Consider the following 115,343-nt stretch of genomic DNA (forward strand, 5'->3'; position numbering starts at 1 on the left):
ATTCCTTCCGTGCGGAGTGATCCTTCGAACGTTCTACATCTCACCGGAACGCTTCCGCGAACGAGTGGTGCAGGTGTAGACGAGCATGTCAAAGCGTGGCCTTCTCCGGTTGGGTGGTCACCACGATCACTGTGGTGGTGCCGGCTTCCAGTGCGAGCTGGACTTCCTTTTCGAGGTCTCCGGTGGAGGTGACGTCGACGGCGTGGCAGCCCAGTCCCCGTGACACCGAGGCGATGTCCAGGCCGGGTAGGTCGAGCCCGGGCACACCTGGTGTCTGTTCCAGGTCGGCGAAGGATTTGAGGATCGAGTACTCGTGATTACGCATCACGACATACACGATCGGCAGGTTGTGCTGTGCCGCGGTCCACAGCCCCTGGACCGAGTACTGGAACGACCCGTCCCCGATCAAACCGATGACCGGACGACTCACACCACGGTTTCGGTCGCCGAACGCGACGCCGACGGCGGCAGGCACAGCCCAGCCGATTCCCCCACTGGCGGTGGCGAAGAACGAGTCGGGTTCGATGGTGGGCAGCCACTCGGCGTGTTGGGCCATCGTCGAGGTGGACTCGTTGACGTAGACGGCGTGCTCCGGACGGACCATGCTCAGCGCCGCGTACACCTCGGCCGGCGTCAGCGGACTGCTCGGGTTTTCCGGCAACTCCCTGGGACGTGGCAAGGGCTTGGGCTGCGTACGGCCGCTGCCGTCACCGACCAACTCGGTGAGGAGTTCGATCGACAGCCGGGCATCGCCGAGGAGGCTGTTCCCGGTCCGGGCGGCTGCGGCGACCGCTGGGTCGTCGGTGATCTGCAGCAGTTCCGTCCCAGCGGGGAGGATGTCGCCGGGCACGTAGGGGTAGTAGCGGAAGACCTCGGCCCCGATGACCACCACGAGATCGTGTCCGGCCAGCCGCTTGCCGACCGCCTTGACCGACATGCCGACCGAAACCTGGTACAGGGGTGGTCCTCGGGGAACGAGGCGGTCCGGCAGTGGCAGGCTGTAGACCGCGGCCCGTAATTTCTCGGCCAGCGCGATGCCGGCCTGCCATCCTCGAGCGCGGTCGACGTCGGGCCCAAGAATCAGGGCCGGCCGCTGACTGCCGCTGATGCGCGCGGCGAAGCGCCGCAGCCGCTCGGGATCAGGCGCGTAGACCGTGCTGACATCGCGCACGACCGCTGGCCCTTCCAGCGGTTGGTTCCAGTCGTCGAGCGGAATGGACAGAAACACCGGTCCCGCGGGCGGTTGCACCGCCATCGCGTAGGCGCGCATGAACGCCTCGGGGACGGCCTCGGCGCGCGCGGGCTCGTAGGACCACTTCACCCACGGCCTCGGCATGTTCGCGGCGTCGCGGTTGGCCAGGTAGGGCTCGCCGATCAGCAGTTCGCGGTGTTGCTGGCCGACGGTGACGATCAGTGGGGTGTGCCCGTGGTAGGCCGCGACCAGGTTGCCGAGGCAATTGCCGAGACCCGCGGAGGAGTGCAGGTTCACCAGTGCCGGACGCCGGGTGGTCTGGGCGAAGGCATCGGCCATGGCGATAACGGATGCTTCTTGCAGACCCAGCACATAGGTGAAGTCGTCCGGGAAGTTCTTGAGGAAGGTCTCCTCGGTGGATCCTGGATTACCGAAGATGGTCGTTAGATCCAGCGACCTCAACAATTCGTATGTCACGCTGTGCACGGTCGATTTCTCGGTCATAGAACTCGACAGCTCCCTTCGCCAGCAGGCGCCAGCAAGCCGAGCGAGCTGTCATCGTGTGCGCACAGGAATTCGGCCTATCGCCATTTCTCCAGCCGAAGGCCACACAATCCACAGCAGGCTGCTGGCGGCGGGTAGTAAGCGCAATGACGAAGGAGACACTACTCATCGCGCTGCAACACCGCGCGCACTTCCACCGAATCGGTCGAGCACTAACGATCCGTCCGCCACACCAGCCGTCAACTGCGGCTTCTCTCGTCACGGCGGGTCTTCCGGAACCCCTTCGAACTCGAAAACGAACGCCACCCGCGCCGTCAGTCCTACCAGAGGGGCGCACAGGCGGTGGCCGCGTCGACCAGGTCCGCCTTGGTGGCGGTGTCGTCGGCGAGCCATGCCGTGATCGCGCCGGCAAACCGTGAGCAACGAACTTCGCCATCAGGTGCCGGTTGGTTGACAGAAGGCTGGGATGGTCGCAGTGGGCGATATGAGCCATCGCATACTCGGTGAAGTTGCTGTACCAGAGCCTCGTACACGATACGATCGGCGGGATCACCGAGTGCTCGCCGATAGATCGCCTCGAACGCAGCACGTGCTCGATGACTTCGTCGGTGGCCATCCGCGTCAACTCGGCGGCCGAATACCGGTCTTCGGAGCGCTGGGCCGCCTCGAGCCGATGTCCGCGCTCGAGATCTGCGTACAGCACCCGGACGAGCAGTTCGGTGGGGCCGTCGCAATGGTTGTAGACCGTGGCCCGAGTAATGCCCGCTCGTACATCTGTCAAATAGTGCTTCGCCAGGCAGGAAGGGAACCTCATGGGCGTGCATCCCACGATCTCGACGCAGGAAGCGGCGGACCGCCTCGCCATCGGCGAACTGATCGACGCCTACGCCCACTGCGCCGACCGCCGTGACTCCAAAGGACAGTTGGCCCTGTTCACCCCTGACACCCACTTCGTGGTGTATATGGACGCCACATCCTCCGAACCGGCGCAGGACCTGCGTGGACGCGACGCCATCGTCCCGGTATTCGACAACCTGAACACCTATGCGACGACCACGCACTTCAACGGACAGAGCACGATCGAGCTGGACGGTGATCGCGCCACCGGAGAAAGCTACTGCCTGGCGCACCACATCTCGTTCGACGAAGCGGGCCAACGCAGCCTCATGATCGCCTCCATCCGTTACCTCGACCAGTTCGTAAAGCAAGCAGACGAGTGGCTCTTCGCGGAACGCCGACTCATGGTCGACTGGACCGAAACGCGTCCGTCCACACCGTGAGCCAGCCCTCGCCGTCGCCCTCGTCGGATTCGGAGCCCGATGGACCTATCTGACTTCGTGCGTCACAGCGGGGCCGGAGCTCGCCTCGTCAGTTAGGCTCTGTCGGCCATCCGAGGGCTCGGAAGACGGCGACGGGGTCGAGATAGTCGCGCCAGTGCGTCACCTGGCGGTCCTTGATGGTGATGGCGGAGACGAAGTGGTTGTCGTAGGCGTGTCCGGTGTGGACGGTCAGCCCGTGCACGGCGTACTCCAGCACGACCATTGACTTATCGTGGTCGTGATGGACTGCCAGCTCGTCCGCGCTGGTCAGGGCTATCGCGTCGCCGTACCCGCGGTAGAGGTCGGCGACCGCGCGGCGTCCCTCGACTCGGCGTGGTTAGCCGGGGACGGAGACCACGTATTCGACAACGACGTCCTCTGCCAGGAGGTCGAAGAAGTGCTCCCCATCGACCAGGCCCGCGAGGCCCTGCTGGATGATCCGGAAGAACGGGTCGAGGGCCGCGAAATCCTCGGGGTGGTGCTCGCCTGGTGGCCGGTGACTTTCTCGATGTCGTCATTGGGTGTGGAGCCGTGGCCGGTGCGGATGGTGGCGGTCAGCCACCGCAGCATCACCGCGTAGTCGGCGGGCACGATCCCGGCGGCGACGGCACCGCCGATCCAGGCCTCGGGGTCGAGGTCCTGGTGCGTGACCGACTGTCCGGTCACGGCGGTGATGATGTCGGCGACTTCGCCGACCGTGAGGGCCTGCGGGCCGGTGGGCGCGTACCGGGCCCCGCATGGACCTCGGGGGCGAGTAGCGTCTCGGCCACGACCGCAGCGATGTCGGCCGCGTCCACGAAACTGGCCACCCCCGGGTTTCGCGCCGCGGCGAGCTCTGCGGTCGACATCGGCGAGGTAGTACGACGCCAACGCCTGATGGACTGGCCGCGCCGCACGGTCAGGGATGGAATCGGCTATCGCGTTCCGGACCAGATCATGGCGACAGACCAGGGTCTCGCCGGCCACGCTGAGCAATCCGGATTCGAGGGCATCGCTTATCAACCGTTCATAGTCGACACTCCCGGGGAGCAGCGCCGCGATCTCGCCCACCCGCAGCGGTTTGTCGGCGATGGCCAGCAGGCGCACTACGTCTCGAGCCGCCTCATCCGTTTGGGCGATTCGACCGGCGACGGCGGCGGCGAATTCAGCGGGGACGGAGTCGGATTCCCCACGGGCTACACGGTCGATTAGCCGACACGCCAGTCCAGGGTTGCCACCGGTCGCTTCGAGGTATCGAATCAGGCTTCCCCCGGGTTCATGCCCGAGACGGTCGGCAGCCAGCGCGATCAGGTCGGGGGTGGTAAGCACCGACAGACGCAGCTGCTCGACCCGGATGGAATCGGGCCCGACGAGATCGTCCAGGACTGCGTCGTCGCGACCCGCAAGCACCCAGACGATCGGTATCGAAGCGGTACGGGGGATCAGCGCGCGCAACAGGAATCGACTTGTGGCGTCGGCATTGTGAAGATCGTCCACCGATATGAGCAGCGGTCCGCTCTCGGTAGCTTGCTCCAGGTGATCGGCGATGTGATCAGCCGCCAGCAGCGGCTCCTGCGCCGCACGGATCAGCTGCGCGTACGCCGACCGGCTGATCAGCGGATCTCGTCCGGTCCGGAGCATCGCGATCAGGGAGCTCCCGGCGAAACCTGCTGTATTTCGTCGCATCGCCCGTCGATGACTCGCAGACCGGTGCGTGCGGCTTGGCGGCAGATCTCCGCTGTCAGCGCGGTCTTGCCGATCCCGGCCGGCCCGCCGATCGTCACCACTGCGCCCAGCTCGTGCCGACGGGCACTGCGGACGACAGCAAGTGCGCGGGTCATCAGTTCGGTCCGTCCCCACAACGATCCCGGTCGCATCGCGCCTCCTCCGGTTCGACCGTCGCTGAACGGAGCCCGACCGGTGTCGGCCGGTCATGTACGACGTCAACACCTGCTATACCAATATTGCAGATTCGATCACCGCTCTAAGCCTTTCCATCGAGTCGCGCGACCTCGTCGCCGGTGGGGTGGATCGCCGCCGCAGCGACGTTCTCGCGTAGGTGGGCTTGCGATGACGTGCCGGGGATCGGCAGCACCACCGGCGAAGCCGCCAGCAGCCAGGCCAACGCCACCTGCGACGGCGATACACCGCGGTCGCGGGCAATCGCACCCGCAGCGCTGTCACCGCCGGTGAGGTTTCCGGTGGCCAGCGGGAACCACGGGATGAAGCCGATCTCGTGCTTTTCGGCGTATTCGAGGACATCCTGTGAGCGCCGCTCGCTGAGGTTGTACAGGTTCTGCACACTGGCGATCTCGACAATCCGCGCCGCGGCCGCGAGCTGGGCGACCGATACTTCGCTCAACCCGACCAGCCACATAAACGCGTGATGCGGGGCCGCATCTCAAGGGAGGGTCTCGACCGATATCCGGAGAGCTGGAAAGACATCCGCGATATGACTACCCATGATCCGCCGGTCCACGCGCCGCTTCTTTGGCTTTTCTCAGTTGAACCCGAATTGAACCCCCACAGGGCCTCTACCTGCGGTTCTGCACTAATGCGACTCAAAGCCATTCGCACCCTTCCTGCATAAGCGCAGGTAGAGCGGGCGACGTAACGCAATGTCTGTGTCCGGAGGGGGAGTCGACCACTACCCACACGTGCTTCATCAACGACAGATCCTGCCCCTGGCGTGAGGGCTAGACGGCGGTGTCTTCCGTCGGAATGGTGGGCCGCCGACAACCGTCGGGCAAGAAGGTGGTCGGAACCGAAAACCGGATCGGCTGCTATTCGAAGACTTCCGCGTGCCACCAGCGATCGGGGTCGCTGAACCAGGGGCCGACCCGGTCCGCGTCGAGGACCCGTAATTCCTTCAGATTGATGTTGTACCTGCGGTAGAGCGCTACGAGCTCGCGCAACCCGTCTTCATCGACCGCATCGAGGTCTACGGTGAGGTACAAGGTGCGCACCCGTCCTTGGTAGGACTCGATGCAGGAGATCTTGTCGAGCCACCCGAAAAACGCCGCCTCGTCTTGCGGCGAGTAGTAGGTGACGCCGGTGGCCTCGATGACCACGGTGCCGGTGCTGTTCATCGCGCCTTCCCGCCTGGGTACACGTTCGTATAACCACCTTTCTTCTCTTGCACGTCCCAGTGCGGGCCGCCGTGCGCTGTCGAGCCTTGACCGGTTGGCACCCACACACGCCCATCCGCGTCGAGCCAGCCGGACCCCTTACCGTTCGGGTTGGGGACCCACTTGTCACCGTCTTTAGGTGGCACGAATCCTTCCGCCTCGCCCGGACGGCCCGGGGCCTTCGGCCCATTAGGGTCATACGCATTGGCTGGCGGCTTGTAGTTGGAATTGAACGTCGCGTCACCGGCGATGGACAGGATAGTCAGTCCAGTGATGGTGGCCAGCGCGGTCGTAGCCAGTGCTGCCGCGCTGAACTTGATTCCGCTCAACGCCGTGAAGAACGTTCCGATTACACGTGCGATGGCCGTCGCGGCGCTGTCGAGGGCGGGGCCTTCCACCGTTGCGGCTCTGGGATTGCGAATCCACACCACGGTTACAGCGATCACGACCGATGCGGCGACTAGCGTCGCCGCCACCTGGGTGTTGATGTCCGCACGGACGCCGACAAGCGCTGCGTGGTGGCTGGCAGTTGCACCGGCGAGATCGTCGGCCGCCAGCTTGATCTCGCCGGCGTTCTTCGACAATGTCCTGAGGTGGTCGGTCAGGTTCTGTATATCGGGTGCGTCGAACTTGGCCAACCCGTCGGCGACGGCGCGCAGCCGGGCTTCCGCTCCGAAGATCGTGTTGTCGCCAGCGAATGCTTTCCATGCTTTGGCGGCACGATCCAGTTTGTCGGTGTCGCCGTCGGGGATCTCACCGCCCGCAAGCTTGGCGATGACCTTCTCGTACAACTCGGGGAATTCGGACTCGAGACCACTACCGTTGTCTCTCGATGACGCCACACCGACGACAATCCCAGCGCCATAGGGCAGTTCGGACGGAATCGTTCGCGGACACGATGGGCCGACCCCCTTGTTCGGATCACGATTGGCCGCATAGTTGGCGCATTCCCAGTTGTAGCCGGACGCGATGAGGATATCGCCGAAATGCTGCAGGGCCCTGGCGAAGTTGGTTGCCGCGGTGGTGAAGGCGCCGGCGCGTTCGTCATAGCTGACGGACCACGCCTTCACAGCTTGGTAGCTTCCGGCCATACCGCCGGTTTCCAGAAGAGCTGTCTGCAACGGGTTATAGGCGGCCTGAAACTCCTTTGACAGCTTGTAACAAGCGTCCGCAGCGGTGTAGTACGACTGCGGTGCGACAACGGCCATGTCATCCCCCCGTCATTCGCCGGTTCACATCCAGCGCGTTCGCGTAGGAATCGCGGGCTGCCTGTGCCGCCTGCTCCATCTGCTCCAGTCCGTCGAGCAACTCACGCGCCGCGGCCATCCAGTCCTGATGCTCCTCGGCGTAAGCTGCTGCTGCTTCACCCGTCCATCGCCCGGCGTTCACCAGGTCCTGCACGCGGCTTTCCAATTGATCGAGATGGTCGGCGAAGAACTCCTTGAAGCCGCGGGCGCGGGCGGTCACCTGGTCGATGTGATCGAGGTCGAACTCGAACTGGGCGGACATGTCGTCAGTCCAACTGCAGAGAGCTGAACGACGACGCGTTCGCGTCGTCCCGGTTCTGAAACGCCGAGGAGGTGACACCGAGCTTCGCTGCCAGGTCGGTGAGTGCGTCCCACGCTTTCAGCGCGCCGTCCTGCATGTCGTCCCAACCGGCGCGGTACGCATCGGCGGCGCTGCCCTTCCAACTACCGAACAGCGCCTGAACTTCACGGTCCAACGACACCGAGCCCGACCTCAGCTGCTCGGCCACGTCATAGGCGAACCTGCCGACCGCCTTCACTTCCTCTGGCACCACATGCAGCGGTGTGTCACCTGTCGTCATGATCTCCCCCTCCGGCTACCGCGGACGCGTCGAGAGTATATCGATAGGTTCTGTAGTTTCTGCCAATGGCGCCGAGTCGGTCGGCGAGGTGAGCGTCAGCGCGCGGCAGGCGCGGTCGATCATCGAACGGGCGATGCGGATTGAGCTGGATGGGTAAATGGCCCGGCTCCGAACTCACCGGCTACCGGCCGCTTCGGGTCCGCGACACTTCTACCGATCTCCTCGCCTGTGGTCGGCTGTAGGTGGCGTCGTGACCGGCATGCTTGTCGCGGAGTGTTCCGCCGGATTCACTCGAGTTGTCGCCAACCTGTTGCCACCTGAATGTGCGTGCCGTGCTCGGTGATATCGGACCAATCGGCCAGGTCGCCGAGGGGCAGGTGGGACGAGGTGCGTCGGGTGACCGTGGTGTACCAGTCGCCCTCCGCGCGGCCGTACTTGTCGATATTGAGGGCGGCCAGGTAGTTCGAGCCGATCGTGAAGCGCACGACGGCAAGGTGTTCGCGGACTCGTGCGTCGCCGTGCTTTCCGACCGGCGCCCAGTCAGTCGCGATGTCGAACGTGCGGACTCGGGATGTCAGTTCCGGCCAGTCCATCACCTCGTCGATCGGACCGCCCATCGATGAGGTTGTCTCCCAGTGGCTTCCGCGGCGGACCGCGACGTAGGTGTAGTGCCCGCCTCTTGTGAAGCGGACGACCGCACCGTCCGGGGGCTCGAGCGGAATCGGTCTCGGCGGAGGCGGTGGTGTGGGCGGTAGCGGCGCGAGGTGGGCGAGCATGGCTGTCAGGTCGTAAGCACGGGGATCGCGCAACGCGGGGAGCAGGCGGGGGACAGTGACCGGTGGTCCGTCCAGGACGTCCGGACTCGCTTCGTTCGCCTTGATCGCGTCGATTCGCACCGTGGCAGCGACCGCCGATCCGGTGATCTCGCCCCAGCACGTGGTGAGCAGCCCCCGCGACTCCAGATGCCGGATCATCGGCAGGAAGCGCTGGCTCATCTGCGGAGTCAACTGCCCTATCCGGTCCCCGTCGATGCGTACTTCGACATGCGGTTTGGCTCGGCTGCCCTCCGCGGAATTCTCGTGCAAGGTGACGAAGAGCAGTCCGATTCCGCCCTCGGGTACGAATTTCAACAGCGCGTCGAAGTGTTCGTGCTCCTTGGTCACCTGGACGATTCCCGAACGAGGCAGCAAGGTATAGGCGACGTTCGGCGGATCGTTCACAGGGATCGCCAGGTCCGGGTCTTCGATCCCAATCAGCACATTCGCGTGAAGTTCTGGCCCGCCGTCCCAGTCGTCGTACTCGCGGACCCAGATCTTGCTCGATGTCGTGGGAAGGAACCCCGATGCGATGATGCGGTTGAGGACCGCCGCCCAGTTCCGTGCGTCGTCGGCCTGAAGGTATCCGATGGTCCGGCCGCCGGTCCGAACGGACACCGCCCACGCCCCTCGGGGGCTGTCCGGTTCGGGGATCAGCTGAACCTCAGGGGAGAGGCGACCGTCGTGGTCGGTAAGCTCCGGCGGATACAAGCTGCGGAGCGCCGGCAGGAACTCCTTTTCTATAGTCAACTCGTAGCTCTGCCAGCTCCGGTTCTGTCCCCACAGTCGATAAGCCGAGCCGACAGGGTGCTCGGGATGCGACTTCGGCGTTCCCTTCGGGACGGCTTCCGAGTCGGCATCGTCGTCGATCGACACACCGAAGTCTGTAGCCAGACCTGCCAATCCGGAGTCCCAGCCCTGCCCGACAGCACGGACCTTCCACGCGCCCGCGCGGCGGTAGATCTCGCCGAACAGGAACGCGGACTCGGTGGTGGCCTCGGAGGTGACGAACCGAGCCAGTGGCATGCCTGTGTCGTCGAGGATGGTCAACGACAGCTTGCCGAGTGCGCCGAAATTGCCGGAATCCATGCTGCCGACGAGCGCAATGGTGTGCACGTCTTCGGGTACCGCGGGCAACTCGATCTCGATCCGCGCCTGGTTGCCCGATCTCGCATCGGTGCCGTGGAACCGCACGGAGCCATCGACCGAGCGTGGCTGGTTGTAGAAGACGAAATCGGTATCGGATCTGACCTTCTGGTCGGCTCCGAGTAGCAGTGCGGAAGCGTCCACCTCGGCGGTGGAGTCGGCCCAGCCGATGATCACGTCGACACGGCGTGCGGCTGCGGGCAGGGTGAGGTTCTGTCCGCGCGAGAGCATCGGAGACGTCACGATGTGAAACCTTACAAACTCGCCGATTACATTGTCCCGGAATTGCCTCAGCGCCAAGAGGACGCCACGAGAAGCGACGTATCGGCTCGCCGATCGACTCGGCACCGTCGACGAAGAAGGCCCCGCGCCGCGGTCGGCACTGGCAGCCGACCGATCGAGATCTGTGGCAGATCACGGCATGGGTCCGGGAGGCACGGATTCAACCACGACCAGTCCGTCGGCTATGGGATAGGGGGCAGGTAACGCATCAGAACCACTTGATTCGTGTGCGGTGCCATGACGTGATCCATCCGCAGTTTGCCGCCTACTATCTGGATCCACTGGAGAGCGCAGGCCCTTCTCCGCTCGGCGAAGACAATGTCGGGACTGAACACGATCAGTGCAGCGCAGGTGGGGGCCTCAATTGTAGTGCTACCAACAGAAGTCTAGGGTCAGTTCGTGCAAACCCCGGAAAGCGTCGTGTCGATGGGTACGTGCCACCGCACCACCCTCGCTGAACTCGACTCCCTCTTCGCATCCCTCCAATTCCGCGCCTTCCGAGGCGAGCTGTGACCGCGCCGGTATCGGCGATGCCGGTGTGGTCGGGCTTTCTCACGCCGGTACTGGAAGTCCTTGCCGACGGCGATATCTGGCGTAAGCGCGACCTGCATACGGCGGTGGAGAACCATGTCGGGCTGACGGCCGAGCAGCGGGCCGAGGTGCTGCCGTCGGGGCAGGGGCGCGCTGACAACCGGATCGGGTGGGCGCTCAGCGGGCTGTACCGCGCGAAGCTCGTCGACAAGCCAGCCCGCGCTACCTTCGTCATCACCGATGCGGGCCGAGCACTGCTCGAAGCTCACCCCGCAGGGATCACCGAGAAGATCCTGAAAGCGCTACCCGAGTATCAGGACTACACACCGGTGCGGACAGGCTCCTCGAACGGCGACGCCGTAGCCGCCGCGCAGGTCGCCGACGAAGTAGTCGACCCACTCGAGCAGATCGAGCGTGGTGTCGAACGCCTCCATGCCGAGGTCGCCGCCGACCTGCTGGCACGGCTCCGCAGTCAGGATCCGGCGTTCCTCGAACATTCGGTACTCGACGTTCTCGTCGCCATGGGATACGGCGGCACCGAAGGCCGGGCCGCCCGGATCGGCGGGTCCGGTGACGGGGGAGTGGACGGCGTCATCGATCAGGACCCGCTCGGCCTCGAACGCATCTACGTGCAGGCCAAGCGCTACGCCGCGGAAAACACCGTCGGTCGGCCGGAGATCCAGGCATTCGTCGGCGCGTTGCACGGCGTCGGAGCCGCCCGCGGCGTCTTCATTACCACGAGCGCCTTCACGTCGGGTGCCCGCGAGTACGCGCAGAACATCGGCACCCGCATCATCCTCATCGACGGCAGGCGCCTCGCCGAGCTGATGATCCGCTACGGCGTCGGCGTCCAAACGCGTCAGACCTTCACGGTCGTCGAGGTCGACGAGGACTACTTCGAGTGACCCCAGGACTCCCATGAACACACTCCACCCCTCCGCCAGCGACGAGAACTTCGCCGAGTTACAGCAGGACCCGTTCTTCGATTCCGCCGTCGACCTCATCGCCGACTACCTCGCCGAGGCGTTCGACGACGCCGCCAGCGGGGAGGTCGACCAGTAGACACTGAGTGCGCTCCCCGCCACGAACAGGACCGCCGCGCGGCAGCGTCTGTTCACGTTGAACGTCGGGCCGATGGAAGTGCTGTATGTCGAGCAGTTCCTGGGAAGCAACGACATCGTGGACTACCGCATCGCGATGTACGTGTCGGAGTCCGCGCTCACCGCAGAGACCCTTCGCACCCTGGATCAGTTGGAAATTACCCTTCCACTGTTGCATTTTCAGCGCTCCGGACTGGCTTCTGCGGGCGGCGACGGGATCGTCGTCGACTGGTTCGTCTCCGACGAAGGCGCCGCCGAGCAGTTCTTCGGCCTACCCCTCGCCGCAGCGATCCGACGCCTCGCTGAACTCCTTGTAACCAAGGGGCGTGGACCGTACGCGCCGTATCACAATCGCGCCTTCGCCGCCGCCGTCCTCGGGCGCATCGGCGGCGCCTGAGGATCAGTATCTACTGATTCTCGTACGCCCATACCAATTTTCGAGCATACTTTCGAACGGCGGTATCGGCGGATCTGGTTGACGGGGCCTCGCAGACGAACTCCGCGGGCTGTCCCGACAGGGCGAACCTGTCGGCCCCTTAATATTCGCAGAGGGAGTGTCGGATAGACGGCTCTGGCTCACTTCCGGTGGTGACCCAGCTATGCCAGCAAGATCCGGTGTCGGAGTAGTTCGAAGCTGGCCCGGCCATATATTTGTCGCTTGATCAGCTTTGTCTTCGTGTTCACGCCCTCGATCGGGCCGTTGCTGTAGGCCACGGTCAGGCCGGCGACCGCCGCGTCGTGGTCCTGGTCGAGGCCGCGCAGGAACGGGTCGAGTTCGGTCAGCCCGGCCTCGCGGACCTGTTTCATCCAGCCATCCAGGTCGCTGCCGCGGCGTTCGGCCAGGATCGAGGCGAACTCACCGAGGAGCCGGACCAGGTCCGTCATCTCGGGGCAGGCGGAGACAAGTTCGTCCAGGTGAGTCCGGCGCCCGGCGGGTAGATCGTGGGGCCGACTCATGATCCAGGAGGTGAGCCGCCTCGGCGAGGGGCTGATCCGGTCGTTTTCGGCGCGGCCTTGGTTGAGATATTTGTGCAGCAGGTTCAGGCCGCCGGTATAGCCGAGGGCTTTGATCTCGTGGAACAGATGCAGCACCGCGACGCCGGGCTCCTCGGTGCGGCGGTGGCGCAGGTGGTCGCGGTAGGGGTCGACCAGGCAGGCGCGGTATTGCGGTGGGCGGCGCAGCTGGTCCGGCTCACGAACGCGGGAATAACGCTTTACCGTGTTCAGCGACAATCCCAGACGTCGGGCGCAGTCCAACAGTCAGACACCCTGATCGAGCAGCTCATCCACCGCATGCCAGCGTTGCAATGTCGTCGTCTCACGGGTGAGCGTTTGCCGTTCAGGGCCGGACGCAGCCCAGCACCGGCCGTGCGCGGCGACGACCTCTCTCACCGATCGGGCCAAGCCGCGGCCACAGGTGCCAGCGGTCGCTGACCTGCAACGCGCCGGGCAGGGCCCGGCGGATGGCTTCGGCGTAGGTCGCCGATCCGTCACGAACGACGATGTCTACGCCGGGATGCTCGCGCAACCACGCTTCGAAGGTTTCGGACTTACGATCGCCCAGAACATCGACCCGTTCGTGGGTGACCGCATCGATCACCGCTGTGCCGTAGCGATTTCGACGCCGCAGCGCGAAGTCGTCCACGCTGACTACCCGAGGAGTCGGCCGGTGTGGGAGGGGGATCCGCAGCAGTACCCGAACTGCGGTGTGGCGGGACAACCGAACCGGCAAGGTAGCCAGGAGCCGGACCGGGGCTCGTCCGGCCAGTTCTCCCACGACTGCCCGCACCTGACCGGTCAGCCGGGTGGTGCGCCGCTGGTACCGTTCGAGCAGGCCGGGAACCTGCTCACGAAAGGTCCCCCAGCAGTGCGGCGTCGGGCAGACCAGCCGCCGAACCCGCACCCGCACCCGCACCCGCACCAGGCGGCCATCGACCGGCAGATCGGCGACGGTCCGACGGTGATAGCTGTGGAGCTTCGCCGACGCCGCGCCGCAGCGCGAGCACACCGCAGGGCCCGGCGCCGTCCTGGCCCGAACAACGACCCTCGAACCCTCATCGACAACGTCGTCGAGCACCAGCGCCGACAAACCCGAGAATGCAAGCCCGACAGCAATATTCACCACACCCACCAAGGCATCGTGCTCGTGCCGTCAGACCATCACGCTGAGCCACCGGAAGTGAGCCAGAGCCGTTTACCCGACAGTCCCGGTCAAGCTGCTGAGGCGAGCCATGCTCGGTATATGTTGGCGAATTGGTCGTCATAGGATTGGCCGCGTTCGAGGCGGGACAGAGTGCCGGGGCAGACGCCGAGGTGTCGTGCGGCGGCGGTGAGGGTGATGTTGCGGCTCTGCCGGGCCGGGCACAGTTCACCATAGTCGGGGATGCAGACGGTGCGGGTCAGCAGTCGATAGATCTCGCGAGCGATCGCGCGTTTGAGCAGTCGCAGAATTTCCGGTTTGGAGCGGCCAGCCTGACTCTGTCGTGCGGCATATGCTCTGGTTGGTTCGTGCCGGGACATGCGGCACAACGCAATACGATGCAGTGCATTGTTGGCAGCACGGTCACCGCCGCGCGAGAGCCGATGCCGCACAGTCTTTCCTGACGACGCTGGGACTGGTGCAGCACCGCACAATGCGGCAAACGAGCCCTCGCTCCTGAGCCGGGCCGGGTTGTCGCCCGCAGTGACCAGCAGCTGGGCAGCGGTGTCGGGACCGACGCCATAGGCCGACCGCAACGCCGGACACAGCACCGCGGTCAGCTCGTCCAATTCGGCGGTCAGCGAGGCGACCTGCTCGTCCAGGAAGGCGACTCGCTCGGCAAACCTCTGCAGCCGTGAGGGTCCCGGCCGTCAACGAGTCGGCCTGAGCTCCGGGACGGATTCGCGTCAGTGCTGCAATCAGCTGTTTGGTGGCGAGTCTGCGGAATCGGTCACGCACCGAATCCGGCGCGGTCACCAGCAGGGCCTTGATCTGGTTGATCGAAGCGGTGCGCGCCTTCACCGCCGAGCGGCGCGCACCCAGCAAGGCCCGCACGACACCGATCCGCTCAGCCTGCGGCTCGGACACCCCGTGGCCGGACAGCGCGGCCCCGGGCTGCCGAATACGCGTGCAGCGCATCGGACTTGCCGCGTCGACGCCGTGTCGCCTTGTCTTGCCCGCAGACCTCGACGACCGGAATTCCCTCCGCCGCCAGCGCTCTGGTGAATCCGGCACCATAGCTACTGGTTCCTTCCACGCCGACGACACGAACAACGCCGTGGCCGGTGTGAGGTTCCCCCGCTGATCCGGAGAGCGGATTGTCAGGTTCCGGCGGGAACCTGTTGATAGTAGCTGGCTTCGTACTCGTCCGGTGACCGCCAGTCGAGCTTCTTTTGGATGCGCTGGGTGTTGCACCAGCCGTCGATGTACGCAAACAATGCGTTCTCCGCGTCTTCTCTTGTGCGCCAGGCATTCCCGTATGCAAGCTCGGTCCTATAGCCTGATCTACTGCCCGAAAACAGGAAGGACGCCCTGTGGCCGTGACCGACCAGCCACGAGCACGCTATGCATTGTCGTTCACGAGTGGCGGCCTCTTGGTCCGTGAGGGCGAGGTGGTCGCCGAGGTATATCTGGGTTGCCGTTCCTGGGACGAGACTCGCACCCGGATCGTAGAGGGAAACCGGCTACAAGCACGCACGTCCTCATCGAGCACTCGTGTCACCCGCGAGACCGTTCAACGTCTGTCGGTGCTGAGCGACAGTGAACTCGAGCTGCTCATCGACGCAAGCCCCACCGAGCAGCGTCATCTCATGTGGGTTGCGGCCTGCCGTCGCTACGACTTCATCGGCGACTTCGCCGAAGAAGTTCTCCGCGAACGTTTCCTGCTGATGATCTTCACCTTGAGCACCGAGGACTTCGACCGTTTCCTGACCGGCAAGAGCCTGTGGCACCCGGAACTCGACGAGCTGAAATCTTCGACCAGTCAGAAGCTCCGCCAGACCCTGTTCCGGATGCTCCACGAGGCAGGACTGCGCACCACGAGTGGGGACATCGTCCCTGCGGTGCTCTCCGCGCGTGTCGCCGAGCTACTCGGCCGCCGGACCCCTAGTGACCTCCGGTTCTTCCCGACCATGACGCCGATCAGCGAGTTCGACCACGAGGTGCAGCTATGAGTCCCACCCAAAGGGACCTCGTCAGCGACGAGAAGCACGTCTACGACGTGCTGCGCAGTGAGCGGTTCCTGAAGATGGAAGGCCTGTCCAAGGAAGTCCCGTTCTTCATCTACCACTTCCCGCCGTCATGGGCACTCGACGTCGACGACATGCGTGACCGTGTGCAGACGAAGCTGCAAAGCGACGAGGGGCGCAGTGTCGTGGAAATCAATCTCTACGACCTTACCGTGGAGCTGTTGAAGGCCCGCGGTGTCTGGGAACGCGTCCTCGACCTCGAGCCAACGATGGACAAGTCGGAGTTCCGTGGGGTGTTGCAGGGCATGCTCGATCCGCATGACCACCTCGCACCCGCCATCCGGGCACGGCTCGATCAGCAGCCCAGCGACATGGTCTTCCTCACCGGCATCGGCGAGGTATTTCCCTTTATCCGCACCCACACGGTGCTGGAGAACCTGCAAAGCGTCGTGGTCGGGCGTCCGATGCTCGTCTGGTTCCCGGGCACCTATGAGTTCACTCAGACAGCCGGTCACCAGCTGCGCGCACTGAACCTCGGTGCCAGCGACAGCTATTACCGGGCCAAGGACATTCTGGAGCAAGAAGCATGAGCGTGCGCACGATCAACGAGATCTTCGCTAAGCGGATCGACCGAGCAATCGAGGGTGTCATCAAGGCCGATGACACCTCCCAGCTCGCCACCGAGGTGGAGGAGTATGTCCTCACGAACGAGGCCGCCAAGGGCGTAGAGCATGTGCTGGAGGCCTACACCAACTACACGAACGCCAACGGCGTGTGGATCTCCGGCTTCTTCGGCTCCGGTAAGTCACACCTGTTGAAGATGCTCGCCCACCTGCTCGGTGATACCGACGGCCACGAGTATCCACGGGACCGGGTCTCGGAACAATTCCGGGCCAAGGCCGATGACGCCTTCCTGCCTGCCCTGATCGCGAAGGCCGACCGGATCGCAGCCAAGAGTCTTCTGTTCAACATCGACCAGAAGGCCACGCTGATCTCGAAGGACCAGAACGACGCGTTGCTCAAGGTTTTCGTGAAGGTCTTCGACGAGTCCCGCGGCTACTACGGCAATCAAGGGCACATCGCCCGTTTCGAACGCGACCTGGACTCCCGTGGTCAGTACGCCGAGTTCAAGGCCGCCTTCGAGCGCATCGCAGGGATTCCGTGGTCGCAGGGCCGCGAACAGGCGGCACTGGAAACCGGGAACATCGACAAGGCATTCGCCGAGGTCAACGGCTCCGAGAGCCCGGGCATCATCCGCCAGTACAGCCAGACCTACAAGGTCTCGATCGAGGACTTCGCTGACGAGGTCGCTGCCTGGCTGGGTCGGCAGCCCGAGGGCTACCGACTGAACTTCTTCGTCGACGAGGTCGGCCAGTTCATCGGCACCAACACCCAGCTCATGCTGAACCTCCAGACCATCGCGGAGTCCCTTGCGACGAAGTGCAAGGGGCGCGCGTGGATCTTCGTCACCTCGCAGGAGGACATGGAGAAGGTCGGCGGAGACCGCACCAAGCAGCAGGCCAACGACTTTTCCAAGATCCAGGCCCGCTTCAAGAACCGGCTCAAGCTCACCAGTCAGGATGTCGAAGAAGTCATCCGGAAGCGACTACTCGCCAAGACCGCGTCCGCCACAGGTGAGATCGCGGCGATCTACAGCGCCGAGCACGCGAACTTCAAGACGCTTTTCAACTTCGTCGAGGGACGTCACTACCCGAACTACCGGGATGAGTCCCACTTCGTGGGCACTTACCCATTCGTGAGCTACCAGTTCCCGCTGTTCCAGTCCGCGATCGAAGGCATCAGCGACCACAACATCTTCGAAGGCCGCAACAGCTCCGTCGGTGAGCGCTCCATGCTCGGCGTTGTTCAGCAGGTCGCCACCGAACTGGCCGACAAACCCTTGGGGACGCTCGCTTCCTTCGACCAGATGTTCGAGGGCATCCGCGCCTCGTTGAAGTCCGCAAACCAGCGGGCCATCAACGACGCCGAGCGCAGCCCCTCGCTTCCTCCACTGGCCGTCCGGCTGCTGAAGGCCCTGTTCCTGGTCAAGTATGTGGACACCTTCAAAGCCACCGCCCGGAACCTCACCGTGCTCGTCTATGACCACTTCGGCACGGATCTCGGTCAGCTGGGCAAAGACGTCAACGCGGCCCTCAATGCACTGGAGGCGCAGACCTACATCCAGCGCAACGGCGACCTGTACGACTATCTGACCAATGAAGAGCAGAAGATCGAGCAGGAGATCAAGAATGTCGACATCGACAACTCCGAGGTCTCCGGAAAGCTCAACAAGCTGCTCGCCGAGTCCGTGGTCAAGCTGACCAAGAGCACCTACAAGAACGGGCAGAACTTCCCCTTCGGATACAAGCTCGACGGCACGCCGTATGGCAAGCAGTACGAGCTGTCGCTCCACTTCACCAGCCCTGAAAGCGAATTCAGCCTGGATCAGATCAAGGCCCACAGCGCCGGGCTGGACGAACTGCGCGTTGTTCTCCCGGCCGAGGCCAACCGTATCCTCGGCGACCTGCGCCTGCTGCTGAAGACGGAGAAGTACGTCAAGCGTGCCCAGGGGTCGAGCCGCACGGCGATCGAGCAGACGATCCTGCAAGCAAAGGGAACTCAAAACGCGGAACGGGAAAAGGAAATCGTCGAACGGTTGCGCACCGCGGTCGGCGACTCGACGCTGATCCACAACGCCGGCGTCCTGGACGTCAGCTCGTCCGGCGCACAGGTCCGGATCAACGAGGGGTTCCAGCGGGTCATTGCCGCGACGTACAAGAACCTCGGGATGCTCGCTGGCAAGACCTTCAACGAGCAGAGCCTGGGTGGATTCGTGAACCCCGCCGGTGACGGCTTGTTCCAGCAGACGGCGAGCATCCTGGAGGTTCCCGGCGGAGACGTGCTCGGTCACCTGGAGCTGCGCCGCAAGCGCCATGAGCAGGTCACCATGCGGCAGCTCATCGATCGGTACACGGCGAAGCCGTTCGGCTGGGATCAGTGGTCTGTCGCCGCGGTGGTCGCATACCTTGCCGGGCAGTCGAAGATCGAGATCCAACTGAACGGGAAGGTCCTGGCCCGTACCGAGATCACCGGTGCGCTGCGGAACACACAAAGCTACTCGGCCATAGTCGTCGCGCCGCAGCGGGTGTTCGATGCCAAGATCGTGAATGCGTTCCGCAAGTTCGTCGTGGAATTCACCGATGACGGAGGGGTCACCAAAGACCCGTTGGAACTCGCGCGGGCCGGCAAAGAACGCCTGGAAGCCAAACTCGCAGAACTGAAGACTCTGCGTACAGCTTCACCGTTCGCGTTCATCGATCAGCTGGACGAGCCGATCCAGATGCTCGCCGAGCTGTGTGAACACAAGGCGGACTGGTTCATCACCGACTTCAGTGACGCTGATGACCTGCTCGACGCGAAGGGCAACGTGATCGACCCGATCAAGGCCTTCCTGAACGGCAGCCAGTGCGGCATATTCGAAAAAGCCCTGGCCTTCATGCAGAACAACCAGTCCAACATCGCATACCTGGTCCCCGGCGCCACCGACGCCGTCGAATCCGCCCTGGAAGACCCACAGATATTCCGTGGCAACAAGACCCGGCAGCTCGGTGCCGCGGTGGAGGATCTGGAACAGCAGTTGCACAGATTGATCGACTCGGAACGTACCGCCGCCACCGACAAGATCAACGACTACTGGCTTCAAGTGCCGCAAAGCAGGGCATACGCCGACGCAACCGATACCGCCCAGCATTCGGTGACGAGCAAAACGCAGGCCGTGCTCGACCGGGTGCGGCAGGAGACACAGATCCCGGCCATCAGGAACCTCGCAGCCCACTTCGCCGACACGATCTACCCGGAGATCATCGACGAACTGGAAGCCGCCAAGCCCGCGCCTGAGCCGAACTCCGAGCCGAACCCCCAGCCCGGTACCGACCCAGCCCCAAAACCCGCTCCGGCGCCGACCAAGCAGACCGTGTCGATCAAGAAGCTGACGCTGCCCGGAAACGGGCAGGTCCTCGAAACCGCGGACGACGTCGACGCCTACCTCGACCGGCTCCGCGCGACACTGCTCGCCACAATCAACGACAACAAGCGCATCACGCTCTGAGGCGGAAGAGAAACACATGGATACCAAGCCCCTGGAGCGATTCGCCACCCGGGCCCGCCGAGAACTGCTTACCGCCGTCGAAGCTCAGGCTTCGGCGGTGCTCGGTGCTGGCTCGGTCGCGCGGAGCGAGCGCGGGAAAACGGTGCGGCGCCTCGAAAGGGAGATCGCCGAGCACGGTCGGAAGCACGTGATCGACAAAGTCGCATACACATGGTTCAACCGGCTCATCGCACTGCGCTACATGGATGCCCGCGGATACACGAGTGCCGGAATCGTCTCGCCGGCACACGGTCACGACCACGGACAGCCGGAGATCCTTGCCGACGCCAAGCGGGGACACCTCGACACCGACGTAGTCACCAACGACCGCATGGCCGATGCGATCCTGGGGCTGCTCGACGGAACCCGTCGCAGCACGGACGCCGAAGGGGAGGCCTACGCGCTGCTCTTGACCGAGTACTGCCGGTACTGGAATAATGCCATGCCCTTCATGTTCGAGCGTGAAGGCGATTACACCGAACTCCTCGTCCCGTCAGGGCTTCTCGCCGACGGTGGGATTCTGTCGCGTGCCCGCGAGGTGCTCACGGAGGACGTCTGCAAGGACGTCGAGGTGATCGGATGGCTCTACCAGTTCTACATCTCCGAGCGAAAAGACGAGGTCTTCGCCGGTTTCAAGAAGAACAAAAAGGCCGGCGCCGACGAGATCCCGGCGGCAACCCAGCTCTTCACGCCACACTGGATTGTTCGCTACCTGGTTGAGAACTCGCTCGGCAGGCTGTGGATGCTCAACAGGCCGACCTCGCGCCTCGTCGACCAGATGGATTATTACATAGCCCAGGTCGACGAAATAACCGACTTCCTCAAGATCAACGGCCCCGAGGAGCTGACGGTGATCGACCCGGCCTGCGGGTCGGGCCATATGCTCACCTACGCCTTCGACCTGCTCTACGCAATCTACGAAGAAGAAGGTTGCGCCCCCTCGGAAATCCCAAGCCTGATCCTCGCCCACAACCTCCATGGCACCGAGATCGATCCCCGCGCAGGATCACTGGCAGCCTTCGCGCTCACCATGAAGGCACGCGACAAGGATCGGCGCTTCTTCACTCGTTCGCAGGTGAAGCCTAAGATCTGCGTGACCGAACCGATCTCATTCGGACCCGATGAACTGGACTTCCTGGTGACCGCGGACTGCGACCGGCACGCGGAGGAGGCGTTCTGGAATCAGTTCCACAACGCCGACCGGCTCGGTGCACTGATACAGCCGGACGCCGACGAGGCCAATCGGGCAGCTGGCGTACTCGAAGATTTGAAGGAGCAGGAAGGGACGCTCCTTTTCGAGACGCTGGATCAGGCACGCAAAGTCGTCGTGCAGGCCGCGATCCTCAGTCGCGAGTACGCGATCGCGGTGGCAAACCCGCCCTACATGGGCGGCAAGAACATGGACACTCGGCTTGCCGAATTCGCCAACACCGAGTTCGAAGAATCGAAGGCTGACCTCTATGCCATGTTCATTCAGCGATGTCTGACTTTGACGGCAAAGCACGGCGCTACCGCCATGGTCACCATGCAGTCCTGGATGTTTAATTCGTCCTATGAGGCTCTGAGACAGAGGATTGTCCGCTCCAGCCCGCCAGTTTCTATGGTCCATCTCGGCGAACGAGCTTTCGATTCAATCGGCGGTGCAGTCGTTTCTACGACCGCCTTCGTGCTCGAACCTGGCCGGGAAACCATGCGCGCAGCAGATTTTGTGCGTGCGGTTGATGGGCAGAACGAAGCCGAAAAAAGGGCGGCCGTGCTCGAGGCGGCGAAGAGGACCGACTGTGAGTGGCGATTTACGAAATCCTCCGAAGATTTCGCCAAAGTACCTGGCTCACCGATCGCGTACTGGCTCTCCGATGCCGTGCAGGCAGCCTTCACGGCGGGACAACCATTGCGAATGAGCGCGGAACCGCGGAAGGGAATGGACACCGGCGACAACGCCAGGTTTCTGCGCTGTTGGTGGGAAGTGTCGCAACGAGCGACATCGTTGACCGAGTTTCGGAATGGCACCTGGAACCCTTACAACAAGGGTGGCGGATTTCGCAGGTGGTACGGCTACCGTGAGTTCTTGGTGGACTGGCGACATGGCGGGGCCGAGATGCGAACGCGCAGTGGAAGCCGCTACTTCGGACGGCCTGGTTGGACCTGGGGAACAGTGACATCCGGCGGGTTGTCGATACGGTTCACTCCTGAGGGTGCCGCATTCGATAATGGCGGTTGTACACTGTTTTCTGACCGAGATTTATCTGTTCCGGCCTTGATTCTAAATTCAACAACTGCGGACGCCATTCTCGCGGCAATTTCGCCTACGCTCAATTTCCAACCGATCAATATAGGGGCAGTCCCGATCGTGGACTCTGAGTCGATTAAGCTTGCCGCAAGTGAGTCGATTCAGAGCCTGGTTGATACCTCACGGAGCGATTGGGATGACTTCGAAACATCGTGGGATTTCGAACGCCCTTCGTGGTTGGATTCCACTCTCGCACGCGGTTGTCTTGCCAAGCGCTATGCGACATGGTCGCTGACCCAATCTCAGATTGCTCGCGAGCAACAGGTCCGAGAGATGGAGAACAACCGCGTTGTCGCTGAAGCGTACGGATTATCAGACGAGGTGCCGGTCGGCGTTCCGCTTCATCGCGTTTCATTGATTCGCAATGTTGAATTCCGGTACGGCCCTGGTAAGTCAGGCGCTGAGTACGAGGCTTTGGAACGTGCTGATTTCGTTAAAGAGTTGATTTCCTACGCTGTAGGTTGCGTATTCGGTCGCTACAGCCTCGACGAGCCGGGTCTGATCCTCGCCGACCAGGGCGCGACGCTTCAGGACTACCTCGCGAAGGTGCCGTCGCCCACGTTCCTGCCAGATGCCGACAATGTCATCCCGTTCGTCGACGACGGCTGGTTCGAGGATGACATCGTGGAGCATTTCCGCAAGTTCTTGCGTACGGCCTTCGGTCCGGAGAACTTCGCGGAGAACCTGCGTTTCGTGGAGGAATCTCTGGGCGTCAAGACGATTCGGGACTACTTCATCGCGAAGTCGAACCCAGCCGGTAAGAACGTCGCGAGATCGAAGTTCTACGAGGATCACGTGCAACGCTACAAGAAGCGCCCGATCTATTGGATGTTCTCCTCTCCCAAGGGATCCTTCAACGCGCTGGTCTACATGCACCGCTACACTCCGGCGACGGTGTCGACGGTCCTGAACGAGTACCTCCGTGAATACCGAGCAAAGCTCGAGGTCGCGCTCCAGCGCGCTGAGGAAGCCTCTGCCGGTGGCGCATCGGCGAAGGCACAGAAAGAAGCTGATCGCCTGCGCGCGATCCTCACCGAGCTGCGCGACTACGAGCATGACGTCCTCTACCCGTTGGACATCCAGCGAGTAGAGATCGACCTCGATGATGGTGTGAAAGTGAACTACCCGAGGTTCTACCCAGCTTTGAGGAAGATCACCGGTCTGGAGGCATCGGATGGGTGACTTGAAGTCCGCCGGTGGACCGAGCGCGGCAGGCCCGTTCGGGCAGGGCTCTGCGCTGATCGAGACGGCCGGGTCGGCTGTCGCGCCGCCAGCGAACGCGGCGTTGGCGCTGATGAATTGGCAAATCAGACACCTGATCGACACCAAGAGGCTCCAGCAGCAGCGCGCGGAGTACGGGCTTGCGCGTCGCGAATTCGGCAGCCGCCGAGATGACGAGGACCACGAATGAGCAAGACGCCCACGATCTCCAGCCATCTCGTGGACCGCTTCGCCGGGCAACGCATCGTCGTGTGGCACGACCCTGACGGCGGATACGCGGCTGACCTCGACAGCCACTTGCCGAGTGACGTCACCGTGCTGCGCATCGAGGACAATGAGTTCGCCGTCAAGCATCGTGTGCTCCGCGAGGATAGAACGACTCGGTTTCTGCTCTACCGCTCTGGACCCGTCGCTGAAGGGCCAGGGAACTGGTTGCTCGACCTCGAGATGGCCTATGGACCCGTGTTCACGGCAGATCGTGGTGAGCTCATGCGGGCCGGCCTAGGGCTGACCCAGCCTGGTGCCGACGCGCTCATCGCCGAGCATGCCTCGTTCTTCGCTGACGCCACGTTGGTCGACAAACTGAAGGCGTTGCTCGCTCCGAGCGATGATCTCGTGATGGTGCGGGCGAAGATGTGCGCTGTCGCGATCGGGCAGAAGGAGCACAGCTTCTCCGAGCTCACACGTACCCTGCTGGTTCAACAGGCACAGGACAGCTCGGTCGGTTTCGACGCCCTCTCCCAGTATGGGCTCGCCGACTTCCACTGGACCGGCGCGAAGCACATCTATGGGTACCGATCGGAGTCACCGACAGTGCCGGGCTTCATTCTGTGGATGTTCCGGCAGGCTCGCGATGGCTTCGACGTCACCTCGTCGAAGCGTGCCCGCAACCTCGCAATCGATTTCCGTAGCTTCCGGGACTCCAAACGCAGCGCGACCGCGATCAAGGTACTCGCCCGCAAGGCCGAGGAGGACCTCGGTTACCAGGAGGGAGTCGCTGAAATCCCGTGGGACGCACTCAGGGACGCCGATATCTTCGAAGCCGCTGAGCGGGAGACAATCCGCCGTCTGGTCGATGGGCTCGTCAACCAGACGATGCCGCAACGCGATGTTCTCGAAGCCATCAGCACCCGCCGTCGTGACAGCTTCTGGTTCGAGGACTACGCCATCCTCTACGAGGCATTGGCGGCGGCCGCCGAGCTTCTGCCCGCGATCCGCACCGGCCGACTGGGTTTCACCAGCTTCGACGAGGGGATCACACGGTACTGTGACGAGCTGTTCCGTATCGATCAACGCTACCGCCAGTTCACCCACGCCTACCTGACGGCCGAGTTCAAGCAGCCGCTCGATGAGTTGGCGGGCCGGGTCGAGGCTGCCTACGTCACGAACTTCCTGGCCCCGCTCGGCATAAGCTGGCAGCAGCAGGTCGACGCGATCGAGCAGTGGCGTACGCCCGCCGTGACCTCTCAATCCTCGTTCTACGACCAGTACGTCGCGCAACTCACCAAAGGTGGTCACAAGAAGGCCGTCGTCGTGATCTCCGACGCGATGCGTTACGAGATCGCCGAGGAGTTGACCTCAAAGATCCGTGGTGAGAACAAGTTCGAAGCCAAGATCGAGGCACTGCTGGGTGTGCTGCCGAGCTACACACAGCTGGGCATGGCGGCGCTCCTACCGCACAAGACCCTGGCGCATTCTCCGGCTGGTGATCCGGTTCTGGTCGATGGGCTGAAATCCGATGGTTCGGCAAACCGCAACAAGATTCTGAACGCAGTGGGGGGCGTGGCTGTCCAAGCGAAAGACTTCGTGGAGATGAAGCCGGCCGAGCGGCGAGAACTGTATTCATCCCACCAGGTACTCTACGTCTATCACGACACGATCGACGCCACCGGAGACAGCGCGAAATCGGAACACCGCACCTTTTCAGCAGTGGCAGAAGCACTCGATCAGCTGGTCGATATCGTGAAGAAGCTCGCCAACGCGAACGCCACGAACATCTTTGTCACCGCGGATCACGGCTTCCTCTATCAGCGCTCCAAACTGGCGCCGCAGTTCAACCTCACCGTCGAGCCGCAAGGTGATGAGATCGTTGCAGAGAAGCGCCGTTACGTGCTGGGCCGTGGTCTGAAGGAGGATGCCGGATTCCGGACCTTCCAACCGGATCAGCTGGGGCTGTCCGGCGATCTCGAGGTGCAGATTCCGAATTCGATCCACCGGATCGTCAAGGCAGGTGCCGGGTTCCAGTTCGTGCACGGGGGAGCATCGCTCCAGGAGATCGTGGTGCCGGTCGTCTCGATCAACAAGAGACGCAACAACACAGTCGAGCCAGTCAACGTCGACATCCACCCCGAGTCCGACAAGATCACTACGGGTCAGATTGTTGTCAAGCTCTACCAGTCGATGAAGGTCGAACCGCACCGCACCGCACGACGGTTGCGTGCCGGGCTGTACTTCGGGGACCAGCTGATCTCGAACGAACAAGAGATGATATTCGACTCGGCGAGCGACCAGGGGCGCGACCGATTCCAGAGCGTTCGGCTCCTGCTGAGCAAGGACGCGGACGATGCGAACAACCAAGGTGTGGAATTCCGCCTGTCGGAGCCGATTGAGGGCACCGACCAGTGGAAGAAGTACAAGAGCGTGCCGTACACGATCAAACGTTCCTTCACAACGGACTTCGACTTCTAAGGGAGCGATGATGAGCGAAAACATCGACCTGAACCAGGCCGCGCCCATCGAGGACGTTCTGGAAGCCGAGGCGCCGCACGCAACGGGGCAGCCCAGCGACCTGGATCGCAAGATCAACGAGCACTTCGCTGGCGCCGTGGTCCGCAAAGACCTGGTCAAGGCGGTCAAGGGCAACGCGATCGTGCCCTCCTACGTGTTGGAGTACCTGCTCGGTCAGTACGCGGCCTCCGACGATGAGGCCACGATCCGGGCAGGCATCGACAAGGTGCGAGAAATCCTGGCCCAGCATTACGTGCACCGCAACGAGTCCGAACTGGTCAAGTCGCGCATTCGTGAAAAGGGCCGCTTCCGGATCATCGACAAGGTGAGCGTCACCCTCAACGAGAAAGATGACGTCTACCAGGCATCCTTCGCCAACCTCGGAATCAGCGGAGTTCTCGTAGACCCGGGCACCGTCAACGCGAATCAGAAGCTGCTCGTCAGTGGCGTGTGGTGCCTGTGCGACATCGAATACTTCCACAGCGACGACCCCCGTGCCGTGCCATGGATTCTCGGCAGCTTGAAGCCGATCCAGATGTCGAACTTCGACTACCAGAATTACCTGGATGCGCGGGCGAAGTTCACCACGGACGAGTGGATGGATCTGCTGATCCAGTCTATCGGCTTCGACCCGGAGAAGTTCGGCCGTCGCGCCAAGCTACTCCAGCTCATTCGCCTCATCCCGTTCGTTGAGCGCAACTACAACCTTGTCGAGCTCGGCCCGAAGGGAACCGGCAAGTCGCACATCTACTCGGAGTTCTCGCCTCACGGCATGCTGATCTCCGGCGGAGAGGTCACCGTACCCAAGCTGTTCGTCAACAACGCCAACGGCCGCCTCGGGCTCGTCGGTTACTGGGACGTAGTTGCCTTCGACGAGTTCGCGGGCAAGAAGAAGCGCACCGACAGGGCGCTCGTCGACATCATGAAGAACTACATGGCGAACAAGTCGTTCTCCCGTGGAGTCGAGACCCTCGGCGCAGAGGCATCGATGGTGTTCGTGGGCAATACCTCGCACACCGTGCCGTACATGCTCAAGCACTCCGACCTTTTCGACGAGCTCCCCGAGAGCTACCACGACCCGGCCTACCTCGATCGGCTGCACTGCTACATCCCTGGCTGGGAATTCGACACGATCCGTGGCGACATGTTCTCCACCGGTTATGGATTCGTCGTCGACTACATCGCCGAGGTGCTCAAGTCGATGCGGGACCTCGACTATTCCGACCGCTACCAGCCGCATTTCACGCTTGGCTCAGACATCTCGAGCCGCGACCGCGACGGCATCCACAAGACCTTCTCCGGTCTCATGAAGCTGCTCTACCCGCATGAGAAAGCCACCGCTGAGGAGATCGAGGAGATCCTGCGCTTCGCGATCGAGGGGCGTAAGCGTGTGAAAGACCAGATCCTGCGTATCGACGACACCATGGTCGCCGTGAATTTCGGCTACCGGCCGCTGGCCGGCGAATGGACGGCCGTCACCACGCTGGAGGAAGACGAGTACCCGGGGCATTATCACCGTGGACGACCGAGTACAGGGGACGTCGATGAGGGAGCTGCGGATCCGGCTACGCCGGCGACCGCGGCTGCTTCGGCTACGGTCAAGGAGGAGTTGTATCAAGGGCAGCGGGACTTCGTCGAGAACCAGCGCGGAGTCTCCTACGAGACCCTTCTCATGCCGTACCTGCGTGGTGCGACGGAGATCGAGTTGCACGACCCGTATATCCGGATGAGTCACCAGGGCCGGAACCTGGTCGAGTTGCTGGCTTTGATCGCGTCGGCGAAGGACCCTGCTGACGAGGTGTTGTTCAAGCTGTTCACCCTCCTCGAAGATGATCCTGACAAACAGAAGAAGCAGTTGCAGATGCTCCACCAGATCGTTCAGGGATCCGCCCAGCAGGGGATAAAGGTAGAAGTGGCCAAGGACCCCGGGGGTCACGACCGCTGGATCCGCACCAACAATGGATGGCGCATCAACCTCGGTCGTGGTCTGGACATCTTCCAGAAGCAAGAAGGCGGCTGGTTCGACTTCGGTAGTACCCGTCAGGAGTTCCGCCAGGTTCGCGCCTTCGGAGTGACGTACATCCGAGATGACGGCTGACATCATTCCGAGATCAGAAACCGGACTGGCCTAAACCGTGCAGGTTAGCCGTCATCGCTACCGGCTGTCTTTCAACAGATTTCTACAGAAGCGCGTGATTTGCCGCGTGCTCGGGCTGTTGAGCCGGGTGTCCGGCTGGGCTGCTCACGCTCGCCGAACTTCGTCGAGCGTGGTCACACCGGCGACCTCAAGGTGCTGGGCCGTCCCCCAAAGATGTTGGGCCCGTCCCCAATAGATCAGACCGATCGGTATTATAATTCTTGTTTGCCGGTGACCAGGATTTTCATCTGACCTGCACTTCCATGGCGAGTAGGCGGTCGTGGATGGTGTGTTTGTGTGCGCGGAAGTGGTCTTCGGGGCTTTGGCGGCGTGCGCTGCCGGTCCAGCAGGTGATGCGTTCCCAAGCGCGCCGCTTCACCGTAGTCACGTTGCCTGATTCAGTGTGACATTAAGCCAGCTATGAACTCGGTGTCAGTGGCAGAGCCAGGTGGGCTGCGTCGCTCGGAGCTGCACTATGGGATTCATTCCCACAATCGGGTGCACGGCAGTAGCGGCAGCAAGTCGTTGACCTCGTCGTCGATTGTGACGCTGAGTTTCGAGTCGGGGTAGCTGGCCGCGAGTGCGTCTGCGATATCTTGCGCTTGTTCGGCGGGTGCGCGGTAGTGCAAGTCGAGGCTGCCGGTTTCGATGTGGATGTGCCGGTATTCCCGGGTCTGATCCATGCGTCGACTCACCGGGGCTTGGTGGTTGAGGCGATGACCCGGCCGGCTTCGATGAGAGTTCGAAGCGCCGCGTCCTTTCTGGGGCAGTGCTTGGCCCGGCAGGCCCGGTGGATCTGCATGACCTGGTGTGCTTGGTACACGGTGAAGGGAACTACGGGCGCCTGGTGCGCCTGATCCTGGCACATGGCGATCAGCTGGTACATGGCGAGGGTGTGCATGCCGGTGCTCCGTTCGGGTCGCAATGAGAAGATGCACCCGGCACCGAGGGCTTTCGCCACCGGTGCACCCCTGTGGTGGACCAGTGCGCCTTCGCGAGCGGAGGGCGTCACCTGGGTACCGGGTGCAAGGCAACAGTCGCGGGTCCTGTGCTGCGGAGGTATTTCGATTCCTTCTGAGCCGATATGCGTTCGGCGTATGCCCGATCACGAGCCGCCGCAATAGGCTTCGGTTTCTTTCACCGACTATGTCGTTGAACTACCAGGTCAACCGATGGTTTGACGGAAAGGGGCATACCGTAATGAGCGTGACGGCAGATTCCGATCACACTGCCAGGATGGAGCGGCACAAGGTCACCGGCGATGTTCATCTGTTGCTTCGCCGCGCCGATGAGGTGTTGTTCGGTCGACGCGAGAACACGGGATTTGAGGACGGGGCGTGGCATCTCCCGTCGGGGCATCTCGAGGCCGGGGAGTCGGTGGTCGAGGCGGTGGTGCGCGAAGCCGCGGAGGAGATCGGCGTACGAATCGAGCTTGCCGATGTGCAGTTCAGTCACGTCATGCACAACTCGTCCTCGGGCGGGCGTATGGCTTTCTTCTTCACCGTGCGCTCGTGGCGGGGAGAGCCGACGAACCTGGAGCCGGACAAGTGCAGTGGACTCGACTGGTTCGCTATGGATGCGCTTCCGGACCGCATGATCAGCTACTGCCGGACCGCGATCCAGCACATTGCCAAGCAGGATCCATTCTCGACCTTCGGCTGGTAGGTCCGAGCGTGCCGACGCAGTGGCTGTTTTGGAAGCCCGCGGCAAACGCTCCGCTCAGTTGTTCGCCCCATCAGCTGCGAATGTGACCGGATGAGCGGCCACTGCCCTTCGGACTCCAGCAGACGACCGTGGCGGTGTCGCGGTCGGTTAACAGCGGAGGCGCTGGATAGGGCGCAGCGCGGTCGCTTGTGTCGGCAGGTGGGGTGTCGTGGTGTTCACGACACCCCACAGCCGATTCTGACCAATGTTGTTCAGGGTGTCGGGCCTCGCGCTGTCAGAACAGTTGCCAGCCGTTCAGCTGTCCGATCAGTTCCTGGAGCCGCTGGGCACTCATTCGTTTCCGCTGGGCTTCCTCAGCGGTTTCACGGTTCGCGCCGGTTTGCCACCATGTGTGGCTGGTGTTGCGGTCCATGACGAGGAAGCGGTCTTTGACGGCGGGGCCGCGGATGACGAGTGAGACGGTGTACGGTTCGGCGACTACGGCGTGGACCATGCTGTGATGGAGGGCGTAGCTGGTGCCGACGGGTTCTTCGCGCGCGTGCAGGACAGGCAATGTGTTGGGGTTGATGTGTTCGTCGAGTTCGGCGTTGCCGAACAGGTAGTGGCGGTAGTGGCCGCGCAGGATACGGCTGGCGTAGGACCAGCGGTGGTTGTGGGGGCGGTCGAAGTAACCGGGCAGAAAGACATGCAGCCGGACACGGACCCCAGATTCGCGATCGTCGAAGAGCACGATTTTGTCGAGAATGTCGTAGGCTTCGCACAAGGCCATCAGCTCTGTCCGGTTAGGTAGGTCGGTGAGCCGATGACGGATGGCCACCGGGTCGGTAGCGAGGGTGTCGAGTGCTGCGCGGCAGGTTTGTTCGACTTCGTCGATGTCTTCCCAGTCGATCTCACGCAGCTGGCCGACCGCGTGGTCCAGCGCGTCGGTGGGTCTACGCATGACTATTCCTCCGGTTTGGCGCTGGATTTCCACAGTCGGCACACGGGCACGATGTCGTCGTAGGCGGTGCAGGAGGCTTGGCCCATAACGAGTTCTTCGGCGGGGCAGCCGCCGAGGCAGGCGGTGGCTTTGCATCCGCCGCAGGAGCTTTCGGCCAGAGCACTTGTGAACAGGTCGAATTCGTTGACGCCGTGGTTGAGTTGCACTTGGCCATCGACCATTTGGGCGAAGTGCAGGTCGGTGTCGAACAGGTAGGAGCAGATGTAGCAGCGGCCGTCGGGAAAGATTGAGATGCGGTCGAGCGTGCGGCCGATGCAGCCTTTGTAGCCCTCTGCGGCGTAGCGATCCATTTGGTCACGGCGGGCGTAGGTCGGCTGATACCAGACACGTGTCTTGAACTGGGTGGCGATGTCGGTGAGGCGGTCGCAGAAACCCACCCATTCCGGCGGGGTCATGGCCATGTCAGGGTTACCGTGGCCGGTGCCGATGGTCGAGAAGACGTGGAATTTGACCAGGCTGACACCAAGGAAGTCTGCGATGTCCAGCAGCTGCAGCACGTCGGGTTCGTTGGCATTGTTGACAGTGCAGATGATGCGGGTGTCGAAGCCGCGCTCGACCAGCTCGGCGGTTGTCGCCAGCGCGGCAGCGAAGGTCCCTTCGCCGCGGATGGCGTCATGGGAGGCGGCAGTGCCGCCGTCGAGGCTGACTTGGATGTAGGCGAAGTCGTCGGGCTGCAGTTGCCGGAAGCGGCGCAGGGCGGGTTTCTGGGCGTTGGTGGTGGTAATGACGTGCTCGTACCCCAGTTTCTTACTGAGCCGGATGACGTCGCAGTAGTGCGGGTGCAGGGTGGGTTCGCCGCCGAGTATGGTCAGTTTGCTGCCGCCGAGGCGCCGCCAGGTGGTGAGGGTGTCGACGATCTTCGATAGCGGCATCTTCAATGCTCGCTCCAGTCTTTCGCCCATGTAGCAGTGCTCGCAGCGCAGTTGGCACGCTTCGGTGATGTAGAGGTAGACGTTGCGGAACCGGCCATAGTTCACACGGTCGATGCGGTCGGGTTCGGGCACACCCGCGTTGCGATGCATGCGGCCGTGGCCGTAACCGTCACCACTTCCGCGTGGGGTGGGGTTGGGCAGATCAACAGCGGTCATCGCACAGGACTCCGGGAAATGAGCAGCGGCGCAAGCAGGTCGGCTGCGCCGTTGATGGTGTGGGTAGTGTCGAGTTGGGTGAGTGGGATGTCGGCGCTGCGGAATGCGGCACGGATCCCAGCGGCGGTTTGGTGATACCGCTGCGTCCTGGCGCGCAACAACCGCGGTGAATCCCCACGACGCGGATGCAACAGTCCGCCACAACGAGCACACGTCCACGGGTCATCCGCGGCGGCGATCGCCGGCAGGCGGGGATCGTTGATCGGATCGCGTTCGCAGTGATGGCACACCCTCCGGTTGCGGGCACGTTGAGTCAGCGTCTTGAGATCTGTCACCACCTCGATGGCCTCGATATGACACGGCGTCAACGCCCACACCTTCGCCAAGAGCTGATCGACCTGCGCGGCCGAACCAGGGAAGTTGTCCAACAACACCGTGTGGACGTCCGGGTCCTTGTCGATGGTGTCGAGATACGCCCGCAGCGCCGCTGCCACGGCGCGTTCATCGATCCAGCCGAGACGATCCGGACGCGCAGCGGTCGCTTCCAGCACCTCCGGGGAGACGTGCTCCCGCAACCGGAACACCTGACGCCCAGGTGCTGATCCGAGGCGCAGCGTGAGGGTTGTCTTGCCCGCGGCCGGCGGGCCGAAAATGGGAACGACTAGGGACAATGCCACGGCTTACCCCTTTCCTTAGCGGCGTTTTCGTGACCGAACCAGCGTCGGATCAGCACGGGAAAACGACCACGACTAGCAGGTATGCGGGATATGCATCGGACGTATAGTCGAAGCTGTCGAGTGGTTGGTAGATTCACGCGATCAAGCAAGGCGACAACCCCAAAGTCGAACCTCGGGAGCGGCCCCCCATGAGTCGGGTACCAGTGGCACGGCGCTACTGCGCCCGATGCGGAACCAGACTCAATGGTTACAACACTGATTCCCTCTGCGGTCCCTGTGAGGTCACTACGCGTAGCGCGCGCCTCGAGCCACCCGGTGTGCCCACCACGTTCTGGCAGACCGACCAGATACGCGATGCCCTCGCCACCTGGCATATGGGTCGCGTCATCTACGCGTATCGAACGCATCCCTTCCACGGTCGGCAGCTGCCCCAAGAGCAGGTAGCGAGCTGGCTCGGCCTCACTCAGGCGCAGCTGAGCCGGATTGAGAAAGGTCCGGCGCCTGAACAGCTATCGAAGTTGACCCGCTGGGCGCAGACGTTGAAAATCCCGGCCGAACTGCTGTGGTTCCGTCTGCCGGACGGCGATGCGATGTCTGCGGAGGCAACCGACGGTGCCCGTCACAGCGCGATTGCGTTGGCGCGTTGGTTGATGTCGAACGGCACTGGTTCGCTGCCAGTAGGCCTTGCCGGGGATTTGCAGCGAGTCGGTGAGGCTCTGGAGGATGCTCGTCGCTATTTCGACGGGTCAGTCGTGGACTTCTTCCGCATGCAACTGACCCGATGCAAGACCGATGACGGATCGCTTGGACCGGCGGATGCATTGCCTCTGACCCTTTCCGTTCTCGAGGTGATCCGACGACACTCCCGGGAGGTACGCCCGGACGTTCAGCGTGAACTGCTAACCGTCGGTGCGGACGCGGCGGAATTCGCAGGCTGGTTGTACCGGGATCTGCACGATCCGGTAGCAGCTACCGTGCTGTACGACCGTGCGATGGAATGGGCCCAAGCGTCGGGCAACCTGCCCATGCAGGGCTACGTCCTGTTGAAAAAATCCCAGATGGCATACGACAGCCGCGATACCGGCACGCTGTTGACCCTGGCGCAAGCCGCCAAAGACGGGCCATGGCAGTTGCCCGGACGCGTGAAGGCTGAAGTCGTGCAACAGGAAGCGTTGGGCCTCGCTATGGTCGGCGAACCCCTCCGCGTGGTCGCTGAAACGCTCGATGAAGCCCAGCACCTCTTGAGCAGTGCACGAAATATCGCTGATGAGCGTTTTACCAGCTATTTCAACGAGGCCACGTTGTTGGTTCGCTCGGCGTGCTGCTATACAGAGGCGGGCAAGCCGTCGATAGCCACACAACTGTTCAGCAAGGTGTTGGCCGGTGACGTGTTGTCACGTCGGGACGCAGGATTGTTCGGTGCCAGGCAGGCGAAAGCCTTCGCGTTGAGCGGAGAACCGGACGAAGCCGCCCGGGTCGCTGTCGAATCAGTGGTCATCGCCCGCGAAACCCGCTCGGAGCGGACAATGAACGTCATCGTCGATGTCGTCCGTGCCCTCGACCCTTGGAACCACCGACCACAGGTGCGTCAACTGCACGACGCGCTACTGTCGTGAGACGACTCCAGTGGTCAGCCACTCGGCAACGAGGCTGATCACCTCGGCCTGATACTTCTGGCTTCTGGGATTCAGGTATTGGGGGTCGTCGTGCACCGCAAAGCCGTGTTGAGATCCCTCGATCTCGACCAACTCAGCAGGTGCCGTGAACTCGGCTACAGCCGCACGAGATCCCTCGATCGGAACCAAGGTGTCCGCGTTGCCGTGCACGACCAGTGTCGGCATCTTGATCTCATCCAGAACCTCGTTCGGCTTCAGCCAAAACACTTCATTCAGCAACGGTCGGCCGTGCTTCAGCGTAGGAGTGAACTGGACGGCGCCAGTCTCATTCAGCTCTCTGGCCTTCTCATCATTGATGACGTCACCGTTCCAATAATCGCGGCTGTCGATGGTGCGCTTCTTGTAGTCCAGCTGGGGGTTCAGTAGGACGAGGCGGCTTAGGTCATCGCTCCGCTTTGCGCAATAATAGGCGCAGACGCCGCCACCGAAGCTGGCGCCCAGCAGGCTGATCTGTCGCACACCGCTCGCCTCTCGCAAGGAGGCAACTGCGACGCGGATGTCGTTGAGGATCATCGACAGCGTGAGTTCTTCCTGTCGTCCTTCGCTTTCGCCGTGACCGCGTAGATCGAAACGGAGCGACGCGACCCCAGCCTCAGCTAGGCCATCCGCGAGGCGAGTGAAGAAACCACCCTCCTCTCTAGTGACCCCTCCGCCGTGTACCAGGACGATGGCGCGGTTTTCCAGGCGTTCGGGAGTAACCACGGTAGCGGCGAGGTGGAGACCATCCAACGTGCGGATTCGAGTAACGGTACTAGACGAGGGCACCGCACCAGTCAATCAGATTCGCCCATGTTCCCGTCGTATCGTCATGCGTGCTGACGAGCGACGCCACCCGACACTGACTACCGTGGCGGCACGTATCCGGCGATGACCACCGTGCCGCAGCGCAACTCTCGATCAAGCAGCGCTGGCCTGGTATTTGATGTCGGCCAATGAGCAATCTAATGGCGCGCCAGGTGTCGACGGATCTGGCGTGCTTGGCGCAGAAGCAGCAATACTACAGTTCGTAGTCGTAGCTGTATTCGTAGTCAGTGCCTGTTTCGGTTGCTTCAAAGGGCTCTTCGCAGCTTGCCCAGGTATCGGTGGGGGCTGTTGGTTGCGCAGAGGCCGGGTCGTGGTGCGTATCCAAATCGAGATGGCGTCGAGCCCGGTCTTCGAGGTCGCGTTGCGGCGGTGTCAGCTGCGTGCGGCGTTGCTGTTCGGTGAACGCGTCGTCGAGTTGGCGCTTCTCGTGAAGCCAGCGCTGTTCTGCCTGCGCCAGTTCGTGTGCAAACGCGCTGTCGCTCTTGTCTGCGGTCGCCAGCTCGGCGGCGCGCGCGGCATGGTTGTCGGCACGGTGAAGGATTGAGTCCCAGTTGTCCTGCGCTGTGCGCACTGCGGCTTGGGCGCGGCGGCTGGTCTCGCGGGCCGCAAGGAGATCCTTTTCGGCATCGTTGAGGACTTGGCGCAGGTGCTCGAGGCGGGATGCGTGCTCCGTGCGGGCGGTGCGTGCGGAGTCGGTGTTAGTGCGCCACCAGGGGATCTTTGGTGGGTTCTTCTGCGCGGTTGCCTGTTGCCGGTGAGCGCGGGTGAGGGCGTGTTCGGCGGCCGCGACTGTGGCCTGTACGGTGCGGGCGGCGCGGATCGCTGCCGCTTGTTGATCGAGTTCGGCGTGAGCGCGGCGTACAGCGTCGGCGTCGCTGCCGCGCTGATATCGCTGGCTGCGTTCGATGATGAGACCCATGTCCAGGATCGGGTCGAGATCGAAATCGCTCCGAGCAGATCGGATCTCGTCTTCCAGTTCCCTATCGCTCATGCGGCGCCACTGGTCGACTCGGAGTTCAGAGACGGCGCGGGCGAGTTGGTCGGCGTGGCGGCGCTGCGCGTCGTCGAGCGTTTCGACCAGTCGCCAGCGCAGCGCGGCGGCGGGCTGTTCATCCGGTAACGGGCGCTGCGCGGCGGCGGTGCGGACGGCAGTCGGTACGTCCAGGGCGGTGTCGGCGGCGTGGGACAACTCCTCGGCCAGTTGTGGCCAGTACGGGTCGGTCGTTATCCGTCTGTCGACTTCTTGGGCGAGCGCTGCCCAGCGGCGGGTGTTTGTGTCGACATCTCTCAGACGCGACCGCACTGCGTCATCCAGCTGGAACTGGGTGCGGCGTTCGTCGACTGGGTATTGCACCGGTCCGGTCAGGCGGCGGTCGTGGTCGGGGACCGCGTGTGCTGCCCGCCAGATGGCGAGTGAGGCGGTGAGGTTCAGGTCGCGTTCGACGAGCTGCCGCGCCCACACTGGTGCAGTTTCGGATGTCCAGGTGTGGGTCGTAGCGCCGATTTGGGCGGCAAGGTCCTTGATCTGCGCCGCGCGTACCCGCAAGTGTTCGCCGAAGTCGGAGTCGTCGCGCAGCACCGGCGGCATCACCGGTATCCATCCCAGCGGGCCGCCGTCGATGGTTCGATTGCCGATGCGCCACACCAGCACGGCGGCTTTGTCGTCGGCAGTGTCGAGTTCCCGCGCGGTGATGGCGTCGCTGAGCGTCGTGATCGGGTCGCGCCCGGCCAGGGCGACCATGGCCAGGCGCTGGCGCAGCACTGGCCACGCCTCCTCATCGGTGAGACCGGGCACCAAGCGTTCGGCGGCCGCGGCGACGGCGGCGTGGTGCTCGTCGCCGAGCACTGCGTCGGCGGCCGTGGTAAGTGCCTCGAGGTAGGCGTCGACGACTCCGGCGAACTGCCGCTGCGGGTCGGCGGCTTGGCGGGCCTGGGTAGTCGCGGAGACTTGGCCCCCGTCGCGGCCGAGGATCTTGGTCAGCAGGTCGATCGCGGTTGGTGGATGCAGCGCGTTCCACGTCTCGGCGGGAGCGTCCTGGCCGTCGCCTGCGGTGGCGAGGTAGAGGTGTCCGCCGGCGCGGGCGCGGGTGGCCAGCACATACAGCTGGAAGCAGTCCTCGCTGCCGGTCAGCACGCCGTGGCAGGTGTCGGTGGTGAGCCCTTGCGCGGAGTTGATCGTGCGGGCGTAGCCGAGCTCGACGCATTCACGCACGTAAGCGGTGGGCAGGGTGACTTTGCGGCCGGATCCGATGTGGGTAGCCGTGATCCGCCCGTCCGGGTAGACGGCACGGACCTTCCAGCGGTAGCCGTTGCGGACGTGATCGGTTTGGGAGATCCGCAGCCGATAGTTGTTCTCCCTGGTCGTGATGATGTCCCCGACAGATGCCGAAAGCCCATCCGACAGCAGCATTTCCGGTCCGTGCAGGCCTTCGCGGCGGAGGCGTTCGTCGCGGGCGAGGGCGTTGAGCTGGCGCACCAGTTCGTTGGTCGGCGCCAGCAGCGCGACGTCGCGGCCTTGGGCGTAGTCGAGTCGCCAGGCCCGGTACGCGGCGTGGACGGCGGCGCCGAGGGTGCCGACGTGGACGCGGCCGTGGTCGGTGTAGAAGGCGATCGCGGCCGTATCGCCGTGGCGTAGGGCGAGGCTGGCGGCGCGCTCGCTCGGGTTGTCGAAGCGGACGACGCTGGTGAGGGTGGCGGCTCCGGCGTGGTGGACGATGTCGCGGATCACGCCTCCGGCCTGCACGGAGGACAGTTGCCGGTCATCACCGACCGCGCGCACGCTGGCCCCGCGTTCGATCAGCCAGGACACGGCCGCATCCAGTTTCAGGGTGGGTGTTTTCGCGGCCTCGTCCAGTACGACGAGGGTGCGGGGTCCGATCACCCGCACCCAGTCCGGTGCGTCGTCGAGGGCCCGCTCGCCCGACCGGATGTCGTTGATCACCGTGACGAGCATGTCTACGGTCTTGGAGTCCGCGCCGATCTCGCTGCCGAGGACACCGGCGGCCGGTCCTTCCGGTGCCAGCCCGAGCACGGTGCCGCCCTCGGCGGTCCAGGCGCGCACCAGCGCGGCCATGGCGGTGGTCTTCCCGGTCCCGGCCGGGGCGACCGCGACATGGAACCGGCGTCCGGAGGTGGCGAACTCGCGCAGCAACTGGACCTGGCCGTCGTTGAGCACCTGGCCGTTGTTGTTGGCGGCGTGCTCGATGATCGCGGCATCCACCGCGGCCGCCGCAATGGTGCGCCCGCCTTCGAGCAGGCTCGCCGCGATCAGGCGTTCCTCGGCCGCGAGGATCTGTGGGCTGGTGTAGAGCTGGGAGCCGGAGGTGGTGAACACGCTGGTTCCGTCGCGGCGGGTCAACGCCTCAACGGTGGGTGCGATGTCTTCGGCCTCTGGTGTGCCGCGGGGGATCGACCGGGGCTCGCTCAAGGCGGTGTCGGTGACCTGGGTGATGAGGGTGTGCCAGTCTGCGGGGTTGATGCTGCCGCGTAGCTGGCGGGTGGCTTCGGCGCGAATGTGGCGGAATTGCCAGGTCGCCCGGGAATCGGATACGACCTCCACCACTCTCGCGGCGGTCGCGGCGACCCACGCGGCGTCGGCGACCTCCCGCTGCGGGATCGGCTGTCCCAGGGCGGTCGCGACCATCGCATCGACCGCGCTCTCACCACCCAGCAGCTGCACGCCATCACGTCGCCAATCAGCGCGTTGCTCAGCACGCGAACGTGCCGCCACCTTGTGGCCCCTGGTTTTCAAGGTGGCTTCTTGGGCGAGGTCGTGCAGCTCACCCGGTGTCGGTTCGCGGCCACGCTCGGCCTGAAACCGCGTCGTGCGGGTGGTCAACTCGGCATCCACCGCAGCCGATCGCTTCGACCATTCCTCGGCCAAGCGCTCTTCGACGCCGACGATCTCCCGCACCGGCCGCTTCCCGCGCCGGCGTCGGCTGCTGCTGTGGCGTTCGGCGAACTGCACGCCGACCGACTGCTCGAGGTAGTGCTCCAACCGGGTGTTGAACAGCTCGGAGGCGGCGACGTTGTGCTGGTAGATCATCCTGCCGTCGAGTGCACCCCACTGCCCGTCATGGCGTTTGACCGCGTTCGAGATCACCACGTGGACGTGCAGATTCGGGTCACCCGCGCGACTATCGCGGTGCTGGAAAGCGGTGGCGATCAGGCCACCGACGACGTCGACCTGGCGGCGACTGTGCCGCCCGACCCGGGTGAACACCGCGTGCTCCTCCAGATAGGCCAGCACATCCTGCAGGGCGGCATCGACGGCGGCCTCGATCTTCTCCGACACCTCGCGAGGCGCCAGCGCCCACAACGTCGACACCGACTTGACCGGCGAGAACGTGAGGTCGAACCCGGCGACCCGCTTCGACGGCGCCCGGCTGGCGCGAGCCACCCAGCCCGACAATTCCCGGTCATCGCGGGGTGGGCGGCCATATTCCTCGGCGAACATGCGCCCAGCAACGTCGGTGGCGATGCGGCTGCGCTCCTCAGCGGGGATCGGGGCGTAGTGGACGCGGCCGTGCTCGGCGTTGTAGGCGGCATACGCGTGGGCCCGCTCGTAGCGGTAGGAGTACTCCGCGGCCACGTGTTTCGTGAACGGAGCACCCAGCCTTACCAGGCGTACCGCGTGCGCCCGCGCCGTGCGTCGCGAGATGCCGTCTGCGGCGCGGGCTTCTACTTCGGCGGCGATCATCACCTCGGCGTTCGGATGCAGGCCGTGACCGAACAACGCCCGCATCTGCGCTTCGGTCACCACCTCACCGACCTCGATACCGACGTTCGGCAGGCCGGAACCCAGCCAGCGGCCCGGGGATTCGCCGCGCTCGCTGTAGTAGGTCGAAAGGTCCTGCGGACCGCGATCGTTCACGTCCTGCGTGGCGATCGAACGAAGGTAATACTGGTAGCCGTCGCCACTGCCGAGCTTCGCCAGTGACATCACACAGTCCACCGTACGCGCTCTTACTGCGAAGTGACCGTGATGTTTCCGCGACCAGGGAGCATGAGGTGTGGCAGATTCTTGTTCATATGTGCTGGTAGTGGCCGGTTTTGAGTTTAGCGGAAGGGCTGGCTAGAGGTTGGTTGGATAGCGGTGGGAGCAAATGCTAGTTGCGAGTTGAGCATTCGAATATTCTGTGAGATCGAATGAATTGAGGGTTGCATGGCCCTGGCTGGCTCTGTTCGCGAACTGTGACGTCAGTTGTTCGCCGATCCTGGCGGCGTGTCGCGACCTACACCTCGTCGGAAGTGTTCATGAATGCCGACGGCAGAGCAGGTCAAGGACTCGGCCGAGCAGCCATCACGTGCCGAGACACGCGGTAGTGCCGGTGTGCGGGTGGTCGGCGTCACGAGATCGACTGCGGCGCAGGATCTACGCTCATGCCGATTTCCGCGCATCCAGCGGGATCGGTCTCGAGTGTGGATCTATCGATCGGGGCAGCTCGTCGCGGATGGCTGGTATCGCCCCAGCGGCTACGCACTTCTCGGTGATCTCCCTACTCGGGGAAGTCGGCTGGCCGACGCCGTCTCGGTCGGAGTCGATGCCCCGTGTCGGCTCTTCGGGTAATGCCGGCTCGGAACGGTCGGTAAGTGCGCGCGACGCCCACAGATGTCGTGAGAGCTGGCCCGCCAGGCATGCACCGGCCGCGTTCAACAGCACGTCGTCGACGGATGAGTGACGGCCGATAGCGAGGGCGAACTGTGCAGCCTCCACCGCGATCGAAGCTGCTGCTCCCACCAACAGGATGCGGTACGAGCGGGCGAACCAGGGTCGGCGCACGGGCAACAGGAAGCCGAGTGCGGCGAAGACCAACAGATTCCCGCCGAACTGCTCGATTACCCGGTCGTGGGCCAGTTGCTCGGCCAGATCACGCAGCGGCACGAGATTCAGCGAACGACCTCTTCCGGTCGGCGTGAGGATCATCCACAACCACGGCGCCGTACCCGTCACCATCCCGACATCGCACAGCGCCGCCCGCCACCCGCGCCGCCCAACCAGCTGCCAGGCCACGAGACCGGCTACCGGTATCGCGGCGATCGCGGCCACCACGACCCCACCCCACGCCTCCCATGTCCCGTTCACCCCGCCAGTATCACCCAAATCACCAGCGCCACAGACCTGGCCGAAATCCCATCCACAGGCTGCACTTATCGCCGCCCACGCGCATCCATTGAGAGCTAACGGAGCATGGAGCTCGAGTGCGCACCTGTCGGCGCTCTGACGGACCCTCGGCTACAGGTGGTGGCGAAATCGCCGTGTTTCGGCTTTCATGGAAGGCGGGAGAATCGGCAGGCATGGAGGAGCCATGCCTTTCGATCTCCACGGTGAGCCCTCTACCGGCCATCTCGGCGCCCGAGCTCGTCCTGGGCCTTTGTCTCCCGCGGCGGCGCGCTCATCGTTCACCTCTACTCGCACCAACACACCGGTCTGCCGTTCTTGGCGGAGGGATTGCCACGACCGAACGCGCGCGGCTCGTGATTGGTACAGAACGAGGTGCCGGTCGTCATCGGTCAGCTACCAGTCGGCCAGCGTAGCCGAGGACGTGTGCCGTGTGCCCTGATGGCAGCAACGCGCATGATCAGGCTGCCAGAAGCCGCACGAACGATGTCACTGTCGTCGCTGCAGAGGACCCGCCTCAGCTCAACGCCATGGCCGCTAAAGTGTTGCTGGAGATCATTCTCCGACATGTCCGCGAGACTCGTGTCGAGACCGTCGATAGTCCCGGACCGAGTCCAGCATTAACACCACGGCCGACTCCCTCCAGCTCAACTTCCGAAGAGGAGGCAGTTCGGCCAGGTCACCACCGAACGCCGATGTCTTTCTCACCCAGTAGGAGGAATCGCAGCAATGATCAGGTTCGCTTTCGCCGGGCGGGTCTCCACCGAGGACCAGCAAGATCCGGAAGCGTCTCGCAACTGGCAGCTCGGGCGAGCGAACGCCCTGGTCGGTCAGCACGGGCAGATCGTCGCGGAGTTCTTCGACATCGGGCAGTCGCGGTCGATTCCGTGGAAGCGCCGCCCCGCAGCCGGGCGGCTGCTCGCGCTGCTCAAAGAGCCCGAGCGAGGGTTCGACGCGGTCGTGATCGGCGAACCGCAGCGTGCGTTCTACGGCAACCAGTTCGGGCTGACGTTTCCGGTGTTCGTCCACTACGGCGTGCAACTGTGGGTGCCGGAGGTCGGCGGCCCGATCGATCCGGACTCCGAAGCGCACGATCTGATCATGTCGGTGTTCGGCGGTATGTCCAAAGGCGAACGCAACCGCATCAAGATCCGCGTCCGCGCCGCCATGGCCGCGCAAGCGCAAGTCGAGGGCCGCTACCTCGGCGGCCGGCCACCCTACGGGTACCGTCTCGCAGACGCCGGGCCTCATCCGAATCCGGGCAAAGCCGCCGACGGTAAACGGCTGCATACCCTTGAACCCGACCCTGTCACCGCGCCGGTGGTGCAACGGATCTTCAGCGAATACTTGTCCGGCATAGGGATTTTCGCTATCGCGCAACGCCTCACCGCCGACAACATCTTGTGCCCGTCGGCCTACGACCGCAGGCGCAACAGCCATCGCTCCGGCGCCGCGTGGTCCAAGAGCGCGGTGCGCGCCATCCTGGGCAATCCGCGCTACACCGGCTACGAGGTATGGAACAAACAACGCAAGCAGGAGTCCCTCATCGACGTCGATGACGTCGCCTTGGGCCATCACACCCGAATGGCGTGGAACGCGAAGACGGAGTGGGTCTACTCCGACCAACCTGCCCATGGCGCGCTCATCAGTAAGGACGTCTTCGAGCAGACGCAACTTCGGCTTGCCGCTCGAGGCCCGCAGTCGACGGGCAGGACCACGACCCGTCGTCAGCACCCGTACGCCTTCAAGGGGCTGTTGTTCCATGACGCCTGCGGTCGGCGGATGCAAGGCAACTGGAACCACGGGCTGCCGCACTACCGCTGCCGGTATCCCTCCGAGTACGCCCTCGCCAATAAGCTCGACCACCCGACAACCGTCTACCTGCGCGAGGACCAGCTCAGCGGCCCGATCGATTCATGGTTGGCCGAGATATTCCACCCCGACCGGATCGAGCAGTCGCTGACCATGCTCGAGGACGCGCAGACCGACAACACGTCCGCCATCGAGAGTGCACGACGATCGCTTGCCGAACACGACCGCAAGCTGTCCCGGTATCGAGCAGCCCTGGAAGCGGGCACCGAGCCGGCCCTTGTGGCGAGCTGGACCCAACAAGTTCAACGCGAACGCCACGCCACCGCGGCACAGCTCACCGCGCTCGAAGCCGAACAACGGTCGGATCACCACATGAACAAGGAGCAGATCCACCAGCTTGTGACCTCGCTGGGCGGGCTGGTTCACATACTGAAGGCAGCTGACCCCACCGACAAACTCGAGGTCTACCGGCAACTCGGCCTGAAGCTCACCTACGACCACGAAAAACGGGTGGTCGTGGCAGAAACTGCTCCACAACCACCCGTGTGCGTAGTGTCTGTGTCCGGAGGGGGACTTGAACCCCCACGCCCGATAAAGGGCACTAGCACCTCAAGCTAGCGCGTCTGCCATTCCGCCACCCGGACCGGTGTGCTCCGCAAGATTATCCGATCTCCTCCGCGTCGACCAAATCGGGTCTTGACCTGCGGATCCTCGAGGGCTTGCGGGAGGTGGGCGTGCGGGCCGCACGGGCGGGAGGAGTGCGGCCCGCACGAGGAATCAGATCAACTCTTCGAAAGTACGTTCGAAGCCCAGGGCGCCTCGACCATCGGCCACCTGGCGGTCGAGGAGGGTTTTCAACGGGGCGACGAAGTCGAGGGTGACGTGGGCGTCGCGGCTGGCGCGGTTGATCGCGTCGAGTGCGGCCTTGTGGAAGGCGATGGACTGGACGGGGTCGGTGTAGGCGGCGGTATCGATGACGGCGCCCTGGTGCGGCAGGGACTGGGCCATCGCGCTGACCCATGCGGCGGCTCGTTCGCCGAATGCGGCAGCGGGGACGCCGACCGACCGCATCATGGCGGCGCCGTGCAGGAAGCCGCCGAACATGGCGTACATGGCGGCGAGCAGGGCGAAGTCGTAGGTCGAGGCCAAGCCCGCGTCGTCGCCGAAGTATTCTGCGGCAGCGAGCAATTCGAGGGTCTCGCGGTGTGCGTCGAAGACCGCCCGCGAGCCACTGTAGAGGATGGAGGCGCCGGGCAGGCCGATCATGGGCGGCACCGCCATGATGCCGCCGTCGAGGTAGTCGCAGTCGTGCCGGGCCGCCCAGGCGGCGAGTTCGCGGGCCTCGTCGGGGGCGGTGCTGGTGAGGTTGACCAGTTGACGCCCGGCCAGTCGGTCGGCTACCGGGTCGAGGGTCGCGTGCACCGAAGCGTGGTCGAGCAGTACGGCGATGATCGGGCCGTCGGTGTCGATCGCCTCGGCGACGGTGGCGGCGCTTACGGCTCCGGCGGCGAGGAGTTCGGCGTCTTTGCCGGGGGTCCGGTTCCACACGGTGGTCGGCAGGCCCGCCTTCAGGAAGGTGGCGGCGAGCGCCTGTCCCATCGCTCCGAGTCCGAGGATGGTCACCGGGGTCTTCGTGGTCTCCGCCATTGCGGGTTCAGCTCCTTGGTATCGAGAAGGTCCTGGTCAGCGCGCCGAACCAAGACTGCTCGGTAACCGCCTTGTAGACAAGTACCTACTATTTTGTGGGGTACTTACCGAATGGTTTGTGAGCAGGTGGAGGGCCAGAGATGGGCGAGAAGCGGTCGGGGCCGTACTTCTGCGGGATCGATGCGGCGATGGATGTCGTCGGCGGCAAGTGGAAGGCGCTGATTCTCTGGGAGCTGGAGAATCACGGGGTTCGGCGCTTCGGCGAACTGCGCAAGGGGTTGCCGGGCGTCTCGGAGAAGATGCTCATCCAGCAGCTGCGGGAGCTGGAGGAGGACGGCATCGTCAGCAGAATCGTCTATCGCGAAGTGCCGCCGCGGGTGGAGTACCGGTTGACCGAGATCGGCGCCGCGCTCAACGCCGCGTTGGAGCCACTGGGCGCGTGGGGGCGCGACCGGATCGATCGGATCGGGGCGCGGCGGGTGCATCAGTAACCCGAAAGTGAATCCTTCAAAAGTGAATGTTTCACTCGGGCAACATAGTTGAGCGGAAGATCAAGCTACTAGTTGGTAACTTGAGTTAATTTTGTGCACACCGCAGGCAATTGACGCCTAACCGGGCCCGTCGTATGTTCCACGTCACAACTTTTGCAAGATGTGGGTGGCTTCGCAGATGTCGGATGATGGGTACGACCTACGGGTCTTGCTGACGCGGGCACTCCGCCGGATTCAGGAGTTGGAGGCCACGCCGCAGCGCGAGCCGATCGCCATCGTGGGGATCGGCTGTCGCTTTCCTGGCGGCGCGGAATCCCCGCAGCAGTACTGGGAACTGCTGTCCTCGGGCCGCGACGCCATCGTCGAGGCGCCGGAGAGCCGTTGGCCCGTAACGGATTCCGCGCCTCGACGGGCGCGGCGGCGGGCGGGGTTGCTGGCCGGTCCGATCGATGCCATGGACGCGGAGTTCTTCGGGATCGCACCGCGCGAAGCGGCGTCGATGGACCCGCAACAGCGGCTGGCGCTCGAAGTCGCCTGGGCGGCAATGGAGGACGCCGCTCTGGTGCCTGGCAGCGCGGCCGCGGCGCGCACCGGGGTGTTCCTCGGCGTCAGCTGGCAGGAGTACCAGCGCACGATCACCCCGGACTGGGTGAGTTCGGTGGATGCGCACACGCTGACGGGGACGATGTCGAGCATCGTGGCCGGGCGGGTGTCCTACGTGCTCGGGTTGCGCGGGCCTGCGGTGGCGATCGACACGGCGTGCTCGTCGTCGCTGGTAGCCGTGCATCAAGCGTGTGGCAGTCTGCGTGCGGGGGAGTGCGACGTCGCGTTGGCGGGCGGAGTGAACCTGCTGCAATCCGAGCTGACATCCGAGGCGCTGGCCCGCATGGGCGCGCTCTCTCCGGACGGGCGCTGTCGTCCCTTCGATGCGCGCGCGAACGGGTATGTGCGTGGTGAGGGTGCGGGTGTCGTTGTGCTGAAGACGCTTTCGCGGGCGATCGCCGACGGTGACGAGATCAGGGCGCTCGTCCGAGGCTCGAGCGTGAACCACGACGGTCGTTCCATGGGGCTGACCGCACCGAACCCGACGGCACAACGCGAGCTGCTGCGCGCCGCGTTGGTCGACGCGGGGTGCGAAGCCGATCGGATCGGCTACGTCGAGACGCACGGCACGGGCACGCCACTGGGTGATCCGATCGAAATCGAGGCGCTCTCACAGGTTCTCGGTGCGCCGCGGGTGGACGGTTCGGCGTGCTTGCTGGGTTCGGTGAAGTCGCAGATCGGGCACCTGGAGGCGGCCGCGGGCATCGCCGGGCTGATCAAGGTGGTGCTGCAACTGGAGCACGAACGCATCCCGCGTCAGCATGAGTTCGCCACGATGAACCCGAAGATCAGGCTCGACGGCACGGCGCTGGCGGTGCCGACCGACGATGTCACTTGGCCGAGCGCGCGGCAGCCGCGCATGGCAGGGGTGAGTTCGTTCGGTTTCGCGGGCACCAATGCACATGTGATCGTGGAGGAGGCACCCGAGCCGGCATCGCGTCCCGCAGTCAATGGCCCTGTGTTACTTGCGCTTTCGGCACGCACGCCGTCGGCCCTGGACGCGCTGGCCCGCCGCTACGCGGAGCAGTTGGACCGGCAGGGTATGCCGCTCGCCGATGTGGCCGCCACCGCGGCACTGGGACGCACGCATTTCGCCCACCGCCGAGCGGTCGTGGCGGGAATGGCCGAGGAGGCGGCGCGCAAGCTGGCGACACCTCTGGATCGGTCGGCCGATCCGAATTCGGGGACGCCACGGGTCGCGATGCTGTTCACCGGGCAGGGCGCCCAGTACGCGGGGATGGGCGCGACGCTCGACCGCAAATATCCGGTCTTCCGCGCGGCGCTCGACCGTTGCGACGAGCTGCTCGGACCGCTGTCCGGCGGGATGCGTCTTCGGTCGGTGCTGTTCGACGGGCACGAAGACATGCTTGCCCGTACCGAGTACGCGCAACCAGCCCTGTTCGCGTTCGAATGGGCCTGCGCCGAGATGTGGTCGGCGTTCGGGATCCGCCCCGATGTCGTGCTGGGGCACAGCCTCGGTGAACTGGTCGCGGCGACCGTCGCGGGGGTGTTCGATCTCGCTACCGGCTTACGTCTGGCTGCCGAACGTGGCCGGTTGATGCAGGCCGTGGCGCGACAAGGGGCGATGGCGGCGGTGTTCGCCGCGCCCGGGCAGTTCGAAACGCTGCTGAACGAACTCGCGGCAAGTGTGTCGGTGGCCGCGGTCAACAGCCCTGGACAATTCGTCGTGTCCGGAACCGCGGACGCGGTGCGTCGAGTTGTGCGCGCTGCCGAGGAACGGTCCATCCGTGCCGTGCGGCTGCCCGGGTCGACGGCGTTCCATTCACCCCTGTTGGATCCGATGCTGGACGACTTCGAGTCCAGGGTCGCCGAATTGGTGCCCGTCCCGCATGCGGCGGCGATTCCGCTGGTGTCGAACGTCACCGGCGCGCTGATCGACGGTCCTATGGATGCCGCGTACTGGCGCGCGCACGCCCGAGGCACCGTTCGCTTCGCCGAAGGTGTGCGCTCGGCCGCCGAGTCGGGCGTGGATGTCTACCTCGAGGTGGGACCGCATCCGGTGTTGCTGGAATTCGGACGGCAGGCAGACCCCGACGCCTTGTGGGTACCGAGTATCCGCCGGACCTCCGTCGACGACGAACTGCTGCTGACCGGGCTCGGCGAAATGTATTGCGCCGGCGCCGAAATCGACTGGAACGCAGTGATTCCCCGGGATGCGCGCAGACGCAACGGCCTGCCCACCTACCCCTTCGAACGAGAGCGGGTCTTTGTGCCGATCGAGAGCGCCTCGCCGAGCACCGGATACCTCGCCGAGCATCGATTCCGCGACCGTGCGGTGGTGCCCGCGGCGGAACTCGCGCTGCGCGCGGTGCGTGCGGCCGGAGGCGCCGACCATGAGCTGATCGACTTCGTCGCCGCGCGACCGGTGCCGCTGGAGGAATTGGCCGAACCGCTGATGTCCGATGCGGGCGACCGCACCGAGGTGCGGTTCCAGATCGACGACCCGGCGGTCACCGCGGTGTCCGCGGCGGTTCGAGCCGCCACGAACCGACCCCGCGATTCCGATGAACTGTCCACGGCTCGGCTCGCGCTGTCCACCGAGGCGAATGCCGCTGATTTCTACCGCCGCTGTGCGGACGGCGGACTGACCTTCGGCCCGCGATTCCGCTGGATCACGCGGCTGCAATCCGGTGAAGGCCGCATTCTCGCCGAACTGCGGCGCCCGGCGGAACTCGCCGACGAACCGGACGCCTGGCTGCCGTGTCTGCTCGACGCCGCGATCCAGACCGGTCTGGCGCTGGTGGCCGGAGACGGCGACGCGGCTCGACTGCCGGTGGGCATCGGCCGTCTGCGCCTGTCCGGCCGGGACGCGGGTGCAACGGCGTGGGCGCTGGCCGAGAGCACCGGCCGCACGGTCCGTCTCACGGTCTTCGATACCGCCGGTGCGGTGGTCTGCGAGATCGACGACGTATGGTTCGCCGAATCCGGCACTGCCGAGCGGTCGCGGGATCGAGATCGCCTGTCCGGCCTCACTCACCGTCCGACCTGGGAACCTGCCGCGCTGTCGCCGAGCGGACGGGCGCCCGCCGCCGCGCTGGTGGTCGGCGTCGGGCAGCAGGCGGACCTGCTCGCCACCGCGTTGCGCGCCGCGGGCACCGACGCGGTGGCGGTGGATCGGACGACGGATCCCGGCGTGTGGCCCGACGGCAACCGGGCGGTGATCTATCTCGCCGACATCGAAGCGGACGACAGCGCCGAAGCGGCGCGGGTGGAAACGCGATTCGCCCTCGCCGTGGTGCAACGGATGGCCCGGACGGTGTCCGACGCACCGTTGTACCTGGTGACCATGGGGGCGACCGGCGCGCTGCCCGGGGAAACCATGCGCCCGGCCGCCGCGACACTGTGGGGGCTGGGCGCGGTGGCGCGCACCGAACTGCCCGAATTGCGCTGCCGCTTGATCGATCTGCCCGCGGGCGCCCGCTGCGATGACCACCGCCTGGTGCACGAAATCCGCTCCGGCGCTGCGGAATCCGCAGTCGCTCTGCGCGGGCGACGCCGTTACGCGATGCGGATGCAGCCCTCCGACGATCTGGGCGCTGCGCCGGAGCTGGATCGTGGCGGTGCGTATCTGGTCACCGGCGGGCGCGGAGCGCTGGGGTTGACCGCCGCACGCACGCTGGCCGAAGCCGGTGCGGGCACGGTCGTCCTGGCCGGTCGCAGCGACGCCACCCCGCGAGACGAGCGGGAGATGGCGCGGATCGCCGCCCTCGGCGCGCGTGTGGAAACCGTGGTGGTCGACGTCGAAGACCGCAATGCGTTGTCCCGCCTGCTCAGCCGCTTCGGCGCGGAGTTGCCGAGGCTGGCCGGGGTCGTGCACTGCGCGGGTGTTCTGGACGACGCCCTGCTGTTCGAGCAGACTCCCGCGCACATCGACCGGGTCTTCGCCGGAAAGGTCGCGGGCGCATGGCACCTGCACGAGCTGACCGCGGACCGGCCGCTCGATCTGTTCGTGCTGTTCTCGTCGGTCAGTGCCGTGGTGGGCACCGCCGGGCAAGGTAATTACGCCGCGGCGAACGCGTATCTCGATGCCCTCGCCCGCCTGCGGTCGGCGCAGGGACTGGCTGCCGTGAGCATCGCGTGGGGGCCGTGGGCGGGCACCGGCATGGCCGAAGGGCTGAGCGACGCTGCCCGCCGGGCATGGAAACGCCACGGCGTCGGCGAACTGGCCGCCGAGGACGGTGCCCGAGCGCTGCGCTCGCTGCTGTCGGCGGAGAGCGTCGTCGCGGTGTTCCCCGCCGCTACCGAGGTTCCCGCGGAGCCGGAGACGATCGCCCGAGTGGAGGGCCAGGAAGCGCGCGATCCGGCGGAGCTGCTGGAACTGGTACGCACCCACGCCATGACGGCACTCGGCCGCACGACAACGGTTTCCGACCGCACGCCGCTGCGCGAACTCGGACTCGATTCGATGATGGCGGTCGAGCTGCGCAACGCGCTGTCCGCCGATCTGGGCGTGCGACTTCCCGCGACGCTGCTGTTCGATCATCCGACCGTCGCCGCGGTATCCGAGGAGATCGCCCGGCTCGGAGCGACATCGGCCCTCCGCCCCACGGCACGCGAGCAGGCCGAACGACGACCGACCACGCGCACCTCCGAGCAGCTCACAGCCCCGGTGTACCCAACCGAACTCCCGGTTACACCTAGTACACCGAACGTGTCCCAACTCACATCCCGCGAATCCGCCGCTGGCCCGGATGATTACGCCGACGCGATCGCGATCATCGGCGTCGGCTGCCGCTATCCCGGCGGCGTCAACGGGCCCGCCGATCTGTGGCGACTGCTGGCCACCGAAACCGACGCGGTGACCGAGGTACCCGCGCACCGCTGGGACGCGGAGGCCTTCTTCGATCCCGACCCTGATGCCGACGGCAAGACCTACACGCGCTGGGGCGGGTTCGTCGACGGCGTCGAGGATTTCGATGCCGGATTCTTCGACATCTCGGTCGGCGAGGCGCGCATGCTGGACCCGCAGCAGCGGCTGCTGCTGGAAACGGCGTGGGAGGCGCTCGAACACGCCGGTTATCCGGCGGGCCGCCTGGAGGGCAGCCGGACCGGCGTTTTCGTCGGACTGATGTCCAACGATTACGCCGAGCGGATGGCGCGGGCCGATGTCGCGCCGGATGCGTGGTTCGGCACCGGCAATCTCTCCAGCGTCGCGTCCGGTCGGCTGTCGTATTTCCTCGGCGCGCAGGGGCCGAGCCTGACCATCGACACCGCGTGCTCGTCATCGCTGGTGACCGTGCACACGGCGGTGCGCAGCCTGCGCAGCGGCGAATGTGATCTGGCTCTGGCCGGCGGAGCGACCGTGGTGTTGACGCCCTCACTCGACATCTATTTCGCGCGGGCGCGGGGCTTGGCCGCCGACGGCCGGTGCAAGAGCTTCGACGCACGCGCCGACGGCGTCGTCTGGAGTGACGGCGCGGGAATGCTCGTGCTCAAGCGACTGGCGGACGCGCGGCGCGACGGTGATCGGGTGCTGGGGCTGGTACGCGGCTCGGCGGTGAATTCCGACGGCCGCAGCCAGGGGCTGAGCGCACCCAACGGCCCGGCGCAGGAAAGGGTCATCCGCGCGGCGCTCGCGGACGCGGCGGTCGAGGCGGAGGACATCGACTACGTCGAGACACACGGCACCGGCACGGCGCTCGGTGATCCGATCGAAGTGAATGCCCTGGCCGCAGCGCTGGGCCAAGGGCGAACCGACTCCACGCCGCTGTGGATCGGATCGGTGAAGTCCAATCTGGGGCACACCCAGGCGGCGGCGGGCATCGCGAACATCATCAAGGTGATCGAGTCGATGCGGCACGAGCGCATTCCCGCCTCGCTGCACTTCCGCTCGGGCAATCCGCACATCGACTGGGATTCGGTCGCGATCCGAGTGGCCGCCGAGGAGCGGCCGTGGCGGCGTTCACGGCGGCCGCGGCGGGCGGGGGTGAGCGCGTTCGGGATCAGCGGGACGAACGCGCACGTGGTGATCGAAGAACCGCCGCAGGTGTCGGAGACCGATGCCGACGACGATGCCGGGCCCTACCTGCTGGTCCTGTCGGCGAAGAACGCCGCTGCCCTGCGTGAGCTGGCGGCTCGCTATCGAGATCTCCTGGTCGCGCACCCCGAGACCGTGTTGGGGGATCTGTGCGCGTGCGCCGCGGTGGGCCGCACCCACTTCGGCGAGCGTGTGGCGATCGGTTTCGACACTGCCGCGCAGTTGCGCGCCGCGCTCGAGAACATCGCCTCCGGAGTCACCGCGAGCGGGTCGGTCGCCGAGATTGCGAGCGGGCCGGTCGAACTGGCTCGCCGGTACGTCGATGGCGCTGAGATCGACTGGGCGGCGGTCTATTCCGGTCGCCGGTGGCGTCATGTCGATCTGCCGACATACCCGTTTCAGCGCAAACGGCACTGGCTGGAGCTGGCGTCGCGCCCGGACGACGCTGACTTGTCACACACCGTCCGGCTTGCCCCGGAGATGTTCGCAGGGCATCGGCTGAGTGGTGTGGCGACGGTGCCCGCAGCGTGGCTGTGCGCTCAGCTGAACGAGATCGCCACTCGACTCCCCGGCGCATGGGACGTCACGGGGCTGCGGCTGATCACGCCGCTGCAGGTCACCGCCGAAGCGGTGGTGCGGGTCACGGTCGAACCCGGCCCGGACGGCCACGACGTGCGCTTCGTTCGCTCCGATGATGCCCAGCGGGGCTTCGCTCAGGCGAAACTCGCCGTCGCTCAGGCGGATTCGGTGCAGTCGTATGAGGCTGTGGTCGCTGCTTCCGACGCGCGCGTGTGGCCTGCCTACTACGACGCTCTCGCTCGGCTGGGCCTGGACCTGGGTCCGGACTACCGCTGTGCCCTCGAATTCCGGCGGATCAGCGACACCGAGGCGGAGACGGTGTTCCGTTCCTCCGGGGACGGCACCGTACTCGATCCGATCCTGCTCGACGCCTGTCTGCACAGCATCGTGGTGACAGCTACCGGGGGCGGGGAGTTGTTCCTGCCCTCCGAGATAAATCGTGTTCGATTCCTCGGCAACCCGACGGCTGGGGATACGACCGTACGGTGCCGGGTGCGGGTGACCGAACGGGGGACGCGGGTCATCGTCGGCGACGCCACGCTGTACACGTCCTCCGGGCGACCGCTCGCCAGTGTGCAAGGTGCGAGTCTCCTGGCGGCCAAGGTGGACGTCGCGCCGAAACCCTCTGCTGCGGAGGCCGACTCGACGAGGCTCGCACGTCTGATGCACCACGTGGAGTGGATTCCTGCCGAGGGTGGCGTACGGGACGAACACGCAGGGCACTGGCTCGTCTTCGGTGACGGGCCGGTCGGTGACGCCGTCGCCGCCGGACTGAGCGCCCGCGGCGCCGAAGTCGTGGTCGTTCGCCCGGAGGACGGGCTTGCGGACGATTCGTTCGCATCCTCTGCGGCAGCCCGTTCGTTCCAGGGCATCGTCTTCGCATGGACGGAAGCGTCGGCCCGGACTCGCATCGAGGCCGCCCTGCGGTTGACGCGCGCTCTGGACTCGACAGCGCAGCGGCCCGGCGCGTTGTGGTTGCTCACCGTGAACGCCCAGCACGTCGGCTCGGCCGACCGGCCGGATCCCGATCAAGCTCTGCTCTGGGGATTCGGACGCACGCTGGCCACCGAGCACCCCGAGTTCGGGTGTCGATTGCTGGACCTGCCCGCGCAGCCCGTTGGGGATGGCGCGTCGATCGCCGACGGATTGCTCAGCGGCCGCGCCGCCGGCGAGTTCGCCCTGCGCGACGGTCGGTGGCTGACCGCGCGCATCGCCGAAGGACTCGCCTCCTCCGGCGACTACCGATTGGTCGCGGATCGTTCCGGCGATTTCGAACGGATGCGGTTGGCGCCGGGCGCCCGGCGCGCACCGGCGGACGGCGAGATCGAGATCAGCGTCGCCGCTACCGGTCTCAATGCCCACGACCTCTGGGTGGCCTCCGGCATTCATCCGGACGGGGCCGTGCCGATGGGTTCGGAATGCGCGGGCCGGGTCACCGCGGTCGGTGCCGGGGTAGAGCAGTTCGCGGTCGGTGACCGCGTCGTCGCCTTGGCGGCTGACAGTTTCGCCCGCCACGTGACGGTGAACCAGGGCATGGTGGCCCGGCTACCGGACGATCTGTCCTTCGCCGACGGCGCAACCGTGCCGTACGCCTTCACCGCCGCCTGGCACGCGCTGTTCGACCTCGGTGGACTGCGCGCCGGGGACCGGGTGCTCGTCCACGGTTCCGCCGACGGCATCGGCATGGCCGTGGTCCAGCTCGCCGCGCACGCGGGTGCGCAGGTGTGCGCGACCGCCGCCCTGTGTCGCTGGGCGCGGAACGTGGGTCTTCCGGTCACGCAGATTCACACTTGGCGTGGCCACGAGTTGAGCGAACGGGTCCGGGCGGTGACCGAGGGGCACGGGGTCGATGTCGTCGTGCACACCTCGGGTGACGGCTTCGCCGGACAGGTCTCCGAAATATTGCACCCGGGTGGGCGATTCGTCGAGATCGTCGACCCGGTGCAGACCGGCGCACTGCGTCGGCAGGCGGATGTCGACCATCGGACGTTCGATCCCGCCGCTGTCGACCGGGGTCGGTCGGGCGCGATCCTGCGGAGCGTCATGGCGCTGTTCGAGCAGCGTGCCTTGACCGCGCTGCCGCACGCGGCGCATGGGATCGATCGTGCCGCCGAGGCGTTCCGCGCCATGTCGCAACGGGATCATCCCGGTCGCGTCGTCCTGCTCGGCAAAGATGTCCCGGTCGCCGCGCGCGACGACCGGTTGCCCGATGGCACCTACCTGGTGACCGGAGGGTTCGGCGGGCTCGGCGCGGCGGCCGCGCGCTGGCTGGCCGATCGTGGGGCCCGGCATCTGGTGCTGGTCGGCAGGCGCGCGCCGGATTCGGCAGGCGAACGGCTGCTGGAATCGCTGCGTGCCACCGGCGTCCGGGTGACGGCGCGGCAGGCGGATGTCGGCGACCGCGCGGCCGTCGCGGCACTGCTGCACGGGATTACGGAATCCGGATCGCCGCCTCTGCGCGGCGTGGTGCACTGCGCGGGAGTGCTCGACGACGGTGTGGTGAGTGAGCAGAGCTGGTCGCGGTTCGAGACGGTGCTCGGACCCAAATATCTTGCGGCGCGTCACCTCGACGAGCTCACCCGCGACCAATCGTTGGAACTCTTCGTCACCTACTCCTCCGTGGCGGGCGTGCTCGGCACCCCCGGCCAGGCGAACTACGCCGCGGCGAACGCGGCATTGGACGCGCTGGCCTGGCGGCGGCGTGCGGAGGGGCTTCCCGCGCTGAGCATCGGGTGGGGACCGTTCGCCGATGTCGGAATGGCCGCCGACCGGCCGGAGGTCACCGCGCGGCTCGTGCGACGCGGGCTGCCTCCGCTGCACGCGAGCGACGCCGCCGCGGCGCTGGACCACCTCCTCCGGCATGACAGCACTGCCCCTGGCGTCTACGAATTCGTGCCGGAGCGGTGGTACGGGCAGCGCGCGCCGCAGGTTGCGACGGCCGCGCCTCGGCCGGTCCGGCCGGAGACCACCATGGCGCCACGAACGGGGCTCCCTGCGGATGATCTCGCTCCGTGGGAGGCGCTCGTCCAACGCGTCGCCATGCGGGTGCTCGATCGGCCCGCAGAACTGGACCCGGAGCTGCCGCTGCACGATACGGGGGTCGACTCCCTGACGGGAATGGAGTTGCGGGCGGCACTCGCCGCCGAAGTCGGAATGCCGCTGCCCGCCGGGCTCGTCTTCGACTACCCGACCGTGCGTGAGATGGCGCGGTTCCTGCACCGCAAGGGCGCTTCCGCTCGCACCGGAGACGCGGTGGAGACCGCCGACCGCGTGCGCTCGGCCGCTGCGGACGTGTCCTCTTTCGCGGCGGCTGCCGTTGCAGCGGAAACACTTTCACTCTCGACGGACGCACCTTCGTTTTCGACAAGCACGCCCTCGTTCGCGGCTGATGTGCCCTCGTTCGCGGCGGACGCACCCCCGCTGGCGACCGACGTGCCCTCCTCCGCGGCCGATGTGCGCTCGTTTGCAGCGGATGCACCCCCGTTCGCGACCGACGCGCCCCCGGCCGCGACCGACCTGCCCTCGCTCACCGCCGTTACATCCCCGCTCTCCGCCGACACGCCCTGGCTCGCGCCGCAGTCCCCCTTCCCGGTGGCGACTTCGCCGGAACAGCCCGCGAGACAAGATGCTTCGACCGGTACCGACACCGGAAGCGACCAGCACGACGACCCGATCGTCATCGTCGGGATGAGCTGCCGCTTCCCCGGCGGGGTGCGCACACCGGAGGACTTCTGGGACCTGCTGTGGCACGGACGAGACGCGATCACCGAAGTGCCGCCGCAGCGCTGGGATATCGACGACTACTACGACCCCGACCCGGCAGCCCTGGGCACGATGTACACCCGCTGGGGCGGTTTCGTCGACGGCGCCGACGAATTCGATCCCGCGTTCTTCGGGATCGGCGCGGCGGAGGCACGCGCGATGGACCCGCAGCAACGGCTGCTGCTGGAGACCAGCTGGGAGGCGCTGGAGCGCTCGGGCCGCGCGCCCGGTGCGCTGGCGGGCAGCCGTACCGGTGTGTTCGTCGGACTGTGTTTCAGCGAGTATCCGGCGACGCCGATCCGAGCCGACGATCCGACCGCGATCGGGGCGTACTCGGTGATCGGTTCGGCGCCGAGCGTCGCGGCCGGGCGCTTGGCCTACGTTCTCGGGCTGCAAGGCCCGGCGATGACGTTGGACACGGCATGCTCGTCGTCGCTGGTGGCGCTGCAGGCCGCCGCGGACGGGCTACGTGCGGGCCGTTGCGATCTGGCGCTGGTGGGCGGGGTGAATTTGCAGCTGGCTCCGGAGACGACCATCGGTTTCTGCCGCCTGGCCTCGCTGTCGCCCGACGGACGCTCGCGCGCGTTCGACGCCGACGCCAACGGCTACGTTCGTGCCGACGGCTGCGGCGTGCTGGTGCTGACCCGGTTGTCGCAGGCCCGGCGCAACGGCGATCGGGTGCTGGCGATCGTGCGCGGCGTCGCGGTGAACCACGATGGGCGGTCCAATGGCCTCACCGCGCCCAACGGCCCGGCCCAGCAGCGCGTCATCACCGACGCGCTGGAACGGGCGGGCCTGCGGCCGGACGCGGTGGACTACGTCGAGACCCACGGCACCGGCACCCCGCTCGGCGACCCGATCGAGGCCACCGCGCTGGCCGAGGTATACGGCGCGAACCGCGCACAGCCGCTGCTGATCGGGTCGGTCAAGACCAATATCGGGCACACCGAGGCGGCGGCCGGTGTCGCGGGAGTCATCAAGGCCGTGCTCATGTTGCGGCACCGCCGAATCCCACCGAGCCTGCACTTCCACACCCCGAACCCGCTGATCGACTGGGCCGGACTGCCGTTGGAAGTCGTGCGCGAGGCGCGGGACTGGCCGCGCACCGAGCACGCACCGGCGATCGGAGTCAGCTCCTTCGGGATGAGCGGCACCAACGCGCACGTCATCCTGGCCCAGGGCGATCCGGCGCCCGCGCCACGACCGGAATCGCCGGCCGCGCAGGTGCTCGTCCTCTCCGCACGCGACGAGACCGCCCTCGCCGACATCGCGCGCCGCTGGGCAGACGAAATCGAGTCGGCGCGCGCGGCATTCGGCGACCTGGCCTACACCGCCGCGACCGCGCGCACCCACTTCGAAGAACGACTCGCGGTGGTCGCCGACAGCGGCGCCGCCGCGGCGCGAGACCTGCGTGCGCCGATTCCGATCCGCGGCCGGGTGGAGCGAACCGCGCGCGCGAAGGTGGCGCTGCTGTTCACCGGGCAGGGATCGCAGTACCCGGGCATGGCGCGGGAGCTGTTCGACTCCGAACCGGTCTTCCGGGACGCGCTGCGGCGCTGTGACGCGGTGCTGGGCCCGATCGCGGACGGTGTCGGGCTGATCGACGCCGTCTACGGCGATCACGGTCCGGAGTCGCTGCGTCGCACGGTGTTCACCCAGCCGGTGTTGTTCGCGGTCGAGTGGGCGTTGTGGGAGCTGTGGCGGGCGTGGGGGATCGCCCCGGCGGCGGTGCTCGGCCACAGCGTCGGGGAATACGTCGCGGCCTGCGCCGCGGGCGCGATGACCGTGGAGGACGCCCTGCGGCTGGTCGCCGTGCGTGGTCGCCTGATGCAGCGCCTGCCGGACGGAGGCGGGATGATGGCCGTCGACGCGTCCGCCGAGCAGGTCGCGCCGCTGGTCGCGCGGCATGAGCCCGCGCTGTCGATCGCGGGGTACAACGGACCGGCTCAGGTGGTGGTCGCCGGACCGCGAGCCGCACTCGATCTGCTGCGCGAGCAGTTGTCGGCCGACGGTATACGGTCCGCCGATCTCACCGTCTCGCATGCCTTCCATTCCGCGGCGATGGACCCGATCCTCGACGACCTCGCCGTGGCAGCGTCCCGCGCGACGATGACCGATCCCGCGATTCCGCTGATCTCCAACCTCACTGGTGCGCCGCTGCGGCCGGGCGAACTCGGCCCGCGGTACTGGGCGCGGCATGCGCGTCAGCCGGTGCGGTTCGCGCAGGGCCTGCGGGCGATGGCCGAGCTGGGGATCGACCAGTTCCTCGAAATCGGACCGCATCCGACGTTGTCGGCGCTCGGCGGGCGGGTACTGGGCGACTCCGCGCGGTTCATCGCGTCGCTGCGACGAGGCCGTGGTGATCGAGAGACGATGATGACGGCGCTGGGCAACCTGTATGTCGGGGGCGTGGCGGTGGACTGGGAGCAAGTGCACCGGCCACACGATCGTCGGCGGGTGCCGGGCCCGACGTATCCCTTCCAGCGGCAACGCTATTGGGTCGAGTCGCACCTCGCGGCGGTGCCGCCGTCGGTCGACGTGGATGCCGTATCCGAGGCGAGTCTCCGGGTACGACGCGGGATCGCTGCGGCTGCCGACGAACAGGAAGAAGACCCTTCTTCACCTGAAGGCACAACCTATTTCAACCTGACACTCGGGCCGGACTCTCCGTCGTACCTGGCCGACCATGTCGTGGATCGGACTGTTGTCGTGCCGGGCGCCTGGTTCGTCGCCACCATCGCCGACATCGCGCGCGGACTGCTCGCCGATGACGTCGTCGCCATCGAAGACCTCGTGATCACCAGCGGACTCGCGCTGACCGGCCCGCAGCCGGTACGGATCGTCTTCGAGCCGACCGGGGACGGATTCGCGGTGCACGTGCAGACGGAAAGCTCCGGTACGCACGCGCGTGCCCAGGTCCGCACCGGAACGCACCGGCTTCCGGACGGTGCCGGTCTCGCGGAAATTCTCGACCACTGCCCGGAACACCTCGCCCCGGAGGACTTCTACCAACGGCTGGCCCGCGCTGGGCTGCCTTACGGACCGGCGTTCCGCCGTGTCGTCGGCCTGCGCCTGGGTCGGCACGAAGCCTTGGCCACACTGTCGGATTTCGACACCGATACCGGGACGGTGCATCCGGCCCTGCTGGACGCGGCGTTCCAAGCCACCTACGCGGCGATGTCGCCGCGGGCCGACGAGCAGACGTGGGTGCCGTTCGCGGTGGACCAGGTCCTCGCCTCGGCCGCGGTGGGCACCGTTCGATTCGGCCATGTGCGCGTCCTCGAGCAGACGCCGCAGCTGTGTGTCGCGGATGTTCGACTGCTCGATGAGGAGGGTTCTCCGGTGCTGGTCGCGAACGGATTGCGAGTGATGCCCGCGCCTACGCCGAACTCGGCCGGGCCGTCGTCCCACGAACGATCGGTCGCGCACACCTACCGCATCGACTGGCGGGAGACCGGCTCGGCGGCGCCGGCCTCGGCGGCCGGGCGCTGGCTGATCATCGGTGCGCCAGGAAGCTTCGCCGACAGCCTCGCGGAGGATTTGCGGGCGCGCGGCGGGGAGTGCGTGATCGCCAGGCCCGGAACCGGTTTCACGTTCCGCGCCGCGAACGAGTTCGAGATCGACCTCGGCGTGCCCGCGGCGGTGCGCGCGCTGCTCGGCGCGGTGGACGACGGTCGCGCGCCGCTGCGCGGAATCGTCTCCGCGGTCGCGCTGTCGGAGCGGAACGCGCCCGCACCTGTGGCCGCGGAACGTCTGGTGGTGGGTGCACTGCACCTCGTGCAGGCCGCTGCGCTGGCCGGGGAACCGGCGGTGTGGCTGCTCACCCGTCACGGCCAGCGGGTCGAGCCCGCCGATCGGGTCGCGCCGCAGCAATCGGCGCTGTGGGGTTTCGCCCGCAGCGCGCAGCTGGAACATCGCGCGATCGGCTGTCACGTGATCGATATCGATCAGGTGACCGATGTTCGTTCCGTGGTCGACGCGCTCGTGACGCCCTCGGCGCCGCGGCAGCTCGCGCTGCGCCAGGGACGTCGTCGTGTGCCGCGCCTCGTACCGTTGACCGTCGTGCCCGGCGAGCCGACGGCCACGGGCGGGACGGTGCTGATCACCGGCGGTCTCGGTGGCGTCGGCTTGCGGCTGGCCCGCTGGTTCGTCGACCGCGGTCGGCCGGACATAGTGCTCGCCGGGAGATCCGCACCCGATGCCCGAGCGCAGGCCGTCATCGCCGAATTGCGCGGGCGCGGCGCTCGGATCGAGGCGCGGTCGCTCGATGTCGCCGATCGCGCCGCCGTAGCGGCCACACTGGATTGGATCGACCGCGAGTTGCCGCCGCTGGCTGGCGTGGCGCATCTGGCCGGGGTGCTCGACGACGGCGTGATCGCCGAGCAGACGGCCGCCCGGGTCGGGCGGGTGCTGGCGCCGAAGACGTTCGGGGCATGGCACCTGCACGAGCTGACCGCGGGTCGGGCCTTGGAATTCTTCCTGCTGTTCTCCTCGGCCGCGGCGGTGGTCGGCTTGCCGGGTCAGTCCGGCTATGCCGCCGCCAACGCCTTCCTCGACGGTATGGCCGAGTCGCGCGGGGCGTCGGGCTCGCCCGCGCTGTCGATCGCGTGGGGCCCGTGGGCGGACACCGGAATGGTCGAGCGGCTCGACAGCGCCGCGGTGCGGCGGCTGAACCGACGCGGCTACGGCCTGCTGCGTCCCGAGCACGCTTTCGACACGCTCGACCGCCTGATCGGCTCCGGGCCGGCGACGGTCACCACGATGCCGCTCACCTTGTCGGGAGTGTCCGACGTCGACGTGCCGGACGTGTTGCTGGATTCGGTAGCGACCACTGTCGAAAAGGATTCCAGCACAGCCGCTTCCGCTGATCTGTCCGCGAGGATGGAAGCGCTCGTGCGGCGCTGCCTCGGGTTGGCGCCCGGGGATGATCTCGATCGGCCGCTGCACGAACTCGGGTTGGACTCGGTCGCGGCACTCGAGATTCGCGACGAGTTGTCGCGCTCCAGCGGTCACCGCCTGCCCGCCACATTGGCTTTCGAGTATCCCACCCCGCGCGCGGTGGTCGGCCTGCTGGTGCGGCTGGGCTCCGCGGATGCGCCGTCCGTGCCGCCGACGATCGATAGACATGGCGATTCCTCCGATCGGACGGCGGCGCGGACGCCCGCTCCCACGCTGAAGGCCGAGGTGCCCGTGGGGATTGCCGTCTCTACCGGCGGCTCTCCCGCGAACGACCGGCAGCCCGTGACTCCACGCGCGTCAGCCGACCCGTCCGCGCCGATCGTGCCCAGCGCCCGCCAGCGGGCGGCCGGAAACACGTCGGCCGACTCTTCCGCATCGCTCGACACACCGACCGCGGCCGCCATCCCGAACACCGATCGCCACGCCGACGCGGCGGGGGACATCGCGATCGTGGGTGTCAGCGGACGCTATCCGGGCGCGGACGGGCTCGACGAGTATTGGCGGGTGCTGGTCGAGGGACGCGACTGCGTCACCGAGATCCCGTCGGACCGCTGGGACCACGCCCGCTATTTCGTCCCGGACCGGCACAACCCGTTCACCGCCTACACCAAGTGGGGCGGGTTCCTCGACGACGTCGACTGCTTCGATCCGCTGTTCTTCGCCATCTCCCCGCGCGAAGCGGAAATCCTGGACCCGCAGGAGCGGCTGTTCCTGCAAACCGCCTGGGCCGCACTGGAAGACTCCGGACATTCCCGGGCCGACCTCGCTCGCGGCGGCCTGCGCCCCGAGCAGGCCGGTGTGTTCGTCGGCGTCATGTGGGGCACCTACCAGATGTTCGGGGCCGAGGAGTCCCGCCTCGGGCGCGGCACGCTGCCGGGGTCGACGTTCTGGAGCATCCCGAACCGCGTCTCGCACGCCTTGGACTTCCAAGGACCGAGTATGGCCGTGGACACCGCGTGCTCGTCCTCGCTCACCGCGCTGCACCTGGCCTGCCAGAGCATCCGCACCGGCGAATGCAGGCTGGCGGTGGTCGGCGGCGTCAACCTGTCGTTGCACCCGTACAAGTTCGTCGCGCTGAGCCAGGGGCAGTTCGCCTCTACCGACGGCCGCTGCCGCTCCTTCGGCGCAGGGGGCGACGGGTATGTGGCCAGCGAGGGTGTCGGGGCGCTGGTGCTGCGGCCGCTGGCCGACGCCGAAGCCGACGGCGACACCATCTACGGCGTCATCAAGGGCACCGCGATCAATCACGGCGGCCGGGTCAACGGGTTCACGGTGCCCAATCCCGACGTGCAGGCGGCGGTGATCCGCTCGGCGCTGCGTGTCGGTGGCGTGGACCCGGCGTCGGTGTCCTATGTCGAAGCGCACGGCACCGGCACCGCGCTGGGTGACCCGATCGAAATCGCCGGTCTGGCGAAGGTTTTCGGTTCGTCCGGCGTGGCCGAGTTGCCGATCGGTTCGGTGAAGTCGAATGTCGGCCACCTCGAGGCGGCGGCCGGCGTCGCGGCGCTGACGAAGGTGCTGCTGCAACTGCGCCACGGCACCATCGTGCCGTCGCTGCACGCCACGCCGCCCAATCCGAACATCGACTTCGCGGCCACACCGTTCCGGATCCCGACCCGGCCGCTGCCGTGGCCCGGCGGAGATCCGGCGCGTCCGCGCCGGGCGACGGTGAGTTCGTTCGGAGCGGGTGGGGCCAACGCCAACGTGGTGATCGAGGAGTACGTGGACCGCAGGCCGCAGACGCCGTTCAGCGGCGGTCAGGTCGTCCCGGTCTCCGCGCGCGACCGCGATCGGCTCGCGGAGTATGTCGCCGCGCTGGACCGTTTCCTCGCCGGGCAGGAGCCGAACCTCGCCGATCTGGCCTACACCATGCAGGTGGGTCGGCAGGCGGGCGGTGCGCGCGCCGCGTTCGTCGCACGCGACATCGGCCGGTTGCGCGCCGCCGTCCGCGCCTGGGTCGATGACGTACCCGGCGCCAGGTCGTGCCGTGATGCGGCGGAGGACTCTCGGATCGCGCGCTGGCTCGACGGTGCGGACATCGATTGGGCCACCGTCCGCGACCCGGGGCCTCGGCGCCGTATTCCCGCGCCGACCTATCCGTTCGCCCGTGAGCGGTACTGGATTCCGGACGTCGCGCCCGGCCCGCAGCCCGATGCCGCCGCGGGGCATCAGTCCGCATCAGGGGCGGACAACACCTGGACCCCGCAGCCCACGTCGACGCCAGGATCCGGCCCGATCACGCAACCTACGCTGAATGGAAAGGCCACGCTCATATCGGAATCCATTCCACCGCAACGGGTATCAGCACAATCGTTGGCACTCGAGCCGTTGTCGCCACGTCCATCGGGCGGATCCGCAACGAAGGCCGGACTGCCGGAGTCTGCCTCGGCCCCCCGACCCACAGCAGCCCAACGGTTGCTGGTTCCGGTCTGGCGAGAGGCTCCGCTGCCCAGCGGTGACCTTCGTTCGCGCCGCGCCCTGCTGGTGTACGACGCGCGGACCCCGCAGCACCTGGTGGAGGCATTGGAGGCCGCCGCAGGCGATCCGGGTCGTCTCGTGCGGCTCTCGGAGCTGCCGGGCGATCTGCACCGCGACGACTTCGGGGCGGGCGCGGCACTGGGCCGGGCGCTCGCGGCCCGCTACCCCGACATCGACTGCGTGCTCGACGTATGCGATCTCGTACCCGCGGTGTCCGGCAGACCCACCGGCGACCTGGGCCGGATGGGGTTCTACCAGGGGGTGATCGAGGCTCGCGCCGCTTCGCTCACGCTGCTGCACGTCACCGCCGGACATCCCGGCGCGGACGGTCCGGAGTCGGCGCCGCTGGCCGGTCTGGTCGCCGCGCTCGCCGAGGAGATCCGCGACGTGCGCACTCGGAGCGTCCACGTGGCCGACGAGCGCGATGCGGTGTGCGCCGATCCCACGCGATTGCTGGCGATCCTGGGCTCGGAGTGCGCGGCCACCGAGGACGGCGCACCGCGGGTGCGGTATCGCGGCGGAACTCGCGAAGCCGTCGAACTCACCGAAGCGACGGCGCGCGACGGTCTCGTGGTGGACCCCGCCCGCACCTATGTGGTCACCGGCGGCACGCGCGGACTCGGCGCGGCGTTCGCGGCGGCGCTGGTCGAACGCGGAGCGCGCCGCTTGGTCATCCTCGGCCGCGAACCGCTCCCGCCGCAGACGGAATGGGACCGGGTGGCCGCCGGGACCGGGCCCGAGGCGGAGAAGGTTCGGCGGCTGGTGCAGTTGCGTGATCGCGGCGTGGCGGTGCGGACCTACTTCGGCAGCCTCACCGACGAGACGGGATTGTCCGTCTTCTTCGACCGGGTGCGCGGCGAACTGGGCCCGATCGGTGGCGTGTTGCACTGCGCGGGCAGCGTGTCCACCGAGAGTCCAGCATTCGTGCGCAAGACCGGCCCCGCCGTCGCGACCGTGCTCGCGCCCAAGCTGGCGGGCACCGCGGTCCTCGCCGACGTGCTCGCCGCCGACCGTCCGGACTTCTTCGTGTTGTTCTCCTCGGTGTCGGCCGTGCTGCCCGGCTTGGCGGTGGGCCTGTCGGACTATGCGATGGCCAACGCGCACCTGGACCGCTTCGCCGAGGCCCAGCACGCACTGGGACGGGGATGGTTCCGGTCGATCAACTGGCCGTCGTTCCGCGACACCGGGTTCGGTGAGGTGACCAGCGCGGCCTATCGCGCAACCGGTCTTCCGACGCTCAGTGCGGCGGAAGGATTCGAGCTACTCGACGCGGCACTGGGCCTGCGCGCGCCGGTGGTGCTTCCGTATCACGGGGCAGCACTGCGTCTTTCGACACGCACGAGCCGTCCTACGCCGGTGGCGGCGCCCGCACCGACCGCGCGGCCCGCGGCGGCGAACGGGTCCGCGGCGGCGTATGAAGAATTGCTGCGGATCTTCTCCGACGAGCTGAAACTGGCCCCGACCCGCTTCGAGGGCGACAAACGGTTCGAGGAGTACGGCGCGGACTCGGTGTTGATCGCCTCGGCGGTGCGGCGCATCGAGCAGGTCGTCGAAGCGCCCTTCGACCCGGCGCTGGTGCTGGAGTTCCCGACCCTGGACGCGTTGGCGGGTCTGTTGACCGAGCAGTTCCCGGAGCGTTTCGCACCCGAAGCGTCGCCGCAACCACACCCGGTATCGGCTGAGCGGCCACGCACACCGGACACCGGGACACCCCGCCCCAGCGCGGCCACCTGGGCGGCCGACGCTCGCCGCGGCCGGGCGGCCGAGCCCGTCGCCGTGGTCGGCATCGGTTGCCGTCTTCCCGGCGGCGACACTCCGGACGCGTTCTGGCGCCTGCTCGCCGCGGGCGCGTCCGGCATCCGCGAAGTGGACCCGGCGCGCTGGGATCCCGCCCGGTTCTACCGCCCGGCCGGCGGTCCCGGTCTGACCAACAGCAAGTGGGGCGGGTTCGTCGACGGTGTCGATCTGTTCGATCCGGAGTATTTCGGGGTCACCGACGAACTCGCCTGGCAGATGGACCCGTTGCAGCGGCTGCTGCTGGAGACCTCGGTGCTGGCCACCACCGACGCCGGGTACCGGCGCGAGGAACTGGCGGGCAAGCGGGTCGGCGTCTACGCGGGCAGCCGGGCGGCGAACTATTTCAACCGGATTCCGGTCGCCGACCGGCACACCATCATCGGCATCGGACAGAACTTCATCGCCGCGCGCATCTCCGACTACTTCGACTGGCACGCGGGCAATGTCGTGCTCGACAGCGCGTGCTCGTCGTCGTTGCTTTCGGTGCATCTGGCCTGCCAGGCGCTGCGGGCGGGCGAGGTCGACGCCGCCTTGGCCGGTGGTGTGGAGGTGCTGCTGGACGAGATGCCGTTCGTGACGTTGTCGGCGGCGGGCGTGCTGTCGCCGAACGGGCGCTGTGCGACGTTCTCCGAGGACGCGGACGGTTTCGTGCCGGGGGAGGGCGCGGCGCTGCTGATGCTCAAGCGGCTCGACGACGCGCTCGCCGACGGCGATCGGGTCTACGCGGTGCTGCGCGGCTCGGCGATCGGCAACGACGGGCACACCATGGGCATCACCACACCCAACATGCGGGCGCAGATAGAGGTGGTCACCGCGGCGCTCGAAGTGGCGGGCATGTCCCCGGACGCGCTGTCGTATCTGGAGGCGCACGGCACCGGCACCATGATCGGCGATCCCATCGAGCTGAAGGGGTTGGCGACCGTGCTGGGCGACCGGTCGCGCGGCCCGGAGCCGTGCGCGGTCGGCAGCGTGAAAACCAATATCGGACATCTGCTTTCCGCCGCGGGCATCGCCGGGGCGGTCAAGACGATCCTGGCCGTGCACCACGCCGCGCTGCCGCCGTCGCTGCACTGCGACAACCTCAATCCGCGTTTCAACTTCGCCGGTTCGCCGCTGCAGGTCAACCGGGAACTGCGCCCGTGGCGGCCGGCCGACGGCAGGCCCCGCGTGGCGGGCGTCAGTTCGTTCGGCTTCGGCGGCACCAACGCCCACCTCGTCGTCGAGCAGGCGCCAGACGGGCACCGGCCGACGCGCCACCCCCTTGATCCACCCGCCTTCCGCAAGAGGAGCTTCATGCTGCCGAAAACGGTTCCCAGCACATCGACGGAGCCCGCGCCGCGGATCGTGGTACCGATCAGCGCGCCCGCACCGTCGTTCCTCCGGGTGGAGCCGCTGCGATGAGCGGAATCGACTTGGACAGCTTCGCCACCACCTTGCGCGCCGAAGACCCGGTGGTGCGCGACCATCGCGTACACGGAGTCCGGATCCTGCCGGGCGTGGTGTATCTCGACATGATCCTGCGCGCGGCGATGGCGGCCGGGTACCGGCCCGGCGAGGTGACGATCCGGGAGGCGTTGTTCCAGCGTCCGGTCGCCCTCGCCGACGACGGGGCGGTGCGCATCGCGTTCCGGGTCGATCGCCCGACCGGCCGGGTCGCCATCGACGTGCAGGCGTTGGACGCGGCGGGCGTGCCGGTGGGAGCTGTCGATCCTGTCGCGGAATGCGTTGTAGTGCTCGAGAACTCGAACGACCAGCCGCAGGGTATCGATGTGGCCGGATTCCGGTCGGCGGCGGGGGCGCGCGGGATGGCGGAGCTGTACGCCCAGACCGGCGGCCGCGGCATCGACCATCGCGAGTTCATGCGCGCCACCGGGCATTTCGCTCGTCACGACGACGTGGTCACCGCGACGCTCGGTCTCGGTGCCGAGGCGGCGGCGCATCTGCCCGGCTTCCTGCTGCACCCCACGTTCCTGGACGCTTCGACGATCGTGCCGTTCATCGATCCGCAGCGGCTGGGCGTGGACGACGACAGCGCGTTCATTCCCATCTACTTCGGTGACGTCCGCGCGTGGCGGGCCACTCCCGAGGAGGTCTTCGTGCGGGCCGCGGTGCGCGGCGGCGGGCACGGCGGCGACCTGCTCGAAGCCGATGTGGCGCTCTACGCCCCGGACGGAGCGCCGGTGGCGCGCTATCGGCTGACGTCCAAGCGGGTGCGTGGCAGCGCGGACATTCAGCGCTTGCTGACCCGACCGGAGGCGCCATCCCCTCGGCAAGCCGCGCCGCGCCCGTCCGCCCACGCTCCTGTGGCCTCCGGTGACCCGCGTGCGGTGATCACCGCCGACCTGGCCGCTCTCGTCGGCGGTGAACTGGGCACCGACGCCGCGGGCATCGCGACGGACGTCGGCTTCTACGAGCTCGGTTTGGATTCCGGTCGCTTGCTGCGGTTGACCGCCGAGTTGGAGGCTCGGGTTGGCGAGCCGCTGTATCCGACGCTGCTGTTCGAGTACCAGACCATCGACGCGCTCGCCGGACATCTCGCCGCGACCGTCGGCACGAACTACCGCCCCGCCGAGACGGCCCCGGATATCGAGCCCGGCGAATCGGCCGTGATCGCCGAGACAGCGGGCGGCCCGGCGGATCCGGTCACAGCTGCGCCGGCAACCGACCCGGTTGCGACGCCGGAAGCTGTCGTGCCGGACGACCTCGTCGTCTTCGGGTTCGACTGGGAATCCGACACCACCGCGCATCCGCGTCGGGAACCCGGCAGTCTGCTCGTCTTCGACACCGCCGAGCACCCCTACCCACAGGGTGCGTCGATCGTTCGGGTCCGTCCCGGTGGCGAATTCGTCTCGGGCAGCGATACTTTCGTCGTCGACCCGGCGGACGCACGGCATATGGAGCTGCTGGTCGCCCAGCTGACAGCCCGCAGGCTGCGCTTCGACGCCGCGGTGTACCTGTGGCCCGAGACGACCGACACCGATCCGCAGACGTTGATCGAACGGGTGTACCTGCCACTGCGGGATCTGCTGCGTGCGGTCGCAGGGGACTCCGAACCGCCGATGCGCTTGGTGCTGGCTCTCACACCCGCCACACCCGCGGGGGAATTGGTTTGCGCGCTCCTCGGCGGTTCGGCCCGCACACTGCGGCTGGAGCAGCCGCAACCGCTGCTGCGGGCCATCCAGCGCGATCCCGCCCGGCCGATTGCCGACATCGTGGCCACCGAACTGGGCATCGACGACCGCGATCCCGCCACCGAGATCCGCTACCACGGCGCAACACGCCAGATCCGCCGGACACGCCTGCTCACCGGTTCCGCGCCCAAATCCGGCGACGCGTCGCTGCGCCCGGGCTCGGTGGTCGTGATCACCGGAGGGTTCGGTGGGATCGGCCGTCATCTGGCCCGCCGCCTCGCCGCCGACTACGGCGCCCGGCTGGTACTGGTGTCGCGCCGTCCGCTCGACGCCCCGGCCGCGGGACTGCTGGCCGAACTCGGCGACCTCGGCGCGGAAGCCGTGCACGTGCGCGCCGACGTCTCGGTCGCAGCGGACGCCGAACGCGTCGCCGCGATCGCCCACGCCACCTTCGGGCCGGTCGACGTGCTCTACCACGGTGCGGGACAACTGCGCGACGGACTGCTGTCCGGCAGTGGCCGCGACGACGCGAAACCCGTTCTCGCACCGAAGATCCAGGGTGTCGAACACCTGACACGGGCACTGCCGGAGGCCCGCCTGACCGTGTTGTTCTCGTCGGTCTCCGCGGTGCTGGGCAATCCCGGGCAAGCCGATTACGCGGCGGCCAACCGCTATCTGGATGTCTTCGCCGAACAGCGCGACCGGGCCGGAAACAGGACGATCAGCATCGGCTGGCCGCTGTGGGCCGAGGGCGGCATGCGTCCGCCCGCCGAGCAGATCGCCGCGCTGCGGCGTGCCGGTGTGGGACTGCTGCCCACCGCGACCGGACTTGACCTGCTGTTGTCCTGCGCGACGCTCGACCGCGCGCAGCTGGCCGCGGTGTGGGGCCGGAGCGAAACCCTGCGGGAACGACTACAACCGGAGGCTCCGCCTCCTGCCGTGGCACCCGCGCCGGTCGACGAGCACCGCGCGTCCGTCGAGGAGCCCATCGCGATCGTCGGAATCAGCGGCCGTTACCCCGACGCGGAGAACATCGAGGAGTTCTGGCGCAATCTGCGCGACGGACACGACGCGGTCGGCCCGGTCCCCGCCGAACGCTGGTGGCTCACCGCCGTCGCGGGCACTCCCGGCGCGCCCCCGATGATCGGCGGCTTCCTGCGTGACGTGGGCAGTTTCGACCCGCAGTTCTTCCGCATCCCGCCGGTTCAGGCGCCCCTGCTGGACCCGCAGGAGCGGTTGTTCCTGCAACAGGCCTACGCGGCGCTGGAGCACGCCGGCTACCACCACACCGACCCGGCCGTGCGGGACCGCCGCGTTGGTGTGTTCGTAGGAGCCACCTGGAGCGACTACCGGCTGCTCGGGGTCGCGGCCAGCCGCGACGGCGAGCCGGTCGCGGTGGCCTCGATCCCATCCTCCATCGCCAACCGCACCTCCTACACCCTAGGTCTGCGCGGGCCGAGCCTCACCGTGGACACCGCGTGTTCGGCCTCGCTCACCGCGCTGCATCTGGCGCGGCGCAGCCTGCTCGACGGTGAATGCGACGCGGCGCTCGTGGGCGGGGTGAACCTGCTGCTGCACGAGGACAAATTCCTGCTGCTGCACAGCCTCGGCATGATGTCCGACAGCGGCCGGTGCAGGCCCTTCGCCGCCAGCGCCGACGGCTACGTGCCCGGCGAAGGCGTCGGGGCGCTGTATCTGAAGCCGCTGTCGGCCGCCCGCGCCGACGGCGACACCATCCACGGCGTGATCCTCGGCAGCGCGGTGAATCACGGCGGGCAGACGTCCGGATACAGCGTGCCGCATCCCGGGGCGCAAGCCGAGGTGATCGGCGAGGCCCTGCGCGCGGCCGGGGTCGATCCCGACACGATCGACTACCTCGAGGCGCACGGCACCGGGACACCGCTCGGCGATCCGATCGAAATCGCAGGATTGGCCGCCGCTTTCGGCAGATCCGGCGGCACCGGCCGCTCCCGCGCGCTCGGGTCGACGAAGTCGAACATCGGCCACCTGGAAGCGGCCGCGGGCGTCGCGGGCCTGACCCGGGTGCTGTTGCAGATGCGGCACGGCCGGATCGCGCCGACATTGCATGCCGCACAGATCAATCCGGCCATCGCGTTCAACTCGGTGCCGTTCCGCCTGCCGCGTGAGCTGGAGGAGTGGCCACGCCGCAGCGCCGACGGCGTCGCGGTCGCGCGGCACGCGGGCATCAGCGCGTTCGGGGCGGGCGGCGCCAACGCCCATGTGGTGCTCGCCGAGTTCGTCGACGACCGTGTTCGCCCGGTCGCCACCGGTGAACCCGAGATCTTCGTGCTGTCGGCGCGCACTCCGCAGCGGCTGCGTCACTACGCCGAGATCATGGCGCGGCACTTCCGCACCCTCGATCCCGCGGATTTCCTCGACGCGGTGCGTACTTTGCAAGTGGGAAGGCCCGCACTGGCCCACCGTCTCGCGGTGGTCGCGTCCTCGCCTGTCGAGGTGGCCGAGGCGCTCGACCAGTTCGGCACCGACCAGCTCGGCCCCGTGGTCACCGGCACCGTCGCCGCACACACCCGGCCACCGCTGTACGCGCCCGCGTCGGACGACCGAGAGCTGGCCAGGCAGTGGGTCACGGGCGCCGACGTCGACTGGTACGGACGCGGCGGACCGCGGCGCCGAATCCCGCTTCCCGGCTACCCGTTCGAGCGCACCGACTACTGGATCATCGCACCGCCGCGCTCGGGATTCGACGCCGCGGTGGAGCGCTTCGAAGCCTCCATCCGGGCCGCGGGCACGGTCGAGCCCGGTAAGACCGAACTCGGCCGCTACGCGGCGATGCTGCTGTTCGCCACCCTCGCCGACATGGGGCTCACACCGGGGGAGTGGACCGTGCCATCGCTGGACGCCCGCTTGGGCGTGCGGTCCGGATTCGACCGACTGCGCACCAGTTGCCTGGAGATCCTGCGGCGACACGGGCTGGTTCGCTGGCACGACGACCGGATCGAAGTGCCCGGCCCGCCACCCGGCACCGGCGGGATGCGCGCCGACCTGCTCGCGCGTTTCCCGGAGACCGAGCCGTATGTGGCCTTGCTCGACGCCTGTCTGGCCGCGTATCCGCGTGTACTGCGCGGAGAGCTGTCCGCGACCGAGGTGCTGTTCCCCGGCGGTCACCTCGAACTGGTCGGCGCGATCTATCGCGGCAACGCCGCCTACGACTTCACCAACGGCTTGCTCGCCGGATTGGTGTCGGCCGTGGCGCAGCGGCACGGTGAGACCCGGCCGGTGCGGATCGTGGAAGTCGGCGCGGGCACCGGAGGTTCCACGCACGCGGTGCTCGACGCGCTCGCCGAACGCGGGATCGCGTTCGACTATCACTACACCGACGTGTCGCACAGTTTCGTCGCGCACGGCCGACGCACCTTCGGTACGCGGTCGAACGTGCGGTTCGGAGTACTGGACATCGAGACGGATCCGGTCGCGCAAGGGTTTCCCGCGCACCAGGCCGATCTGGTGATCTGTGCCAACGTCCTGCACGCGACGCGATCGATCGACGCGACGCTGCGCAACGTCCGGCGGCTGCTCGCGCCCGGTGGCGTGCTCGCCTGCACCGAGGCGACCACCGACCTCGAGGTCCTCGCCCTGACGTTCGGGCTGCTGGACGGCTGGCACGCCTACCGCGATCCCGAGGTGCGTCTCCCGCACTCGCCGTTGCTGTCCGAACCGCAGTGGCGGGACGCCATGAGCGCGGCGGGTTTCTCCGGAATCCGTGCCTGGGGTCCCGGCCTGTCGGAGGACCCGGAGCCGAGTTTCCGAGTGCTGGCCGCGGTCAGCGCCACCACGCCGCCCGCCGTCGCCGAACCCCCGGCCGATGCGCAGCCCGCGGTCGCGCGAGTCGGCCTCGTCGATACCGGGAACCCGCCCGCCGGTGCGCGCCCGGAGGCGGAACCGGCCACCGTGAGCGGTGCAGCTGCCTTGGAAGCCGAGCTCGTCGCCCTCGTCGCCGAGGGCCTCGGTGTCGGGCGCGGCGAGGTGCGCGCGGAGCTGCCGCTGTCGGACTACGGCGTCGATTCCATTCTCGCGGTGAAGATCATCGACCGGGTCAACGCCCGCTACGGCTTGGCGCTGCGACCAACGGTGGTGTTCGACCACCCGTCGGTGCGGCTGCTCAGCAGGCACATGGCCGCACAAGGCGCTACGGCGAACGGCGGCGCGTCTGCCGTTCGCGGCGCACCGGCTCCCGCTCCGCGAACCGCCACCGCGCCGCCCGCACGGCCCAGCGAAAGGTCAACATCGATGGACATCGCCATCATCGGCATGTCCGGGCAGTTCCCGGGCGCGGCGAATCTCGAGGAGTTCTGGCGTGATCTCGCCGCCGGGCGGGACGCGGTGACCGAGATCCCCGCCGGGCGCTGGCCGATCGCCGACCATTTCCGTCCAGGACCGGCGACGCCGGGCAAGACCTACTCCAAGTGGGGCGGCTTCCTCGACGGCGTCGAGGAGTTCGATCCGGCGTTCTTCGACATGGTGCCCGCCGAAGCCGATTACATGGACCCGCAGCAGCGGCTGTTCCTGGAACACAGCTGGCTGGCCCTGGAAGACGCCGCCATCGACCCGAAGTCGTTGCGGCGCACCCGCTGCGGCGTCTTCGCCGGATCACCGGGGTCGGACTACGCCACCTTGCTGCGCAACCGCGGAACGGTCGGCTCCCATCACGTGTTCACCGGTAACAGCCCGGCCATCCTGCCCGCACGCGTGGCCTACCACCTGGATCTCACCGGCCCCTGCCTCGGGCTCGACACCGCGTGTTCCTCGGCGCTGGTCGCGTTGCACCAGGCCTGCCGCAGCCTCGCGGCAGGGGAGTCGGAGCTGGCGCTGGCGGGCGGCGTCGCGGTGTTCGTGACACCCGAATACCACCTGCTCGCCTCGTCGATGGGCATGCTGTCGCCGCGTGGCCGGTGCGCGAGCTTCGACGCCGACGCCGACGGTTTCGTGATCGCCGAGGGTGTCGGTGTGGTGGTGCTCAAGCCGTTGGCCGCCGCCGAACGCGACGGCGACCCGATCCACGGGGTGATCCGCGGGATCGGCGTCAACCACGACGGCCGCACCAACGGCATCACCGCGCCCAGCGTCCGCTCGCAGACCGAGCTGGAACTGGCGGTGTATCGCGACGGGCGGATCGATCCGTCCACCATCGGCTACGTCGAAACCCACGGCACCGGAACGCGGTTGGGCGACCCGATCGAGATCGAGGCGCTCACCGCCGCCTTCCGCGCCTACACCGACGCGGTCGGCGCCGTCCCGGTGGGGTCGGTGAAGTCGAACATCGGGCACGCGTCACACGCCGCGGGCATGGCGAGCCTGTTCAAGGTGCTGCTGGCCATGCGCGCCGGACAACTGCCGCCGTCGCTGCACGTCGCTTCGGTGAACCCGCTGCTGGGACTGGAGCAGTCGCCGTTCTTCGTCAACACCGAATTGCGCGCGTGGGACGGCGAGCCACGGCGAGCCGCGATCAGTTCCTTCGGTTTCAGCGGTACCAACGCGCACATGGTGGTCGACGGCGCACCGCTCGCAGCTGCCGCACGACGCGCGGCGCCCGGGGAACCGCAGGTGGTCGTGCTCTCGGCACGCAGCGCTACCAGCCTGTCGAAGATGGCGCGGACACTGCGCAGGCATCTGACCGGGCATCCGGAACTGTCGCTCGCCGACGTCGCGCGCACGCTCGCGGTCGGACGCACCGCGTTCGAGCATCGGCTCGCGGTGGTAGGGGATTCGGTGGACGCGATCGCGGTCCGGCTCGCCGCCTTCGCCGACGGCGACCGGCCCGCCGGGATCTACACCGGAACGACCGACGCCACCGCCGCGGACCGCGATGCGGCCACCGTGCTGGACGACCCGGTTGCGGTCGCACGGCAGTGGGTCGAGGGCGGGCACGTCTCCTACGCAGGCTGGGCCGATGCGGCCGCACGCCGTATCCATCTGCCCGGCTACGAGTTCGACCGGGAACGGTGCTGGGCACCGGACATCAGCGCTCCCTCATCCGAGCACACGGTTCTCGATTCGGCCACCGTCGGCGAAGCCCAGGGTCTCGCTGCGACGAAGCGCGCCGCAACCCCGTCGATCGGCACACCGCGAGAACCTGGTACCGCCACACGGGTGGCACCCGACGCGCCCGAGGTCGAGCCGGTATCCGACCGCTCTGCGGCCTTCGCGCGGACATCTGAAGGTTCGCCGGTACCCGCGAACCGGGCAACCGCTGCGCCTCAGGCCGGCAGCGCGTTCGAGAACGTCGCCGACGGCGAGGCTCATCGACTCGCGGCGCCCGTGTCACCGGACCCCGCACGGCGACGGCAGTCCGCCGAGACCTACCTCAAAGGTCTGCTCGCCGAATACTGCCGACTCGACCCGCAGCGGATCCGCACTCGAATCCCGTTGCAGGACTACGGCATCGACTCGGTCCTGATCAGCAAGATGAACGACCGGATGGAGACCGATTTCGGCCCGCTGCCGAGCACGCTGTTGTTCGAATACCAGACCGTCCGCGACCTCGCGGGCTATCTCGCCGACGAGCACGGGCCGCGCCTGGCGGTGGTCACCGCCGACCCGACGCCCGCGACGACCTCACCCGGCAGCACAACCCACCCGGTCACCTCCGAGCCCATCACGCCTGCCGAGCCTTCCTTCGCCGACACCGACGACGCCGAGGACATCGCCGTCATCGGCATGGCGGGCAAGTTCCCGATGGCGGGGGACATCGAGCAGTTCTGGGCCAACCTGATCGCCGGTCGCGACTGCATCGTCGAGGTTCCGCCGCAACGCTGGGACCATCGCGAATACCTGTCCGACGACCCCGACGAGCCGGGCACCACCTACGCGCGCTGGGGCGGATTCATCGACGACGTGGACAAGTTCGACGCCCGCTTCTTCGGCATCACTCCCAAGGACGCCGAGGAGATGGATCCGCAGCAACGGCTGTTCCTGGAAACCTCTTGGGCGGCCCTGGAAGACGCGGGGTACTCACCTGAGCGGGTGCGCCGTAGCGCCGCGGCGCGCGGCCTGCCCGATGCCGGGGTCTTCGCCGGCGTCGGCTACGCCGAGTACCAGGCGTTCGTCGGCGTGCCGATCTCGGGGTATTTCGCGGTGGCGAACCGGGTCTCCTACCACTTCGGCTTCACCGGCCCCTCACTCGCGGTGGACACGGCGTGCTCGGCGTCGCTGACCGCGCTGCATCTGGCCTGTGAGAGCCTGCGTCGCGGCGAGGCGGCCTACGCGCTGGCCGGCGGGGTGAACGTGTCGATTCATCCCGGCAAGTACCTGCTGCTCGGTTACGGCCGCTGGGCCTCCACCGACGGCCGCTGCCGGTCGTTCGGCGCGGGCGGCGACGGCTACGTGCCGGGCGAGGGCGTGGTCACGCTGGTGCTCAAACCGCTGCGGCATGCGCGCGCCGACGGTGACCGCATCCACGGCGTGATCCGGGGCAGCACGCTCAACCATGGCGGGCGCACCAACGGGTTCACCGTCCCCAACCCGGTGGCCCAAGCCGACCTCATCGGCCGGGCCCTCACCGCGGCCCGCGTCGACGCGGCCGACATCGGCTATGTGGAAGCCCACGGCACCGGTACCGCGCTGGGCGATCCGATCGAGATCGCGGCGCTCACCAAGGCCTATCGGCGCTCCACGGCCGAGCGCGGCTACTGCGGCATCGGCTCGGCGAAATCCAGTGTCGGACACCTGGAAGCGGCGGCGGGCGCGGCGGGCGTGGTGAAGGCGCTGCTGCAACTGCGCCACGACACCATCGCGCCGAACCTGCACAGCGATCCGCCCAACCCGGGAATCGACTTCGCGGCGACTCCGTTCCGCGTCGTCGACCGGCCCACACCGTGGCCGCGCCCCGGCGACGGCAAACCACGCATCACCGCCGTCAGTTCGTTCGGCGCGGGCGGCTCGAACGCCCACGTGATCCTCACCGACGCCGAAACCGTCGCGGCGACCCCGGAAGACGGGCGGCCGAGGATCGTGGTGCTGTCCGCCCGCGACGCCGACCGGCTGGCGGAGCTGGCCGCCCGCACCGCCGACCGGCTGCGCGATCACCCGCTGTCGCTGCCCGATGTGGCGTGGACGCTGGCGGTGGGCCGCGCCGCGTTCGAGCATCGCCTGGCGGTGGTGGCCACCTCGACGGCCGAACTGGTCGAATTGCTGGATAGCGCAGCCGATTCCAGCGCTCCCGCGCCTGCCGAGGGGTTGCTGGTGTTCCGCGGGGTGGCCCGCACCCACCGCGATCTCGACGAGTTGCCCGGCGAATCGGATGCCGACCGCGCCGAAGTGCGCGCACTGCTGCGGTCGGGCAATCTGCCCCGCGTCGCCGAGCTGTGGGCGGGCGGCTGGACCGTGGACTGGGAGCAGGGCTACGAGCGGCCGTTCGGCCGGATCGTCAGCCTGACCGGTTATCCGTTCGCCCGGCGCAGGTATTGGATCGTGCCGGAGGATTACCGCAGACGCACGGCGGCGACGCACGTGGTCGCGAAGACCGTGGTCGCGCAGGAGACCGAGTTACCGCAACCGGAGCAGCGCAACGGTCACTCGCCGAACGGCACAGCGCATCAAAACGTTCCGACCGCAGCGGAACTGACCGAAGCGCATCCCGCCGACGTCGCCGCACCGGCCGCCACCGCATCGGCCACCGATCTCGCCGCACCGGCCGCCACCGCGCCCGCCGCCGACGAATTCGACACCGGGCTACGCGACCGGCTGGCCGAGCACATCCGCGACATCTTCGCCGATCTGACCAAGACCGACCCGGCCGATCTCGACCTCGACGCGGAATTCGCCGACTTCGGCTTCGACTCGGTGGCCACCGTCCGGATGCTCAACCGGCTGATGAAGCACTACGACGTCAAGATCCCGGCGGAATCGACGGAGCTGTATCCGACGATCGCCTCGCTGTCGCACTACCTGGTGGCCGACGGCATCATCACCGGCGCGGCACACGACGACGCCCCGCGTCCCACCGCGGTCGCCGCGGCCACATCAGCTCAGCAGGACATCCCCGTGGTGACGATGGACGCCCCGATCCCGGTGCGATCGGTCTTCATCACCGGCGTGACCGGCGTGCTGGGCGGCAAGCTGCTGCACGATCTGCTCACCCGCACCGACGTGCGGGTGACCTGCCTGGTGCGCGGCGACACCGTGGCCGCGGCCGAGCGCCGGATCAGGCACTTCCTGAGCACCTACGACCCGGACGCGACCCTCGACGAGGCGTTCGCGCGACGCGTCACCACGGTGCTCGGCGACGTCTCCCTCGAACGGTTCGGCCTGGACGAGGTCACCTGGCGCCGCCTCGCCGAAGACGTGGACCTGACCATCCACGCCGCGGGCCGCACCACCTTGGTCACCTTCTACGACGCCCTGGCCCCGATCAACGTCGAAGGCACCCGTCGCGCGGTGGAATTCGCGCTGCGCTCCCGCGGCAAGTACCTGGTGTACGTGTCGAGCTTCAGCGCGCTGGGCGATCGGCTCAACTTCAACAATCCGCCGTTCACCGAACGCGATCTCGAGCTGGGCCAGGGCTACGACCATCTGCCCTACCAGCAGACGAAATACGAGTCCGAGAAGCTGATCCGGGCGGCGAGCGAGCGCGGATTGCTCTGGGACATCGTGCGCCCCGGCAACATCATGGGCGACAGCCGGACCGGCCGGTACCCGTTCTCCGAGGTCAGCGTCAAAGGCGCGTACTACGACATCCTCAAGACGATGATCGAGACCGGCGAGACGATGCTGACCCCGGTGCACTGGGATATCTCCCCGGTCGACTACGTCAGCGCCGCGATCGTGCACATTGCGGTGCACCGCCCCACCTATCGGGAGACCTATCACCTGACCAACCCGGACATCCGGCGCTACTACGACGTGGTCCGCTATGTGCAGCGCGCCGGGTACGAGGTGACGCTGGTGCCGCTGGAGGAATTCCACCGCAGGGCCACCGACCGGCAGATCTACCGGCTGGGCACCGACGAGGTCTACGACAGCCAGACCCTGGAGATGTTCAAGTACGGCATCGAGCTGTTCGGCACGATCCACTACGAGGAGAGCTCCTACGCCGATTGCGCCTACACCCGGCGGGTGCTCGGCGCGGCGGGCATCGACTGCCCGCCGACGGAGGACCTGGTGCGGGTGTACCTGGCGCATTGCGCCGAGGTGGGCTACATCCCCGCACCGCGCGGGGCGGAGCCGACCGCGGAGGTGGTGCGGTGAGGTGCACGATCGTCTTCCCGGGGCAGGGTGCGCAGCGCACCGGGATGGGGGCGGACTTCTGCGCCGAATTCCCGGTCGCGCGGGACACTTTCGCCGAGGCGAGCGCCGCGGTGGGCGAGGACCTGCTGCGGATCTGCGTCGAGCGGGATCCGCGGCTGCATCGCACGGAGTACACCCAGCCGTGCGTGCTGACCATGGAGATCGCCGCTTACCGGGTGCTGGTGCGCGAGTTCGGCCGGCAGCCGGTGGCTTTCGGCGGCCACAGTCTCGGTGAATATGCCGCGTTGGTCGCCGCGGGCGTCTTCGAACTCGCCGATGGGGTGCGGCTGGTGCGCACGCGTGGCGCGCTGATGCAGCGCGCGGTGCCGGAGGGCGCGGGCGCGATGGCCGCGTTGATCCTGCCGGACATCGCCGAGTCGGGGGTGGCCGACCTGGTGGCCGAGGCGGGTGCCGAGGTGGCCAACGACAATTCGACCGATCAGCTGGTGATCAGCGGTGAACGCGACGCTGTCGCGGCCGCACGCGTGGTGCTCGGCGAGCGTTTCCCGCAACTGCGGTTCGTCCCGTTGCGGGTCAGCGCACCGTTCCATTCCCGGTGGATGCGCGGCATCGAGGACGAGTTCGCCGAGCACCTGGCCGAGTGCGCGCCCCGCATGCGGCCCGAGCGCGCGGGGGCGGTGACCTCGAATTACACCGGGGAGTTCCACCGGCCCGGAACCCTCGCCCAGGATCTGGTCCGCCAGATCTCCGCCCCGGTGCGCTGGACGGCGAACATGCGAGCGTTGCTCCGCTCGGAGACACCCCGCTACGAGGTGGGTCCGTCCGCTCCGCTGTCGAAGTTCTTCGCGACGCTGGACGCCCCGGTGACCCGGATCGCGACAGTGGCCGACCTGCGTGCGCTAACGGCTCCGCCGGCCACCCCGAGAACAGCCCCGCTGGTCGCAGCGCAACCCCCGACAAGTATTCCGGCCGCGGTGACATCTGCGACGCAACCAGCCCCCGAGGCGCAAGGGCTGACAATCCATCGCAAGAGCGCCGCGCCGCCGAGCCTGCGTCTGTTCTGCTGGCCCTTCGCCGGCGGCAAAGCGGCGGCCTACACGCCGTGGCGGCGCCTGCTGCCCGACTGGGTGGAACTGTGCGTGCTCGAATTGCCCGCCCGCCAGCGGCATCTGGCGCAAACGCCGATCCGCCGCTTCCCCGACCTGGTCGAAGCCGCGCTGGCGCGCGTGCTGCCACTGACCGATCTTCCGTTCGCGTTCTTCGGCCACAGCCTCGGCGCGCTGGCCGCCTACGAGGTCGCCCGCCGCCTGCCCGACGGGATCGCGCCGCGGGCGCTGTTCCTCGGCGGCGCGGTGGCTCCGCATCTGCCCAGGCCGGGTCGCTTGTCGGAGCTACCGGATCACGAGTTCGTCGCGGCGGTCGGCCATTACGGCGGCATCCCGCCGGAAGTCCGCGAGACCCCGGAGGTGATGGCGCTGTTCCTGCCCGCGTTGCGCAGCGACTTCGAGATCTTCGACGACTACCGGTTCACCCCCGCCGCCGCGCCGTCGTGCCCGGCCCACCTGTTCGGCGGTCGTGACGACCGTCAGGTCGCGGCCACCCAATTGGAGGCCTGGCGCGACGTCCTGCCCGGACTGCGCTCCACCGAGCTGCTGCCCGGCGGCCACTTCTTCCTCGTCGAGCAGCGGGAAGCGCTGCTCGGCTCGCTCGCGGACAAGCTCACCGCTGTCCGCCCCGACGCGGTATCCGCCTGATGAAGGGATGCAGTAATGAAGGTCGAAGTCCTCACCCCGTCGTGCAACCTCGACACCGTCCGCGACGGGCGCGGCGGCATTTTCACCTGGGTCCCACCGGAGCCCCTGCTCGAGTTCAACCTGATCTACATGCACCCCGGCAAGGTGCGCGGGCTGCACTACCATCCGCACTTCGTCGAGTATCTGTTGTTCGTCGAGGGCAACGGTGTGCTGGTGACCAAGGACGACCACGAGGATCCGGACTGCCCCGAGGAGTTCATCCACGTGGGCAAGGGCATCTGCACGCGCACGCCGATCGGGGTGATGCACACCGTGTACTCGATCACTCCGCTGACGTTCGTCGCCATGCTCACCAAGCCGTGGGACGAGTGCGATCCGCCGATCGTGCAGGTGGCGCCGCTGCCGCACACGTTGGAAGGAAACGGCGCGTGAGCGGTGCGACCGGGAGACCCGGATACCGCCACGCCGGGAGACCCGCGGGCCCGGCCGCGCACGATGCGTGCCACCAGGAGCGTGCGGGGAGACGAAAGATCACCGCCGCGCACGTCGGAAAGGACGGGCGATGAGCCGATCACGTGTGGCAGTCATCGGCGCCACCGGATACGTCGGCGCCGCGCTGACCGAAGCGCTCGCCAGGAGCGCACAGTGGGATGTGGTGCCGGTGGGGCGGACCGATCACGAAACCCACCGCACCGCGGGCCGTTACGACGTGCTGATCAACGCCGCCTGCCCGTCGAAGCGGTTCTGGGCCGAGCAGCATCCCGGCGACGATCGCCGGGAGACGGTGGACAAGACGCGGCTGCTGCGCGAGCACTGGCGCTGGGACCGGTTCGTGCAGATCAGCAGCATCTCCGCGCGCACCCAGCTGGACACGGTGTACGGCCGCCATCGCGCGGAAGCCGAGCGGATGTGTTCGGGCGCGGAGAGTTTCGTCGTCCGGCTCGGGCCGATGTACGGCGGCGACTACCGCAAGGGCGTGCTGGCGGACATGGCCGCCGACCGTCCGGTGTTCGCCAGCGGCCGCTCCCGGCAGAGTTTCGCCCCGGTGGACTGGTGCGCCGGCTGGATCGCCGCCCACCTCGAGGACACCGGCCTGCGTGAGGTCGGCGCACGCACCACCGTGACGCTGGCCGAGGTGCGCGACGCGGTCGGCTCGGGCTCGCAGTTCGCCAAAGACTTTGTCGACGACCAGTTCCCGATCACCGCAACCGGCCCGGACTGGCCGGACGCGGCGGCGGTGATCGACTGGCTGGCCGGGCGGAGGGTCAGCGGTGCGCGGGCGAGTTGACGCGGTGCCTGCCGGGGCGCAGGTACTTCTCCGCGCACAGCACCAGCAGGAAACGCACGCTGGTCGCGACATCGCGGGTGCGCATCTTGGATGCGCCCGCGGTGCGGTTGAGGACGTGGATCGGCACCTGCTCGATCCGGTAACCATTGGCGGCGAGGATGTAGAGACTTTCGAAGAAGAAGGAGTATCCGGTCGAACGGACGCGATCGAAAGCCGCCACCGGAACCGTATCCAGCCGGTAGTATCGGAACGCGCCGGTGGCGTCGTAGGGCATCCGCAGCAGTGTCACGGTGAGAAAATGCCCGACCCGGGTGAGTACCTTGCGGAAGGGAGTCCAGTCGGCAAGGCTGTCCTCTTTCAGATAGCGCGATCCGACCACGATGTCGAAACCGTCGGAAGCGGCGCGCAATGCCGGAAGGTACGACGGCGGATGCGCGAAATCGGAATCCATCGTGATGATGTGCGCATATCCCTGCGCGTATGCCCAGCGGATACCGGCCTGATGTGCGGAGCCGACGCCCTGACGTCCGGCCCTGTGCAGCACATGGATGCGGGGCGCGTGCTGTCGGGCCAGCTCATCGAGGAGTTCACCGGTGCCGTCGGGGGAGTTGTCGTCGACGAACAGGACATCGAAATCGGTGCCCTGTTCCAGGATCTGAGCGAGCAACGGGCCCACGTTGCGACGCTCGTTGTACGTCGGAATCATTACCAGAGTTTTTTCGGAGGCCGCGCTCATGCAATCGAATTCTAATACCGGCGGCGACCGAAAGATAGGTATTGCCCGCCATTTGACGACCCGTTAGTCTCGGGGTTGGAGGTTTGATGAGAAAGGCGCTGATAACCGGCATCACCGGCCAGGACGGGTCTTATCTGACAGAATTCCTGTTGCAGCAAGGATATGAGGTGCACGGGATTGTCAGGCGTGCGTCGAATTTCAATACCGACCGCATAGACCACCTGTATTCCGATACCCATTCCCAACGCCGGCTGTTTCTGCACTACGGGGATCTGATGGATTCCAGCAGTCTCAACCGGATTCTCGAGGACGTGCGCCCGGCGGAGATCTACAACCTGGGCGCGCAGTCGCACGTGCACATCTCGTTCCAGATCCCGGAGTTCACCGCCGAGACCAACGCGATCGGCACGCTGCGCATCCTGGACGCCATCCGCAAGACCGGCATCGCGACCCGGTTCTACCAGGCTTCGTCCTCGGAGCTCTACGGCGGGCTGCACGACGTGGCGCTGAGCGAACAGACACCGTTCCATCCGCGCTCGCCATATGCCGTGGCGAAGCTCTACGCGTACTGGATCACGGTGAACCACCGCGAGGCCTACGGGATGTACACCGTCAACGGCACCCTGTTCAATCACGAATCACCGCGGCGGGGTGAGGTTTTCGTGACCCGCAAGGTCACCCGCGCCGCGGTGCGCATCGCACAGGGCAAACAGGACAAGCTGTTCATCGGCAATCTGGACGCCCGCCGGGACTGGGGATACGCCAAGGAGTACGTCGAGGCGATGTGGCTCATGCTGCAACAGCCCGAACCCGACGACTACGTGATCGCCACCGGCGAGACGCACAGCGTGCGCGAGCTGTGCGAGAAGGCCTTCTGGGCCACGGGCGTCGAATTGATCTGGGAAGGAGACGGTTTGGAGGAGAAGGGGATCGACCGGCGGACCTCGCGGGTGCTGGTGGAGGTCGATCCGGCCTATTTCCGCCCCGCCGAGGTGCATCATCTCACCGGTGACCCGAGCAAGGCGCGCGAGAAGCTCGGGTGGCAGCCCCGCACGAGTTTCACCGAACTCGTCGAGTTGATGGTCGCCCACGATATGGAGAACGCGTGACGCAAGCAGTGGCGGTGCAGGGTTGCCGGGTGTGCGGCAACACCCGGCTGGAGACGGTCGTCGACCTCGGCACGATGGCGTTGACGGGAGTGTTTCCGGCCACCGATCCGACCGAGGTGCCGCGCTACCCCTTGGAGTTGGTGCGCTGCGTGCCCGAAGGCAGCGAGGAATGCGGGCTGGTGCAGTTGCGCCACACCGCGGATTTCGGCGAAATGTATTCGCCCGGTTACGGATACCGCTCCGGGCTGAATCGATCGATGATCGAGCACCTCGCCCACCGGGTGGACCGGATCCGGCAGCGGGTGCCGCTGTCGCCCGAGGACGTGGTGATCGACATCGGCAGCAACGACGCGACGTTGCTGCGCGCCTATCCCGAAGGGTCGGCGACGATCCTGGGCATCGACCCGCTGGGCGAGAAGTTCCGCCGGTTCTATCCGCCGCACGTACAGCTGGTGACCGGCTACTTCACCCCCGAACTGGCCGATTCGGTGCTCGAGGGGCGGCGCGCCAAGGTGATCACCTCGATCGCCATGTTCTACGACGTCCCGCGCCCGCTGGAGTTCATGCGCGCGGTGTACGACAGTCTCACCGACGACGGCATCTGGGTGCTGGAGCAGAGCTATCTGCCCGCGATGCTGGCCACCACCTCCTACGACACGATCTGTCACGAGCACCTCGAGTACTACACCCTCGACCAGATCGAGTGGATGGCGCGGCGGTGCGGATTCGTGGTGCTGGAGGTGGAACGCAACGCCGTCAACGGCGGCAGCTTCGCGCTCACGCTGGGCAAGCAAGGGGTTGCCTCGCCTGCCGATGCCGCCGCGCTGGACCGGATGCGGCAGGAGGAGTCCGCGCTCGGCCTGCACACCCCGCAGCCGTACGCGGAATTCGCCAAACGGGTCGACCAGCATCGCGAACAGGTCCGGGAGTTCTTCGACCGCTCCCGCAAGGCCGGTCTGCGCACGCTCGGCTACGGCGCCTCCACCAAAGGCAACGTGGTGCTGCAGCACTGCGGGATCGGGCCGGAGGATCTGGCGTGCATCGCGGAGGTCAACGACGACAAGTTCGGCAAGTTCACTCCCGGCAGCGCGATCCCGATCGTGTCCGAGGAGCAGGCGCGGGTGCTGGCGCCCGACCAGTTCTTCGTGCTGCCCTGGCATTTCCGCACCATGATGCTGGAGCGGGAGAGCGCATTCCGCGCGGCGGGCGGGCGGCTGGTGTTCCCGCTGCCGGAACTGGACGTGGTGTGAGATGACCGTCGTCGTCACGGGCGCGGCCGGGCAGGACGGCACGCTGCTGTCGGACCTGCTCGCCGCGCGCGGCAAGCGTGTGCTGCGCATCGGCCGAGACGGCCCGGTCGACATCACCGACGCCGCGGCGGTCGAGGAACTCGTGGCCGCCGAACGCCCCGAGCAGGTCTACCTGCTGGCGGCCGTGCAGCACTCCTCGCAGGACGACCACGGCGACCCGCACGAGCTGGCCCGCGCCTCGCACCGGGTGAACACGCTGCCGGTGCAGCATTTCGCGGAGGCGATCGACCGCCACCGCACCGGCACCCGCCTGTTCTACGCGGCCTCGTCGCATGTCTTCGGCTCCGACGGCGACGCGGTGTGCGACGAGAACAGCGGGCTGCGGCCGGATTCGATCTACGGCGTGACGAAAGCGGCGGGCCTGCTGGCCTGCCGCGCCTATCGGGCCCGCGGCGTCTTCGCGGCGGCGGGAATCCTGTTCAACCACGAATCCCCTTTGCGTGCGGAGAAATTCGTCACTCGCAAGATCGTGCGCGCCGTCGCACGGATCCAGCGCGGCGAGACCGGCGCGGTGGAGGTGGGCAGGCTGGACGCGGGCGCCGATTGGGGATTCGCGCCCGACTACGTCGAGGCGATGACGCGGATCATGGCGCTCGACGAGCCGGACGAGTTCGTCGTCGCCACCGGCGAACACCACACGGTCGCGCAGTTCTGCGCGGCGGCGTTCGGCATGGCCGGACTGGACTGGAACGACCATGTCCGCGAACGATCCTCGGTGCTCACCCGCAGCGGGCGGGCGCGGGTGGGTGAGGCGAGGAAGTTGCGCGAGCGGACCGGGTGGCGCCCTTCGGTGGATTTCCACGGCATGGTGCGGGCCATGCTCGTCGCCGAGGGCGCGCGCCTGGTGGAGCAATCGATGCCGGTACGCACCGGCGGAACGGATGGATGACGTGACCCTGAACGACGAGAATGTCCTCGCCGCCCACTTGATCTCCGTCGCCGACGGCGTCCCCGAGGAGACCGCAGCCCGGATCGGCGAGATCGGCACCGAGACCGTCGCCGACGCGGTGCTGAAGGAGATCGCCTGGCGCGCGGGCTTCGGCACCAGGCCGGGACAGCCGGTGACCGCGGTGTTCGAACTGACCCACGAGGGTAAACAGCTCGACTACCTGGTCACCTTGGGCGCCGACGATCCCGCGATCGCGCCGGGCACCCTGGAGGATCCGTGGCTGGTGGTGCGCCAGGACCTGGTGGAGTTGCTGCGCGCGGTCTACGGACCACCCGACGCAGCCCTCGGCACCCGCGCCATCACGATCAAGGACGAGCCGGGGCCGGGCAGTTTCGCCCCCGACGACCCGTGGCGACTGGCCCGCGACGCCGCCGCCGTGGCCGCCGACCGCATCGTCACCGCGTGCCGTCCGCACCACTACGACCTCAACGCGCTGTCGCTGCACTTCGGTTCGGACAAATGGGGCGGGCACTGGTACACCCAGCACTACGAGCGGCATTTCGCCGCGCTGCGCGACAGCCGCGTGCGCATCCTGGAACTCGGCATCGGTGGATACACCGCACCGGATGTCGGCGGCGCGTCGCTGCGGATGTGGAAACAGTACTTCCGCCGCGGCCTGGTGTTCGGGCTGGACTACTTCGACAAATCCGGCATCGCCGAGCCGCGCCTGCAACCGCTGCGCGGCGACCAGGGCGATCCGGCTTTCCTCGACGGCCTCGGCAGCGCGCTGGGCCCGTTCGACATCATCATCGATGACGGCAGCCACATCAGCGGCGACGTGATCGCCTCGTTCGGTGCGCTGTTCGCGCATCTGCGGCCCGGCGGACTGTACGTGGTGGAGGACACCCAGACCTCCTACTGGTCGGGCTGGGGCGGAAGCAGCACCGCGACCGACGATCCGGCCACCAGCATCGGTTACCTGAAAACCCTGGTGGACGCCCTGCACCACCAGGAATTCGAGAAGGAATCCGGCCGCGCGGCAGGCGCTTTCGACGATTGGATCGGAGCGCTGCACTTCTACCACAACATCGTGGTGATCGAAAAACGCCGCAATGCCGAGCAATCGGCTCCATCATGGGTGCCTCGGCACACCAATCCGATGGAGTGGATGAAGCCGAAGGAGTGATCGGATGAAGTTTCTAGTCGTGCCGGTGCCCTCGTCGGGCCACCTGCTGGCGATGGTTCCGTTCTGCTGGGCGCTGCGACTGGCCGGCCACGAAGTGCTGGTCGCCTCACGCGACGACGTGACGGCGACGGCGCTGCGCTCGGGGCTCAACGCCGTCGAGGTGACCGCGCTGAACGTGCCGATGGACCAGTTGCGCACCGAGGTGAATCCGGGCATGTTCCCACTGCCGCTGTTCGCCGACCGCGACCGGTCCAGCGGGCAGGGCCTGTGGCAGATCGCCGCGCAGAACTGGCACAACCACGCCCGCCAATACCTCGAGACGTTCGCCGCGGTGGCCACCGATTGGGGCGCGGAGGTCATCCTCACCGACCCGCTGGCCACCATCGGCCGTGCGCTCGGCGCGGAACTGGATCTGCCGGTCCTGGTGCACCGCTGGGGGATCGACCCCACCGGCGGACCCTTCACCGACCGCACCGCCGCACTCGCCGACGAGGCGGGCACCCGGTTGGCCGAACCCGTCGCCGTGCTGGACATCTGCCCGCCGCGGCTGCAAGCGCCCGACGCTCCGGCGGGCACTCGGCTGGGCTACGTCCCGTTCAACGGCACCGGCGTGCTGCCGCCGTGGCACCGCACCGAGCACGGCCGCACAAGGATCGCGGTCTGCATGGGCGGCAGCACACTCGGCCTGACCGGGCCGCGGCCGTTGGAGTCGGTGCTCGCGGCGCTGGCCGACATCGACGACGCCGAGGTCGTCGTCGCGCTGTCGGCACCCGACCGGGCCACCGTCGGCGAGCTGCCCGACCACGTGCGGGTCGTGGAAGAGGTTCCGCTGAACCTGTTCCTGCCCGAGTGCGATCTGCTCGTGCACCACGGCGGTTCGACCACCGGCCTCACCGCGGGCTGGTTCGGGCTGCCGCAACTGGTGCTGCCGCAGATGTTCGACCAGTTCGACTACGCCAGGGGCCTGGTGCGCAGCGGAGCCGGGCTGGCCGCCGAAACCCCCGCCGCGCAAGGCGACGTCGAGGCGCTCGCCACCTCGATCCGCACGCTGCTGCGCGAACCCCGCTTCCGCGCCGCCGCCGAGCAGATCGGCGCCGACCTGCGCGCCGCGCCCGCACCGGGCGACGTGGTGTCCCAGGTTGTTCCGCTGCTGGGCGAGCACGCCGGAGCAGCGACCAGATAGACCGTCCGCGCGGCCCGAACCGGGCGACGCGGGAACCGAAAGCCGTAGGTTGCAGATGATATCCAGGACATGGACCAGGTTCCGTGGTTCGCTCGACTACTACGCCGCGATGTACGCGGTGTTCGTCGTCGGCATTCTCGTCCCCGTCGTGATGATCGTGCTCGCGCTCACCGGCCTACCGGGGCCCGTGACCGCCGCGCTCGGCCTGGTGTGCGCGGCGGTGTTGTTCGTACTGTTCGTTCCGACGGTGCCCGCCGAGTGGCGGGAGGTGGTGCGCAGCAAACCGATCGTCGTGCGGGTGCTGTGGACCCTGGTGATCGTGCTCGTGGTCGCGGTCCTGGCCCGGTTGACGCAGTTCATTCTCGACGCCGACAACGTCGACGCCTCGCTGTCGGCCGACGACGACTTCCTGGTCAAGAAGACCCACCTGTCCGGCTACATCAGCGGCGCGCTCATGGCCGAACACGACCCGGCGAGTCTCTACGACCGCCACCGCTACGAGTCGCCGCAGGCGGATTCGATCCTGCCCGCGGTGACTCCGCAGGATCGCGACGCCTACCTCTACCCGCCGCCGTTCCTGCTGCTGCCGCGGTTGCTGCTGCTGTTCAGCCATGACTTCGCCACGCTGCGCGCGCTGTACTACTCGCTGTACGTGGCGATCGTCCTGGTGGCCATGTTCGCCATCGCCCGCTGGATCGGCGGCAGGCAGGGCGCGGTGCTGGCGGCGCTGACCCCTGTGGTGTGGATCAGCCTGCCGACGCTGGCGACCTTGCAGATCGGCAACATCCACGTGCTGGTGTTGTATGTCGGCGGTGTGGGCGCCATGGCGCTGTTCCATCTGCGGCGCAATATTCTCGGCGGCGCGGCGCTGGCGTTCGCGATCGTGGCCAAGGTGTCCCCGGCGATCCTGCTGGTCTATCTGCTGGTCCAGCGACGCTGGCGTCCCGCGGCCTGGACGGCCGTGTTCGGCGGTCTGTATTCGCTGGCGACGCTGGCGATCTTCGGCTGGGAGCCGTGGCGGCAGTTCCTGTCCGACGGTACCTGGCAGCGGCTGGCCAGCGGGGAGTTCCACCAGTTCGTGCTCGTCGAACGGGCCAACCAGCTGGTCAACTATTCACCGTTCGGGCTGCCCTACAAGGCCAACATCATCGGCTGGGACATCGGCGATCCCGTCGGGCCCGCCCGCGTGATCACCAACGTCTACACGCTGCTGTTGCTGATCCTGGTGGCGGTCACCGCCATCCGCATCCACCGACGGCTGTCGGCGGGGGCCGAAGGACCGCGGGTGCGCGCCGAGCAGCTGGCCATCTGGCTGGCGGTGCTGACGCTGGCGTCGTTCCGCGCGCCGTTCGGGCCGTGGGTGTACATCGCGGTGGGCGCGGTGTGGATGCTGGCGGTGTACGCGGGGCTGATGCGCGGCGGCAAACGCACCGTCGCCCTGCTCACCGTGGCGTGGCTGATCATCGCGGTCTACAACGAGAACGTCTGGTTCACGCTGGTTGCGCAGACGGTGATCTACGTCGCCTGCTTCCTCGTGGCCTGGCGGGCGAGCGCGGGCACCGAGTCGGAACCCGCGCCGCCGCAGGAGGACTCCGCCCAGACGGAACGGGTCGGCGCGGCATGAGCACCTATTGCGTGATCGGCGCGGGCGCGGCCGGTCTGGCCACCGCGCGCGAGTTCGCCGCGCACGGCCTGGATTTCGAGGTGCTCGAAGCGGCCGACGGGATCGGCGGGATCTGGGATGCACGACGCCAGGACTCGCCGGTCAGCCGCAACACCCATGTGATCGCTTCCAAAGGCGTGCAGGCGTTTTCGGGATTCCCGATGCCCGAGGACTACCCCGATTATCCCGGGCACGAACTCGTGCTGGCCTACCTGCACTCCTACGCCGACGCCTTCGATCTGTGGCCGCGCATCCGGTTGAACACCGCGGTGCAGCGCGTCGTACCCGGCGATGACGGCTGGGTGGTGACGCTGGGCGACGGGTCCGAGCGACACTACGCGGGAGTCGTCATCGCCACCGGCCACGACCGCACCCCGCGACGCATCGACATCCCCGGCTCGGGCACGGTGCCCGTGCTGCACTCGAGCGAATACCGCGAGCCCGAACAGGTGCTCGGCAAGCGCGTGCTGGTGATCGGGGCCGGGCAGTCGGCGGCCGACATCCTGTCCGACTGCGCGGTCAACGCCGCGCTCACCCTGCACAGCAGCAGGCGCGGGTTCTATTGCATGCCCAAGTACATGCTGGGCCGCCCCACCGACAGCATGCTCCAGGGCCGGATGTGGCGGCCGCTGCGCAAGCGGGCCTTCGAGCGGCTGTTCTCCTACCTGCGGGGCCGCTCCCGCACGTTCGGGCTGCCGGTGCCGGATTTCGCCGAGGGCATCGTCATCCCGATGCTCGGCGACCAGCTGCACCACCACTACACCCACGGCGACATCACCCCCAAACCGGACGTCACCTCGATCGACGACGACCGGGTGACCTTCGCCGACGGCACCGAGGAGAAGGTGGACCTGGTGGTACTGGCCACCGGGTTCGTGCCGAACTATCCCGTCGTCGACCGAACTCTGCTGAACTGGCCGGACGGCAGCCTCCGACCGGGCTTGTATCTCAACATCTTTCCGCCGCACACCCGCGACCTGTTCGTGGTCGGGATGGTGCGGCCGATCGGCTCGCACTGGGACGTCTACGAGAAACAGGCCGAGCTGGTCGCCGAATATCTCCGCGCCAAGGCGAGCGATCCCGGGCGGGTCGAGCGTTTCGACCGCGCCACCCAGGGCCCGCAGCCCGACCTGTACGCCGGGCTGCGGCTCTACCACGCCGACCAGTACCCGCTGGTGGTGGAGAAACAGGACTACGTGAACCAGCTGCGCAAGCACGCCAAGCTCTTGAAGTGAAAGGTCGGACCATGAAAGCACCCGGGCCCGGTCCGGTGGAAACCGGACGCATGCTGCCGAAACTGGCGAAGAATCCACTGACGACCGTGGGCGCGCTGCTGGACGGCTATGGTGACGTCGTGCGGGTCAAGGCGGGCCCGATGCTGGTCTACCTCGTCGCGGATCCGGCGATGACCGAATACGTGCTCAAGGACAACTACACCAACTACCGCAAGAGCCCGATCTACGACGAGTTCAGCATCCTGCTCGGCGACGGGCAGCTGACCACCAACAACCTGGAGTACTGGCGCAGACAGCGCAAACTCATCTCCCCGGCATTCTCCCACTCGCACGTCAAGGGTTTCGCCGACGACATCACCGACAGCGCCGCGGCGATGCTCGACAACTGGGACGCCGCGGCCGGGCAGTTCCGCGACATCTACGACGACTACGTCAAACTGCTGCTCGCGGTGACCGGCCGAATCCTGTTCAGCATCGACCTGTCCACCGACACCACGCAGGTGACCGACGCGATGCGCGCGGCGTTCGCGCTCATCATGAAACGGGTGAACGCGCCGGTGAAACTGCCGCAATCGTTCCCGACACCGGAGGGCCGCCGGGTCGCGCGCAAGGTCGGCGAACTCGACGACGTGGTGCGCCACCTCATCGAGGAACGCCGTCGCGGCGGCGACACCAGCGACGTGCTCACCGCGCTGGTGCGCGCCCGCGACGAAGGCGGCCAGGGCATGCGGGAAGAGGATCTGCTCAACGAGATCAAGACCTTGCTCGTGGCCGGCCACGAGTCCCCGGCCAACGCCCTGTCGTGGGCGTGCTACCTGCTGGCCACCCATCCCGACATCCAGGAGCGACTGGCCGAGGAGGTGCGCGCCGTCATCGGCGACCGCACGCCCACGTTCGCCGATCTCGGACAGCTCGGCTACTGCCGCATGGTGATCGAGGAGACGATGCGGCTGTATCCGCCGGCCTGGATCGTCGAACGCACGCCGATCGCCGATGACGAGATCGGCGGCTACCACGTGCCCGCGGGCGCGCGAGTCACCCTGTGCATGTACTACATTCACCGCGACAAACGGCTCTGGGACGACCCGGAACAGTTCCGCCCGGAGCGTTTCGCCGACGCCGCCGTGGCCGAACGGCACAAGTTCGCGTTCTTCCCGTTCTCCGGCGGCCCACGCATCTGCCTGGGCAAGGACATGTCGATGACGGAGATGGTGCTGATCCTGGCCATGACGGTGCAGCGTTTCCGCCTGGAACTCGACGACACCCACCCGGTGGTGCCGCTGGCCTCGGTGAACCTGCGCCCGGAGTTCGGCATCCGCATCCGCCCGGTCCGCCGCGTCACCGAACCCGTGACGACCTGACCTCGCCCCGCCGTGGCCCGTATCGGGCCTGCTCGACAAGGGTACGCACGAGTGTCCGCGGGCCGTCCAGGCGAACCCCCCTCTACGGAGCGATTGTGGACGTGGCGTCGGCGCGTGTGTCGTATTCGGCGCGGGCGGCGTCGATGTGGGCCAGGTGCGTAATGCTCCACTCCAACAGGGGTAGGGCCGCTGTGCGCAGACTCGCGCCCATCGGGGTGAGTTCGTAACTGACATGGGGTGGCATGACGTTTCGCACGGTCCGGGTCAGGATGCCGTCGCGTTCCAGGGCGCGCAGGGTGACGGTGAGCATGCGCTGGCTTATGCCGTCGATGCCGCGCTTGAGTTCGGTGAACCGGCGTGGTCCCTGACTGAGATGTCGCACGACCAGCAGTGACCACTTGTCGCCGACGATGTCCAGCACCTCCCGTGTTCGGCACGCATCGTCCTGGCTCTGCGGCGGCTCGCCCGCTGTCGGGGTCATGGTTACCTCCCAGGAACCGGGGCACCGAAAAGTGCCTTATTGCCCAATCCTCATCGGGCGCAACAGACTGATCATGGTTCCCAAAGTGTACCGAGACAAGAAAAGTAACCAGTAATGTCGGTGCACTACCGCACATCGAAAAGGACGATCATGTCTGTATTTCTGCTGGTCCACGGCGCCTGGCACAGCGGACGGTGCTGGCAGCGAGTGGTGCCGCTGCTGGAATCGGCCGGGCATCAAGTGCACGCGCCATCGCTGACCGGCTACGGCGACAAGGCGCATCTCCTCGGACCCGACGTGGGGCTCGACACCCATGTCGCCGACGTCATCGAGTTGATCAAAGACGAGGACCTCACCGACGTCGTCCTCGTGGGGCACAGCTATGCGGGGTTGGTCATCTCCTCTGTGGCCAATGAGATTCCGGACCGGATCGCGCACCTGGTGTATCTCGACGCGATGGTCCCCGAGCACGGCGAGACCGCGATCGATGTCCAACCGATAAGCCAGCGCCTGATCGACCTCGCCGCAAGTTCCGGCAGCGGCTGGCGCATTCCCCCGCTGCCCGAGCAGCCGGCGCCTTTCGGTCTGTTCGGGGTCACCGACCCCGCGGACATCGCCTGGCTGCGCACAATGCTCTCCGATCAGCCGGTGCGTTGCCTGCAGCAACCGGTCCACTTGGACAACCCGGTCGCCAACGCGATCCCGCGCACGCACATCCATTGCGTCGGCGCAACTCCGGAGGGCATCACCCGGAGACCCGTTCCCTCCATCCAGCCCAACGGGTCCCCCGCACAGGTGTGGGAGTTGCCGACCGGCCACGACTGCATGATCACCATGCCGGCCGAACTCAGCGAACTGCTGCTCGAGCTCGGCCGTTAGCAACGCCCGCACTGGCCGCACACCCCGGTACAGAGGAGGCTCCGTCTCGGGTGTCGAATACGGTCGAGATTGTGCGTGACCGGTATCGGAGATCGGGATGAAACTGCCCGAGCTGGCGAGTGCCAAAGCGGTGGTGGGTTCGGCCGGTTTCCGGTGTTGTCACGGATGGAGCTGGAGCGGTTCTTCCGCAGTCCGACCCCGCCCGAGACGATTCCGGTCACCCGTCTCGATTTGGCACCGCGGGCACTGTTTCCCACTGGACCGGCGTGAGCTGGGTGCGTAGCAGGTTGTTCTCGTCGGTGAGTTCCTTGATCCGGTTGGGCCTGGGGCGCGTCATCGACGTCGCGCCGGGGTGCGCCTGGTTGCACTGGATGGGCTGCCGCGCCGCAGCGCAGAGTGAGGTCAGACAAGCGGGCGATGAGGAAGTAGGACCCCGGCCGTGATGCCGTCTCCGGCCATGCTGTTCGTCGTCATTGAACCTACTGACCAGGCGCAGCGCCGGGCCGAGATGACCTGCGCGGACTCTGTAAATCGCAGTCGCCGACGGCGACCTGGGCAGACACGACCTGAAAAGTGCGAAAGTCGATGCGGTCAGTAGGTGATGGAAAGCGCTGAGATTTCTTCAATGGTCCAAGCGTTGGCGATATCTTCTTCCTCGAGTGGCGGCAGCCCCAGTTCAGCTCTGCGGTCATTGACCTGCCCTGGGGTTTCAATAGGAAGAAGACGAATCGGACCTCCTAATCCAAACGATTGGGTGCCATATACTTGTGGACGCTTCTCGCGCGTGCGAACACGATCATCAAGATATGCCAAATGTACTCGATCCGCTTTACCCTCGGCCACCGATTGTCGCAACAAGGGCAAGCATTGCTGCTGAAGATCCAGCGGAGCGTGTTGCACTATCAGCCAGGCCGCTCTAGCTCCATCCTCGCCCACCCGATCCGTTCCCGGCCAACCGTATTTCGCGATAACGCCCCTGAACCACGAAATATTGTCCGCATCAACCACCCGCATGGCTTCGATTTCTGTCTTACTCGCCGGATGACTCATATTCCGGCGGACTTCCTGATCACGTTCACCTCGCTCCAATAGTTCGGTAGAAAGACGCTCAATCTCCTGCGGGCGTTTGTCGGCGGTATCGTCCGGTCTCCCACCACGGTCGACTGTGTGCGGGTCGACAGTCGCCGCCTGCCTGTGTTCAGGCGCTGTCAGCGTTTCACCCGCTTTGTCCACCTGGTGCCCACCGAGCTGATCAGCCTGCATCTTCACATCGACATCGTGCCTGGCGAAACGAGCTGTGCCTCTGGGCATGTCCGCAATACCCTCAGCTCCCCTCCTTGCCAGGCGTTTCAGATCTTCCACAATTCTGCCCAGGACCCTGGTCACGCCGTTGCTCAACCACGCCCCACTGCTCCGATAGGTGAACGCTGAGACACCGGACAGCGGCGCTGCGCCGACCCGAGTGATCCTGCCGCCAAGCCTGCAACCGGGGCATCACACAGCCGGGGTTGGCGAATGATGCCGATCGCCATACTGGCCGCCAGCACCCGGGACATACAAGCAGCGGGTCGCCGTTCCATCGGGACCGTAGCCGGATCCACCTCATAATCGGGGATGCGGACCGCTTGTGCCACAACAGGTTCCATCCTGTCCAGGATGTGCACCACGATCCGATCCCCAGGCCGCGCGTAGGCCACAAGCCTGATCGGGCCGGGCCGATCGACGGTCGCGCCAGTCTTCTCATCCACGTAAATCCGCGGATGCGGGATCCCGGCGTCGGCGAGCGCGGCCAGTTGACGGTCGAGGCTCTGCTCGGCCGAGCTGACCCGCGCGTAGCCGAGATCCCAGCCACCTTCCGGGTGCTGATCCATCGTCACGACGAGACCATACCGAAAATCGTTTTCGCACGCGGGTTTCGGAACGCTTCCCACACACCGCGACACGCCTCTGACCGACACCACTGTCCGGCCGTATCGAGCATCACCAAAACTTTCGGGATGTAACCGGAATGCCGCAACCCGCGCGGTTCGGAGCCGGCTGACGCGTGCCTACGGAAAACCAACGGGCCGAGCGCCTACAGCCGTGGCCAAGAACTCAGGCCGTCCGGTCGCCGACGTACAGCGGCTCGCACCTGCCCCATCATGCACCGGTGCGGTAGCGGCCGGGGGTGGTGCCGATGAGGTGGGTGAAGGCGGCGATGAAGCTGCTGGGGTTGGCCCAGCCGCAGGCGTGGGCGACGTGGGTGGTGTCGTGGCCGTCGGCGAGCAGCACGAGTGCGTGGTAGACGCGTAGCTGGGTGCGCCACTCGTAGAAGGTCATGCCGAGTTCGTTGTGGAACAGCCGGCTGAGGGTGCGGGCGCCTGCTCCGATCGTCCGCCCGAGTTCGGCCAGCGACGTATTGTCCGCGGGGTTCTCGTACAGCATCCGCGCGATCGCTTGCAACCGGTCGTCGTGGGGTTCGGGCAGCACGAGTGGCTGCTCGTGTGCTTCGTGGAGTTCGTCGACGAGGACGCGGCTGAGGCGAGCGCGGGCGGCGCGGTCGTGGTCGCGCGGGCTCGTGAGGGTGAGCAGGATTTCGCGGGCGAGGCCGGAGGCGAGGAACACGGCGGGATGGTCCGGCACCAGCCGGGCCAGGGACGGGGGTAGGAAGACGATCCGCATATCGGTGTCGCCGTGCGCTCGGTGATAGTGCGTGAACTCCGCAGGGGTCCAGGCGATTCGATTGGCGGGAACGATCGATGTGCCTCGTTCGGTGTGCACGGACAAGACGCCACGGGCCGCGTAGACCAGATGTCCGCGTGGATGGGAATGCATCGAGCTCGTTCCCCCTGACGGCCAGAGATGTACCCCTCCTGACGGCCACAGCCGGGATGTCGCGCCGGGCCGGGGAAGTTGGCGGCCAACGGGCATAAGTTGGCATTCTATCGGTAGCAGGCCGTGCGCCCTCCTGGTGAGAGTGGAGGCATGCGTGATGACATTCATTCGGGCAGCGCTGTCGACGCGATCCGATGTGAGACGACGAGTACGACGATGCGAGCCGCGGTCTGTCTGCGGGCGGGTGGCCCGGAGGTGCTGGAGATCCGTCGGCTGCCGGTGCCTGCGGTTCGGGATGGATGGAGCCTGGTGCGGGTGAAGGGCGCGGGCTTGAATCGTTCGGAGCTGCGAACCCGGCAAGGACATTCCCCGAACGTGGACTTCCCGCGTGTGCTCGGGATCGAATGCGTGGGAATCGTGGCGGCCTCGACCGATCCGATGCTGCCGGTCGGCGCGACCGTCGCGGCGGTGATGGGGGAGATGGGCCGGGAGTTCGACGGCGGCTACGCGGAATACGTGTTGTTGCCGAACTCGTTGCTGATGCCGGTGACCACCACGTTGCCCTGGGAGGTCTTGGCCGCGCTACCCGAGACGTATTTGACCGCGCACGGCTCGCTCGACGCGTTGGGGATAGCGCCGAACGGAAGGGGGCGGTTGCTGATTCGCGGCGGCACCTCGTCGGTGGGAATGGCGGCCGCGTCGATCGCGTCCGGCCACGGTATCGAGATCGCGGCCACGACCCGGCGGCACGACAAAATCCAGGCGTTGACCGCGGCCGGCGCCGACCACGTGCTCGTCGACGACGGTGGGTCGCTGGCGGCGAATGTGCACGCGGTCTGGCCCGGGGGACCGGACTATGTGCTGGATCTCGTCGGCGCGCGCACGGCGGTGGACTCCCTGCGCCTGGTCCGCCGGGGTGGGACGGTGTGCGTGGCGGGCTCGCTCAGTGGCTGGCTCATCCACGACTTCGAGCCCATCGCGATGATCCCGTCCGGAACCAAGCTCACGGCCTTCCACAGTAACGACATCAAGGGCAGCGCGGGCGTGCTGCAACGGGTGGTCGATGAGGTCGAGGCAGGCGTCTACCGGCCCAACGTCGACCGGGTCTTCGGCCTCGACGACATCGTCGCAGCCCACCGGTACATGGAGGACAACCGCGCCACCGGGAAGATCGTCGTGGTGCCCTGAGCACCCGGCGGGCTATGGCCGGTTCCTGGGACGCTTGTCAGCGAGCCAGCGCCTGGTCGCGGGGGATACGGTGCACAGCAGCCCCGTACCGGAGAAGAACAGGACCGTGCCGACGAAAACCAGGTCGCTGGTACGGCTGTCGCCACCCAGACCGGCTCCGGCTCCGGCTCCGACCAAGCCGACCAGCGTGAGGATCCCGGTACCCAGCGCCACGGCTATGCGGCCTGCTCGCTTGCGCCGGAACAGTGCGATCGAGCCACCGAGCAGCAACAGCGCCATCGTGGTGGAGATCGCCATGGGGGCGAGAAGTTCGAGGGCGACCTCACGCGGCGTCTGGCGGCGACCGTATTCGATGTGCGGGGTCGTCAGCTCCATCACGCCGTTGGCGAGGATCAGGCAGAAGACCAGCCCGAAGGCGAACGCGACGACGGCGCCGATCCTGGGGACGACGCCGGATGGCCGGACCGGATCGTGGATGGGCGTGAGCGGTTGCATCGGCGGTGCCGGACGTCGCGGTGGGTGTTTGCGCGCAGGAGCAGGCGGCGCAGTTCGCTCAGCGGATTGCGGTGGTCTGCACCAGTGAGGATAGCCACCTGACAGGGCTCGATGTCATCGATCGCACAGATCGTGTGGTTCAGCAGCGGTTTCTGCTGGCTTGTCTGCCGCACCGGCTGGGCGCGCGATCCGTGCGGGAAGGCTGTCGATGTCCGAAAACAGTTGGTGTAGTGACGATCAGTATGGTTCCGGCGGCCAGCGCGATGCCAGACCCCAAAGGCAGGGATGCGGCCTGGGTGTGGCTCAGCAGGGCGGCTCCGATTGCGGAGCCACCGGTTATGCCGAGTTGGTAGGACACGACGTAGGCGCCGGACGGGACGTCCGGGTCGTCCGGAGCTGTGCGTAGGACGGCGTGTTGCAGGATCACCGGCAAGGCCGCCGCGGCGGCGCCCCACACCATGACGAGGACGAAGACGACCCAGCCGAGGTGCGCGATGCCGAGCGCCGTCACCGCGCATGTCAGCGTCGTGGCCACGGTGAGAGTGGTGCGAAGCGGATGGGTATCGAGTGCGCGTCCGACGAGAGCTACACCGAATAAGCCCGCGATGCCGTATCCGGCGAGAACGACCACCAGCAGCGATCCGCTCAACCCGGCCGGTGCGATCAGTAGTGTCAGGTAGGTGTAGCTCACATAGTGGCCGACGACCAGTGCGGTTGTTACGAGGCAGACCACGAGAACTGGTCCGACACCGGAGGTGTCGCGGCCGCGTATCTCGCGCGGTGGTGGGGGTGTTGCGGGTAACGCGGCTCGTAGCAGGACCGCGGTGGCGCCGGCCGCAGCAGCGAGCGTGAGCGATGCTGCGCGCCAACCCAGTTCGTGTGCCAGGCCGGTGGCGATCGGCGCACCAGCGATCAGGCCCAGCGAAGAGCCCGCGAAGACCGCCGCGGTCGCCCGGCCGCGCATTCCTTCCGGCGCGTACCGTGCCGCTACCACGGGGATCTGTGACCACACCAGGCCGTGTGCGATCGCCGCCACGCCGCGTGCCAGTGCCGCGACCGTGAAGTTCGGAGCCAGGCCGAATGTCACCTGCGAGAGGGCCAGCAGCACAAGGGAGGCGGTGAGGGCGCGACGCCGGTCCAGCCGCCGACAAGCCCACACCGCGGGCAGCGTCGCCGCCCCGGCCGCGATCGCGTACACGGTGAGCAGGAGCCCAGCCGTGGCGGGGGCCACGTGCAATCCCATGGCGAGATCGTTCAATGCGCCGATCGGAAATAGCTCGGCGGTCAGGTACACGAACAGTGCCAGGCCCAGCACCGCCAATCGTTTGTACAGTGCACCGGCCGTGGTCGCTTGCGCTGCGGCCATTCGCGTCATCGCGGCAGGCGGTCCAGGAAGGAGGACACGTCCGCAACCCACGGCCCAGCCTCCGCAGGCGTGAAAATATGCCCGGCCGACGGGTATTCGATCAATTCGGCACCTGCGATGCCAGAAGCCAACTGGCGAACGGTGTCCGGCAGCACGACCCGGTCCTCGCCACTCACGACCACGAGGGTGGGCACGTCGACGGCGGCGAGCAGCGGCCGGATATCGGTGCGGCTCACCAGCTCCACATGATCGGCGCCGCCGAGGGGATAGCCGGCGCGGATCTGCCGGACCGCCACCGCGTGCTCGTCCTCGGACACAGTTGTGAGCGTTCCAGGTGAGTTGGCGTAGAAGAGCAACTCGGCCAAGGTGTCGAAATCGCCGCGCTCGGCCAGATGCCGCCACACACGGACCAGTGCGCGTGCCTGCGCGTCCGGATATACCAGCCCGACGGTCAGTACCAGCGCGCTGACGTGCTCGGGATGCCGGGTGGCGGCGGTCACGGCGACAGCAGAACCCAGCGAGAGCCCGACGATCGGAAATCGATCCGCACCGGCCGCCAAGGCGGTCGCGACCACGGTGTCGGCGAGTTCATCGATCGACAGCGGCGCGGTCGCCTTCGGTGTTTTGCCGGCGCCAGGATAGTAGGGTCCGACGAATCGCCGATCGGTAATGGTACCGATGAGTGGTGCGAAGTTCTCGCGGACACCACCCCCGGCGCCGTGGGCGAGAGCGACCACCGGACCGGCACCGCTGTCGACGACGTCTACCTGGTCCAACAACTGCTGACGCTGCGTATCGGAAATCATGCCGCGAACCTAAGCGTTGACGTTGGCGTGAAGGTCAAGACGAACTCCGGACCACGCAGGGCACGGCATGCGGATCGGTGAACTCGCCCGCCGCACGGGCACGACGACGCGCGCATTGCGCTATTACGAGGAGCAAGGACTGCTCGCGTCCGAACGGACCGACAACGGCTACCGGGACTACAACGAGGCATGTCTGATGCGAGTCCGCCAGATCCGGGCACTGCTCGACGCCGGATTCAACTCGCAAACCGTCGCGCAACTGCTGCCCTGTGCCAGCGGCCCGCGCCCACAACTCGAACTGTGCCCCGACATCGTCGCAGCCATGCAAACAACTCTGCAGCGCATCGAATCCGACCTGGAGACCCTCAGCAGCCACCATGCAGCGGTGTCCTCGTTTCTCGAGGATGAATCCTACTCGGAGTCCGCCTGAGAAGATCCGCCCCAGCACGGTGTGCCCGGCTGCTCGCGAATGCTGCCGATCATTCCAACGGCTCGACCCGGCGGCGCAGCAGGCAGAATTCGTTCCCCTCCGGGTCGGCCAATACGTGCCACTGTGGGCTGCGGCCCGCCGAAGCCGGTTCCGGGTGGACCGATCTCCGAAGCGTCGCCTTCCCAGCCGAGTTCGACATAACCGAGGACTTCGCACCAGAAGTCCGCCAGCCGTTGCGGGTCGGCGCAGTCGATGACGAGTTCGGTGATCCGGCAGGCCATCGACGCGACACTACGCGCGCGAGAAACGTCAGTTCCATAGGCGGCGGACACGCGCACTCGGTCCTCTCGAGTGCCGTCTCGCTCGCGGTTGCGGCTCAGCCGAGCAATTGCCGGCTCAATGCCAGCAGTTCAGCGGTCGACAGGGCTTCCTCCACCACCGTCGGTCGTGGATCCGCCGCCGACGCAGGTGTGGACGGTGGAACACCCTCCGAGTACGCGGGAGTGAGGCGGATGTCGAGTTCCGCGGCCAGCAACTCGACGGTGGGGCAGCCCCAGATGACGGCGGCGGGGACGTCGATACCGAGTCGGGCGCCGAGGCGGGCCGACAGCTCCACGGCGTGCACCGAGCCGATCCCGAGCTGTTCGAAGTTCTGCCGGGCGGCCACACGGTCGGGCGCGATGCCGACGACTTCGGCGAGTTCGGTGGTGACCAGGGCCGCGAGCGCCGCGACACCGGGTGCGTCGGAACGCCGAGGCTCGCTGGACCCGGCAGACGACGCGATCGCCACCGAGTGCCGTACGGTCGCGAATGACTCGACAGCTTCGATTGCCGTCTCCGACGATACGACCGGCACTGCCTGCGAGCCTGGGGGCTGCGGGTCCGCCCAGTGCCGTTCGCGCTGGAAAGGATAGGTGGGAAGGGATACCGGGCGGCCGGGCGGGTTCACCACGGCCCAGTCGGGCTCGACGCCACGCTCGAACAGCGTGCCCGCTGCGTGCAGCAGGTCGCGGTGATCCACCGTGCCGGGACGCAGGGCCGCGGACAACACGAGGCCCAGTACCGCGTTCTCGTCTCTGTCCACGTCCGTCGCAGCCCCGTCGAGGTAGGCGTCGAGGAATTCGACGACCTTGTCCACCTCGTCGGCCACTGTCGAAATCCGATGCTGGAAGGCGGTTCTCGTGGCCAGTGTGTGCGCGAGGTCGCCCAGACGGATGTCGGGGTCGCGCACGAGATGCTCACGCAGCCGACGTGCGTGCTCCCGCAGAGCGGCTTCGGTGCGGGCGGACAGCACCACCAGCCGCTCCGAGACGCCGCTGTCGACGACCGGATCGGGTGGGGGCGCCGCTTCGGCGATGACGTGGGCGTTCGAGCCGCCGAAACCGAACGCGCTCACCGCGGCGCGGGCGGGTCCGTCGTGCCGCGGCCACGCCATCTCCGTGTCGGCCACGCGCACTCCTGTTGCAGCGGGATCGAGCTCCGCAGGCGCATGGTCGAAATGGAGGCTGCGCGGTATCCGGCGATGCGACAGGGCCAGCGCGACCTTCACCAGTCCGGCCATGCCCGCGGCCGCTTCGGTGTGCCCGATGTTGGTTTTGATCGAGCCGACGATCAGCGGTGCGCCGGGGGCTCTGCCGGTGCCGTAGACGTCTGCCAGCGCGGACAATTCGGCGCGGTCACCGACGGCGGTGCCGGTGCCGTGCGCCTCGACGTAATCGATCGTCGACGGGTCCACACCCGCTCGCGCGCAGGCCCGCCGCAACAGCTGCCGCTGACCGTCGGCGCTGCTGGCGGGCATGGAGCGGTGCCTGCCGTTGTTGTTGGTGGCGCTGCCAAGCAGGGTGCAGTACACGCGGTCGCCGTCGCGCAGTGCTTGTCTCAGCGGTTTGAGCACGACGACCGCCCCGCCTTCGCCGCGCACGTAGCCATCGGCGGAGGCGTCGAAGGTGTGCGAGCGACCGCGTGCGGACAGCACGCCCAGCGCGGACAACCCGATCGTGGTCTCCGGTATCAGGTTCAGTTGCACGCCACCGGCGATGGCCAGCGCGCTCTCACCCGCCCGCAATGCCTGGCAGGCCAGGTGTACCGCGACCAGCGATCCGGCGCAGGAGGCGTTGACGGTCATGCTGGGCCCATCGAAACCCAGGAAGTACGACACCCGGTTGGCGATCACGCCCTCGACGTCTCCGGTACTGGTGAACGGGGTGATGGCGGTGGCGCCCCTGGCGAGTTTGACGGCGCGGTAATCGTTGAATTTGTTGGCGAAATAGACGCCGGTGTGCGGAACCCGGTCGGGCCGGATCGCCGCGTCCTCGAGTGCCTCCCAGGCCAATTCGAGCGCCAGGCGTTGCTGTGGATCCATATCGGCGGCCTCGCGCGGGGTGATTCCGAAGAATTCGGCATCGAAGCCGGCGACGTCCGCCACATACCCGCCCGCGACCGACACCGTCTTGCCCGCGGCGGCACGATCGCGCCCGCGGTGGTCGCCGGACCAGCGGCCGGGCGGCGGCTCGTCGGCGATCGCGTCGGTCTCCTCGATCAGCAACCGCCACAACGCTTCCGGAGAATCGGCGCCGCCGGCGAAGCGACAGCTCATGCCGATCACGGCGATCGGCTCCGCGCCGACGCGGTCCGGCCGAGAACGGGCGTGCCGCTTGGTCTTTTTCACGCTACTCACCTGCCCGCGATCCACCGACCGTGCACTCGCGCAACAGGCGGTGCGGTGAATCTGCCGATCTTGTTGTGGGGTCGGGACATGTGCCGGAGACTTTACCTGTGCTGTTTTCCGAAAGCCCCGTTTTCGCTCGGGTGACGTCCGCGCTGGGGGGCGAGGCACGGCGTCGAGAACTATTCCGTTTCGCTTCTGTCGGTGTCGCGGCGTTCACGCTGGACACCGCGGTGTTCCTGACCTTGAAGAGCACCGTGCTCGAGCCGCATCCGGTCACGGCGAAGGTGGTCGCGGTGCTGGCGGCGATCACGCTGTCGTATGTGCTCAACAAGCAGTGGTCGTTCGACGGACGCGGCGGGCGGCGCGGTCATCACGAGGCCGCGCTGTTCTATCTGGTCAGTTTCCTGGCCGTCGCGATCAACACCGCGCCGCTGTGGGTGTCGCGGTATGTGTTGCATCTCGAAGTGCCCGAGGTTTCTCGTTTCACTCAGAACATGGCCGATTTCGTGGCCGCTCAGCTGATCGGCACCGTGCTGGGTATGGTGTTCCGGTTCTGGGCCTTCGTGCGGGTGGTGTTCCCCGACCAGGTCGGGCCACCCGGCCCGGCGTGAGAGTTCCGATCACCCTGATGACAACCCTGTCACGGCTGATCGCGCACCGTGCGGGCCGCATCGCCGCGCCGCGACACCCCGTCGGCACGTTCGCCCTGCCGTGCGGGTGGTAGGAAAGGGAGCGTGTCCGCAACTGGCGAAGGATTCGACCCGAACAGAAACTCCCGCGCGGTGTCGGAAGTGGTGGAGCTGGTCAGCACGCTGATCCGCTTCGACACCTCCAACACCGGCGACCTGGCCACCACCAAGGGGGAGCGCGAGTGTGCGCAGTGGGTGGCCGATCAGCTGCATCAAGCGGGGTATGTCACCGAGTACGTCGAGTCCGGCGCGGACGGGCGCGGCAACGTCTTCGCGCGACTGGAGGGAGCCGACCCGAGTCGCGGCGCGCTGATGATCCACGGGCATCTGGACGTGGTGCCCGCCGAGGCCTCGGACTGGAGCGTGCACCCGTTCTCCGGTGCGGTGCGCGACGGCTACGTGTGGGGCCGCGGCGCGATCGACATGAAGGACATGGTCGGGATGGCACTGGCGGTGGCCCGCCAGTTCAAGCTCGAGGGCACGGTGCCGCCGCGCGATCTGGTCTTCGCCTTCCTCGCCGACGAGGAGAACGGCGGCAAGTGGGGTTCGCAGTGGCTGGTGGACAACCGCCCCGATCTGTTCGACGGCATCACCGAGGCGGTGGGGGAGGTCGGCGGGTTCTCGCTGACCGTGCCGCGGCCCGACGGCACCGAACGCAGGCTGTATCTGGTGGAGACCGCCGAGAAGGGGCTGGGCTGGATGCGGTTGCGCGCCAAGGCCCGCGCGGGCCACGGCTCGTTCCTGCACGAGGACAACGCCGTCACCATCCTCGCCGACGCGGTGGCCCGTCTGGGCAAACACACCTTCCCGTTGGTGCTGTCGGATTCGGTGGCCGCGTTCCTCGCCGCCGTTGCCGAGGAGACGGGTCTGGAGTTCGATCCGGCGAGTCCCGACATCGAGGGCCAGCTGGCGAAGTTGGGCACCATCTCCCGCATCATCGGCGCGACCCTGCGCGACACGGCGAACCCCACCATGCTGCAGGCCGGTTACAAGGCCAACGTGATCCCGCAGACCGCCGAGGCGGTGGTGGACTGCCGTGTGGTTCCCGGACGGCAGGCAGAGTTCGAGCGGGAGGTGGACGAGCTGATCGGCCCCGACGTCGAACGGGAGTGGATCACCAAGCTCGACTCCTACGAAACGACCTTCGACGGCGATCTGGTCGAAGCGATGAACAACGCCGTGCTGGCCCACGACCCGCGCGGCCGCACCGTGCCCTACATGCTCTCCGGCGGGACGGATGCGAAGGCGTTCGCCCGCTTGGGTATTCGCTGCTTCGGTTTCGCGCCGTTGCAGCTGCCGCCGGAGCTGGACTTCACCGCCCTGTTCCACGGCGTCGACGAGCGGGTGCCGGTGGAGGCCCTCGAATTCGGCACCCGCGTGCTGGAACACTTCCTACTGCACAGCTGATCCGATCCGGAAGAGAGGTTTCATGACCTACAACCCCTACGACGCGCTTCCGCAGGTGCCGTCGTTCACGCTCACCTCCGACGACGTCACCGACGGACAGCCGTTCAAAAATGAGCAGGTCAGCGGCATCTTCGGGGCGGGTGGCCAGGATATCTCCCCGCAGCTGTCCTGGTCGGGTTTCCCTGCGGAGACCAAGAGTTTCGCGGTGACGGTGTACGACCCCGACGCCCCCACCGCCTCCGGCTTCTGGCATTGGGTCGTCGCCGATATCCCCGTGAGCGCGACCTCCCTGCCCGCGGGCGCGGGCAGCGGCGAAGAGGGCGGCGCGATGCCGACCGGTTCGATCACCCTGCGCAACGACGGCGGCTTCCACGGCTTCGTCGGCGCGGCCCCTCCGCCCGGGCACGGCCCGCACCGCTACTTCATCGTCGTGCACGCCGTCGATGTCGAGAGCCTGGGCATCGATGAGACCGCCAGCCCCGCCTACCTGGGCTTCAACCTGTTCTCCCACACCCTTGCCCGCGCGACCCTGATCGCCACCTACGAGCAGAAGTAGGAACCGCCGCACGGATCGTGGCCCTGAGCGAAACGCTCGGGGCCACGGTGCTTTCTGGTGGCAGCGCTCATGCAAAGGAATTCGCGGGCGCGAATCGCCTGCGCCGTCGAGAATCGCCCTATGGACATCTCTGAAGCGGTCCGAGGCGCGCGCCTGCTCGCTGCCGATATCGAACGGTCCCTCGGCTTCTCGGCAAGGGTCGGCACCGAGTACCCCGAACAGTGGCGCCGCTTCCACGGGCTGGCGGGGCGTCCGATCCCGACGGCGTGGGTGAGCATTTCGGTGCCGGAGGTCGGCACGACCATAGCCCTCGATCCCAGCGACCCGGGCAGTACGACTGCCGAAGGGTTCGCGAATGAGCTCGTGCAGGTTCTGCAGGACGATATCCAGATCCACCTGCGCGAGCCGTGGCCGAGGGATCCCGCCGCGAGCGGCCACGCCCTGGTGGCGACCGAGCGGGGCTGGCAGGGCACGGTGGATCGCGACCATCTGGTTCCGTATGGCGAACTCGGACCGGCACTTGATCCGACCAGTCGGTATTTCCAGCGCTGACTCGTTTCTCGTCGCGGCCTGGCCGTTCGCAGGCGCTACGCTGCCGCTGGACAGCCGCCCAAGTGGGCGCGTGAGGGATTGATGAGGGTAAGAAATTGATCATTCGCACGGAAACGGCCTGGGTGCTCTTCTTAGCCGGGCTCATCTTCCTGTGGGCGCTGGTGCTCGGCGTGTGGAAGTGGCAGGCGATGACCACTTCGCCGAACGGCCTGGCCCACCCCTACGTCGACATCGCCCACCGAGCCGCGTTGCTGTATTCGTTCGCGACCGGATTGATCGCGTGGTTCGTCGAACTGTCCGGCTGGCCCACCGCGGTGAACGCCACCGCGGCCGGGGCGATCATCCTGCTGTTCGTGGTGACGATCGCGAACTACATTCGGCTCGGACTACAGCGCGAGACCGACAACCAGATGCGCAACCCACCGCCGTCGATGCGTTTCGTCCTCGCAGCGTTGATCATCGGCGAGATCGGCGGATTCGCGGTGCTGCTGGTCGGCTTCGCCGTGGAACAACTGGGGTAGTCGATTCGGATCGGCGGCTTCGGACCCGCTGCTGTGAAGTCATGCCGCGAGCAATGTCCGGGTCCGTTCGCCGAAGTCCGCGACCAAGGGATGTGGACCGAAGGCGACCATGCGCCGCTGGATGTCGCGCACGGCTTCCACGGAGCGCGAGGACTTGACCTTTCGTGCGAGGTCCAGCGTCCGCACACCGGCGGCATGGGCGGCCTCGAGGTCGCGCCTTTGCAGGTGGGCGACCGCGAGCGCGGCGTGGGAGAGCGAACCCCGCCGTGCACGGTTCTGCGCACGTGCGTAGGCGATCGATCGGCGGGCGTGCGATGCGGCTTGATCCGGCTGTCCGAGGTCGCGAAACGCGTTCGCCCACTCACCGCAGATGTATGCCTGGTCGATGAACAGCGCCCATTCGGGTTCGCGGTCGGGCTCGACTCGAGCGAACGCCTTTTCCGCGGCGTTGATCGCGCGAGCGGTGCCGGCCTTGTCGCCGATGACAGCGAGCGAGCGAGCCTCCAAGGTCCACAGGTCCGCCAGGCAAGCGGGCGCATCCACCTTCGCCAGGCCTTGGCGGCCCGCCTGGGCGAGTCGCCGGCCTTCGTGCGGATGCCCGAGCAAGGTGGCTTGGTCGGCCAGTCCGGCGAGGACGTGCGCGCCGAGCGCGGGATCGCGCGACTCTTCGGCCAAGCGTAGCGCTTGGATCAGATACCGCTGCGCCGTGCCGTGCTCCCCGTTGTCGAACGCCATCCACCCGAGCAGGTAGGTCTGTTCGGCCGCGGCTCCGCACAGCGCCACGCGGACGTCCTCGGTGTGCGTGCGCCGCAGCAGCGGGTACACGTGTTCGTTCATGTAGGCCGCCAGCACCAGCCGCCCCGAGCCACCACCCTGGAAGATGTCCATTTCCTGGAATGTGCCGAACATGTTCTTCACGGCGGTGACGTCCTCGAGCCGTACCCGCCGACGTTCATCCGGTAGCTGATCGAGAGTGTTCAGCAGCCAGTCGCGCGACGGCCCGATCGCCGCGACGGCGGCGAACGGAGCTGCGGCAAGGAGCTTCCTGCGATCCACGTCTGCCCTCCCGAGATCTGCGACCGCTTCCAGTGTCCGTGTCCACGATGGGTGGTAGACGAGGCCGCGGTCAACGGTCGGCATCTCGCCCAGACCGAGGTCATAGGTCGTCACGCGATATCCGAAGCGCGCCGAGAACAGATCCGCGAGGATTGCCGGAACCGGCGGGCGCGGGCGTTCTCCCTCGTCCACCCAGCGCCGCACGCTGGACGCGTCGGGCCTGATCTGGGGTTCACCCCATTCGACCGCCAGCGTGCGCACGCGGCGCGCCAATTCGCTGCGACTCCAACCTGAACGGGCCAGCCACTCGGAAAGGTGCATGTTCGCACTGTTCATCACACCCGCCATTTCGTCACTGGAAGAGGTCGATCCACCACCTTTCAACACCCGCTGTGACCTTACTCGCCGCGCTTCCGAAGGGTGTGCTGAATACGCGTCCGGTCAGGGGGAGCTCAGCGCGAGTCCTGCCGCAGGCTCCCGCCGTTTCCGAGCGGTTTCCGCAGTTCGCGGATCGGGCGCATTTTCAGGGTCGATTCATTTGAGCAGGGGGTTCGATGGGACGGATACCTTTCGGGAACACGCCGCTGGCGCGGTGCGCCTACTACCGGCAGGTGTGCGATCTGCCCGCGGAGGTCGATCCACCTCAGGTGGGGCGCATAGTGCTACGCATGGGGGTGGCGTGGGCGGTGATCATGCCCGCCACGCTGGGCCAGGACGTGAAGGTCTGGATGCAGCGGCATCATCACGCGATCGGGCCGATCTTGTCGCATCCCCGATCGAAACGGTGGACGTACCTGACGCAGCCCGACTTGCCCGATGACATCTCACTGTTCGCGGAGATGTTCCGGCTCAACGTCTCGTTGGTGCGCGCCGGCGGAACCGTTGCGTTGCCGAGTCCGGCCGATCGCGGTACCACGTTCCGTGCGTGGGTCACGCGGCCGCACACCGCATTTCGTCCCTCGGGAAGCGTGGTTGTGGCCGCTATCCGTGGGTGTGTGGCCGAACGCATCGCCCGCCGAAAGCGGGGCATCGCGTATGCGTGAGAGATGCGGTGTGCGGAACGTGTTGGCGCACCAGGGAATAGGTGGGCTCGCACGCCGCGATCGCGATGCTCGGTACGCCGCAACGGAGCCGCGGCGGTGAACGGTGACCAGCGCCGTGGGTCTCCGCTGCCGTCCGAGCCGGATGTCCATCTGTCGGTGTTCTGGCACGGCGTCCGGATGGACTTCGTCGCCTGCGTGACCGCCGCGTGCTTGTTCGTCCAGGAATGGCGTGCCCGCCACTGGCACGACGCGGTAGAGGTCTCGATGGGCGATACGGACGGGTATCCGCGATTGCCGTGCGAGCGGTTGTATCTGGAGCCGTGACAGTCGGCAACGTCCGCGCGCCGTGCGCGTGCTGCGCCTCGCGCGACGAGGGCAGCACGCTCGGCGACAGCTTCGTGCCGCATCATCGACGAGACACCCGGCAAGGCCGGGCCGTCATGATCGCGGCCGAGGCTCTCCGATGGACATTCCGGCGATGCGACAGCGATCGAGTCGGCGCTTGTCCACGGCGGGCGCCGCGGCTGCGGTAGCCGGTGGGGTATCCGGATGGGCCGTCAACGCGCGTCTCGCTGCTGGACGCCCGGCGCGGCGGCCTGTCCCCAGCGGGTGTGCTCGGGTGCGGTGAACGCGGCGACCAAGCCCTCGGCCGTGCCGTCGTGGTCTCCGAACAGCTCGGCGGTCTCGGTGGCGACCTCGGTGCTGCGCGCGAACATGTCCTGCTCGTATTCGGCGAGGGCGGTCTCGATGTCGTCGCGGTGCGCGGCGAGGGCGTTGCCGAGTTCGGCGCCGTCGAGCAGGGCGAGGTTGGCGCCTTCACCGTTGGTGGGCATGAGGTGAGCGGCGTCGCCGAGCAGGGTCACCCCCGGCACCCGATCCCACCGGTGTCCGACGGGCAGGGTGTAATGCGGGCGCCAGACCGGCGGGATGTCGGCGTCGGTGATCAGCGCGGTGAGTTGCGGCGCCCAGCCGTCGAACTCCTGCGCGATGCGTGCGGTGGCCGCGGCGGCGTCGGTGAAATCGATGGCGGCGAACCAGTCGTACGGCCTGGCGAGCACCACGTAGGCGTGCAAGGTGTCGCCCCTTTCCCGGTGCGCGTGGATCTCTCGGCCCGGCGAGGGCGCCGTCATCGATCCGCCGCCGACCGCTTCCGCGGCGGCGGGGTGGCGGGTGTCGGCGTCGAACAGGTAGGTCTCGACGAACGACTCGCCGGTGTAGTCGGGTACGGCGGTGGACAGCAGCGGCCGGACCCGTGACCACGCGCCGTCGGCGCCGACCAGCAGGCTCGTGACGACCGTGCTGCCATCGGCGAAGGTCACCTCGTGGCGGCCCGCGCCGAGAGCGCGAACACCGCTGAGTTTGTGACCCCATCGGACTGTGCCTGCCGGCAGCGAGTCGAGCAGCAGTTGTCGCAGTTCGCCACGCTGCACCTCGGGGCGTCCACCGGTGCCGTCGTCGGGTTTGTCGAGCAGGACGGTCCCGTTCGGATCGAGCACCCGCATCGCCTGGCGGCCCTCCAGGACGAGGCCGCGGAATTCCTCCATCAGTCCGGCCGCCGCGAGGGCGAGTTGGCCGTTGTAGTCGTGGATGTCGAGCATGCCGCCCTGCGTGCGTGCCGTCGGGGTCGGTTCGGCCTCGTACACCGTGGCCGGGATGCCGTGGACGTGCAAGACGCGGGCCAGAGCGAGTCCGCCGAGTCCGGCGCCGATGATGGTTACCGATTTGGTCATGGTGACGAGGGTGCTGGGCGGGGATTGCACGGCCCTTGCGCCCGGCTTGCACTCTCATGCGTCATTCCGTCGATGCGGCGAAACGCCCGCTCGCGACGTGCAGCCGCCCACGGCGTGACCGCGCCCGCCTCCAAACGCGAAGGTAGCCGTTTCGGGCGGGGCGAGTTCGACGTCGGTGTCGACCTCGATGGCGTCGGCCGCCCGGTTTCCGAACGACCGACGGCCCGTCTACATGGCAGCGTTCGGACAGGTCGGCGACGAGGCCGACCCGGTCAGTACGCGTCGGCGGTGCAGAGCACCTCGCTGATCTTCGTCCCCGACTTGTCCGCGGAACCGACATTTGCCAGCATCGCGGGCGGGTAGTACTGGGCGAGGCTGGTGTAGGCGCCGGACAGCGCGGCGGCGGGATCGGGGCCCGCGCCGCTGCCCACGGCGTTGTCGCTGTAGACGAGCGCGCCGCAGCCGTCTGCCCAGTCCACGAGGACGACACAGTCGGACACGCCGTCCAGGCCGCACGCGGCCAGCGCCTCCTCGACGGCCTCCTCGCGGCTGGCCGCATCGATGCTGGTGCCGTAGCTCCAGTCCCCGACACTGAACGCGATCGCGCCGTGGAGACCGGCCGCGTTCGCCGTGCCGGCGCCTATCGCCGACCAGGCCGTCAAACCCGCGACCGCGACAGCGGCCTTACCCATGAACCTCATCGAGCACTTTCCTCTGTCGACGCGAGCGGAATCAATCCGACCAATCATGGCGGATCACTGTCCGATTCGCCCAATTTCGGAGGTCTGCCGCTGGTCAGGGATACTCCGGCGATCCGGTGTGGCACTCCGGCCGGGAACGCGCGGCGCAGACGGGCCGGGCGGGCTGTGGGGCCCAGGGCTGGGTGTCGGTGTTCGTGTCGGCGGGGCGTGCGGTGCCGCCGAGTCGGGCGAGTCCCCAGAGGACCAGCGCGGTCACGGCGTAGAGGGCGCCGACCCAGCAGGAAGCCTGCCATCCCCAGCAGCTGTATGCCCACGTGGTGGTGATCGCCCCGAGGGCGGATCCGAGGGAGTAACAGGCCATGTAGACGCCGATGACGCTGCCTGCGCGGTTCGGATGCGCGGTGGTCAGCAGATGTTGGCTGCTCACGTGCACGGCTTGGATGGCGAAGTCGAGCACGACGATGCCGGCCACCAGCAGCCACAGGCTCGATCGGGCCTGGGCGATGAGCAGCCAGGAGCCGGTGAGCAGCGCCAGCGACCAGCCGGTGATCGCCTGTGCGTGACCGGTGTCGGACCATCGTCCCGCGCGGACGGCCCCGAGCGCTCCGGCCAGGCCGGCGAAACCGAACAGGCCGATCGCGGTCGTGCCCAGGTTCCAGGGCTCGGCACCGAGCGGCAGCGCGAGCCCGCTCCAGAGGGTTCCGAAGGACGCGAACAGGAACAAGGCGATCAGGCCACGGCTCAGCAACAGTCGATCCGTGCGCACCAGCCGCCCCATCGATGCCAGCACCCGCGGGTATCGCGTGTCGCTCGTCCTGCGGTCCGGGGCGAGCCGCGCTCGGGCGGTGACGGCGAGTACCGCGCACAGCGTCGCGAGCACCGCATAGACCGCACGCCAGCCGACCGTATCGCCCAGCGCGCCCGCCACGACGCGGACACCGAGGATGCCGATCACCACGCCCGAGGTGACGGCCCCGATATTGCGGCCCCGCGCGCGCGGTTCGGAGACCGCGGCGACATAGGCGACCGTTACCTGGACCACGACCGCGAACAACCCTGCGATCGCCAGTCCCGCCATCACGAGGACACCGTGGGGTGCGGCGGCCGCCAGCGCGGCCCCCGCCGCGGTGAGCGCGAGATGCGCGGTGATGAGCCGGCGACGGTCGACCACGTCCCCGAGCGGCACCAAGACGACGAGACCGGCGAAGTAGCCGATCTGCCCGGCGGCTACCAGCCGGCCCAGCGACTCCGGCGCCAGTCCCAGATCGCGCCCCACCGTTGCCAATACCGGCTGGATCGCGTAGATCGTCGACACTGCCACAGCGCACACCAGTGCCAGGATCCATCGCTGCGCTCGGGTGATTCCCGACGACACCACACCTCCACAATTGGTAGCAAAATGAAACCAATGGCAGAGTAGGCATAATGGTTTCGAATTGCAACCAATAGCGAGGAGTGGCATGCCGCCGATGCCCGGTTCCGCCCGCGAGTGGACCGATCCCACCTGCCCGGTAGCTCGGACGATCGACCTGGTGGGTGATCGGTGGAGCCTGTTGATCGTGCGCGACGCCATGGACGGCGCGGCCGCGTTCACCGAGTTCCAGCAGCGCCTCGGGATCGCCAGGAACATCCTCGCCGACCGCCTGCGCCGGCTCGTCGACCACGGTGTTCTCACCAGCACGCCGACCCCCGGCGGCAAACGGCACGTCTACGAACTCACCGAAGCCGGGCAGGATCTCTTCACCGCCATCGTCGCGTTGCGGCAGTGGGGAGAACGCCACGCCTTCGCCGACAACGAGCCGCACTCCACACTCATGGGCCTCGACGGCAGCCCCGTCGCCGAACTGCGCGCCGAAACCCCCTCGGGCGAAATCCTCACAGCGGCAACGACGCGAGTCCACAAGGTCGGCTGAACACTGCGTGGCAGCACCGGCGGCCGGTCGCCCGGCGCCGGGTAAGTTCGGTGGACCGCCGATCCGAACAGGAGTCAGCAGTGCCCATCGAGCACGAAGCCAAGATCCTCGACATCGACCCCGACGCCATCGCGCAGCACATCATCGACAAAGGCGGCCGGAAACTCGGCGAGCACTTCATGCGCCGCTACGTCTACGACATCGCCCCGGGCGATGCATCGAAGTGGATCCGGTTGCGCGACAACGGCAGGGGCACCACGCTCGCCGTCAAGCACATCACCAGCGACGCCATCGACGGCACCCATGAAGTCGAGGTGAGCGTCGACGACTTCGCCACCACCAACGCCCTGCTCGAGATGCTGGGCTTCGCCGCGAAGTCCTACCAGGAGACCAAGCGCATCAGCTTCGCGCTCGACGGCGCGCAGCTCGAGATCGATACCTGGCCGCGAATTCCGCCGTACCTGGAGATCGAGGCCGCGACCAAGGACGACGTGATCCGGATCGCCGGACTGCTCGGTTACACCGAAGCCGATCTGACCGGCGAGAACACGATCAAGATCTACGCGCGGCACGGCATCGACCTCGACACCGTGCGCGAACTACGGTTCTGAGCCGGTGATCGCGGCGCGCGTGGCGACAGGCGCGACCGACCGGCCCGCGCTGTGGACCCAGGCGTGAAGCTCTGGGCCACAGCGCTTTCCGACGGACCTATTTGACGCCGATCACCTGATCGGAGGGTTCCTTGGCGTAGAGCGACTCGATCTCGGCGTGGTATTTGGCCGCGATGGGGGCGCGCTTGAGCGACATCTTCGGGGTCAGTTCGTCGCCGCCGGGCTCCCAGACCGCGCCGAGGATGGTGAAGCGTTTGATCTGCTCCACGCGCGACAGTTTGGCGTTGCCCGACTGGACCGCGGCGAGTACCTCGTCGACGATCTGCTTACGTGTGGCCAGGGCGGCGATGTCCTCGCCGGTGGCGTCGAGTTCCTTGGCGCGCAACGCGGCGACGTCGGGGTCGAGCACGATGAGGGCGGCGATGTAGGGCTTGGCGTCGCCGATGGCGACGACCTGGCCGATCAGCGAGGAGGCGGCCTTCACCGAGTTCTCGATGTTGCTGGGGGCGATGTTCTTGCCCGCTTCGTTGATGATCAGTTCCTTCTTGCGGTCCACGATCCGCAGGTAGCCGTCGGCGTCGAGGGTGCCGATGTCACCGGTGTGCAGCCAGCCGTCGGAGTCGATGGCCTCGGCGGTCTTGTCGGGCATGTTGCGATAGCCGCGGGTGACGATCGCGCCGCGCACCAGCACCTCGCCG

The 115,343-nt window shown here is 67.0% G+C and carries 76 protein-coding genes, 1 tRNA gene and 3 pseudogenes (1 of these 80 running past the window's edge); 42 read left to right on the forward strand and 38 right to left on the reverse strand.

Translation table 11 applies throughout. The features are described 5' to 3' along the window. Positions 1-88: 88 nt before the first annotated feature. The gene (gene mdlC, locus ON21_RS13220; protein WP_039798151.1) at positions 89-1,696 is read right to left on the reverse strand and encodes a benzoylformate decarboxylase; all 1,608 of its coding nucleotides are present in this window, start codon (positions 1,694-1,696) and stop codon (positions 89-91) included. 812 nt (positions 1,697-2,508) lie between these two features. On the opposite strand from mdlC, the gene ON21_RS13225 reads away from it, so the two are divergent. Then, positions 2,509-2,976, forward strand: coding sequence for a nuclear transport factor 2 family protein (locus ON21_RS13225; protein WP_051020754.1), 468 nt, complete (start codon positions 2,509-2,511; stop codon positions 2,974-2,976). Between the two features lie 88 nt (positions 2,977-3,064). Here the strand turns inward: ON21_RS13225 and ON21_RS40030 are convergent, their stop codons facing one another. Beyond that, complete coding sequence (locus ON21_RS40030; RefSeq protein WP_245562582.1) at positions 3,065-3,238, reverse strand: nuclear transport factor 2 family protein; 174 nt, start codon at positions 3,236-3,238, stop codon at positions 3,065-3,067. 9 nt (positions 3,239-3,247) lie between these two features. Here ON21_RS40030 and ON21_RS40035 point away from each other — a divergent pair, with 9 nt between their 5' ends. Next, complete coding sequence (locus tag ON21_RS40035; RefSeq protein WP_245562583.1) at positions 3,248-3,595, forward strand: hypothetical protein; 348 nt, start codon at positions 3,248-3,250, stop codon at positions 3,593-3,595. Beyond that, positions 3,547-4,206 carry a hypothetical protein gene (locus ON21_RS13240; protein ID WP_039798153.1) on the forward strand — a complete coding sequence of 220 codons (660 nt, stop codon included), beginning with the start codon at positions 3,547-3,549 and terminating at the stop codon, positions 4,204-4,206. The genes ON21_RS40035 and ON21_RS13240 overlap by 49 nt, the downstream gene beginning before the upstream one ends. A 434-nt stretch (positions 4,207-4,640) precedes the next feature. Here the strand turns inward: ON21_RS13240 and ON21_RS13245 are convergent, their stop codons facing one another. The 7 genes from ON21_RS13245 to ON21_RS13275 form a co-directional block, all read right to left on the reverse strand. Further along, positions 4,641-4,871: an ATP-binding protein gene (locus ON21_RS13245; RefSeq protein WP_039798154.1), complete on the reverse strand. Its 231-nt coding sequence runs from the start codon at positions 4,869-4,871 to the stop codon at positions 4,641-4,643. A 107-nt stretch (positions 4,872-4,978) separates the two neighbouring features. Beyond that, positions 4,979-5,356, reverse strand: coding sequence for an aldo/keto reductase (locus ON21_RS13250; RefSeq protein WP_245562584.1), 378 nt, complete (start codon positions 5,354-5,356; stop codon positions 4,979-4,981). Positions 5,357-5,777: 421 nt separating this feature from the next. After that, complete coding sequence (locus tag ON21_RS13255; protein ID WP_039798155.1) at positions 5,778-6,083, reverse strand: hypothetical protein; 306 nt, start codon at positions 6,081-6,083, stop codon at positions 5,778-5,780. Continuing rightward, positions 6,080-7,330: a polymorphic toxin type 37 domain-containing protein gene (locus ON21_RS13260; RefSeq protein WP_039798156.1), complete on the reverse strand. Its 1,251-nt coding sequence runs from the start codon at positions 7,328-7,330 to the stop codon at positions 6,080-6,082. The genes ON21_RS13255 and ON21_RS13260 overlap by 4 nt, the downstream gene beginning before the upstream one ends. 1 nt (position 7,331) lies before the next feature. Beyond that, positions 7,332-7,631, reverse strand: a complete 300-nt coding sequence (locus tag ON21_RS13265) for a WXG100 family type VII secretion target (protein ID WP_039798157.1) — start codon at positions 7,629-7,631, stop codon at positions 7,332-7,334. A 4-nt stretch (positions 7,632-7,635) separates the two neighbouring features. After that, the gene (locus tag ON21_RS13270) at positions 7,636-7,950 is read right to left on the reverse strand and encodes a WXG100 family type VII secretion target (protein WP_086006411.1); all 315 of its coding nucleotides are present in this window, start codon (positions 7,948-7,950) and stop codon (positions 7,636-7,638) included. A 287-nt stretch (positions 7,951-8,237) separates the two neighbouring features. Continuing rightward, positions 8,238-10,154: a TerD family protein gene (locus tag ON21_RS13275; RefSeq protein WP_086006412.1), complete on the reverse strand. Its 1,917-nt coding sequence runs from the start codon at positions 10,152-10,154 to the stop codon at positions 8,238-8,240. Positions 10,155-10,702: 548 nt separating this feature from the next. On the opposite strand from ON21_RS13275, the gene ON21_RS13280 reads away from it, so the two are divergent. The 3 genes from ON21_RS13280 (at position 10,703) to ON21_RS40045 (ending at position 12,221) form a co-directional block, all read left to right on the forward strand. Then, a complete protein-coding gene (locus tag ON21_RS13280; protein WP_245562585.1) occupies positions 10,703-11,629 on the forward strand; it encodes a restriction endonuclease in 927 nt (308 codons plus the stop codon). A gap of 13 nt (positions 11,630-11,642) precedes the next feature. Beyond that, positions 11,643-11,786, forward strand: a complete 144-nt coding sequence (locus ON21_RS40040; RefSeq protein WP_245562586.1) for a hypothetical protein — start codon at positions 11,643-11,645, stop codon at positions 11,784-11,786. 72 nt (positions 11,787-11,858) lie between these two features. After that, on the forward strand, positions 11,859-12,221 hold the full coding sequence (locus ON21_RS40045) for a hypothetical protein (RefSeq protein ID WP_245562587.1): 363 nt from the start codon (positions 11,859-11,861) through the stop codon (positions 12,219-12,221). Between the two features lie 200 nt (positions 12,222-12,421). On the opposite strand, the pseudogene ON21_RS40985 reads toward ON21_RS40045, so the two are convergent. From ON21_RS40985 to ON21_RS40990, 3 genes and pseudogenes are all read right to left on the reverse strand, one after another. Continuing rightward, positions 12,422-13,955: pseudogene (locus tag ON21_RS40985) on the reverse strand (ISL3 family transposase). An 80-nt stretch (positions 13,956-14,035) separates the two neighbouring features. Next, positions 14,036-14,593, reverse strand: a complete 558-nt coding sequence (locus ON21_RS36990; protein WP_157170826.1) for a transposase — start codon at positions 14,591-14,593, stop codon at positions 14,036-14,038. Positions 14,594-15,124: 531 nt separating this feature from the next. After that, positions 15,125-15,433, reverse strand: coding sequence for an IS3 family transposase (locus ON21_RS40990; protein ID WP_157170836.1), 309 nt, complete (start codon positions 15,431-15,433; stop codon positions 15,125-15,127). On the opposite strand from ON21_RS40990, the gene ON21_RS13305 reads away from it, so the two are divergent. From ON21_RS13305 to brxL, 7 genes are read left to right on the forward strand one after another with little or no spacing between them, the layout of a single operon-like run. Then, positions 15,344-15,976, forward strand: coding sequence for a DUF1819 family protein (locus tag ON21_RS13305; RefSeq protein WP_086006416.1), 633 nt, complete (start codon positions 15,344-15,346; stop codon positions 15,974-15,976). The genes ON21_RS40990 and ON21_RS13305 overlap by 90 nt on opposite strands. Next, on the forward strand, positions 15,973-16,581 hold the full coding sequence (locus ON21_RS13310; RefSeq protein ID WP_039798160.1) for a DUF1788 domain-containing protein: 609 nt from the start codon (positions 15,973-15,975) through the stop codon (positions 16,579-16,581). Before ON21_RS13305 ends, ON21_RS13310 begins: the two co-directional genes overlap by 4 nt. Further along, positions 16,578-20,099 (forward strand): BREX system P-loop protein BrxC, encoded by a 3,522-nt coding sequence (brxC, locus tag ON21_RS13315; protein ID WP_039798161.1) that lies wholly within the window; start codon positions 16,578-16,580, stop codon positions 20,097-20,099. Before ON21_RS13310 ends, brxC begins: the two co-directional genes overlap by 4 nt. Positions 20,100-20,115: 16 nt before the next feature. Next, entirely contained in the window at positions 20,116-23,610 is a 3,495-nt protein-coding gene (gene pglX / locus ON21_RS13320) for a BREX-1 system adenine-specific DNA-methyltransferase PglX (protein ID WP_039798162.1), read from the forward strand. Position 23,611: 1 nt separating this feature from the next. Continuing rightward, positions 23,612-23,839, forward strand: coding sequence for a hypothetical protein (locus ON21_RS13325; RefSeq protein WP_157170827.1), 228 nt, complete (start codon positions 23,612-23,614; stop codon positions 23,837-23,839). Continuing rightward, positions 23,836-26,337: a BREX-1 system phosphatase PglZ type A gene (gene pglZ, locus ON21_RS13330; protein ID WP_039798164.1), complete on the forward strand. Its 2,502-nt coding sequence runs from the start codon at positions 23,836-23,838 to the stop codon at positions 26,335-26,337. The genes ON21_RS13325 and pglZ overlap by 4 nt, the downstream gene beginning before the upstream one ends. 10 nt (positions 26,338-26,347) lie before the next feature. Continuing rightward, positions 26,348-28,474 carry a BREX system Lon protease-like protein BrxL gene (gene brxL, locus ON21_RS13335; protein ID WP_039798266.1) on the forward strand — a complete coding sequence of 709 codons (2,127 nt, stop codon included), beginning with the start codon at positions 26,348-26,350 and terminating at the stop codon, positions 28,472-28,474. Positions 28,475-28,995: 521 nt separating this feature from the next. On the opposite strand, the gene ON21_RS13340 is transcribed toward brxL, so the two are convergent. After that, complete coding sequence (locus ON21_RS13340) at positions 28,996-29,196, reverse strand: hypothetical protein (protein ID WP_039798165.1); 201 nt, start codon at positions 29,194-29,196, stop codon at positions 28,996-28,998. A gap of 8 nt (positions 29,197-29,204) precedes the next feature. Beyond that, the gene (locus tag ON21_RS13345) at positions 29,205-29,414 is read right to left on the reverse strand and encodes a hypothetical protein (RefSeq protein ID WP_039798166.1); all 210 of its coding nucleotides are present in this window, start codon (positions 29,412-29,414) and stop codon (positions 29,205-29,207) included. A 305-nt stretch (positions 29,415-29,719) separates the two neighbouring features. On the opposite strand from ON21_RS13345, the gene ON21_RS13350 reads away from it, so the two are divergent. Continuing rightward, a complete protein-coding gene (locus ON21_RS13350) occupies positions 29,720-30,178 on the forward strand; it encodes an NUDIX hydrolase (RefSeq protein WP_373281128.1) in 459 nt (152 codons plus the stop codon). Between the two features lie 274 nt (positions 30,179-30,452). On the opposite strand, the gene ON21_RS13355 is transcribed toward ON21_RS13350, so the two are convergent. The 3 genes from ON21_RS13355 to ON21_RS13365 are packed head-to-tail and all read right to left on the reverse strand — an operon-like array spanning position 30,453 to position 32,943. Further along, positions 30,453-31,118 carry a hypothetical protein gene (locus ON21_RS13355; protein WP_039798168.1) on the reverse strand — a complete coding sequence of 222 codons (666 nt, stop codon included), beginning with the start codon at positions 31,116-31,118 and terminating at the stop codon, positions 30,453-30,455. Between the two features lie 2 nt (positions 31,119-31,120). Continuing rightward, positions 31,121-32,266 carry a radical SAM protein gene (locus tag ON21_RS13360; RefSeq protein ID WP_039798169.1) on the reverse strand — a complete coding sequence of 382 codons (1,146 nt, stop codon included), beginning with the start codon at positions 32,264-32,266 and terminating at the stop codon, positions 31,121-31,123. Then, positions 32,263-32,943 (reverse strand): adenylate kinase family protein, encoded by a 681-nt coding sequence (locus ON21_RS13365; RefSeq protein WP_039798170.1) that lies wholly within the window; start codon positions 32,941-32,943, stop codon positions 32,263-32,265. Before ON21_RS13365 ends, ON21_RS13360 begins: the two co-directional genes overlap by 4 nt. A gap of 317 nt (positions 32,944-33,260) precedes the next feature. Here ON21_RS13365 and ON21_RS13370 point away from each other — a divergent pair, with 317 nt between their 5' ends. Next, a complete protein-coding gene (locus ON21_RS13370) occupies positions 33,261-34,559 on the forward strand; it encodes a helix-turn-helix domain-containing protein (protein WP_063821063.1) in 1,299 nt (432 codons plus the stop codon). On the opposite strand, the gene ON21_RS13375 is transcribed toward ON21_RS13370, so the two are convergent. The 3 genes from ON21_RS13375 to ON21_RS13385 all read right to left on the reverse strand — a co-directional run bounded on the left by ON21_RS13375 (position 34,548) and on the right by ON21_RS13385 (position 41,508). Then, complete coding sequence (locus tag ON21_RS13375) at positions 34,548-35,348, reverse strand: alpha/beta hydrolase (RefSeq protein WP_218004077.1); 801 nt, start codon at positions 35,346-35,348, stop codon at positions 34,548-34,550. The genes ON21_RS13370 and ON21_RS13375 overlap by 12 nt on opposite strands. A 268-nt stretch (positions 35,349-35,616) precedes the next feature. After that, positions 35,617-40,365: a MobF family relaxase gene (gene mobF, locus ON21_RS40600; protein WP_051020758.1), complete on the reverse strand. Its 4,749-nt coding sequence runs from the start codon at positions 40,363-40,365 to the stop codon at positions 35,617-35,619. A 438-nt stretch (positions 40,366-40,803) separates the two neighbouring features. Beyond that, complete coding sequence (locus tag ON21_RS13385; RefSeq protein ID WP_083880593.1) at positions 40,804-41,508, reverse strand: VanZ family protein; 705 nt, start codon at positions 41,506-41,508, stop codon at positions 40,804-40,806. A gap of 765 nt (positions 41,509-42,273) precedes the next feature. Here ON21_RS13385 and ON21_RS40065 point away from each other — a divergent pair. Then, a pseudogene (locus ON21_RS40065) lies at positions 42,274-43,173 on the forward strand (recombinase family protein); the annotation flags it as partial. 285 nt (positions 43,174-43,458) lie between these two features. On the opposite strand, the gene ON21_RS40070 reads toward ON21_RS40065, so the two are convergent. The 3 genes from ON21_RS40070 to ON21_RS13405 all read right to left on the reverse strand — a co-directional run bounded on the left by ON21_RS40070 (position 43,459) and on the right by ON21_RS13405 (position 45,003). Further along, positions 43,459-43,857, reverse strand: coding sequence for a hypothetical protein (locus tag ON21_RS40070; protein ID WP_245562589.1), 399 nt, complete (start codon positions 43,855-43,857; stop codon positions 43,459-43,461). A gap of 58 nt (positions 43,858-43,915) precedes the next feature. Next, positions 43,916-44,000: transfer RNA gene (locus tag ON21_RS13400), tRNA-Leu, on the reverse strand. A 133-nt stretch (positions 44,001-44,133) separates the two neighbouring features. Beyond that, complete coding sequence (locus ON21_RS13405; RefSeq protein ID WP_039798175.1) at positions 44,134-45,003, reverse strand: NAD(P)-dependent oxidoreductase; 870 nt, start codon at positions 45,001-45,003, stop codon at positions 44,134-44,136. A 140-nt stretch (positions 45,004-45,143) separates the two neighbouring features. Between ON21_RS13405 and ON21_RS13410 the strand changes: the two genes are divergently transcribed. From ON21_RS13410 to ON21_RS13440, 6 genes are all read left to right on the forward strand, one after another. Continuing rightward, the gene (locus ON21_RS13410; protein WP_039798176.1) at positions 45,144-45,494 is read left to right on the forward strand and encodes a winged helix-turn-helix transcriptional regulator; all 351 of its coding nucleotides are present in this window, start codon (positions 45,144-45,146) and stop codon (positions 45,492-45,494) included. 178 nt (positions 45,495-45,672) lie between these two features. After that, positions 45,673-67,071: a type I polyketide synthase gene (locus ON21_RS38390; protein WP_169332695.1), complete on the forward strand. Its 21,399-nt coding sequence runs from the start codon at positions 45,673-45,675 to the stop codon at positions 67,069-67,071. After that, positions 67,068-79,025: a thioester reductase domain-containing protein gene (locus tag ON21_RS13420; protein WP_039798178.1), complete on the forward strand. Its 11,958-nt coding sequence runs from the start codon at positions 67,068-67,070 to the stop codon at positions 79,023-79,025. The genes ON21_RS38390 and ON21_RS13420 overlap by 4 nt, the downstream gene beginning before the upstream one ends. Beyond that, positions 79,022-80,779 (forward strand): thioesterase domain-containing protein, encoded by a 1,758-nt coding sequence (locus tag ON21_RS37095; protein WP_157170829.1) that lies wholly within the window; start codon positions 79,022-79,024, stop codon positions 80,777-80,779. Before ON21_RS13420 ends, ON21_RS37095 begins: the two co-directional genes overlap by 4 nt. A 15-nt stretch (positions 80,780-80,794) precedes the next feature. Further along, positions 80,795-81,211 (forward strand): cupin domain-containing protein, encoded by a 417-nt coding sequence (locus ON21_RS13435; protein ID WP_039798180.1) that lies wholly within the window; start codon positions 80,795-80,797, stop codon positions 81,209-81,211. A 130-nt stretch (positions 81,212-81,341) separates the two neighbouring features. Then, the gene (locus ON21_RS13440; RefSeq protein ID WP_051020760.1) at positions 81,342-82,067 is read left to right on the forward strand and encodes an NAD-dependent epimerase/dehydratase family protein; all 726 of its coding nucleotides are present in this window, start codon (positions 81,342-81,344) and stop codon (positions 82,065-82,067) included. Here ON21_RS13440 and ON21_RS13445 read toward each other — a convergent pair. Then, entirely contained in the window at positions 82,045-82,773 is a 729-nt protein-coding gene (locus tag ON21_RS13445) for a polyprenol monophosphomannose synthase (RefSeq protein ID WP_051020761.1), read from the reverse strand. The genes ON21_RS13440 and ON21_RS13445 overlap by 23 nt on opposite strands. 116 nt (positions 82,774-82,889) lie before the next feature. Here ON21_RS13445 and gmd point away from each other — a divergent pair, with 116 nt between their 5' ends. Genes gmd through ON21_RS13485 form a run of 8 tightly spaced genes read left to right on the forward strand, consistent with a single transcriptional unit; the run spans position 82,890 to position 92,739 of the window. Further along, entirely contained in the window at positions 82,890-83,912 is a 1,023-nt protein-coding gene (gene gmd / locus ON21_RS13450) for a GDP-mannose 4,6-dehydratase (protein WP_039798181.1), read from the forward strand. Further along, complete coding sequence (locus tag ON21_RS13455) at positions 83,909-85,162, forward strand: class I SAM-dependent methyltransferase (RefSeq protein WP_218004078.1); 1,254 nt, start codon at positions 83,909-83,911, stop codon at positions 85,160-85,162. Before gmd ends, ON21_RS13455 begins: the two co-directional genes overlap by 4 nt. 1 nt (position 85,163) lies before the next feature. Next, positions 85,164-86,111, forward strand: coding sequence for a GDP-mannose 4,6-dehydratase (locus ON21_RS13460; RefSeq protein ID WP_051020762.1), 948 nt, complete (start codon positions 85,164-85,166; stop codon positions 86,109-86,111). Position 86,112: 1 nt separating this feature from the next. Continuing rightward, positions 86,113-87,297, forward strand: coding sequence for a class I SAM-dependent methyltransferase (locus ON21_RS13465; RefSeq protein WP_157170830.1), 1,185 nt, complete (start codon positions 86,113-86,115; stop codon positions 87,295-87,297). Positions 87,298-87,301: 4 nt separating this feature from the next. Beyond that, a complete protein-coding gene (locus tag ON21_RS13470; RefSeq protein ID WP_039798182.1) occupies positions 87,302-88,480 on the forward strand; it encodes a nucleotide disphospho-sugar-binding domain-containing protein in 1,179 nt (392 codons plus the stop codon). Between the two features lie 55 nt (positions 88,481-88,535). Continuing rightward, positions 88,536-90,104 (forward strand): glycosyltransferase family 87 protein, encoded by a 1,569-nt coding sequence (locus ON21_RS13475; RefSeq protein WP_039798183.1) that lies wholly within the window; start codon positions 88,536-88,538, stop codon positions 90,102-90,104. Continuing rightward, the gene (locus ON21_RS13480; protein WP_051020764.1) at positions 90,101-91,378 is read left to right on the forward strand and encodes a flavin-containing monooxygenase; all 1,278 of its coding nucleotides are present in this window, start codon (positions 90,101-90,103) and stop codon (positions 91,376-91,378) included. The genes ON21_RS13475 and ON21_RS13480 overlap by 4 nt, the downstream gene beginning before the upstream one ends. An 11-nt stretch (positions 91,379-91,389) precedes the next feature. Then, positions 91,390-92,739 carry a cytochrome P450 gene (locus tag ON21_RS13485; protein ID WP_083880594.1) on the forward strand — a complete coding sequence of 450 codons (1,350 nt, stop codon included), beginning with the start codon at positions 91,390-91,392 and terminating at the stop codon, positions 92,737-92,739. An 82-nt stretch (positions 92,740-92,821) separates the two neighbouring features. Here ON21_RS13485 and ON21_RS13490 read toward each other — a convergent pair whose 3' ends face one another. Beyond that, a complete protein-coding gene (locus ON21_RS13490; RefSeq protein WP_039798185.1) occupies positions 92,822-93,220 on the reverse strand; it encodes a winged helix-turn-helix transcriptional regulator in 399 nt (132 codons plus the stop codon). 150 nt (positions 93,221-93,370) lie between these two features. Between ON21_RS13490 and ON21_RS13495 the strand changes: the two genes are divergently transcribed. Next, positions 93,371-94,099, forward strand: coding sequence for an alpha/beta fold hydrolase (locus tag ON21_RS13495; RefSeq protein WP_039798186.1), 729 nt, complete (start codon positions 93,371-93,373; stop codon positions 94,097-94,099). A gap of 591 nt (positions 94,100-94,690) precedes the next feature. Here the strand turns inward: ON21_RS13495 and ON21_RS38395 are convergent. The 3 genes from ON21_RS38395 to ON21_RS13510 all read right to left on the reverse strand — a co-directional run bounded on the left by ON21_RS38395 (position 94,691) and on the right by ON21_RS13510 (position 96,913). Next, positions 94,691-95,362: a DUF6624 domain-containing protein gene (locus tag ON21_RS38395; RefSeq protein ID WP_308417989.1), complete on the reverse strand. Its 672-nt coding sequence runs from the start codon at positions 95,360-95,362 to the stop codon at positions 94,691-94,693. A 131-nt stretch (positions 95,363-95,493) separates the two neighbouring features. Continuing rightward, positions 95,494-95,970, reverse strand: a complete 477-nt coding sequence (locus ON21_RS35825; protein WP_083880603.1) for a recombinase family protein — start codon at positions 95,968-95,970, stop codon at positions 95,494-95,496. A gap of 268 nt (positions 95,971-96,238) precedes the next feature. Then, positions 96,239-96,913, reverse strand: a complete 675-nt coding sequence (locus ON21_RS13510; RefSeq protein ID WP_039798188.1) for an AraC family transcriptional regulator — start codon at positions 96,911-96,913, stop codon at positions 96,239-96,241. A gap of 150 nt (positions 96,914-97,063) precedes the next feature. Here ON21_RS13510 and ON21_RS13515 point away from each other — a divergent pair, with 150 nt between their 5' ends. Next, entirely contained in the window at positions 97,064-98,101 is a 1,038-nt protein-coding gene (locus tag ON21_RS13515; protein ID WP_083880596.1) for a zinc-binding dehydrogenase, read from the forward strand. A gap of 12 nt (positions 98,102-98,113) precedes the next feature. Here the strand turns inward: ON21_RS13515 and ON21_RS13520 are convergent, their stop codons facing one another. The 3 genes from ON21_RS13520 to ON21_RS13530 form a co-directional block, all read right to left on the reverse strand. Next, on the reverse strand, positions 98,114-98,596 hold the full coding sequence (locus ON21_RS13520; RefSeq protein WP_039798190.1) for a hypothetical protein: 483 nt from the start codon (positions 98,594-98,596) through the stop codon (positions 98,114-98,116). A gap of 139 nt (positions 98,597-98,735) precedes the next feature. Further along, positions 98,736-99,962 (reverse strand): MFS transporter, encoded by a 1,227-nt coding sequence (locus ON21_RS13525; protein WP_051020766.1) that lies wholly within the window; start codon positions 99,960-99,962, stop codon positions 98,736-98,738. Positions 99,963-99,967: 5 nt separating this feature from the next. Further along, positions 99,968-100,768, reverse strand: coding sequence for an alpha/beta fold hydrolase (locus ON21_RS13530; RefSeq protein WP_039798191.1), 801 nt, complete (start codon positions 100,766-100,768; stop codon positions 99,968-99,970). A gap of 67 nt (positions 100,769-100,835) precedes the next feature. Between ON21_RS13530 and ON21_RS13535 the strand changes: the two genes are divergently transcribed. After that, a complete protein-coding gene (locus ON21_RS13535; RefSeq protein ID WP_039798192.1) occupies positions 100,836-101,198 on the forward strand; it encodes a MerR family transcriptional regulator in 363 nt (120 codons plus the stop codon). Positions 101,199-101,247: 49 nt separating this feature from the next. On the opposite strand, the pseudogene ON21_RS37100 reads toward ON21_RS13535, so the two are convergent. Both ON21_RS37100 and ON21_RS35830 read right to left on the reverse strand, forming a co-directional pair. Further along, positions 101,248-101,479 (reverse strand): annotated as a pseudogene (locus ON21_RS37100) (VOC family protein). A gap of 95 nt (positions 101,480-101,574) precedes the next feature. After that, positions 101,575-103,866, reverse strand: a complete 2,292-nt coding sequence (locus tag ON21_RS35830) for a beta-ketoacyl synthase N-terminal-like domain-containing protein (RefSeq protein WP_051020767.1) — start codon at positions 103,864-103,866, stop codon at positions 101,575-101,577. 107 nt (positions 103,867-103,973) lie between these two features. Between ON21_RS35830 and ON21_RS13545 the strand changes: the two genes are divergently transcribed. The 5 genes from ON21_RS13545 to ON21_RS13565 all read left to right on the forward strand — a co-directional run bounded on the left by ON21_RS13545 (position 103,974) and on the right by ON21_RS13565 (position 107,591). Continuing rightward, a complete protein-coding gene (locus ON21_RS13545; RefSeq protein WP_218004079.1) occupies positions 103,974-104,477 on the forward strand; it encodes a GtrA family protein in 504 nt (167 codons plus the stop codon). A 123-nt stretch (positions 104,478-104,600) separates the two neighbouring features. Then, positions 104,601-105,962 carry a M20/M25/M40 family metallo-hydrolase gene (locus tag ON21_RS13550; RefSeq protein WP_174372164.1) on the forward strand — a complete coding sequence of 454 codons (1,362 nt, stop codon included), beginning with the start codon at positions 104,601-104,603 and terminating at the stop codon, positions 105,960-105,962. Between the two features lie 22 nt (positions 105,963-105,984). After that, a complete protein-coding gene (locus tag ON21_RS13555) occupies positions 105,985-106,518 on the forward strand; it encodes a YbhB/YbcL family Raf kinase inhibitor-like protein (protein WP_039798195.1) in 534 nt (177 codons plus the stop codon). Positions 106,519-106,575: 57 nt separating this feature from the next. After that, positions 106,576-107,070, forward strand: coding sequence for a hypothetical protein (locus ON21_RS13560; protein ID WP_157170832.1), 495 nt, complete (start codon positions 106,576-106,578; stop codon positions 107,068-107,070). A 101-nt stretch (positions 107,071-107,171) separates the two neighbouring features. Next, a complete protein-coding gene (locus ON21_RS13565; RefSeq protein WP_039798281.1) occupies positions 107,172-107,591 on the forward strand; it encodes a hypothetical protein in 420 nt (139 codons plus the stop codon). Positions 107,592-107,630: 39 nt separating this feature from the next. Here ON21_RS13565 and ON21_RS13570 read toward each other — a convergent pair whose 3' ends face one another. Then, entirely contained in the window at positions 107,631-108,968 is a 1,338-nt protein-coding gene (locus ON21_RS13570) for an NsdA family TPR-like regulatory protein (protein ID WP_218004080.1), read from the reverse strand. Positions 108,969-109,201: 233 nt separating this feature from the next. Between ON21_RS13570 and ON21_RS13575 the strand changes: the two genes are divergently transcribed. Both ON21_RS13575 and ON21_RS13580 read left to right on the forward strand, forming a co-directional pair. Then, positions 109,202-109,690, forward strand: coding sequence for a hypothetical protein (locus tag ON21_RS13575; protein ID WP_051020768.1), 489 nt, complete (start codon positions 109,202-109,204; stop codon positions 109,688-109,690). Between the two features lie 96 nt (positions 109,691-109,786). Beyond that, the gene (locus ON21_RS13580) at positions 109,787-110,014 is read left to right on the forward strand and encodes a hypothetical protein (protein ID WP_039798197.1); all 228 of its coding nucleotides are present in this window, start codon (positions 109,787-109,789) and stop codon (positions 110,012-110,014) included. A 233-nt stretch (positions 110,015-110,247) separates the two neighbouring features. On the opposite strand, the gene ON21_RS13585 is transcribed toward ON21_RS13580, so the two are convergent. From ON21_RS13585 to ON21_RS13595, 3 genes are all read right to left on the reverse strand, one after another. After that, positions 110,248-111,420, reverse strand: a complete 1,173-nt coding sequence (locus ON21_RS13585; RefSeq protein ID WP_039798198.1) for an FAD-dependent oxidoreductase — start codon at positions 111,418-111,420, stop codon at positions 110,248-110,250. Between the two features lie 272 nt (positions 111,421-111,692). After that, the gene (locus ON21_RS13590; RefSeq protein WP_039798199.1) at positions 111,693-112,121 is read right to left on the reverse strand and encodes a DUF4189 domain-containing protein; all 429 of its coding nucleotides are present in this window, start codon (positions 112,119-112,121) and stop codon (positions 111,693-111,695) included. A gap of 94 nt (positions 112,122-112,215) precedes the next feature. Next, positions 112,216-113,442: an MFS transporter gene (locus tag ON21_RS13595; protein ID WP_245562590.1), complete on the reverse strand. Its 1,227-nt coding sequence runs from the start codon at positions 113,440-113,442 to the stop codon at positions 112,216-112,218. A 139-nt stretch (positions 113,443-113,581) separates the two neighbouring features. Between ON21_RS13595 and ON21_RS13600 the strand changes: the two genes are divergently transcribed. Together ON21_RS13600 and ON21_RS13605 are read left to right on the forward strand one after the other, a co-directional pair. After that, entirely contained in the window at positions 113,582-114,034 is a 453-nt protein-coding gene (locus tag ON21_RS13600) for a winged helix-turn-helix transcriptional regulator (protein ID WP_039798200.1), read from the forward strand. An 80-nt stretch (positions 114,035-114,114) separates the two neighbouring features. Continuing rightward, complete coding sequence (locus ON21_RS13605; protein ID WP_039798201.1) at positions 114,115-114,645, forward strand: class IV adenylate cyclase; 531 nt, start codon at positions 114,115-114,117, stop codon at positions 114,643-114,645. Positions 114,646-114,742: 97 nt separating this feature from the next. Here ON21_RS13605 and ON21_RS13610 read toward each other — a convergent pair whose 3' ends face one another. Further along, positions 114,743-115,343, reverse strand: the 3' end of a protein-coding gene (locus ON21_RS13610; RefSeq protein ID WP_039798202.1) for an AMP-dependent synthetase/ligase. It continues 1,232 nt past the right edge of the window; only the last 601 of its 1,833 coding nucleotides appear in the window; its start codon lies off the right edge, out of view; it ends in the stop codon at positions 114,743-114,745.

The organism is Nocardia araoensis NBRC 100135, assembly GCF_000308435.1.
Classification (GTDB): Bacteria; Actinomycetota; Actinomycetes; order Mycobacteriales; family Mycobacteriaceae; genus Nocardia; species Nocardia araoensis.

Excerpts from the sequence above, each read along its gene's own strand:
- ON21_RS13495 (WP_039798186.1), top strand. The coding sequence starts at position 93,371 with ATGTCTGTATTTCTGCTGGTCCACGGCGCCTGGCACAGCGGACGGTGC.
- brxL (WP_039798266.1), top strand. The coding sequence starts at position 26,348 with ATGAGCGAAAACATCGACCTGAACCAGGCCGCGCCCATCGAGGACGTT.
- ON21_RS13480 (WP_051020764.1), top strand. The coding sequence starts at position 90,101 with ATGAGCACCTATTGCGTGATCGGCGCGGGCGCGGCCGGTCTGGCCACC.
- ON21_RS13360 (WP_039798169.1), bottom strand. The coding sequence starts at position 32,266 with ATGACCGCTGTTGATCTGCCCAACCCCACCCCACGCGGAAGTGGTGAC.
- ON21_RS13585 (WP_039798198.1), bottom strand. The coding sequence starts at position 111,420 with ATGACCAAATCGGTAACCATCATCGGCGCCGGACTCGGCGGACTCGCT.
- ON21_RS35825 (WP_083880603.1), bottom strand. The coding sequence starts at position 95,970 with ATGGATCAGCACCCGGAAGGTGGCTGGGATCTCGGCTACGCGCGGGTC.
- ON21_RS13225 (WP_051020754.1), top strand. The coding sequence starts at position 2,509 with ATGGGCGTGCATCCCACGATCTCGACGCAGGAAGCGGCGGACCGCCTC.
- ON21_RS13355 (WP_039798168.1), bottom strand. The coding sequence starts at position 31,118 with ATGCGTAGACCCACCGACGCGCTGGACCACGCGGTCGGCCAGCTGCGT.
- ON21_RS13555 (WP_039798195.1), top strand. The coding sequence starts at position 105,985 with ATGACCTACAACCCCTACGACGCGCTTCCGCAGGTGCCGTCGTTCACG.
- ON21_RS13460 (WP_051020762.1), top strand. The coding sequence starts at position 85,164 with ATGACCGTCGTCGTCACGGGCGCGGCCGGGCAGGACGGCACGCTGCTG.
- ON21_RS13485 (WP_083880594.1), top strand. The coding sequence starts at position 91,390 with ATGAAAGCACCCGGGCCCGGTCCGGTGGAAACCGGACGCATGCTGCCG.
- pglZ (WP_039798164.1), top strand. The coding sequence starts at position 23,836 with ATGAGCAAGACGCCCACGATCTCCAGCCATCTCGTGGACCGCTTCGCC.
- ON21_RS13575 (WP_051020768.1), top strand. The coding sequence starts at position 109,202 with ATGGGACGGATACCTTTCGGGAACACGCCGCTGGCGCGGTGCGCCTAC.
- mdlC (WP_039798151.1), bottom strand. The coding sequence starts at position 1,696 with ATGACCGAGAAATCGACCGTGCACAGCGTGACATACGAATTGTTGAGG.
- ON21_RS13600 (WP_039798200.1), top strand. The coding sequence starts at position 113,582 with ATGCCGCCGATGCCCGGTTCCGCCCGCGAGTGGACCGATCCCACCTGC.
- ON21_RS13510 (WP_039798188.1), bottom strand. The coding sequence starts at position 96,913 with ATGCATTCCCATCCACGCGGACATCTGGTCTACGCGGCCCGTGGCGTC.
- ON21_RS40045 (WP_245562587.1), top strand. The coding sequence starts at position 11,859 with ATGGAAGTGCTGTATGTCGAGCAGTTCCTGGGAAGCAACGACATCGTG.
- ON21_RS13260 (WP_039798156.1), bottom strand. The coding sequence starts at position 7,330 with ATGGCCGTTGTCGCACCGCAGTCGTACTACACCGCTGCGGACGCTTGT.
- ON21_RS13265 (WP_039798157.1), bottom strand. The coding sequence starts at position 7,631 with ATGTCCGCCCAGTTCGAGTTCGACCTCGATCACATCGACCAGGTGACC.
- ON21_RS13345 (WP_039798166.1), bottom strand. The coding sequence starts at position 29,414 with ATGCACACCCTCGCCATGTACCAGCTGATCGCCATGTGCCAGGATCAG.
- ON21_RS13255 (WP_039798155.1), bottom strand. The coding sequence starts at position 6,083 with ATGAACAGCACCGGCACCGTGGTCATCGAGGCCACCGGCGTCACCTAC.
- ON21_RS13590 (WP_039798199.1), bottom strand. The coding sequence starts at position 112,121 with ATGAGGTTCATGGGTAAGGCCGCTGTCGCGGTCGCGGGTTTGACGGCC.
- ON21_RS13490 (WP_039798185.1), bottom strand. The coding sequence starts at position 93,220 with ATGACCCCGACAGCGGGCGAGCCGCCGCAGAGCCAGGACGATGCGTGC.
- ON21_RS13435 (WP_039798180.1), top strand. The coding sequence starts at position 80,795 with ATGAAGGTCGAAGTCCTCACCCCGTCGTGCAACCTCGACACCGTCCGC.
- ON21_RS13440 (WP_051020760.1), top strand. The coding sequence starts at position 81,342 with ATGAGCCGATCACGTGTGGCAGTCATCGGCGCCACCGGATACGTCGGC.
- ON21_RS40030 (WP_245562582.1), bottom strand. The coding sequence starts at position 3,238 with ATGGTCGTGCTGGAGTACGCCGTGCACGGGCTGACCGTCCACACCGGA.
- ON21_RS13245 (WP_039798154.1), bottom strand. The coding sequence starts at position 4,871 with ATGCGACCGGGATCGTTGTGGGGACGGACCGAACTGATGACCCGCGCA.
- mobF (WP_051020758.1), bottom strand. The coding sequence starts at position 40,365 with ATGTCACTGGCGAAGCTCGGCAGTGGCGACGGCTACCAGTATTACCTT.
- ON21_RS13535 (WP_039798192.1), top strand. The coding sequence starts at position 100,836 with ATGCGGATCGGTGAACTCGCCCGCCGCACGGGCACGACGACGCGCGCA.
- ON21_RS13470 (WP_039798182.1), top strand. The coding sequence starts at position 87,302 with ATGAAGTTTCTAGTCGTGCCGGTGCCCTCGTCGGGCCACCTGCTGGCG.
- ON21_RS13515 (WP_083880596.1), top strand. The coding sequence starts at position 97,064 with ATGCGTGATGACATTCATTCGGGCAGCGCTGTCGACGCGATCCGATGT.
- ON21_RS13410 (WP_039798176.1), top strand. The coding sequence starts at position 45,144 with ATGGGCGAGAAGCGGTCGGGGCCGTACTTCTGCGGGATCGATGCGGCG.
- pglX (WP_039798162.1), top strand. The coding sequence starts at position 20,116 with ATGGATACCAAGCCCCTGGAGCGATTCGCCACCCGGGCCCGCCGAGAA.
- ON21_RS13570 (WP_218004080.1), bottom strand. The coding sequence starts at position 108,968 with ATGCACCTTTCCGAGTGGCTGGCCCGTTCAGGTTGGAGTCGCAGCGAA.
- ON21_RS13310 (WP_039798160.1), top strand. The coding sequence starts at position 15,973 with ATGAGTCCCACCCAAAGGGACCTCGTCAGCGACGAGAAGCACGTCTAC.
- gmd (WP_039798181.1), top strand. The coding sequence starts at position 82,890 with ATGAGAAAGGCGCTGATAACCGGCATCACCGGCCAGGACGGGTCTTAT.
- ON21_RS13530 (WP_039798191.1), bottom strand. The coding sequence starts at position 100,768 with ATGATTTCCGATACGCAGCGTCAGCAGTTGTTGGACCAGGTAGACGTC.
- ON21_RS13475 (WP_039798183.1), top strand. The coding sequence starts at position 88,536 with ATGATATCCAGGACATGGACCAGGTTCCGTGGTTCGCTCGACTACTAC.
- ON21_RS13520 (WP_039798190.1), bottom strand. The coding sequence starts at position 98,596 with ATGCAACCGCTCACGCCCATCCACGATCCGGTCCGGCCATCCGGCGTC.
- ON21_RS13270 (WP_086006411.1), bottom strand. The coding sequence starts at position 7,950 with ATGACGACAGGTGACACACCGCTGCATGTGGTGCCAGAGGAAGTGAAG.
- ON21_RS13525 (WP_051020766.1), bottom strand. The coding sequence starts at position 99,962 with ATGGCCGCAGCGCAAGCGACCACGGCCGGTGCACTGTACAAACGATTG.
- brxC (WP_039798161.1), top strand. The coding sequence starts at position 16,578 with ATGAGCGTGCGCACGATCAACGAGATCTTCGCTAAGCGGATCGACCGA.
- ON21_RS38395 (WP_308417989.1), bottom strand. The coding sequence starts at position 95,362 with ATGCAGGCTGATCAGCTCGGTGGGCACCAGGTGGACAAAGCGGGTGAA.
- ON21_RS38390 (WP_169332695.1), top strand. The coding sequence starts at position 45,673 with ATGTCGGATGATGGGTACGACCTACGGGTCTTGCTGACGCGGGCACTC.
- ON21_RS13405 (WP_039798175.1), bottom strand. The coding sequence starts at position 45,003 with ATGGCGGAGACCACGAAGACCCCGGTGACCATCCTCGGACTCGGAGCG.
- ON21_RS13445 (WP_051020761.1), bottom strand. The coding sequence starts at position 82,773 with ATGATTCCGACGTACAACGAGCGTCGCAACGTGGGCCCGTTGCTCGCT.
- ON21_RS13420 (WP_039798178.1), top strand. The coding sequence starts at position 67,068 with ATGAGCGGAATCGACTTGGACAGCTTCGCCACCACCTTGCGCGCCGAA.
- ON21_RS13340 (WP_039798165.1), bottom strand. The coding sequence starts at position 29,196 with ATGGATCAGACCCGGGAATACCGGCACATCCACATCGAAACCGGCAGC.
- ON21_RS40040 (WP_245562586.1), top strand. The coding sequence starts at position 11,643 with ATGAACACACTCCACCCCTCCGCCAGCGACGAGAACTTCGCCGAGTTA.